We start from the raw sequence: 110,637 nt of genomic DNA on the forward strand, positions 1-110,637 counted from the left end.
GCAGAAGACGGCATCCGATATTAGCTCCCGGTCTCGGCATTCCTGCTGAACCGCTCTTCCGATCTGGTTTTCGGCTTGCTCACGCCGCCGCTGGCGGCGGAACCGTGCGTTCGCCCGGTTCACGTGTCGCGTACGACTCCTGCGCAGCATATCGACTTTTTTCTCGGACGCGACACTAGTCCACGCCGCGGATGAGCGAGGCCAGCCGCTCGGCATGCTGCCGCAGGAAGGCGAGGCTGTGGTCGAGGGCTTCGGCGGTGTGGGGCTCGAGGGTGGCTGTGGGGCGCTCGGGCAGCGCGGCCAGGAGGCCGAGGTACTGTTCCCAGGGGATGGCGCCCTGGCCGAGGCCGAGGTGCTCGTCGGCCGCGCCGGAGTTGTCGTGCAGGTGGAGGTGGCGGATGTGGGGGCCGAGCGCGGCGAACCAGCGGTCGAGGTCCCGGTTTGCGCTGCCGCGGCTGAAGCTGTGCCAGTGGCCCGCGTCGAAGCAGACGCCCACGTCGCGGCCCGCGGCGCGCAGGGCGGCGACCAGGGCGGCGAGGCGGTCGGGCGTCTTGTCGAAGGTGTTCTCGAGAAAGAGCGGCGGGTGGCCGGGCCAGGCGTCGCAGACCGCGTTCCAGGTGGCGAGGGCCGAGGCGCGCTGCTCGTCCTCCTGCTCCGGCAGGTTGGGCTCGGTGAGCCCGGGATGGCCGACCATGTGGCGCGGGCCGTAGATGCGGGCGACGTCGAGGGCGCCCAGGATGCGGCGGCGCGCGGCGTTTGCGGCCAGGGGATCGGTGCTGGCCGGGCGCAGGTCGTCGAAGGGCAGGTGCACGGCGGCGGCGAGGCCCGCGGCGCGCAGACGCTCGGCCACGCGTTCGTGCCAGTCGCGGCCGAGGCGGTCCACGGCGTAGGCGTCTATGCCGAGTTCGGGGCAGAGGCCGTGGGCGAGGAAGTGCTCGAGATATTCCGGGTGCCGCTCGGCGTAGCGCAGGGGCAGGTTGACGAAGCAGAGCCTCACGGGACGGCTCCCTACGACCCGGCTTTCGTGGCCAGGGAGGCCATGGCGGCCGGGGCCAGGGTCATGCGGCCCAGGGGCTTGAAGGTGGCGGCCTGAAGGATCTCCAGGCTCACGGAGGAGCCCATGCCCAGGGTGAAGCTCTCGCCGAAGGCCAGGGGCAGGCCGTCGACCAGGGCCACGAGCCTGTCCTGGCTTCCGTTGCTCCAGGCCTCGGACAGGGTCCAGGTGCCGGGCTGCAGGCGGCAGCCTGCACCCGGGCGGAAGGGCAGCATGGCGGTCTGGCCGTTCGGGCCGTCGAGCCTGATCCCGGCCACGCGGCGCGGGGCGAGGCTGACGTAGAAGGCGGCCGGGCGCGCGCCCGGGGTCTCGCGGCAGACCTGGATGCGGGGAAGGCCGTCCGGGCCGCGCTGCAGGTAGCGGGGCATGAAGAGGCCGGAGTCGAGCACCACGTCGGTGTCGGCGTCCTGGCCGGTGTTCTCGCCCACGCGGGTGACGATGCCCTTGATGTTGATGATCTCGGCGCGTCCGTTGCCCGCCTGAGGCCGCACGCCCGCGACGAGCATCTGGTCGCCTTCCACGGCCTGCATGGTCTGGCCGGAGGCGACCTCTTCCAGGCGGCCGTTGTGCCAGACCTCGAAGACGGGCGTCTGGCCCGTGTTTCCGGCGGCGGACCGGGCCGGCGTGTAGCGGACCTCGACGCTGCCGAGCTCGTTCCCGTCGGCGCGCATGTCCAGCCGCTTGACCTGGCTGAAGAGCGAGGCGTCGGTCTTGGTCAAGTCCAGGCTCAGGCGGCCGTCGGCGAAGAGCGCGGGGTTGGCGTGGAAGAACGGGTCGCCCGAGCCGCGCACGACCTCCACGCGCAGGGGCTCGCCCGCCACGGCCTCGATGGTCGCGCCGGGCTTGAAGGTCTGGCCGTTGATGCGGATCTCGGGCGGCCTGTCCGCGAAGTGCTCGAAGGAGACGCCCTTGAGCGGCGGCAGGTCGAGGCGGATGCCGAACTTCTCGAGGAACATGACCGCGGCGCGCAGCTGCTCGCGCACCTTCCAGTCCAGGGGCCGGATGTCCTTGCTGACCTCGATGGCCAGGGCCGGGATGCGGTGCTCCTTGAGCGCGTAGCAGGTCAGCGACTTGCGCATCTCCGGGCCGTAGGGCGAATTGGGGGCGAAGGTCTCGGTGTTGAAGAGGGCGAAGCGGTAGCTGGCGGGCCGGACGTGGGGGTTCAGCCGGGTGAGCACGCTCTCGACCATGTTCGAGAGGTGCAGGGTCTTCTGGTAGATGCCGGCGTCGATGATCACGCTCTGCCCCCAGCGCTTGGGGTTGCGCTCGGCGTTGATCCAGGTGGGGCTGTAGAAGCCGGAGCCCTCGTGCAGGTGGATGAAGGCGTCGCTGCGCGCCAGCAGCAGGCGGATGACGCGGGCGAGCGCGTCCTCGTAGTAGTCGTCGTAGGGCTGGTCGAAGCGACGGTTGAGGTCCACGTTCACGGCGCGGACGCGGCGGCTGATGGAGGGGATGTTGGCGCGGGGCACGACGATCAGGGTGCCGCGCCTCACGTGGGCCCGGGAGAGGGTCTCCGCGGTCAGGAAGCCGGAGACCTCGTCGCCCTGGATGCCGCCCTGGACCATGACCGTGGGGCCGGGCTGCAGGCCCTTGAGGATGTAGACGGCGAGTGGATACTGCGTCCCCTGGAAGAAGACGTAGGACTTTGCCTGGCTCGGGACCGCGGACAGCAGCGCGAGCACCAGGAGGAACGCGGCGCTAAGAAGACAGGATGCGGGCAAGCGGGTAGGTTTCACTGAAGATGGCCTTTCCCTCCTGCCCCTTGATGACGATGCGGACGGCGAAGACCTCGTTGCGCTCCATGCCCTTGGGCAGATCGAAGGACGCCTGGATGCGCTTGAAACGTTGGATGGAAAAAACGAGGTCCGAATCGGGCGCGGAGACGCCCTCCATGCGGCCGGAGTTGTTCAGCACGAAGATGTCCACGCGGCCGTTCAGCGTCTTGTCCGCCAGCAGGTTGTTCAGGTCCATGCGCAGCTGCATGCCGTTGCCGGAGAACCGGGCCTGGACGTTGTCCAGGCTCGCCTGGTGCATGTCGGTGTGGGAGAAGAGCTCCACGAGGTTCGGGGGAGGCGCCGCAGGCATGGCGACCTGGGGCTGGACGGCCTGCGAGGCCTGGGCGGCGGGCTGCCCCGCGTCCTTGGCCTTGGCGTCGCCGCCCTTGCCGTCGGGGGTCGTGCCGAGCAGGGACTGCATGTCCTCGGGGTCGTTGGACTTGAGGATCTTCTCCACGTTGGAGAGGCGTTCCAGGCGTATGTTGGCCTCGGCGAGCTGCTGGCGCAGCGTCCTGTTCTCCGAGGCGAGGCCCGCGTTGATGCGCCAGAAATGGATGCCGCCGTAGACGGCGAGGCAGGCCAGGAGGACGAGCAGGCCGACTCCCCAGACGAGCCCCTTCATCAGCCCGGGGCTGACGCGGAAGCGGCGGACGTGGGTGTCGTCCCGCATGAACAGGACATTGTACTTGGTGTCGTTGGTCATCTGCGATCTGGTTGCGGTCTTGCGCCCGGGTTTACGACGGCTCCTTCGCCGACCATGTCTCGCTGACGATGCGCCAGCCGATGGCCGAGGGCTGGACGACGAGGGTCTTGTAGCCGGAGTCCGAGTAGCCGGAGGCGCTCTGATAGTCCTGGCGGAAGACGACCTTGAGCCCGCCGCGGTCGAGGCTCACCTTGACCCCGGAGATGGCCACCTTCTTCGGCGCGTTCTTCTCCCAGAGCTCCTTCTTCTGGTCCATGATCGCGAGCAGGCCCTGGCGGCCGTCCTGCACGGCGGAGGGCACGTACCAGCGGGCGTAGCTCTTCAGGTCCGCGTGCTCCCAGGACCTGCGCCAGGCGTCGAGCATCTTGCCGACGTCCCTGGTGGACTGCTGCAGGTAGAGGGCCTCGTAGTCCTTCGCGGCCGGGGCGTACTCCACGCCCACGATGACCCAGCGGCCCTTGGAGTCCTTCTGCCAGTAGAGGCGCTTCTCGCCCTGGAAGGTGGTGGAATCCGTGCGGTAGTACTGGCCGAACCAGGTCACCCAGTAGTCCGGGCCGCGCAGGGCGTGCAGGTCGAAGCAGGCCACGTCGATCCAGGGCTTGGCCGCGAAGATGCGTTCCTTGTTGTCACGGAAGGCCTTGAAGGTGGGGGCGCCCGGCTCGGTGTAGTCCTTCTGGTCGTAGAAGGAGAAGAAGGCGTCGTCGCGGTTGGACCAGGCCTCGGCCCACTTGTGGACGCGGTCGACGAGCTCCTTGGCCTCGCGGGAGAACTCGCCCGGGGTGTCGCTGACGCGCACGTCCGTGGCGATGACCACGGGCGTTCCCGGCTCGAGGCTGGCCTCGAGGCGGTGCAGGTCCCCGATGTTCAGGGCCACGCAGCCCTGGGTCTCGCGCGGGTTGATGGGATGCCCGCGGCCGTGCACCCAGATGCCCCGCCCGGTCTTGCCCTTCAGGCGGTCGATGGGGTTCGGGTAGTCCAGGGTGAAGGCCAGGCCGCCGTAGACGTCGTAGTCGAGCCCCTTGGCGAGCTTGTGTTCGATGAAATAGACGCCTTCGGGCGTCTTGAGGTCACCCTCCTTGACCTTGTCCCCCATCTCCTGGCCGGTGGTGCAGGTGAGCTTGGTGAGCAGGGTCAGGGGCGAATGGTGCCCGAATGCGAGAAAGGTCTGGGTGTCCTTGGAGACGGCCACGAAGTAGGGAGGGACGTCGGGACTGTCCTCCAGGGTCAGGTCGAAGGCTCCCGCCGAGACCACGCCGAGGAGGAGGACCCCGATCACCGCCAGCGCCGCGCACGTTGTTCTCATGCACTCTCTCCTGCCCGCTCCCGCCCGGTGCCGCGGGCGGGCGGCGAAATCCTAGGCCCGGGCCAGGCGGACGAGCTCGGCCCTGGTGAAGATGGACTTGAGGTCGTAACCAGCCTTGGCCAGATTCTCCCTGCCCCCTTCCTCGCGGTCGAGGATGGCGCAGACCGCGACGATCTCGAGCCCGGCGTCGCGCACGCGCTCGCACGCCTTGATCAGCGTGCCGCCGGTGGTCACGACGTCCTCGAGCATGGCCACCTTCATGCCCGGCGTGAAGTTGCCGAGCCCCTCCAGGAAACGGCCGGTGCCGTGTCCCTTGGCCTCCTTGCGCACGATGAACCCGGGCAGGGGGCGCGAGGCCAGGTGGGAGAGGACCGTGACCGAGGAGACGAGCGGATCGGCGCCGAGCGTCATGCCGCCCACGCCCTGCACGTCGGTGTCCTTCAGCATCTCGAGGAACAGGGTGCCGATGCACCACGAGCCTTCGGGATGCAGCGCGGTCTGCTTGCAGTCGAAGTAGTAGTCGCTCTTCTTGCCGGAAGTGAGGGTGATCTCGCCCTCGATGTACGATTTCGCGTAGAGCAGGCGGGCCAGAGTGCCCTTGGTCGTGTTCATCGTCCCCCCGAGAAATGACCCTCGAAAACGCGTCCGAATATGGCGTCCTCGAAGCGCAGATAGTAGCCGGGATCAAAGAGTTCATCAAGGGCGGCGGCCCCCAGGCGTTTCGAGATGTCCGGGTCGGCGCGCACGGCATCGGGAAACTGTACGTGGTTCTCCCAGCAGTGCATGGCCACCTTCTGGACCATCACGTAGGCCTCCTGGCGCGGCAGTCCGCTCTCCACCAGGGCCAGCAGCACGCGCTGCGAGAAGTAGAGCCCCATGGAGGCCTTGAGGTTCTTCTCGATGTTCTCCGGGATGATGCGCAGCCCCTTCACCAGTCCGGCGAGGCGGTGCAGCACGTAGTCCATGAGGATGGTCGAGTCGGGCATGATGACCCGCTCCACCGAGGAGTGGCTGATGTCGCGCTCGTGCCACAGGGCCTGGTTCTCGAGCGAGGCCAGGGCGTTGGTGCGGATGAGGCGCGAGAGCCCGGTCATGTTCTCGGCGGAGATGGGATTCTTCTTGTGCGGCATGGCCGAGGAGCCCTTCTGCCCCTTGGCGAAGCCCTCCTCCACCTCGCGCACCTCGGTGCGCTGCAGGTGGCGAAGCTCGACGCACAACCGCTCCACGCCTCCGGCCATGCAGGCCAGGGCCGTGAAGTAGTGGGCGTGGCGGTCGCGCTGGATGATCTGGGTGGAGACCGGGTCCACGGAAAGGCCGAGGATCTCAAGGGCGATCTCCTCCATCTCGGGCGAGAGGAAGGCGTAGGTGCCCACGGCGCCGGAGATCTTGCCCACGCGGATTCCGGCCAGCGCCTGCGCGAAGCGCTCGCGGTGGCGCGCGAACTCGGCGTAGAAGCCGGCCATCTTCAGGCCGTAGGAGGTGGGCTCGGCGTGGATGCCGTGGGTGCGGCCCATGCACAGCCGCCCCCTGTTGGCGTAGGCGAAATCCTTGAGCACCGCGAGCAGCTTGTCCACGGCCGCGAGGATCATCTCGCCCGCGCGGGTGAGCAGCAGGCCGTTGGCCGTGTCCACGATGTCGGAGGAGGTGCAGCCGAGGTGGATGAAGCGGGCCGAGGGGCCGACCTTCTCCTCCACCGCCGTGAGGAAGGCGATGACGTCGTGGCGCGTGGTCTCCTCGATCTCGAGGATGCGCTCCACGTCGAAGTCGGCCTTGCCGCGGATATCGGCCATGGCCTCGGCCGGGATCACGCCCAGGCGGTGCCAGGCCTCGCACACGGCCAGCTCGACCTCGAGCCAGGCGCGGAACTTGTTTTCGAGGGTCCAGATCGCCCCCATGGCGGGGCGGGTGTAACGATCGATCATGCGATGCTCCTCAGGGGGGTCCGTGGCCGGGTCTTTCGGCCTGCGGGTGCGAAAACGCTAAATGATTTCGCGCCGAATTGAAAGGGGGGCTGTCGGCAAACAGGCGACCGGACTGCACAAGCGCTGTTTTGCGGCCCAGGTTTTCAAGGCGCGGGCGCCGTTTCGCCCCCGGCTCGCCTGCCGTGGCGCGGGTGGATTATTTTTTCGCCTTGCCGCTGCCTGTGAAAGAACCGGCGTCGTGAGGCTGCAACATGTGCGGCCGGGCAGGACGGTGCGCGGCGGAATGCACCGCACGCTTCACGGCCGCCCGCTTGCGTGCCGGACTGCGGCGGGAGGCGCCCTCTTCAATGTCCCGTGCCTGCAAGGGCGCATCCGGATACCTCTGCCGCAGCGGCTCCCGGAGCGCGGGCGAAAAAAAAGCGGCCCCACTGGGGCCGCTTGCACGACATGAACGGCTCAGGCTGCGCCTGTGCCCGCGGAGGCCGCTGGCGCGCTGCCCGCGGACGAAGAAGAGGAGGAGGACGCAGGCTCCTTGGCGGCCTTGGCGCCGTCGCCGTTTCCGCTGCCGGAAGCGCCGTCGGAGGCATTGCCCGAGGTCTCGCCCGACGAGCCGCCCGTCCCGGAGGACGAGGCCTTCTTGCCGCAGTAGTCGGTCACGTACCAGCCAGAGCCCTTGAGCACGAAGGCGGTGTTGGAGACTATGCGGTGCGCCGTGGCGCCGCACTCGCACGGCGACTCGACGTCGTCGAAGCTCTTGTTCCACTCCTCGAAGACCTTGCCGCAGGCAGGACATTCGTATTCGTAAATGGGCATTCCGTTGCTCCTCCGTCACACGAAAAGCGATGAAAAAAATGCGCCCGGCCGCCGGCTTCCCGATCCAGGAAGCCCGCGCCCGGCACGACGTGACAGATAATCAGGAGAACCGGCGAGTCAAGGACTGAAGCTTAGGCCTTTTTGGCCTGGGCCTTGGCCTCGCGGACGAGGGCCTTCTGCCGCTCCTTGCGGCGCTTGCGCTGGCGGTCCAGTTCCTTCTTGCGCTCGTGCTTCTTGTGCTTGGCCATGATTCCTCCAGGAAAATATGTGCGTCTTGTCCGTCCGCTCCGAAGGGCCCTTGCGGGACCGGGCGGCGGTGAAGAAGGGTCCCCTAGCGCATACCGCCCGCGACGTCAACAGAGATCAGGGCTTCGACCGCCTCTGCCGGACCCTCCACGCGGCGGATCGGGGGATGGCCCTCGGGGAAGGCCGCGGCGGCGCGCGCGGCGAGGCCGCCGCCCCGGGCGTCTCCGGGCCCGCCGTCGAGATCGAGGACGAGGGACACGGCGCATGCGCCCCCGCGCTCCCCGGCCAGGGCCAGCAGGCGCAGGGCCTCTGCCGTGCCCGCGGCCTCGGCGACCTCGGCGCCCGCCGCGCGCACTGCCTCGGCCACGGCCGAGCGGGCCTCGAAATCCCCGCCGCAGACCAGGACGCGCGCGGCCCCTGGAAAGCGCTGTTTACATCCTCGTGCGCCTGTCATACGAAACACCCTCCACAACGAAGCCAAGGAGTCCGCCATGCTCGACCGCGACGCTGCCCTGGCGCTCGTGCGCGCCAATATCCCCGACCTGAGCCTGTTCCAGCACTGCCTGGCCTCCGAGGCCGTCCTGCGCTCCCTGGCCGACCGCCTGGGCCAGGACGAGACGCTCTGGGCCCTGACGGGCCTGCTGCACGACCTCGACTACGCCACGACCAAGGACGATCCGGCGCGCCACGGCCTCGCGGCCGCGGACATGCTCGCGGCCGAGCTGCCCGGAGAGGCGCTGCAGGCCATCCGCGCCCACAACGCCGAGCACACGGGCGTGGCGCCCGAGAGCGCGCTCGACTTCGCGCTGCGCTGCGGCGAGACCGTGACCGGCCTGATCACGGCCGCGGCCCTGGTCCGGCCCACCAAGCTCGAGGGGCTCGCCGCCTCGAGCCTCAAGAAGAAGATGAAGGACAAGGCCTTCGCGCGCACCGTGAACCGCGAGACGATCAAGGAATGCGACCGCCTGGGGCTCGAGCTCGCGGACTTCCTGAACCTCGCCGTGGCCGCCATGCAGGGCGTGGCCCCGGACGTCGGCCTGGCCTAGTCCCGCCTTACCGCAGTATCCTGCAGACGAAGGACTTCAGGTAGTTCGTCTCGGGCATGGCCGGATTCACCGGGTGGTCCGGCCCCTGGTGCCCCTGCTCCAGGATCTGGGCGCTCGCCCGGTTCTGGCCCGCGGCGCGCAGCACCACCCGGCGCAGGGCCTCGGCCTCCAGGTGCTGCGAGCAGGAGCAGGTCATGAGCACGCCATCCTCGGACAGGAGCTTCATGGCCTCGCGGTTGGCCTTCACGTAGGCCTGCTCGCCCTTGGCCTGGTCCTTCCTGTGCTTGATGAAGGCGGGCGGGTCCAGGCAGATGACGTCGAAGGTCCGCCCCTCGGCCTGCAGCGCCTCCATGGCCGCGAAGACGTCCGCCTCCACGGTCCGCACCCTCCCGGCCACGCCGTTTCGCTCCGCGCTCTCCCTCGCCGCGTCCAGGGCGCGGGCCGAGCCGTCCACGCAGGTCACGGACGACGCGCCCGAGAGCGCGGCCAGCACACCGAAGGAGCCCACGTAGGAGAAGAGGTCCAGGACCGAGGCGCCCCCGGCGTAGGCCGCGAGGCGGGCGCGGTTCAGGCGCTGGTCGTAGAACCAGCCGGTCTTCTGCCCGCTGGCCAGGGGGGCCGTGTAGCGCGCCCCGTTCTCCTCCACCTCCACCTCGTCGGGCACGGTCCCGTAGGCGGTCTCCACATACTCGGGCAGCCCCTCGTAGGCCCGCGCCTGCGAGTCGTTCTTGAGCAGCACGGCGCGCGGCTTCACGAGCCCCATGAGGGTCTCGACCACCAAGTCCCTGGCCCGCTCCATGCCCGCGGTGCCGAGCTGGACCACGAGCACGTCGCCGTAGCGGTCGACCACGAGGCCGGGCAGGAAGTCGCCCTCGGCGTAGCACAGGCGGTAGAAGGGCGCGGAAAAGAGGCGCTCGCGCAGCGCCAGGGCCTGGCCCAGGCGGCGGCGCAAAAGGTCCTCGTCCAGGAATTCCGAGGGCCTGCGGCTGACCAAGCGGGCCGCGATGAGCGAGCCGGGATTGGCGTAGCCGTTGGCCACGAAGTCCCCCCGGCTGTCCTCGATGCGCACGGCCTCGCCGGGCGTGAGCCCCTTGAGCGGCGTGCGCCTGGTGTCCACCTCGTTGGAGAAGAGCCAGAGGTGGCCTATGCGCAGCCTGCGCTCCTCGCCTTTCTTGAGGATGAGGGTCTTGGCCCAACGGGGCGTTTCGTCGGGCGCGGCGGGGGGCGGGGTGGTGGAGTCGGTGTCTTGCATCATGCGGCCTCCCTAGCACCGCGCCCCGGATTGCACAATGAGGCCGCGCGATGCGGGGCAAAACCTCCCCCGTGCGCCGCTTTGACAGCCGGGACGCGAGCGTTTATTGATGCGCCGGGCCATTTCGGCCCGCAAAAAGGAGAACCCGCCATGTCCCTGAGCGTCGGCATCGTCGGCCTGCCCAACGTCGGCAAGTCCACCATATTCAACGCCTTGACCCGCGCCCAGAACGCCGAGTCCGCCAACTATCCCTTCTGCACCATCGAGCCCAACAAGGCCGTGGTGCCCGTGCCGGACGAGCGGCTCCTGAAGCTCTCCGAGCTCGTGAACCCGCAGAAGATCGTCCACGCCACCGTGGACTTCATCGACATCGCAGGCCTGGTCAAGGGCGCGAGCCAGGGCGAGGGCCTGGGCAACAAGTTCCTGGCCAACATCCGCGAGACCCAGGCCATCCTGCACGTGGTGCGCTGCTTCGAGAACGACGACGTGGTCCACGTCTCAGGCAAGGTCGATCCGCTGGGCGACATCGAGGTCATCGAGACCGAGCTCATCCTGGCCGACATGCAGACGCTTGAGAACCGCATCGACCGCCTGGAGAAGCAGGCCAAGGGCGACAAGACCCTGCGCCCCATGATCGAGGTCGGCAAGGTCCTGGCCGAGCACCTGGGGCGCGGCGAGCCCGCCGCCACCTTCCCCGGCCGTGACGAGGAGCGCGCCGAGGCGCTCCTGAAGGAGCTCCGCCTGATCACGGACAAGCGCGTCATCTACTGCGCCAACGTGGACGAGGCCGGGCTCTCCGAGGACAACGAGCACGCGGCCCGCGTGCGCGAGCTGGCAGCCGCGCGCGGCGCCGAGTTCGTCAAGGTCGCGGCCAAGGTCGAGGAGGAGCTGATCGGGCTCTCCGACGAGGAGGCACGCGAGTTCCTGGAATCCTACGGCGCGGTGGAGTCCGGCCTCGGCCAGATCATCCGCACCGGCTACCACGCCCTGGGCCTTATCTCGTTTTTCACCGCCGGGCCCAAGGAGGTCCGCGCCTGGACCGTGCGCGCGGGTTCCAAGGCCCCGCAGGCCGCGGGCGTCATCCACACGGACTTCGAGCGCGGCTTCATCCGGGCCGAGGTCATCGCCTACGACGACTACCTCGCGCAGCGCTCCGAGGCCGCCTGCCGCACCGCGGGCGTGCTGCGCACCGAGGGCAAGGAGTACGTGGTCAAGGACGGCGACGTGATGCACTTCCTGTTCAACGTCTAGCGCGCGAAACGGCAGGAATCCGCAGATCATGACGCGCCGCGACGACGCGATCGAGCTGGCCGGGCTGGCCGTGGTGCTCGTGGGCACCCGCTTTCCCGAGAACGTGGGCGCCGTGGCCCGGGCCTGCCTGAACATGGGCGCGGACGACATCCGCCTCGTGTCGCCCGAGATGTGGGACATCGAGAAGGCCGCGCCCATGGCCACGGTGCACGCGCGCCACCTGCTCGAGGCCGTGCGCCTCTTCCCGGACCTCCCCTCGGCCCTGGCCGACTGCCGCGAGGCCTACGCCACCACGGCGAGGCTCGGCGGCTGGCGCCGCGCGCCAGAGATGCCGGACGAGGCGGCCGAGTCCGTGGCCCGCTCCCTGGCCGCAGGCGACCGCGTGGCCCTGGTCTTCGGCCCGGAGGACAAGGGGCTGTCCAACGAGGACACCTCGCGCTGCACCCACCTCGTGACCGTGCCCACGGCGAGCCAGGGGCGCTCCCTGAACCTCGCGCAGGCCACGCTGCTGCTCCTCTGGGAGTGCCTGTGCGCGCGCCGGGCGCAGGCGAGGGAGGCGGACGAGGCGGCGGAGGCGGCCGCCCCGCGCACCATCTCCATGAAGGAGCGCGAACTGCTCGTCGAGCGCGTCAAGGAGGCCATGCTGGCCCTGGACGTGCTGCACGGCGACAACCCGGACTACTTCCTGCTGCCCATGCGCCGCCTGCTGGCCCGCGCCTCCGTCACCCGCCGCGAGTTCGACATGCTCATGGGCATCTGCCGCCAGATCGGCTGGCTGGCCGCCCGCGCCAAGGGCCAGGACGCCCCCTCCTGAACGGCGAAGGCCCGCGCCGTACGGCGCGGGCCCCCAAGCCGTTCATCTTCGTCCCGTGACAGGCAGCGTCCCGCGCTGCGTTCATCGCACCACGAGATTGTTGTGCACCTCGCGCACGCCGGCCACGCCCCTGGCGACCACTCCGGCGCGATCCACCATGGCCTCGTTGTCCACGAAGCCCGAGAGCTGCACGTCGCCCTTGTAGGTCTCCACGCCGATCTGCATGGACTTGAGCATGGGATCCTTCAGGATCGCGGCCTTGACCTTGGTCGTGATCGTGGAGTCGTCGATGTACTGGCCCGTGCTCTCGCTCGTCTTGGTGCTCGCGCAGCCGAAGGCGAGGGAAAGCAAGGCCAGGCAGACAATGAAGGTGATGATCTGACGCGTGCGGGGCATGGTCTCTTCTCCTTTTGCGCCCTGGCGCAACACTTTGAAAAAATAAAAAATAACTCGAGAATCCTTTTTCCGCTTGTAGTCGATATTAGCCGAGCTGTTCGCCGTGTCAACGAGGAACGAGGAAGAATTGCGGCCTCTTCGCGCGCGAAGACGGTCCGGCAGACGAAAGTCTGCCGGACATCGGCTGCGGGCCGAGCCGCTCCGGTCGATGGGGGAAGAAGGGGAAAAAACGGACCAGGCGGGACCGGAGGGGATCAGCCCTCCTCGCGCTCCACGCCGCAGGCCAGGTAGTAGCCGTCGCCGCGCACGGTCTTGATGATCTGCGGCTCGCGGCCGTTGTCGCGCAGCTTGGTGCGCAGGCGGCTGACCAGGACGTCGATGGAACGGTCGAAGGCGTCGGCCGCCTTGCCCTGGGTCAGGTCCAGGAGCTGGTCGCGATTCATGACCCGGTTGGGGAATTGCAGGAAGACGCGCAGCAGGCGGTATTCCGCGCCGCTCAGGTTGACCACCACGCCCTGCGGGGAGAGCAGGTGGCGGGCCACGGTGTCCAGCGTCCAGTCCGCGAAGCGGATGCTGCGGCCGAGCGATTCGGGCTCGGCCTGGGCCAGGTTCTCGGGCAGGGCCCGCACGCGGCGCAGCACGGTGCGCACCCGGGCGAGGAGTTCGCGCGGGTTGAAGGGCTTGCAGAGGTAGTCGTCCGCGCCGAGCTCGAGCCCGATGATGCGGTCCGTGTCCTCGCCGAGCGCCGTGAGCATGATCACAGGCACGTCCGAGCGCGCCCGAAGCCGCCTGCACAGGGAGAGCCCGTCCTCGCCCGGCAGCATGAGGTCGAGCACGATGAGGTCGAAGCGCCCGTTGTCCAGGGCCTTGAACATCTCCGTGCCGTCCGGGGCGGCGGCGGCCCTCACCCCGTGGCGTTCGAAATAGTCCACGAGCAGGCGGCGGATCTCGGGATCGTCGTCGACGACGAGGATATTTTCCTGGTTGGTCATGGACAGCCTTCTATCCCGCATTGTCCGGAGAACGGGACGGAATGTTTGTAACAAAACTTTTCCCGCTCCGGCCTGGAAACACAGTAGCACACTTCCAGCCACGGCGAAACGTTGGGGAAACATTCAAACATACTGCGTCCATGCGGCGGGGATAGGCCATTTCCCCGAGAGGGGGATGCCGTCCGCGGCCAGGAGCCATTCCTGCCGCGGGCGGCCCTTCCGGCAATAACACCGCGCCGAAGGCCCGGTGCCCACATCGAAAGAGCCATCCATGCCGCACAAACAGAACACGACACCCGCTTCATGCATTTCCCGCGCCGCAGCACGCCCGGCCGTGCGCCGCGTCCTCCTGGCCCTGCTCGCCGTCGCCGTCCTGGCGGGCGGCCGGCTGCTCTACGACCAGTCCGCGGCAAGGAGCGACACCGGTCCCGGCCGTCCCGCCATGGCCGTGGTCGTGCGCGCCAAAGCCGCCCGCACGGGCGACATGGACGTCTACGTCACCGGGCTCGGCACGGTCACGGCCGCCAACAGCGTGACGGTGCAAAGCCGCGTGGACGGGCAGCTCATGGCACTCCACTTCACCGAGGGCCGGCACGTGCGCGCGGGCGACCTCCTGGCCGAGATCGACCCGCGTCCCTACAAGGCCGCGCTGGCCGAGGCCGAGGGCACGCTCGCCAAGGACGAGGCCCAGCTCAAGGCGGCGCAGAAGGACCTGGCCCGCTACCGGGTGCTGCTCACGCAGGACTCCATCTCACCGCAGCAGGTGGACACCACCCAGGGCACGGTCCGGCAGTACGAGGGCGCGGTCAAGGCCGACCGGGCCTCGGTCGAGTCCGCCAAGGTGAACCTGGCCTACTGCCGCATCACCGCGCCCTGCTCCGGCCGCCTGGGCCTGCGCCAGGTGGATCCCGGCAACATCGTCAGCGCGAACAGCACGGACATCGTGGTCATCACCCAGGTGCAGCCCATCGACGTGGTCTTCACCATTCCGGAGACCAGGCTGCCCGAGGTGCTGACGGCCTTGCGCCAGGGCAAGGCCGAGGGCCAGCCCCTGGCCGTGGAAGCCTGGAACCGCGAGAACACGCAGAAGGTCGCGGACGGCGTTCTGCTGACCCTGGACAACAGGATCGACACAAGCACGGGCACGGTCAAGCTCAAGGCCCGCTTCGCCAACGCCGACGAGATGCTCTTCCCCAACCAGTTCGTCAACGCGCGGCTTCGCGTCAGGACCCTCTCCGGGGCCGTCCTGATCCCGGACGCCGCCGTGCAGCAGGGAAGCTCCGGCCCCTTCGTCTACGTGGTGGGCAAGGACGGCAAGGCCAGGCTCACGAAGATCACCGAAGGGCCGTCCGGAAACGGTCTCGTGGCCGTCTCGGACGGCGTCTCGCCAGGGGACGAGCTGGTCGTGGACGGGGTGGACAACCTGCGCGACAAAACCCCGGTGGACGTCGCCGCCGACTAGCCTCCCGGGCGCGGCCAGGCCGCGTCCGGCGCACAGCACGCCATGAACCCATCGCGCATCTTCATAGAACGGCCCGTGGCCACCTCGCTGCTCATGCTCGCCCTGCTGCTCGCGGGCATGCTCGCCTACCGCATGCTGCCCATCTCGGCCCTGCCCGAGATCGACTACCCGACCATCCAGGTGGTGACCTCCTATCCCGGGGCCAGCCCCGAGGTCACGGCCGCGGCCATCACCGCGCCCCTGGAGAGCGAGTTCGGCGAGATGTCCGGGCTCAAGCGCATGTCCTCCTCGAGCGGCGCGGGCATCTCGGTCATCACCCTGCAGTTCGACCTCTCCGTGGCGCTCGACGTGGCCGAGCAGGAGGTCCAGGCGGCCATCAACGCCGCGGACAGCCTGCTGCCCGACGACCTGCCGAACCCGCCCGTGTACAGCAAGGTCAACCCGGCCGACCCGCCCATCCTGACCCTGGCCGTCTCCTCCCCGAGCATGCCCCTGCCCCGGGTGGAGGACCTCGTGGACACGCGGCTGGCGCAGAAGATCTCCCAGCTCTCGGGCGTGGGGCTCGTGAGCCTTTCCGGCGGGCAGCGTCCGGCCGTGCGCGTGCGCGTGAACCCCACCGCCCTGGCCGCGCGGGGGCTCTCCATGGAGGCCGTGCGCACGGCGCTCGACGCGGCCAACGTGAACACGTCCAAGGGCAGCTTCGACGGGCCGGAGCGCGCCTCGACCATCGACGCCAACGACCAGATCACCTCGGCCGAGGGATACGCGCGCGTCATCATCGGCTACGAGAACGGCGCGGCCATCCGGCTGGGCGACGTGGCCGACGTCGTGGAGGGCGCGGAGAATTCCCGCCTCGCCGCCTGGGCCGACGCCTCGCCCGCCATCGTGGTCAACGTGCAGCGCCAGCCAGGGGCCAACGTCATCGCCGTGGCCGACCGCATCAAGGAGCTCCTGCCCGAGCTGCGCGCCTCGCTTCCGGCCTCGGTGGACGTCAGGGTCATGACCGACCGCACGAACACCATCCGCGCCTCGGTACAGGACGTGGAGTTCGAGCTCGTCCTGGCCGTGGCCCTGGTGGTCATGGTCATCTTCCTCTTCCTGCGCAGCGTCCCGGCCACGATCATCCCGGGCATCGCCGTGCCGCTCTCCCTGGTGGGCACCTTCGGGGTCATGTACCTGGCGGGCTTTTCGCTGAACAACCTGACCCTCATGGCCCTGACCATCGCCACGGGCTTCGTGGTCGACGACGCCATCGTGGTCATCGAGAACATCTCCCGCCACATAGAGATGGGCGAGACGCCCATGCGGGCGGCCCTCAAGGGCGCGCAGCAGATCGGCTTCACCATCATCTCGCTGACCTTCTCCCTGGTGGCCGTGCTCATCCCCCTGCTCTTCATGGGCGAGATCGTGGGCAGGCTCTTCAGGGAGTTCGCCATCACCCTCGCGGTCTCCATCCTGCTCTCGGCCGTGGTCTCCCTGACGCTGACCCCCATGATGTGCGCCCGGCTGCTGCGCCCGGCGCGGGCCAAGGCGGCGGCCGAGGCAAAGAAGAAGCCGAGCACGGAGGGCCTCTTCGAGCGCATCGTGGCCTGGTACGGCCGCGCGCTCGACCGGGTGCTGGCCCACCAGGGGCTGACCCTGCTCGTGGCCACGGGCACCCTGGCGGCCACGGTGGCGCTCTACGCGTTCATCCCCAAGGGGTTCTTCCCAGTGCAGGACACCGGCGTCATCCAGGGCATCTCAGAGGCCGCGCAGGCCGTCTCGTTTCCGGCCATGGCCGAGCGGCAGCAGGCCCTGGCCAAGGTCATCCTCGAGGATCCGGCCGTGGAGAGCCTGACCTCGTTCATCGGCGTGGATTCCACCAACACCGCGGCCAACAGCGGGCGCATACAGATAAACCTGAAGCCCCTGGGCGAGCGCAAGGCGAAAGCCTCGCAGGTCATCGCGCGGCTTGCGCCCCGCCTGGCCCGGGTGCCCGGCATCCGGCTCTACATGCAGCCCGTGCAGGACCTGACCATCGAGGACCGCGTGAGCCGCACGCAGTACCAGTTCGTGCTCGAGGCCCCGACGCAGAAGGAGCTCTCCGAGTGGACGCCGCGCCTGGTGGAGCGCCTCTCCCACCTGCCCGAGCTCTCGGACGTGGCCTCGGACCTGCAGGACAGGGGCAGGCAGGCCTACGTGGTCATCGACCGCGACGCGGCAGCCCGCCTCGGCGTGAGCGTCTCGGACATCGACGCCGCGCTCTACGACTCCTTTGCCCAGCGCCTGGTCTCGACCATCTTCACCCAGTCCAACCAGTACCGCGTGGTGCTCACGGTCAAGCCGCAGTTCGCGACCGGCCCGGCCTCCCTGGACGACATCTACGTGCCCACGTCGAGCGGCGGCCAGGCCCCGCTGGCCAGCATGGCGCGCATCGAGGTGCGGCCCACGCAGCTGGTCATCAACCGCCAGGGGCAGTTCCCCGCGGCCACGGTCTCCTTCAACCTCGGCTCCGGGGCCTCGCTGGGCCAGGCGGTCACGGCCGTGCGCGCGGCCGAGCACGACCTCGGCATGCCCGTCTCCATCCAGACCTCCTTCCTCGGGGCCACGGCCGCCTTCCAGAGCTCGCTCGCAAGCCAGATATGGCTGATCCTGGCCGCGGTGGTGACCATGTACATCGTGCTCGGCGTTCTCTACGAGAGCTACGTCCACCCGGTGACCATCCTCTCCACCCTGCCCTCGGCCGGAGCAGGCGCGCTGCTCGCCCTGCTCGTCTCCGGCGACTCGCTCGGCATCGTGGGCATCATCGGCATCATCCTGCTCATCGGCATCGTGAAGAAGAACGCGATCATGATGATCGACTTCGCCCTGGAGGCCGAGCGCACCGAGGGCAAGACGCCGATCGACGCCATCCGCCAGGCCTGCCTGCTCAGGCTCCGGCCCATCCTCATGACCACCATGGCCGCCCTTCTCTCGGCCCTGCCGCTCATGCTCGGCACGGGCATGGGCTCCGAGCTCAGGAACCCCCTCGGCGTGTCCATGGTCGGCGGGCTCATCGTCAGTCAGGCCCTGACCCTGTTCACCACCCCGGTCATCTACCTGGCCTTCGACCGCGCGGCCCGCCGCGCGGCCGCCTGGCGGAGACGCCTGTTCGGGAATCCGGCCGGGGACGTTGCCGAAGACGCCGGGGACGGGAGCGGAGGAGCGGCCTAGATGTCCGGCATCTCGTCGGTCTTCATCCGGCGGCCGGTGGCCACCACCCTCCTGACCCTGGGCGTGGTCCTGCTCGGCCTCGCGGCCATGCGCATGCTCCCGGTCTCCTCCCTGCCCCAGGTGGACTTTCCCACCATCCTGATCTCGGCCTCGCTGCCCGGGGCCAGCCCGGAGACCATGGCCGCCACCGTGGCCACGCCGCTCGAGCGGGCGCTCGGCCGCATCGCGGGCATCTCCGAGATGACCTCGCAGAGCACGCTCGGCTCCACGAGCATCACCCTGCAGTTCGACCTGGACCGCGACATCGACGGCGCTGCGCGCGACGTGCAGGCGGCGCTGAACGCGGCGCGCAGCCTCCTGCCCACTGGGCTTCCGAGCAATCCGACCTATCGCAAGATGAACCCCTCCGAGGCGCCGGTGCTGATCCTCTCGCTGACCTCGGACTCCCTGCCCACGGGCAAGGTCTACGACGCCGCCTCCACCGTCCTGGCGCAGCGCCTCGCCCAGGTGCTGGGCGTGGGACAGGTGAAGGTGGGCGGCGGCTCGCTGCCCGCCGTGCGCGTGGATCTCAATCCCGACGCCCTGCACCACGCCGGGATCGGCCTCGAGGCGGTGCGCACGGCCATCGTCAACACCAATGTCCTGAAACCCAAGGGGGAACTGCAGGACCAGGACGCGCGCTGGCAGGTGGAGGCAAACGACCAGGCCACGCGCGCGGCCGACTATCTGCCCCTCGTCGTCTCCTATTCCGACGGCGGCGCGGTTCGCCTGCGCGACGTGGCCACGGTCACGGACTCGGTCGAGAATTCCCGCATCGTGGGCCTGTCCAACGGCAAGCCGGGCATCGTCCTGCTCGTCTTCCGACAGTCCGGGGCCAACGTCGTGGCCACGGTGGACCGCATCAAGGCCATGCTGCCCACGCTCAAGGCCTCCCTGCCCGCGGGCATAGACGTCAACGTGATGATGGACCGCACCACGACCATCCGCGCCTCGCTCAGGGAAGTGGGCCGCACCATGCTCGCCTCCATCGCCCTGGTCATCCTGGTCGTCTTCCTCTTCCTGCGCAACGGCCGGGCCACGCTGATCCCGAGCGTGGCCGTGCCGGTCTCGCTCGTGGGCACCTTCGCGGTCATGTACCTGTGCGGCTACAGCATCGACAACCTCTCGCTCATGGCCATGACCATCGCCACGGGCTTCGTGGTGGACGACGCCGTGGTCGTGCTCGAGAACATCGCGCGGCACGTGGAGAGCGGGACCACTCCCTTGCGCGCGGCCCTGATCGGGGCGCGCGAGGTGAGCTTCACGGTCGTCTCCATGAGCCTCTCCCTGGTCGCGGTCTTCATCCCCATCCTGTTCATGGGCGGCATCATCGGGCGGCTCTTCCGCGAGTTCGCCGTCACCCTGTCCGCGGCCATCCTGGTCTCCCTGGTCGTCTCCCTGACCACCACGCCCATGATGTGCGCCCATCTCCTGCCGCGCGAGACCGACGACCGCGAGGAGGCCGAGCTCGAGGCCGAAGGCCGCCGCCCCGGGGCCTTCTTCCGCCTGTCGGCCTGGGCGGCCGGGCTCGGCGGCCGCTTCTACGACGCGCTCATCTCCTTCTACGCGCGCAGCCTCGCCGCGGTGCTCAGGCACGAGCGCCTGGCCCTCCTCTTCCTCGGCCTCACCGTGGCCGCCAACATCTATCTCTATGTGGTGGTGCCCAAGGGCTTCTTCCCGCAGCAGGACACCGGCCAGATGATGGGCGCGCTCCTGGCCGACCAGGACATCTCCTTCACGGCCATGCGCAAGAAGCTCACGCGGTTCGTGGACGTCGTCATGCACGATCCGGCGGTCAAGAGCGTGGACGCCTTCACCGGCGGCGGCCGCGACAGCACCAACACCGCGACCGTCATCGTGGGCCTGAAGCCCCTTTCCGAGGGACGCGCCGGGGTCGACCAGGTCATGGCCAGGCTGCGCGCCGAGCTCGCCCGCGAATCCGGAGCGCGGCTGTACCTCATGGCCGCCCAGGACATCCATATCGGCGGCCGTAGCAGCCGCACCCAGTTCCAGTACACCCTGGTCGGCGACGACCTGACCACCCTGCGCCTGTGGGGCGACCGCCTCCTGGCCGCCCTGCGCGCCCTGCCCCAGCTCGCGGACGTGAACTCCGACCAGCAGGACAGGGGGCTGCAGACGAGCCTCTTCGTGGACCACGACGGCGCGAGCCGCCTCGGCCTCACGCAGAAGGGCATCAACGCCGCCCTGAACGACGCCTTCGGCCAGCGCCAGGTGACCACGATCTTCAACCCCGCGAACCAGTACAAGGTCGTCCTGGAGTACGCCCCGGCCTACACGCAGGGGCCGGAAGACCTCTCGCACGTCCGCGTCGCCGCGAGCGACGGCAGCCTCGTGCCGCTGGCCTCGGTGGCCTCGGTGCGGCCCACGCTCTCGCCGCTTGCGGTCAACCACCAGGGGCACTTCGCCGCGACGACCATCTCCTTCAACCTCGCGCAGGGGGCGACGCTCTCCTCGGCCACGGCCGCTGTGAACGACGCCGTGCGCCGCCTCGCCATGCCCACCTCAGTGCACGGCAGCTTCGCGGGCTCGGCCGAGGCCTTCAAGGCGTCGCTCAGAAGCGAGCCGCTGCTCGTCCTGGCCGCGCTCGTCGCGCTCTACATCGTGCTCGGCGTGCTCTACGAGAGCCTCATCCACCCCCTGACCATCCTCTCCACCCTGCCCTCGGCGGGCCTGGGGGCGCTGCTCGCGCTCATGGCCTGCGACACGGAGTTCAGCGTCATCGCGCTCATCGGCGTGCTGCTGCTCGCGGGCATCGTGAAGAAGAACGCGATCATGATGATCGACTTCGCCATCGACGCCGAGCGCCGCCAGAACATGCGCCCGCGCGAGGCCATCTTCAACGCCTGCCTGCTGCGCTTCCGCCCGATCATGATGACCACCCTGGCCGCCCTGCTCGGCGCGGTGCCCCTGGCCATGGCCCGGGGCGACGGCTCCGAGCTCCTGCGCCCGCTCGGCATCTCCATCGTGGGCGGGCTCGCGGTCAGCCAGGTCCTGACGCTCTACACCACCCCGGTCGTCTACCTCCATCTCGACAGGTTCCGGCTGCGCTGCCGCGCGCTCCGGCAACGCCTGTGGCCGTTTTGCGCGCCCCGGACCGGGGAATCCAAGGAGTCCGCCTGATCATGCCCATCCGTCTCGATACCGTGCAGCGCGCGGTCCTCGCGTGCATCCTGATCCTGGCCGTGGCCGCCTTCACCTTCCTCATGTCCCTGCTCGGGGGCTGCGCCGCGGGCCCGGACTACGTGCGCCCTGCGGTGCAGACGCCCGCGGCCTACCGCGAGGCCGCAAAGAACGGCGGCAAGGACTGGAAGCAGGCCAGGCCCGCCGACCTCGGCGGCCGGGGCGACTGGTGGGCCTGCTACGACGATCCGACCCTCGATTCCCTGGTGGCGCGCGTGGCCGTCTCCAACCAGAACGTGCGCCAGGTGGAGGCCCGGTACCGCCAGGCCAAGGCCCTGGTGCGCGAGGCCCGGGCAAGCTACTTCCCCACCGTCACGGCGGACGGCTCGGCCACGCGCGGCAAGCAGAGCCCGGGCTCGGCCACGGCCACGACCTACGCCGTGAGCGGCGACGTCTCGTGGGAGCTCGATCTGTGGGGCGCCACGCGGCGCAGCGTGGAGTCCGAATCGGCAGGCGCCGAGGCGAGCGCGGCCGATCTGGCGGCCGAACTGTTGAGCATGCAGGCCGAACTGGTCACGGACTACTTCGCGCTGCGGACCATCGACCTCGAGCTGGACCTGTACAAGCGCACCGTAGCGGCCTACGAGCGCTCGCTGAGCATCACCCGCAACCAGTACAACGCGGGCATCGTCACGCGCTCGGACGTTGCCTCGGCCGAGACGCAGCTCAAGTCGGCCCAGGCCTCGGCCATCGACCTCGAGGTCGACCGCAGGCAGTACGAGCACGCCATCGCCGTGCTCATGGGCCAGCCCCCGGCGACGTTCTCGCTGCCTCCCCGCCTGGACGCCCTGCGCGTGCCGGACATCCCCGTCGGCGTGCCCTCCGAGCTGCTCGAGCGCAGGCCGGACATCGCCGCGGCCGAACGACGCGCCGCGGCCGCCAACGCGCAGATCGGCGTGGCCATGGCCGCCTTCTTCCCCACCCTGACCCTGTCCGCAGGCGGCGGCTACCAGAACGACGGCCTGGCCGACCTCCTGAGCGTGCCGAACCGCGTCTGGACGCTCGGGCCCGAGCTGGCCCTGACCCTGTTCGACGGGGGGCTGCGCGCGGCCAAGACGGACTACGCCCGGGCCGCCTACGACGAGACCGTGGCCGGCTACCGCCAGACCGTGCTGGACGGCTTCCGCGAGGTGGAGGACTACCTGGCCGCGCTCTCCGTGCTGGCCAGGGAGCAGGTCGTGCAGAACGAGGCCGTGTCCGCGGCGCGCGAGGCCGAGCGGCTGGCCCTGGACCAGTACAAGGCGGGCACTGTGGACTACGTGAGCGTGGTCAGCGCCCAGACCCAGGCCCTGTCGAGCGAGCTGACCTCGGTCGGCCTGCAGGGCAGGCGCATCGCGGCCAGCGTCTCGCTGATCGAGGCCCTGGGCGGCGGCTGGCGCGCGGGCGGGACAAAGGCCCCGACGGCGAACGCCGGAGGAAACGAGGCGGACGCCTCAGCCGGAAAAACGGCCAAAGATGCGGCCGTGGCTTCGCGCACGACGGCCGACGCCAAAACGGTCGAATGAAAGCCGCAGAAGGGGATTCCGTCCAGCTGCCGTTCCGTGGCTGCCGGACGTGATCGGGGGGATGTGCGCGCCGCGTCGTACGCGACACGCGAATCGGGCGAATGCGCGGTTCCGCCGCAGAGAGGCGGCGGCGTGAGCCGGCCGAAAACCGCGTTTTTCGGCGCAGCGATCCTCCGCCAAATACGGCTTTGCGTATTTGGCGGACGTCACGCTAGAGACGGACGTTCAGGCGGGACCAGATGTAGGCGGAGAGGTCCTCGCGGCTGACCATGCCGTCGCGGTCCGCGTCGATCTCGTCGAAGGCCAGGGCGAGCAGGGCCATGCCCTTGGCCGTGGCGCGCCTGGCCGCATCGCGCTCATCGTCCCCGGCCTCTCGGAGCAGGGACAGGGGCTTCAGCTCCGGCGCCTCGTCCGGCCGCTCCGCGACCTCCCGGCAGGCGGGCTCGCACGCCTCGGTCCTGGCCCTGAAGTTCGCCCCCTGCCTGCGCGGGCGCTTCTTGAAGAAGGCGTTGATCTCGTCCTGTGTCAGGCATACTTTTCCGTTGCTCATAAGGCTCCTTGTATGGCCCCCAGAACGGCCCTCCCGGGCTTTCCAGGGCGTGACGCGCCGGATGCGGACGCGGTTTCAGCGTATACACCATACAACAGGGGCCGCGGCCGCGTGTGTCCGAATGTTTCCCCGGCATTTCAGGACGCGAAGAAGTGTTACCATCGGTTGCAGTTTCGAACGCCGCAACATTCGGTTACAAACTCTCATTTTGCCTTTTTTCCCGCCCGTGTATGAGGGCTGCACGCACGGCGCGACGGGCGCACGGCGATTTTCCAGGCGCAGGACGTAGGCGAGACGCCCCGAACCCGCGCCGCAAGGGAGGAACCCATGGGACTGCCGCGCGGTCTCTATCCTAAATCGCTTTACGGCCAGCTGGTCCTGGTCCTTCTGGGCGGCATGGTCCTGCTGCAGATCATCACGGCCATGTATCTCATCGCCATACGCGGGCCGCACTTCCTGCGCGACGGGGCATATTCCGACGCCCTGAGCGCGGCGCGGGAGGTGAAGGTCCTGGACGCCCTGCCCGTGGGAGAGCGCGCGGACATGGCCGCCCGGTTGAGCGATCCCTCCATGAACGTGCGCATCGTGGCGGAGCGCCCCGTGCTCGAGCCGCTGCCGCGTGAGCAGGAGAGCGGCGGCGCGGCCCAGACCATGCGCGCCGCCCTCACGGGCATCTTCGGGACCGAGCGCGGTTTCCTGCTGCGCACCGGAGGCGTGGGCCACTACACGCAGGACCAGATATACGGCGCGGCCAACGCCGAGGACCACCATTTCGGCATGACCTTCCCCTTCTCCCTGGCCGTGCGCATGGACGACGGCTCCTGGGCCCTGTTCACGCGCCGCGTCCCGGTCGAGACCCCGGGGATCGGCATGCTCTTCCCCATGTTCATGGACATGTGGTGGCGCTTCGTGCTCATCCTGCTCCTCGTGCTGCTGGTCGTGCGCTGGGTCACGCGTCCCCTGCGCGTGCTGGCCCAGGCCGCTGACGAATTCGGCACCAACCTGGCGCACACCCCCCTGCCCGAGAAAGGCCCTACCGAGACGCGTCGCGCCATCCAGGCCTTCAACCGCATGCAGCGGCGCATCCGCCAGTTCGTGGAGGAGCGCAGCCGCATGCTGGCGGCCATCTCCCACGACCTGAAGACGCCGGTCACGCGGCTGCGCCTGCGCTGCGACCTCATCGAGCCCGCGGATCTGCAGAAGCGCTTCGTGGCCGACCTCGACGAGCTGCGCGACATGCTCTGCCTCTCGCTCGACTTCGTGCGCAGCATCGAACGCGGCGAGGAAGAGGTGGAGGTGGACCTGAACTCGCTCCTGGAAAGCCTGCGCGACGACTACGCCGAGATCGGCCAGAGCGTGGAGTGCGCGGGCGAAGCCCTGGAGCCCCTGCCCGCGCGGCCCGCAGGACTCAAGCGCTGCCTGACGAACCTCCTGGACAACGCCGTGCGCTACGGCGGCGCGGCGAGCGTTGAGATCGAGGACCAGGGCGACAACGTGACCATCGCCATCCGCGACCGTGGCCCCGGCATCCCGGAGAAGAGCCTTCCCCGCGTCTTCGAGCCCTTCTTCCGTGTGGAGGGCTCGCGCAGCCCACGCACCGGCGGTCACGGTCTGGGCCTCAGCATCGCGCGCAACATCGCCTTGCAGCACGGCGGCGACATCCGCCTGCGCAACCTGCCTGAAGGAGGCCTGGAAGCCCTTTTGAGTCTGCCGCGCCGCAGGATCGAAGGCACGGCAAAGCCTGAGGCGCGTCTGTGCCACGCAGGTCAGGGGATCGGCTAGGGAGAATGCCTCCGGCGGCCAGGGAGGGGGCTGCGCGCCCCCTCCCTGGACCCTCCCGGCGCGAGGCTCGGCCTCGACCGCCTTCGCACACTGCACGCCCGGCCCAAAAAACACGGGCCGCCCGGGCGTGGAGGCTCGAGGGAGACCGCGAAGACCAATCCTTCCCCGGACCGGAAAACGACGGAGCCCGGACCTCCTCAAGCAAGGCCTCAGGCCGCCCAAAACGAGCCGGATGCAAGGCGCAAGGAAAGTCCGAGCCCGACGCGTATTCCACATACGCGAGGGTTCGGACTTTCCGCAGCAACGCGGCAGACGGCACGTTTTCAGCGGCCCGAAGCAGAAAACGGGAAGATCACCGGCCTGCTCGGATCAAAAAGCCAGGCAGCTCAAAACGCGTCGGATGCAAGGCGCAAGGAAAGCTCAAGCCCGACGCGTATTCCCGATACGCGAGGGTTCGGACTTTCCGCGGCAACGCGGCAGACGGCACGTTTTCAGCCGCCCGAAGCAGAAAACGGGAAGATCACCGACCTTCTCGGATCAAAAAGCCAGGCCGCTCGAAACGCGTCGGATGCAAGGCGCAAGGAAAGTCCGAGCCCGACGCGTATTCCACATACGCGAGGGTTCGGACTTTCCGCGGCAACGCAGCAGACGGCACGTTTTCAGCGGCCTGGCCTTCCCTTCGCGAGAGGGACAGGCTAGATGGGCGCCATGCGCACAATCCGCACCTCCATCTTCGAGCTGTTCAAGGTAGGGCCCGGGCCGTCCAGCTCGCACACCATGGGCCCCATGCGCGCCGCGGGCATGTTCCTCGCGGCCTGCAGGCGGCTCCCCCCCGAGACCCAGGCCCGCGCCGCGCGCCTTGCGGTGCGCCTGTACGGCTCGCTCGCGGCCACGGGCCGGGGCCACGCCACGGACCGCGCCGTGGCCGCCGGGCTGCTCGGCCACGAACCGGCCACCTGCCCGCCGGACCTGCTCTCGCGCCTGGACATGACGCCCGGGGTGCTCCACGCCGTGGAACTCGGCGAGGGCCGGGCCGCGCTCGACCCCGCGGACATCGTCTTCGACGAGCTGGCGCCCGTGCCGGGCATGCTGCAGGTCGGCCAGGACACGGGCGGGCTGCCGGGCCATCCGAACACCCTCGAGTTCGTCCTGCGCGACGCGAACGGCGCGGAGCTGCTGCTGCGCCGCTATGCCTCGCCGGGCGGCGGATTCGTGGACGACGGCAGCGAGAGCGCGCAGGAGCTCGGCGAGGTGCCCTATCCCTATGACAGCATGGCCGAGCTGCGCGCCGCCTGCGACCTGGCCGGGCTGCCCCTGCACGAGGTGCTGCTGCGCAACGAGGAGGCCCTGACCGGAGCCACGCGGGCCGAGATCGACAAGAAGCTCACCAGGATCATGGAGGTCATGCTCGACTGCGTGCAGCGCGGGCTGCAGGCCGAGGGGCCGCTTCCCGGGCCCATCGGCCTGTGGCGCAAGGCGCGCGGCATCATGGCCCGCTCGCGCAAGCGCCGCCACCAGGCGGAGAAGTTCCTGCTCACCCTTTCGGCCTGCGCCCTGGCCGCGGCCGAGGAGAACGCCGCGGGCCACGTGGTGGTCACCGCGCCCACGGCCGGGGCCGCGGGCGTGCTGCCCGCCGTGCTCTACGTCTGCAAGGAGATAAAGGGGCTGCCGCGCGCCGCGCTGCGCCAGGGGATGCTGGCAGCCGCGGCCGTGGGCCTCCTGGCCCGGCACGAGGCCTCCATCTCCGGCGCCGAGGTCGGCTGCCAGGGCGAGGTGGGGGTGGCCTCGGCCATGGCCGCGGCCATGGCGGCCCAGGCCCACGGCCTGCCGCTCCAGGCCGTGGAGAACGCCGCGGAGTCGGCCCTCGAGCACCATCTCGGCCTGGTCTGCGACCCCATCGGCGGCTTCGTGCAGATCCCCTGCATCGAGCGCAACTCCATGGGCGCGGTCAAGGCCTACAACGCCTTCCTCCTGGCCACGGCCGTGCCCACGGGCCACCACGTGGTCGGGCTCGACCGCGCGCTCCTGGCCATGCTGCACATCGGCCGCGACATGTCGCCCGACTACCGCGAGACCGCGCGCGGCGGCCTGGCCCGGCAGGCCTGAGGCGGCCCGGGGACTAGGCCAGCCAGGTTCGCAGCACGAAGAAGTAGGCCACGGCGAAGGCGAGGAAGATGGCGCTCGGCCGGAGGATGGACTTCCAGCCCCGCTCGAGCCCCACGCCGAAGTAGTCGCAGGTCATGAGCAGGCAGGCGTGCAGCGGCGAGGCCAGCACGCCCGTGTAGCCCGCCATGAGCCCGAAGACCACGTAGGCCGTCCTGACGCCGGGCGAGACGTGCATGTGCTCGAGAAGTCCCAGCAGCAGCGGGAAGGTCGTGCCCACGAAGGCCATGCTGATGCCGCAGATGAGCCCCACGAGGAGCGGCAGGACCAGGGTCACCACGAAGAGCGCGGCGTCACCCGAGGCCGCCTGGCTCAGCTGCGTGACCACGCCGCCCGCCTCCACCACCTGCTTGAAGATGAAGATGGTCAGCACCAGCCAGACCATGCCCGCCACGCGGCGCTGGAAGACCGTGCGCAGCACGCGCGCCGGGCTCCAGCCGTTCTGCGCCGCGACCACCGCGATGGACAGCACCAGCGCCAGGATGAAGCCCGACTGGTCCGGCAGCCCCGGCACCACGCTGTCCAGGGTCTGGTCCAGGACCAGGGCGCCCACGAGCGCAGTGAGGATGGGCAGGCTCTCGCGCAGGGCCTTGCCGAACTCCCTGGGGCCGGTCTGGCCGCGCCCGGCCGAGGGCGGCAGGGGCAGGACCCCGGGCCTGAGGTAGAACAGCCAGCCGAGCGTCAGGCTCATGACCAGGCTCGGCCAGGTCAGGGCGACGAGTTCCGCGATGGTCATGCCGGTGAGGGCCGAGGCCAGGATGAGCACGGGATAGAGCGGCCAGGTCAGCTCCCAGATGTGGCGGAACCAGTAGTTGAGCATGGCCTGGCGCGTGGCGTCCACGGGCAGCTCCCCGGCCGCGCTGCGCACCATGGGCGCGGAGAAGAGCGCGCCGCCCGGCATGGGCAAAAGCCCGATGAGCGCGGGGAAGAAGATGAGCCGCAGGCGGTGGCTGCGCATGAGCGTGCTCGTGGCGCGCATCAGCCGCTCGCCCTGGCCGCTCTGCTCCAGGATGTCCGAGAGCACCAGGATGAGGCCCACGATCACGGCCAGCGACATGAGCTCCTGCTCCCACAGGGCGGAGAGGGCCGCGCGGCCCCAGGAGACGGGGCCGAGGCCGAAGAGCAGGGCGAGCACGAAGCTGCCGCCGAGGATGCAGGTCGGCAGGGCGATCCTCTTGCGGATCGCCACGAGCATGACCACGAAGGCCAGGGCGACCTTGGCGAGAGGCACGGCGACGTTCAGGAAATCCATGGATCCCTCCGGGGGCATGCATGCATACGCCCATCCCCCCGGCCCCGCAAGACGACCTGAACGCGGTTCACCGCCTGCGGCCCGGCCCGCTGCGGGCTAAATCTTCAGGAACTTCCCGGTCACGCTCTTCGGATCGTCGGCGATCTGCTCCGGCGTGCCCTGGCTGATGATGCGCCCGCCGGACTCGCCGCCGCCCGGGCCGAGGTCCACGACCCAGTCCGCACAGGCCACCACGTCGAGGTTGTGCTCGATGACCACCACGCTCGCCCCCTTGTCCACCAGACGGTGCAGGACCTGAATGAGCTTGCCCACCTCGTGCATGTGCAGCCCGGTGGTCGGCTCGTCCAGCACGTAGAGCGTGCCGGGCAGGGAGCGCTTGCCGAGCTCGCGGCTGATCTTGATGCGCTGCGCCTCGCCGCCCGAGAGCGTGGTCGCGGGCTGGCCCAGGTGCAGGTAGTCGAGCCCCACCTCGTCCAGGACCTCCAGGCGGCGCTTCAGCACGGGGTAGGCCGAGAAGAAGTCCAGGGCCTGGCGCACGGTCAGGTCCAGGACCTCGGAGATGTTCAGGTCCTTGTAGTGCACGTCGAGCGTCTCGGTGGTGTAGCGCTTGCCCTTGCACACCGGGCAGGTGACGTAGACGTCGGGCAGGAAGTGCATCTCCACGCGGATCTGGCCGTCGCCCTTGCAGTGCTCGCAGCGGCCGCCGGGCACGTTGAAGCTGAAGCGGCCCGGCTTGTAGCCGCGCTGCTTGGCCTCCTTGGTGGCCGCAAAGATGTTCCTGATCTCGTCGAAGACCTTGGTGTAGGTGGCCGGGTTGGAGCGCGGCGTGCGGCCGATGGGCGTCTGGTCGATGGCCACGATCTTCTCGATGGCGGCGAGGTTGTCGATGCCCCTGATCTGGCCGGGCTGGTCCACCTTGATGCCCTGAGCCAGGGCCACGTGCTTGTAGAGGGTGTCGATGACCAGCGAGCTCTTGCCCGAGCCCGAGACGCCGGTGACCACGGTCAGGCAGCCGAGCGGGACGTCGCAGTCCACGCCCTTCAGGTTGTTCGTGGTCACGCCGCGCAGGGTCAGGTGGCCGCGGGGCTCGCGGCGCTTCTCCGGCCGCTCGATGGTCATGTCGCCGCGCAGGTAGCGCGCGGTCAGGGTGTCGGCCTCCTTGAGCAGGGTGTGCACGTCGCCCTGAAACACGATCTCCCCGCCCTTGAGCCCGGAGCCGGGCCCGAGCTCGATGACGTTGTCCGCGGCCAGGATGGTCTCCTCGTCGTGCTCCACCACGAGCACGGTGTTGCCCCGGGTCTGCAGGCTTCTGAGCGTGCCCAGCAGCCGCTCGTTGTCGCGCGGGTGGAGGCCTATGGAGGGCTCGTCCAGCACGTAGGTCACGCCCACGAGGCCAGAGCCGAGCTGCCCGGCCAGGCGGATGCGCTGCGCCTCGCCGCCCGAGAGGGTGGACATCTCGCGCGCAAGGCTCAGGTAGTCGAGCCCCACGTTGACCAGGAAGCCCAGGCGGTGGGTCAGCTCCTTTAAGAGCGGCTCGGCGATGATCATCTCGCGCGCGTCGAAAGAGAGGCCCTTCAGCCATTCCAGGGCGCGCACGATGGGCATGGAGGTGAAGCCGAAGATGCTCTTGTCGGCCACGCGCACGGCCAGCGACTCGGGTTTCAGGCGCGCCCCGCGGCAGGCCGGGCAGGGCGCGGACTGGCGGTAGCGGGCCAGCTCGTCGCGCCAGATCTGGCCGAGCGCCATGCCCTGCTCGAGCGTGCCGACCACGCCTTCCCAGGACTCGGCCTCGTCGCCGTGGAACAGGGCGTGCCAGGCCGTCTCCGAGAAGTCGGCCAGCGGGGTGTCCATGGTGAAGCCGTGGCGCGCGCCCAGGCGCACCAGGGGCGCGGCGTAGCGGGTGACGCCCTTCTTCCAGGGCAGCACGGCCCCCTCGTTCAGGGACAGCCCGCGGTTGGGCGCGATGAGGGCGGGCTCGAAATACTCGATGCTGCCCAGGCCCGAGCACTGCGGGCAGGCGCCCTGGGGGCTGTTGAAGGAGAAGAGCTGCGGGGTGAGCTTGGGCAGGCTCACGCGGCACTCGGGGCAGACCGAGAGGGTGCTCATGAGGTGCTCGGGCCCCTCCCCTTCTCCGCCCACCTCGGCCACGATGAGGCGCTCCTCGCCCCACTTCAGGGCCAGCTCCACGGAGTCGGCCAGGCGGCTGCGCACGTCGGAGCGCACCACCAGGCGGTCGACCACCAGCTCCAGATTGTGCTTCTTCTTCTTGTCGAGCTCCGGGGCCTCCTCCAGGAGGTGGACCTTGCCGTTCACGCGCACGCGGGCGAAGCCCTCCTTGCGCAGCTTGGCGAAGAGGTCCTTGAAGGTGCCCTTCTTGTTCTCGGCCAGCGGCGCGAGGAGCAAGAAGCGCGTGCCCTGGGGCATGGCCAGGATGTTGTCCACGATCTCGTCGATGGTCTGCGAGCGGATGGGCCGGTCGCACTGCGGGCAGTGGAACTGGCCGAGCCGGGCGTAGAAGACGCGCAGGAAGTCGTAGATCTCGGTCACCGTGCCCACGGTGGAGCGGGGGTTGCGGCCCGTGGTCTGCTGCTCGAGCGAGATGGCGGGCGAGAGCCCCTCGATCTTGTCCACCAGCGGCTTGTCGAGCTGGGGCAGGAACTGGCGGGCGTAGGCCGAGAGGGACTCCACGTAGCGGCGCTGCCCCTCGGCGTAGACGATGTCGAAGGCCAGGGTGGACTTGCCCGACCCGGACGGACCGCAGACGACCACGAGCTGGTCGCGCGGGATGTCGAGGTCCAGGTTCTTCAGGTTGTGCTGTCTGGCGCCTTCGATGTGGATGACGGACATGCTTCCTCCAGCGGCTAAATGCCGCAGTCCGGGAAGGTAACACCGAACTGGTGAATGGCAAGCGGGGGAGGAGGAAAAGACCGGACTGCGCCGCGCCGGAGGTCGCCCGGGCCGCCGCCGTTCCCGCGGCGCGCGGGAAATCCGCCGTCCCGCCTCCGCCCCGCGACGCCATTCGGCCTGCGCGTATCGCCTCTCATACGGAGTGGGTCTGTCGGCGATGAACTTGTCGCCCGCCAGATTCTCTTGCAACACGCTGAAGGCAAGGCCTATCTGTCGAAAAAATGAACTCCGGGCCATGATGGCACAATGATTTCACAAGCTACTGAAATACTGCATCTTCATCTTCCCGGTCGACGTGCGCCGAACTCCGTCAACCGCCCTGAGCCGCCCGGACGCCATGCGGATGCGCCCGGACCCGCCCGGGGGATTTTTCGGGTGTAGAATGCCCGTGCGTCCGGTTCGGCGTCCGGGCGCTGAAGCTGTCGCATGGGTGCATTTCTATATGTTTCCACGTAGGAGAAACGCAGTGCCCGTCAGCACGATGGCCCTGCCCCTGCCGAATGACGAAACCGCACGACGAGACGAGGAACGCCCATGATCCGCGACCGCATCTCCCCCTTCCCGCGCCTCCCCAGCCTGCTTCTCTTCAGCCTGCTTCTCCTGGCCGGGCTGCTCGCGGCCCTTCCCGTCGGGTCCGCCCGTGCCGGGTCCCTGGATTGGATGCCCGCCGACGACGCGGTCGGCTTCTGGGGCGCCAGGCTGCCCATCCCCGAGGATGCCTCGGGTCTTTGGATGGGATCGTTCTATACGAATCAGAACGGTGATTTCATCATTGATTACAGATTCACATCGGGAAAGGTATACCATTACATATTTTTCAATCTGACAAAAGGGACTATTGATAGAGAATGGGAAGGACGGACAGAAGAAGAAAAGACACTAGCAAACTCAACTGCCGACGAATATTCCGAACGTTCTGGAAAACTCAAGCGGTATCGAGAAAAATTTGATATGAAATATACCACGATACATCTTGTCTCCGGATCGACAAACAGCACTCCACTTGAATTCGGCATTCAGTACTCGAGCAACAATGAAGAACGCTCTGAGGCAATTATATGGACGTCAAAACGGACGCATATGTTTTCATGCTACGGATATCACGGTTGGACAGATGGGCTTCCTTGTAATGGAAGAATACATTCAATGTCACTTTTAATGCCCATCGGAGAGGCCGTTCTTCCCGACAAAACAATTTTAAAGATGTCTGGCAATGCTTCTTTCGTCATCCGATTCAAAGAAGATATGTCATCTCCGTACATCGCCAGCAACCCAGAACTGGTCCGACTACCGTTCAAGGAGGCCTATGGATTGTACATCAAAACAGCTCAACGCTTGCGTGCTCAAAAACCAGCCAACCTCCTGGAAGCGGTGGACGCCATTGTCACGCCCTACTTTCAGGACAAGCTGAAAAGCAAGGAGAATAAGTGATGGCGGACATGATGGAGGACAGGGAGTTGCGAATTCTCGCTGCTGTGCATCAGGCCGAACTCGGCGCTGGTGCCACGCCGTATGCTGCGTCCTTCGCCAAAAAAGGCAAGAGCGGCCTGAGCTTCGGAAACAATCAACATGATGTGGCAAATAATCCTATTGCTGCGGTGGAATTCAGCAAGACGTTGAAGAACGCGTGTCTTCCCGACGGGGCACAGATCCTCTCTTCGGAAGAACAGAATAAGACCCTCGCCCTCGCCTCCCGCCCCGGCATCACGGCCCGGGACTTCGAGCGCGAAGCGCCCGGGTTGCTGGACAAGGTGAACCAGGCCCTGGACAGCGATGCCGGACGATCCATGGTGGACCAGCTCGACGCCGGGCGCGACAAGGTGCTGGACGGCTACCGGCGGCAGATCGAGGAGGCGGCGAGGCGTAATCCGGCCGGACCGGGCGTGTTCGATCCCAGCAGTCCGGACTATCCCCAGGCCATGGCCATGGCCGTGCAATGGGGCAACCGCACGAATGGCGTGGACACGATCGCCAAGTGGGCTGCAGGCGAAACCGTGGACTTGGCCACCTCGACCGACAGGCCGGAGAAGGCCACGTCCGATGGCGCGCCGAGCCTGCAGGGCCTCGGCGACTACTTCGCCAAGACCATGTACTTCCGCGACAAGGCCTCGGGCGAACTCCCCATCTGGACCCAGAACCACCAGCGCATCGCCGAGGAAGCGAAGAGCGCTCCGATCCCAGAGAGCGCGGAGCCGGGACGCGGGAGTCTCCGGGAGACGAGCGGACAGGACGCGGGACAGGATGCGGGACAGCTTGGGGAGGGCGCGGCTTTGGACCGCACCGGGGCTTTTTTGCGCCTAAAAAGTTCTATAATATCGAATATTGTAGAAAATGAATCGACCCCCACACGCTTTCTGCCCTCCGCCGGACAGAACGCCGGGCAGGGCGGACCGGCAGCAAACTGGCGCGAGCCGGAGCGCTCCGCGGCCATGCCGCGGCAATGGAGTCCCTTGGCCTCTCCCGGCGTGCGCGAGGGCGGTCCCGGCGAGGCGGATCGGGCAGCCGCGAAAAGGCAGCTGCCTCCGGGGTACGTGGCGGCCTTTCCGGAACGCGGCGAGGACGACGCGCGCCCGGCCTTCCGCACCCCGCCCCTGCGCGCTCCCGGCATCACGGCCCCGGAAGACGCACAGGCCATGAGCACGCTCGACTTCATCGCGCAGAGCTTCCGCCGCGCGGCCGAGGGCGTGCCGGAGACGGCGCGGCCCCGGCGGCCCGCCGGGTCCGCGCCTTCCATCTCCGGAGAGCCGACCACCGCACAATACCTCTGGGACCTCTTCAATCCCAAGGCCATCGCGCGCCGGATCATGCCCTAGCCTCTGCCCAGCCCCGGCGGGTCGGCCCGGCGACGACCCGCCCGCGGCGAGAGATTCCGGGACGGCGGAAGGAAGACAGGGGAGATGGAGAAAGAGAAGCGGCGCAGAGGCAGACGAGCGATCAGGACCGGGCGAACGCCTGCCGAAGGGGCCGTCGCAGGAGCCGCGGAGGGGCCGCGGGGAATTCCGGGAAAGCCGACCGGCCCCGCGGCCGCGCCGCCCGGCCTACCCGTCGAGGAAGTTGGTCAGGAGCTGGATGGTCTTCTCCATCTTGCGCTGCGCCTCGGCCGGGTCCGGGTGCTCCTGCATCTTCTGGTAGCAGGCGGTGACGTAGCGCTTGAGCATCAGCGCGGTGGTCGACTTGAGGGCGGAGCGCACGGCGCGGACCTGGATGAGGATGTCCTCGCACTCCTTGCCCTCCTGGACCATGTTCTGGATGCCGCGGATCTGCCCCTCGACCTTGCGCAGGCGGGAGAGGACGTTCTTCTGGAGCTCGTCGATCCCGGTGGTGTCGTGCGTCATCGCCTGTCCTCCGCATGCGGTCGGGTTTCGCCCTTTTCGCCGCATTTCGCCATGCGGGGGCGGCCTGCCCGCGCGCGGGAAGGTCCCGCCGCGCGTGGTGCTGCATCGTGAAGGATACCCCGGTTCCCCTCCGCTGTGAAGCCCCCTGCGGCAAATGCGCGGGCAACCCCCCTCCCTGCCGGTCCCGGCAGCCTCTTCCCCGGCCGCATTCCGGGAAGGAAGCCGCGCTCTTGCGGACGCCCTTGCCCACGGCCTGCCAAATGCGCTAGCCTAACAGCCATGAACGCCCTCGACGCAAAAACCATCGAGACCCTGACGCAGGACGCCGTGCGCTGGCTGGACAAGCTGGGCACCTGGGCCCTGGGCACCGGACTTCGCGTCCTGCTCGTGCTCCTCCTGGTCTGGATCACCCTGAAGATCGGCCGCCGGGTCCTCGAGGCCCTCTTCGCCCGCATCTCCCGTCACCAGGACGTGGAGTACGCCAAGCGCATAGACACCCTGCACTCCATCACCGCCTTCAGCTTCAAGGCCGGGCTCCTGGCCATCGGCGGCTTCGTGATCCTGGGACAGCTCGGCATCAACCTGGGGCCGATCCTGGCCGCGGCCGGAATCCTCGGCCTGGCCGTGGGCTTCGGCGCCCAGACCCTGGTGCAGGACGTGATCTCCGGCTTCTTCCTGCTGGTCGAGGACCAGGTGCGCGTGGGCGACGTGATCCAGGTCGGCGACAAGGGCGGGCTCGTGGAGAGCATCACCCTGCGCCTCATCGTGCTGCGCGACCTGGCCGGCAACGTGCACTACATCAGGAACGGCAAGGTCGACATCGTGACCAACATGACCAAGGACTACTCCCGCTACGTCTTCGACATCGGCGTGGCCTACAAGGAGGACGTGGACCGGGTCATCGAGGTGGTCAAGGGCATCGACGAGGAGATGCGCGAGGACCCGCAGTACAAGTTCCTCATCCTCGAGCCGCTGGAGGTCCTGGGGCTCGACCGCTTCGACGACTCGGCCGTGGTCGTCCGGGCGCGCACCAAGACCCTGCCCATCCAGCAGTGGACCGTGGCGCGCGAGTTCAACAGGCGGATGAAGAAGCGCTTCGACGAGCTGGGCATCGACATCCCCTTCCCCCACCGCACCCTCTACTTCGGCGACGGGCAGGCCGAGCGGCTGCGCCCCCCGGCCAAGGGACAGGCGGCCAAGCCCGAGGACGCGCGGGACACGGAGCAGGGCCCCGTGCGCATGCCGGACCCCGCGCCCTCGGCGGACCCGCACGACGACTCCACGGACAACCTGCCCGGCTAGCCCGCGCCGCAGGGGCCCCCGACGGGGCAAAGGACCGCGCCCGGCCGACGCCGCGCAGCCGCCCCGGCCGGACGCCGACGACAGCCCAACACCAGCCAGGAGGCAGCCATGCGCCTGCGCGAACTGCGCCCCCACCTGCTCGACCTGCTGCGCGGCCCCGGCTGGCGGCAGGGCCTTTCCGGCGTGCTCGCCATGCCCGCCAAGGCGCTCTCCGGCGCCCTCTTCTCGCTCATCCTGCACGAGGACGAGCTCGTGCGCTTCCGCGCGGCCGAGGCCTTCGGCGTGGTCCTGGCCGACCTCGCCGGGCGGGACATGGAGGGGGCGCGCGTGGTCATGCGCGGCATGCTCTGGCGCATGAACGAGGAGTCCGGCGGCATCGGCTGGGGCGTGCCCGAGGCCATGGCCTGCGCCATGGCCGAGAGCCCGGCCCTGGCCCGCGAGTACCACGCCATCCTCCTCTCCTACATCCACAAGCACCACGGGGTCTGCCACGGCATCTTCGTGGACAACCCCACGCTCCGCCGCGGCGTGCTCTGGGGGATCGCCCGGCTGGCCGAGGCGCGGCCCGGGCTGGCCGTGAAGGCCGTGCCCGACCTCCTGGAGGTGCTCGACCCCGGGCAGGCGCTGGAGGGACGCGAGGGCACGCCCGAGTCGCCCGAGTGCCACGACGCGTTCTCGCGCGGCCTGGCCTGCCTGGCCCTGGCGCGGCTGGCCGCGGCCGGGACGGCGCTTCCCGGACGGGCCATGACGAGCGTCGCCGCGTGGCGCGGGGACGCTGCGGAATTGACCGTTTACCAGGACGACGGCCTGCGCCGGACCACCGCCGGAGAGCTCGCCGCCGAGGCCCTGGCCCGCATGGAGGAGACCATGGGGGAGAAGGCTTCCGCCCCCAGATTTTGATTGAATTTCAGGCCGGTCTTGGGGTATCGATCGAAGACGATAGCGGATGATGGGATGGGGAATCGCATCTGTCCGGTCGGGAACAAGCCTTCGGGCAAACTTCCCGGGCCGGTCCCAGCGAGGAGCCCGGGAGGACCGGAGGCGGCGGTACGCCTGCCCCAATTCATCCCGCGCAAACCTTTGTCTACAGGCTTTTCGATTGACAAACGAGGTCCTTGTTCTCTAGCTGAAAATGGATCGTGAAGTTTGAGACATGCAACGGGCCTGACTGCCGGATCGCCCCAGCGTTTTTTTCCTGCACCCTGCGGATTGCCGACACGGCGGCGCGCCACGCCGCCGTGCCGGGTTCACATACGGCGAGAGTGGCTTATGACAGGGACAAACGCCCTTAACTCTTGAACGACGGAGGTAATGGACAATGGCGAAACATCAAACCCCGATGCTCGACGAGCTGACCAAGGGGCCGTGGCCGAGCTTCGTTGACGACGTCAAGGCCGAGGCGGCACGGCGCGCGGAGAACAAGGACGGCATCGAGTTCCAGATCCCCGCGGACGTCTGCGAGGACCTGCTCGGCGTCCTCGAGCTGTCCTACAAGGACAAGGAAACCCACTGGAAGCACGGCGGCATCGTGGGCGTCTTCGGGTACGGCGGCGGCGTCATCGGCCGTTATTCCGACGTCCCCAAGCAGTACCCGGGCATCGCCCACTTCCACACCGTCCGCGTGGCCCAGCCCGGCGGCAAGTTCTACACCACCGAGCACCTGCGCGCCCTGATGGACATCTGGGACCTGCGCGGCTCCGGCCTGACCAACATGCACGGCTCCACCGGCGACATCGTGTTTCTCGGCACCTTCACCGAGCAGCTCGAGGAGATCTTCTACGACATCACCCACAAGCTGAACAACGACCTGGGCGGCTCGGGCTCCAACCTGCGCACCCCGGCCGACTGCATGGGCATGTCCCGCTGCGAGTACGCCTGCTACGACACGATGGCCCTGTGCTACGCGCTGACGCAGGAGTACCAGGACGAGCTGCACCGTCCCGCCTTCCCGTACAAGTTCAAGTTCAAGTTCGACGGCTGCCCGAACGGCTGCGTGGCCGCCCTCGCCCGTTCCGACCTGTCCTTCGTCGGCACCTGGAAGGGCCCCATCCGCATCGACCAGAAGGCCGTGGCCGGCTACGTCGGCGGTGAGCTGAAGCCCAACGCCGGCGCCCACGCCAGCCGCGACTGGGGCAAGTTCGACATCCAGAAGGAAGTCATCGACCTGTGCCCGACCAAGTGCATGAGCTACGACGGCAAGACCCTGTCGATCGACGACAAGGAATGCTACCGCTGCATGCACTGCATCAACACCATGCCCGCCGCCCTGCGTGTCGGCGAGGAGAAGGGTGTTGCCATCCTGGCCGGCGCCAAGGCGCCCATCCTGGACGGCGCGCAGATGTCTTCCCTGCTCGTGCCCTTCATGAAGGTCGAAGAGCCCTTCGACGAGGTCAAGGAGCTGGTCGAGAACATCTGGGAGTGGTGGATGGAGGAAGGCAAGAACCGCGAGCGCCTGGGCGAGACCCTGAAGCGCCTCGGCTTCCAGAAGATCCTCGAGGTCACCGGCGTGCAGGCCGATGCCCGTCACGTCCAGCATCCGCGCGAGAACCCCTACATCTTCTGGAAGGAAGACGAGGTCGGTGGCTGGAAGCGCGACATCCAGGAATACCGCAAGCGTCACGCGCGCTAGGCGGCTCCTCGGTACGGCTGAACCCTACAGACAACGCCAGAAATCAAGGGAGGACACCCCATGGCTTTTATCTCTTCGGGATACAATCCGGACAAACCGATGGAAGGTCGCATCAGCGACATCGGCCCGCGCCACTACACCGACTTCCTGCCCCCCGTCATCAAGAAGAACTACGGCAAGTGGCTCTACCATGAGATCCTCGAGCCCGGCGTCCTGATGCACAAGGCCGAGTCCGGCGACGAGGTCTACACCGTCCGCGTCGGCACCGCCCGCCTCATGTCCGTCGGCCTCATCCGCGAAGTCTGCGACATCGCCGACAAGCACTGCGGCGGCTACGTCCGCTGGACGACCCGCAACAACATCGAGTTCATGGTGGACAGCAAGGACAAGGTCGCCCCGCTGAAGGCCGACCTCTCCGGCCGCAAGTTCACCGGCGGCTCCCTCAAGTTCCCCATCGGCGGCACCGGCGCCTCCGTGCCGAACATCGTCCACACCCAGGGCTGGGTCCACTGCCACACGCCCGCCACCGACGCCTCCGGCCCGGTGAAGGTGATCATGGACGAGCTGTTCGAGGAGTTCCAGACCATGGAGCTGCCCGCTTCCCTGCGTCTGGCCGTGGCCTGCTGCCTGAACATGTGCGGCGCCTGCCACTGCTCCGACATCGCGGTCGTCGGCATCCACCGCAAGCCGCCCATCATCGACCACGAGGTTCTGGAGAACATCTGCGAGATCCCGCTCGCCGTCTCCGCCTGCCCCACGGCCGCCATCCGTCCCTCCAAGACCGAGTTCGAGGGTAAGGAAAAGAAGACCGTGGCCATCAAGGAAGACCGCTGCATGTTCTGCGGCAACTGCTACACCATGTGCGCCGCCCTGCCCCTCGCCGACGGCGAGAGCGACGGCTGCGCCATCATGGTCGGCGGCAAGGTCTCCAACCGCATCAGCAATCCCAAGTTCTCCAAGGTCGTCGTGGCGTACGTGCCCAACGAGCCCCCGCGCTGGCCGACCCTGGTGAAGACCATCCGTACCATCGTCGACGCCTACAAGAAGGGCGCCAACAAGTACGAGCGTCTGGGCGACTGGGCCGAGCGCATCGGCTGGGAGCGTTTCTTCGACGTCACCGGCCTCGAGTTCTCCCAGCACCTGATCGACGACTTCCGCGATCCGGCGTACTACACCTGGCGTCAGTCCACCAACTTCAAGTGGTAGACGCCTAGAGGTTTCACGAGGGGGCGCGGCACAGCGCCGCGCCCCCATAACTAAAAGGGGTTACGCCATGGCCATTGAGATGGAATCCGCAAAGAAGACTGTCGTCGAGTTCCTCGAGGGCAAAGCCAAGAGCAAGACCAAGTTCTACTTCAACGACTTCTGCGATCTCTTCCCGGACGAGAAGTCCCGCGAAGTGAAGAAGGTCCTGACCGAGCTCGTGAAGGAAGAGAAGCTGGTCTACTGGTCCAGCGGCTCGACCACCATGTACGGCCTGAAGGGCCTGGGCAAGCACGCCGAAGGCGAAGAGTAGCCCACCCCCAGCGACCGCCCGGCCGATCCCACGACCGTCCGAGCGGCCGTATTCGATTTCAGACGCCGGGCTCGTGGACGGCAACGTCCCGGGCCCGGCGTTCCTTTCGGCGAATCCACGTGCTGCACCTCCCCCGACTCGTCGTCTCCGGACTCTCCGGCGGCTCCGGCAAGACCATCGTCTCGCTCGGCCTCTCCCGGCTGCTCGCGCGCTCCGGCCTCCCGGTCTCGCCCTTCAAGAAGGGCCCGGACTACATAGACGCCGCCTGGCTCGCCCTGGCCGCGGGCACCCCCTGCGCCAACCTCGACACCTTCCTCATGGACGAGGAGACCGTGCGCGGCCTCTTCGCCCACCGCGCGACGCCGGACGGCGTCTCGGTCATCGAGGGCAACCGGGGGCTCTTCGACGGCGGCGACGCGCGCGGCACCTTCTCCACGGCCGAGCTGGCCAAGCTCCTGCGCGCCCCCGTGGTCCTGGTGCTGGACGCCACCAAGATGACCCGCACCGCGGCCGCCCTGCTGCACGGCTGCGCCACCTTCGATCCAAAGCTCCGTCCCGCGGGCGTGATCTGCAACCAGACGGCGGGCGAGCGCCACCGCGCCGTGCTGCGCGAGGCCATCGAGGCGAACACCGACGTGCCGGTGCTCGGCATGCTGCCCAAGCTTTCGAGAAATCCCATCCCCGAGCGCCACATGGGGCTGTGGTCCGACCAGGAGATGGACGGGGCCGCGGTCCTGGACCCGCTGGCCGACATCATCGCCGAGCACTGCGACGTTTCCGCCCTCACGCGCCTCGCGCGCTCCGCGGGCGGGCTGGCCGAGCCCACGCGGCCGCTCTTCCCCGAGGCCGAGCCGGGCGAACAGGTGACCATCGGCGTGGTGCGCGACGCGGCGTTGTGGTTCTACTATCCGGAGAACATCGAGGCGCTCGAGCGGGCCGGGGCGCGCATCGAGTTCCTGAGCGTCCTGACGCCGGACTTCTGGCCCGAGCTCGACGGCCTCTACCTTGGCGGCGGCTTCCCCGAGACCCAGGCCGCGGCCATCGCGGCCCGCGCCGACGTGCGCGAGCGCGTGCGCTCCCTCTCCGCGTCAGGCCTGCCCATCTACGCCGAGTGCGGCGGCTTCATGTACCTTGCGCGCGCCCTGGAATACGAAGGACGCCGCTACCCCATGGCCGGGGCCCTGCCCGCGGAGACCCGCGTCTGCACGCGGCCCAAGGGGCTCGGCTACGTGGAGGCCGAGGTGCTCTGCGAGACGCCCTACCACCCGAGGGGCGCGCGGCTCAGGGCCCACGAGTTCCACTACTCGCACTGCCACGCGCCCATCGAGGAAGCGAGCCTCTGCCTGCGCCTCTCGCGCGGCACGGGCATGGACCAGGGCCGCGACGGGCTCTTCGTGGGCAACACCTTCGCCGCCTACAGCCACATCCACGCCCTGGGCACGCCGCACTGGGCGCCTCGCTTCGTGGCCGCCGCGCGGGCGCACAGGCGCGCCCGGACAGGTGCAGCCGCGGGCTAGCCCTTCCCGCTTTCCCGGCCTCTCCCTCGTGTGACGTCCGCAAAATACGCAAAGCCGTATTTTGCGGAAGATCGCTGCGCCGAAAACGTGGTTTTCGGCTTGCTCACGTGTCGCGTACTACCACTGCGTAGCGTATCGACTTTTTTCATGGACGCGACACTAGCCGAGGCGCGAGCGCGCCCAGGAGGCGATCTGCTGCGCGGGCATGGCCCCGGAGACGCGGTCGCGCTCCTTGCCGCCCACGAAGAGGATCATGGTCGGGATGGACTGCACGCCGAAGGCCTGGCCGAGGCCGCGCTCGGCCTCGGTGTTGACCTTGGCCAGGCGCACGCCGGGCCCGAGCAGGCGGCCCGCCTCGGCGAAGGCCGGGGCCATGGACCGGCAGGGGCCGCACCAGGGCGCCCAGAAATCCACCAGCACGGGCAGGCCCGAGCGCCCCACCTGGCGCTCGAAGCTCGCCTCGGTCAGCTCCAGGGGATGGTCCGCGGCCAGCGGCGCGGCGCACTTGCCGCAGGTGGCCGTGGCCAGCCGGGCGGGATCGACGCGGTTGACCGCGCCGCAGGACGGACAGGGAACGTGGACGGGGTTCATGCGGGCTCCTTGCAATGGGGATTTTCCATGCTCCCCTTTTCGCACGGACAGGGCCGCCAGGCAAGGGTCTGCCGCGGGGACGGCCCGAAGCTCCGGCCTCGCCCTCCTGCAGTCGTCTCTCAGCCGCCGATCGGCCGGATGACCCGCGCCGGGTTTCCCCCGACGAGGGTATTCGCGGGAACGTCCTTGGTGACGACCGCCCCCGCCGCCACGACCGAGTTCTCGCCGACCGTCACCCCGCCGATGATCGTCGCTCCGGCCGCGATCCAGACATTTCTCCCGATGATGATGGGCCTTGCGACCACGGCGGCGCGCCGCTGAGAAGGTTCCAGGGGATGGCCGGTCGTGATGATGCTCACGTTCGGCCCGATCATCACGTCGTCGGCGATGTCGAGCCCGCCGAGGTCGTGGAAGGTGCAGTTCTGATTCACGAAGACGTTGCGCCCGACGCTGATGTCGACCCCACAGACGGTATAGAACGGAGGGATCAGCAAGAAGCTCTCGTCCACCACCTTCCCTATCAGGTCGCTGAACAAGGACCGGATCTCGTCCGCATCGTCGAACGTCAGACGGTTGAGAACGGCTGTGATGGCCGTGGCCCGTCTGACGTTCGCCAGCATGGCCGCCGATTCCGGCGTCTTCCTGTAGATCATCCTGGTGCCGTTCCCGTTCGGCATGCGCAATTTCCCCCGGCTTTCGGTCGAGCGTGTGTTTCGGCGCAGGCGAGCGGCACCGCAAGGCGTCGAGTCTAGCCGCTGCGCGGAAGGATTGGAATCCGGCCGGAACGGCAATCCCTCGGCCCATCGTCCGCCCCTGTTCCCCGCGCCGGGGAAGTGCGCTATGAGCCACTGCATGTCCGTCCTGCGCCGCATCCTTTCCGTCCTGTGGCTGCCGCTTCTGCTGCTGTGCGCGTCCGGCCGGGGCATGGCCGCGGACACCGGCGCGGCGCCTTCCGCCGCAGCGGCGCAGGCCGCTCCGCTGCTCGGCGAGGCCGAGCGCATGCTCTCCACGGCCACGTCCACCCGCTACGGCCACCACGCAAAGATCGACGAGGCCAGGGGCCGCTACGTGCTCGACTGCTCCTCGTTCATCGACCTGCTCCTGCGCCGCCGCATGCCCGAGGCCCTGGCCGAGATCCCCTTCGACAGCGGCCGCCACACCCGGCAGCGCGCCGGCGACTTCGAGCGCTTCTTCGCCGGACTGCCGGACGGCGGGGATACCTTCTGGCTGCCCGTGCGCCGCGTGCGTGACCTGCGCCCCGGCGACGTGGTGGCCTGGCAGCGCCTGGCGGACAGCAGGACGAAGAACAGCGGCCACGTGGTGCTCGTGCGCGCGGCCCCCCGCCCCTCCCCGAACCTCTCCGGCGAATGGCTGGTCGAGGTCATCGACTTCACCTCCGCCCCCCATGCCGCGGACACCAGGCCCGCCGGGGCGGACGGCCTGGGCGCGGGGCTGATCGGCCTGCTCGCCGCGCCGGACGGCAGCCCCACGGGCTTTCGCTGGAAGGGAGGCCAGGGCCGCGAGCGCCTGACCGCCGTGGCCATGGCCCGCCCCACGGGCCGCTTTGCCGTCCGCGCAGGCCGCCCGGCCGACTCCGCAGCCCAGCCGTAATCGACATCTTTGTCCTCGCTTCCCCTTTCCCTCTTGACGATCCCCTCATTCTTTCCTATTTTCCAAAACAGGAAATTAAGGAGCACGACATCATGCCCAGCGACATACTCGACAAGAACGTCCTGCGCGCCAGGGTCTTCAAGGCCCTGGGGCATCCCGTGCGCATGGCCCTGGTGGAGCTGCTGATGCAGGGGGAACGCTGCGTCTGCGAGCTGACCGAGGCCTGCGACGGCAACATGCCCGCAGTGTCCAAGCACCTCGCCGTGCTGCGCGAGGCGGGCGTGGTCACGAGCCGCCGCGAGGGCACGAACATCCACTACCGCCTGCGCATGCCCTGCGTGCGGCAGTTCATCATCTGCGTGGACACCCACCTGGGCGAGGAAGTGCGCGGCCTGGCCGAGCTTTTGGGCGCGGCCCCCGCCTGCGCCTGCCACGCGGCGGACGCGGCGACCGCGAAGAACGGAGGGGACGAGGCATGAAGCCGCTTGGGGAAGATTTCTGCGCCTGCGCCGCTCCGGGCGCACGGCCGAAGCCACAGGCCCCCGAGGCCGAGGCCGCCCCGAAGCCACGTCGCGGCCTGCCGCTCTCCTGGTGGCTGGCCGGGGCGGCCGCCGTGGCGCTCTGGTACGCGCTCTACTCGCAGCTCCTGCCCTTCTCCGAGTGGCTCACGTACGGCCTGCTCGGCCTTCCGCCGGACGGCCGCCTCGGCTCGGCCCTGCAGTTCTTCGCCTACGACACGCCCAAGGTGCTCATGCTCCTCGTGCTCATCGTCTTCTTCGTGGGCATCCTGCGCTCCTTCGTGACCGTGGAGTGGACGCGGCGCGTGCTGGCCGGACAGCGAGAGTCCGTGGGCAACGTCCTGGCCGCGCTGCTCGGCGTGGTCACGCCGTTCTGCTCCTGCTCGGCCGTGCCGCTGTTCATCGGCTTCGTCACGGCCGGGGTGCCGCTCGGCGTGACCTTCTCCTTCCTGGTCTCCGCGCCCATGGTCAACGAGATCGCCCTGGTCCTGCTCTACGGCCTGCTCGGCTGGCGCGTGGCGGCCCTCTATTTCGTCACCGGCATCGCCGTGGCCGTGGTCTCGGGCATGGTCATCGGCCGTCTGCGCATGGAGGGGCACATCGAGGACTGGGTGCACGCCATCCGCGCCGGGGCAGCCCCGGACCTGGGCCCGCTCTCCCTGCGCGACCGCGTGCGCTACGGCGCGGACGCGGTCCGGGAGATCGTCGGCCGGGTCTGGAAATACGTGATCATCGGCATCGCCGTGGGCGCGGCCATCCACGGCTACGTGCCCCAGGGCTACCTGGCCGGGATCATGGGCCGCTCGTCCTGGTGGGCCGTGCCCTTCTCCGTGCTGCTCGGCGTGCCCATGTACTCGAACGCCGCGGGCATCATCCCCGTGGTGGAGGCGCTGCTCGGCAAGGGGGCGGCGCTCGGCACGGTGCTGGCCTTCATGATGAGCGTCATCGCCCTGTCGTTCCCGGAGATGGTCATCCTGCGCAAGGTGCTGAAGCCGCGCCTCATCGCGGTCTTCATCGGCGTGGTCGCCGGCGGCATCCTGCTCGTGGGCTGGCTGTTCAACGCCATCATCTGAACCGGAGGGGATCCGCCGTGCGGGTCCCCCGACATATCAACCGCAACCACACGGAGGCTGCACATGAAGGTGGTACAGGTACTGGGTCCCGGCTGCGCCAAGTGCAAGGAGGCCGCGCGCGTGGCCGAGGCGGCCGCGGACGAGGCCGCCGCCAAGTTCGGGGTCGAGGCGCGCGTGGAGAAGGTCACGGACATGCAGAAGATCATGGAGCTCGGCGTCTTCTCCACCCCGGCCGTGGCCGTGGACGGCCAGGTCAAGGCCGTGGGCCGGGTGCCTTCGCAAAAGGACATCGTGGGCTGGCTCGAGGACTGAGAACCGAAAGGAAAGAGGAGAGACCGACATGGCCGACTGCTGCGCCAACGCATCCGCATCCATGACCCCCATGATCCTGGCCTGCGCCGGAGGCTCCAACGTGGGCCAGATGAGCAACCGGCTGGCCGTGGAGCTGACGAAAAGCGACTACGGCAAGCTGTTCTGCCTGGCCGGAATCGGCGCGGGGCTCCCGGGCTTCGTGCAGTCCGCCCGGGACACGGCCGCGCCCGGAGGACCGGGGATCATCGCCATAGACGGCTGCCCCGTGGCCTGCGTGAAGAAGGTGCTGGAGAACGCGGGCATCGTGCCCGCGCACTACGTGACCCTCACCGAGCTCGGCATGACCAAGGACAAGTGCCTCGACCTCGACGAGGACGAGGTCAACCGGCTCCTCACGACGCTCAAGACGCGCCTGGCCCTGGAGCGCAAGGCCGCGCGCGACGTGGGCTGCGGCTGCGGCTGCCGCTAGGAGCGGCGACAGGCACCGGCCGCCGGTTTTTTTCGGGCGGAACATCCCGTCCTGCAGCGTTTTCCAGCCGAGCCGCGGAAAATGTCATAGAATGGTAACCAATATATCCGGATATTCGGATATATTGATTGCCATGGAAAAAGCGGTCCAGCGACTCAAGGCTCTCGGCGAACCGACCCGCCTGCGCATGCTCGCGCTGCTCCGGCACGGCGAGCGGTGCGTCTGCGATCTCATGGCCGTGCTCGACATGCCCCAGTCCAGCGTGTCGCGCCACCTCTCCGTGCTGCGCAGCGCCGGCTGGGTAGCGGCGCGCAAGGGCGGCACCTGGACCTACTACAGTCTGCATCCCGAGGGCGAAGGGGCATGGGGGCCGTTTCTCGACTCCCTGCTCGACTGTCTGGCCTCCGAAGCCCAGGCCACGGAAGACCAGCGCGTCCTGGCCGAGTTCCTGAAAACCAAGGATCCGAATGCATGCGCCTGACCGGGCGCCTGCGCGACGAAACACGCGGGCCGCGGCCCGGCAGGAGAACGCGATGAACACGCCGCACGCCAAGCATCTGTCCTTCCTGGACCGCTTCCTGACGCTCTGGATCTTCCTGGCCATGGCCCTGGGCGTGGCGCTCGGCTGGTTCTACCCCGGCATCAAGGAGGTCATCGCCTCCGGAAGCGTGGGCACCACCAACCTGCCCATCGCCCTGGGGCTCATCCTGATGATGTATCCGCCCCTGGCCAAGGTCCGCTACGAGGAGCTGCACAGGGTCTTCTCCAACGGCCGCGTGCTCGCCCTGTCCCTGGTCCAGAACTGGATCATCGGCCCGGCGCTCATGTTCGGCCTGGCCGTTGCCTTCCTCTCCGGGCAGCACGAGTACATGGTCGGCCTGATCCTCATCGGCCTGGCCCGCTGCATCGCCATGGTCATCGTCTGGAACGACCTGGCCGAGGGCGACTGCGAATACTGCGCCGGGCTCGTGGCCTTCAATTCGCTCTTCCAGGTGCTCTTCTTCTCGGTCTACGCCTGGTTCTTCATCACCGTGCTGCCCGGCCTCTTCGGCCTCTCGGGCGCGGTGGTCCACGTCTCCATGGGCCAGATCGCGGAGTCGGTCTTCGTCTACCTGGGCATCCCCTTCCTCGGCGGCATGCTCTCGCGCTTCGTGGGGCTCAGGCTCAAGGGGCGGGAGTGGTACGAGACGGTCTTCGTGCCCGCCGTAAGCCCGCTCACGCTCGTCTTCCTGCTCTTCACCATCGTGGTCATGTTCTCCTTCAAGGGCGAGGTCATCGTCCTCCTGCCGCTCGACGTGCTGCGCATCGCGCTGCCCCTGTGCGTCTACTTCCTGGCCATGTTCCTGGTCTCCTTCTGGCTCTCGCGCAAGGCGGGCGCCACCTACGAGCAGTCGGCCACCCTCTCCTTCACCGCGGCCTCCAACAACTTCGAGCTGGCCATCGCCGTGGCCATCGCTGTCTTCGGCATCGACTCGGGCGAGGCCTTCGCCGCGGTCATCGGCCCCCTGGTCGAGGTCCCGGTGCTCATCGCCCTCGTCAACGTGGCCTTGCACTTCAGGCGGAAGTACTTCCCCCATGCGGTCGAGACGCCGGGCGGCGTCTGCCACCTGGCCTGCGCGCCGGACGGCAGGCCCTAGGCCGCCGGACAGCACCCGAACGGGAGGACAAGGCCATGAAGCGCGTCCTGTTCATCTGCAGCCACAACAGCGCCCGCAGCCAGATGGCCGAGGCCTTCCTGAACGCGATCGGCGCGCCCGACTACACGGCGGAGAGCGCGGGGCTCGAGCCCACGTCCGTCAATCCGTACGTCGTGCAGGCCATGCGCGAGGAGGGGCTGGACCTGGGCACGGCCCGGGCCAAGAGCGTCTTCGACCTCTTCAGGCAGGGCCGCCTCTACGACTACGTGGTCACGGTCTGCGCCGAGGCCGAGGAGAAATGCCCGGTCTTCCCGGGGGTGACGCACCGCCTGCACCTGCCCTTCGCGGACCCCGCGACCTTCACGGGCAGCCCCGAGGAGATCCTGGCCCAGATCCGCACGGTGCGCGACGAGATCAGGGCCGAGGTGACCAGGTTCGTCGCCTGGTGCGCCAAGGGCTGCCAGGGCAGCATGGGACGCCTGCAGGGCGTCCCGGAACCCGGGGCCTGAGCGGCGCCGGGGCAGCGAGAACCCCAACGGAGCACGCATGAGCAAGCTGCGCATTCTTTTTCTGTGCACGGGCAATTCCTGCCGCAGCCAGATGGCCGAGGGCTTCGCCGACGCCCTTCGCGGCGACGCCATCGAGGCCTCGTCGGCCGGGGTGGTGAAGCACGGCCTGAACCCCCTGGCGGTCAAGGCCATGGCCGAGGCGGGGGTGGACATCTCGGGCCACGTCTCGAAGACCGTGGACGAGCTGCCGGACCTCGACTTCGACTGGGTGGTGACGCTGTGCGGCCACGCGGCCGAGACCTGCCCCTACTTCCCGGCTGGTCCGGACGGCAGGCCGCGCCGCGTGCACCGCGGCTTCGACGATCCGCCGAGCCTGGCCAGGGACGCGAAGAGCGAGGAGGAGGCCATGGCCCACTACCGCCGCGTGCGCGACGAGATCAGGGCCATGGTCGAGCGGATTCCCGAAAGTCTCGAGGACTAGGGCCGTTCAGCCCCTGGCGAAGGCGAGCATGGCCTCGGCCAGGTTGTGCAGGCTCTGCCAGCCCGCGTAGAACTGGGCCAGGGTCTCGAGCCCCAGGCGCTTGGTGATGTCGTGGGCGCGCAGGTCGAGCAGGCGCGCGTCCGCCCTGTCCAGGGCCAGGAGCAGGTCCGCTCCGGGATGGGGGTTCTGCAGAAAGGCCACGTGGTCCGAAAGCCCCGCGGCCATGGCCTCGCCCAGGGCGCGCAGCTCGGGCTCGAGGATGAGCCTGACCCCGCCCCGGCGCCCCTCGCCGCCGCTGGGCACCAGGAGGGCCTGGGCCAGGCCGTGCAGGCTCTCGCGCGCGGCCCCGGCAAGGTTCATGGATTTGATCGTGCGCTCGCGGTAGGCGGAGAAGAACCATGCCTCGCGCGTCAGGGCCTTGTTCATCAGGTCGCGGCAGTTCATGTACTCGCGGTCCAGCGTGTCCAGGGTTCCGGGAGGCACGGCCTGTTGCCGGTCCACGAAGGCGTCCATGAGCACGGGCAGGAGCCGCGCGGCCTCCTGGAAATAGGCCGCTATGGCCTGGCGCAGCGCCTTGGAGGCGCGGTCCGGGAAGAAGGCCAGCGAGACCACCACAGCAGCGCACACCCCCACCATGATCTCCACCATGCGCTCGATGGCGTAGGCCCAGTCCCCACCGTCGTGGATGCAGACCAGATAGGCGATGGACACGGTGATGGCGGCCATGCGGAAGTGCTTGGTGTAGCTGATGAGGAAGGCGCAGATGAATATCGCCAGGAAGAGGCAGACCGGCGTGCCGAGCGTGGGCGTGAGGATGAGCGCCGCGATGCTCAGAAGGCAGCCGATGATGGTTCCGGAGGCGCGGTAGAGCGCCATCTGCAGCGTGTCCGCCACGTAGGTCTGGACCACGATGACCGCGGAGACGGTGGCGATGTAGGGGTAGTGGGACCCGGCGGCCAGGGCTCCGGCGTATCCCAGGACCGAGGCCAGGCCCACCTTGACGCCTTGGCGCAGGTTGAAGGGCAGGGTTTCTCTGAAGCGGCTCACGGTTCCTCCACAACGCGATGCGCGAAACGGCCGCACGCGCGGCGTCGGCCCCGCTTTAACAAAGTTTGCCGCAGAGGTCTTCCCTTCCGGAGCCCTCTCCGCCGTCAGCGGCCCGCCGTTGCCGCACGGGCCCTCCCGGGCTCCGCCTCCATCGGCGGAGAATATCGTTCGCCGCATCTTGCAATACTGTCCCCTCATATGCCAATATTGGCATATTGCCCACGCCCAACGCTTGGGGACCCCATGATGGGACCGATCCTCGGCATCATCCTGCTGCTGCTCGCGCTCGCGCCGCTCCCGGCGTCGGCCTTCAGACCGGTGCGCGGCCCGATCGTGCTCGCCACCCACGACCTCGCCCCCTACGGCAGCTATGACGAATTCGGCCGTTTCAACGGCCTGGCCGTGGGCGTGGTCCGCGCCGCGCTGCGCCGCATGGGCGTGGACTGCGTGATCCGGGTCGTGCCCTGGAAGCGGGCCCAGGAACTGGTGCGCCACGACCAGGCCGACGGGTTCTTCGCGGCCGCGCCGAACAGGGAGCGGGACGCATACGCTCTCTTCTCGGAGCCCATCGCCGAGCAGGAGTACGCCTGGTACCTGCGGGCGGACAGCCCGCTCGACCCGCGAAGCCCGGACTTCAGGGACAAGGCCCTGGTCAGCAGCTTCCTCGGGGCGAACATGAACCTGGTGCTCGTCCGCAGCGGCTACCACGTGGCGCGCGCACAGCCGGAGAACACCCGCGACCTCCTGAAGATGCTCGAGGCGGGCCGGCTGGACGCGGTCATGGCCAACAGGCTGGTCATGGACAGGATACTGCGCGACATGGGGCAGGAGGACAGGGTCAGGGCCTCCCCCTTCACCCACACCCCGCTCGGGGTCTATTTCTCCAAGGATTTCATCGCCCGAAACCCGGGCTTCCTCAAGGAGTTCAACGCCCGGGTGCGGGAGGTCAGGGGGGCCGAGAGCGCGGCGCCCGGCGCCGGGCAGTTCCGGCGCTAGCTGTCCCGTTCCCGGCCGTCCGCGGCCCGGCCGGCGTCCAGGGAGGCCTGCACGCGGCAGAGCGCGTGCACGAGCTGGGCGGAGTCGATGGGCTTGGCGATGTAGTCGGTCATGCCCGCGGCCAGGAACTCCTCCCGGTCGCCCGCCATGGCGTGGGCCGTGACCGCGATGACCGGGATGTCCGCCTTGGGTCCGAAGGCGGTCCGGTCGCGGAGCGCCCGGGTGGCCTCCAGGCCGTCCAGTTCCGGCATCTGCACGTCCATGAGCACGAGGTCGAAATCGTCCGCCCGCAGGGCTTGCAGCGCCTCGCGGCCGTTCTCCACGGCCGTCACCTCCTGGCCGAGCTTCTCGAGCAGCCGCGTGGCGAAGAGCCTGTTCATCCGCTCGTCCTCGGCGAGCAGGATGCGCAGCCCGGGCCGCAGTTCGGAGAGCGGCGCGCCCGCGGAGGCCGCAGCGCCGCTCCCGGCCTCGGGCAGGCCCAGGGGCAGGGAGACGTAGAACGCCGACCCCACGCCCTGCTCGGTCTCCACGGCCATGGTGCCGCCCATGAGCTCCACCAGGCGCTTGGAGATGGTCAGGCCGAGCCCTGCGCCCTGGTGGCGCCGCGACTTGCCTGTGTCGGCCTGCATGAAGCCCGTGAAGATGATGCCGAGCTTGTCGTCCGGGATGCCGATGCCGCTGTCCCTGACCGTAAAGAGCACGCGGACCTCTCCGGGGCACGGCGAAGGCAGCCCGCAGGCCTCCACGACGACGCCTCCCTGCTCGGTGAACTTCATGGCGTTGCCCACGAGGTTGAACAGGACCTGGCGGATGCGCACCTCGTCGCCCAGGAGCACGGGCGGCAGGTCCGGCTCGATCCCGATGCCCAGGGAGAGCCGCTTTTCGCTGCCCAGGGGGCCGAAGGTCTCCACGATGGAGCCGATGAGGCCCTGGAGCGTGAATTCCTCTCGTACCAGCTCCATGCGCCCGGCCTCGACCCGGGAGAGGTCGAGGATGTCGCTCAGCAGCTCGGTCAGCCGGTCGCTCGAGCGGATGGCCATGTCCACGTACTGCCGCTGCTCGCCGTCCAGGGCCGTGCCTTTCAGGAGGTGCATCATGCCCAGCAGGCCGTTCAGCGGGGTGCGTATCTCATGGCTCATGTTGGCCAGGAACTCGCTCTTGGCGCGGCTGGCCTCCTCGGCCTGGGCCTTGGCCGAAAGCATGGCCTCCTCGGCCCGCTTGCGGGCCGCCAGATCGACGTCGAGGCAGAAGAGCTCGGGCTCGCAGCCCGGCACGGCGACTATGGCGTGGCTCGAGAGGACCTCCACCTCGGCCCCGTCCTTGCGGCGCAGGACGAGCTCAGCGGAGGGCAGGGGCTGGCCCGTCTCGACCATGCGCCGCACGTCCGCCCGGAAGGCCTCGTGCAGATGCGCGGGAAGCACGAGATCGCAGATGTTCCGGCCCACGGCCTCCTCGGCGCTGTAGCCGTAGAATTTCTCCGAGGCCGCGTTCCAGTAGCGCACGGTGCCGTCCGGGCGGTATCCCTGCACCGCGACCGAGGAGATGCCCGCAAAAAGCGTGCGGAAGCGCTCCTCGTTCTGCCGCACGGCCTGCTCCACCCTGCGGCGCTCCGTGATGTCGTGGAAGATGCAGTGGGTCTGCTTGAAGCGGCCGTCGGCGTCGCGCCCGATCTTGCCGTTGAAGGCCGCGAGGACCCTGGTGCCGTCCTTGCGCACGAGCTCGAACTCCACGCCGAGGATCTCGCCCAGGGCCTTGAAGCGCGGGAAGTTCTCCTTGAAGTGGTCGCCCCACTCGTCGGCCAGGAAATCGCCGAAGTTCCGGCCCAGAACCTCTTCCCGCGAATAGCCGAGCGTCTCGAGCCAGGCCTGGTTGACCGCGAGGAAGTTGCCGTCGGCGTCGAGGGACTGGTAGCCGAGCGGGGCCTCCTCGAACAGCTGGCGGAAGCGTTCCTCGTCGCTCTGCCCTCCCACGGCGGGGGCGCCGGAGGCGGCCTCGAGCTCCGCCTCCAGCCGGGCGACCAGATCGCGGGCGGCCCGAAGTTCGCCCTCCAGGTCGCGCAACTGGCCCTTCTCTCTCTGGACCGCTTTCTGGCTCATCGAGACCTCACGTCCGCAAAGAGCACCCGACAGGAAGTTCCCCCAACTCCGGAAGGCGACCCAATGTAACGCGCGACTTTTCCGGAAATCAAGCTCCATGGGCGGCCGTCCCCGGGCAATCGCCTGCCGCGCCTTCCCCGGTATGGTTTCAGTGCCTTCTTGCACGCTCCCCGTGCCGTGCTATGCTCAGGGAAAAGCGGCTCCCCGCCGCGCATCCCTTCGGAGGTTTCCATGATCGCCCGACGCAGCTTCCTGCAGACAGCCCTCGCCCTGACCGCGCTGCCCTTCGCGGCCCTCGCGCCCGCCGCCGCCATGGCCGCCGGGCTTCCCGAGCCCGGGAAGAAGGACGCCCAGGTGCCCGGCTACTTCCGCCTGCGGCTCGGCGGGGTGGAGATCACCGCCCTGTACGACGGGGCGGGCAAGGTGACCCCGGACATGCTGCACGGCGCGGACACGGCGGACATCGCCGCGCTGCTCCTGGCCGCGCGCCTGCCCGCGGCCGGTCCGGCGCCCACCGCCCTCAACTGCTTCCTCGTGGACACGGGGAAGAACCTCGTCCTGGTGGACTGCGGCGCGGGCGGATATTTCGGCCCGCGCGCCGGGCGCCTCATGGGGAACCTCAGGGCCGCGGGCGTCGAGCCCGGGCGGATCGACACCGTGCTCCTGACCCACCTGCATTCCGACCACGCCCGCGGCCTGACGGACGAGGCGGGCCGCCCGGTCTTCCCCTCGGCCCGGCTGTTCGTGAGTGAGCCGGAGGTCGCCTACTGGCTGAGCGACGAGCGGCTGGCAACGGCCCCGGCGGACAAGCGCGACGGCCTCCTCGGGCTGCGCTCGGCTCTGGCCCCCTACCGGGCCGCGGACAGGCTCACGGTCTTTCCGCTGCGCAGGGGACCGCTCACCGACTTCGGCGGGCCGGAGGGCATCGAGGCCGTGCCGCTGCCCGGCCACACCCCGGGGCATTGCGGTTTCTCCGTGCGCGCGGGGAAGGAGTCGCTGCTCGCCTGGGGCGACATCGTGCACTGCGCGGCCGTGCAGTTCGCGCGGCCCGAGGTGACCATAGACTACGACGTGGACCAGGCGCAGGCCGCGGCCACCAGGGCGCGCGTGCTGGCCGAGGCGGACGCGGACGGCTGCTGGCTCGCCGGGGCGCACCTGCCCTTCCCCGCCCTCGGCCGCGTGCGCGCGCAGGGCAGGGGCTATGCCTGGGTGCCCGCGCAGTACGCCGTGCCGAGCGGCATTTAGGAGGCCCTTTCACCGGACGGCGCCGCGCGCCGGGAGGACGACATGCCGACAATCGAGCAGGGAACCTTGAAGGACCGCGCCGCCGGGGCCCTCATGGGCGCCTTCGTGGGCGACGCGCTGGGGCTCGGGCCCCACTGGTACTACGACCTGGCCGAGCTCCGCCGCGACTTCGGCGACTGGATCGACGGCTACACCGACCCCAAGCCCGGCCGCTACCACGAGGGATGCCGGGCGGGACAGCTCTCCCAGGCGGGCTTCATCCTGAAGCTCACCCTGCGCTCGCTCGTCGAGCGCGGCGGCTACGACGCCGGGGACTTCTGCCGCCGCATGGACGAGGAGCTCTTCCCGCTGCTGGACGGCACGCCGGTGAGCGGCCCGGGCAACTACACCAGCCAGTCCATCCGCGAGGCCTGGCGCAGGCGCGTGCAGCAGAAGCTGCCCTGGGGGCAGACCGGCGGCAACGCGGACACCACCGAGGCCATCGAGCGCGCCCTGGCCATCGCCGTGCGCCTCGCCCGCGATCCGGGCAGGCTTGCCGCGGCCGTGGCGGAGAACGCCGCGCTGACCCAGGGCGACGACGTGGTGGTCTCCATGACCGTGGCCTTCTGCGCGGTGCTCGGCCAGCTGGTGCAGGGCCACAGGTTCGACGCGAAGCTCTCCGACAGGCTCATGAAGCTGGTCAAGACCGGAGAGCTGCCCTTCCACGCCGTGACCCGCGACAACGTGCAGCCGCCCCGTCCGGGCGATCCCGATCCGCCGCGCGCGGGCAAGTTCGCCTCGCCCGACGCGCTGCTCACGCCGTCCTACATGGCCCGGGCCGCGGCCGATCCGGACATCCGCATCGAGCCAGCCTGGAAGGTTTCGCTGGTCTACGGCATGCCGTGCGCCATCTACCACCAGCTCCCGGCCGCCTACTACCTCGCGGCGCGCTTTGCCGACGACTTCGAGGCCGCGGTGCTGCACTCCGTGAACGGCGGCGGCCAGAACCAGGCGCGCAGCATCCTCGTGGGCGCGCTCGTGGGCGCGCAGACCGGGCTCTCGGGCATCCCCGGCCGCTTCCTCGACGGGCTCGAGGAGGCGGTCGAACTCCTCGACCTCTCGGCCAGGCTGGCCGAGGCGGCCGCCAGGGACTGACCGGCAGGGCCGCCGCGGCCGGGAAGGCTCACTTCCCGGCCACGGCCGCCTGGTACCTGGCCAGAAGCTTCGGGTCGTCGATGGAGCCGTGGTGGTGGACCTGCCGCCAGCGCCCGCCCGCGAGCCTGAAGACCCGGGTCGTGCGGATGCGCAGGTCGAGCCGCTCGGCGCCCCGCGCGAACTCGCCGCGCTCCCGGCCCACGGCGTAGAAGACGTCCTGCGCCGCATGCAGGGTGTAGTCGTGAAACTCCACCCGGACCGTGGCCGGGCCGCCGAAGATGCGCGCGTAGACCGCGGAGATCTCCTCCCAGCCGCGCATGATGCCGCCGAGCGGATTGTCCATGGCGATGTCCCCGGCCTCGCGCAGCCAGTTCTCGCCCATGAGCGCGAGGTCGCGGCCGTTGAAGGCCTTGTAGAACTGGATCAGGCCGTGCTCGGGCCTTCCGGGGTCGCCCGGCTCCTCGTTTCCTGTTATGGGCTCGGTGATGGGAATCCAGACAGCTTCCATTCACGCCTCCGGCGGTTGAAGGAATTCCATCTGCAGCATGTAGCCCCTTCACGCGGCCGCAACAAGCCGACGCGGCTCCGTTCTGGACAGCGTCACGCGGCGGTCGTATGGACGCGGCGGACGAGGACGGCATGGGAGAGGATCAGATGAAGACGGACGGCACGGAAGACCGGCGGGGCTCGCGGCGGCTTCCCGCGGCCATAGTGACCCTCGGCTGGGTCAGCTTCTTCACGGACGTGGCCTCGGAGATGATCTACCCCGTGGTGCCCCTGTTCCTCACGTCCGTTCTCGGCGCCCCGGTCGTGGTGCTCGGGGCCATGGAGGGCGCGGCCGAGGCCCTGGTGAGCCTCATGAAGGGGTTCTCGGGCTGGCACTGCGACAGGATGGGGCGGCGGACCCCCTACGTGCGCGCGGGCTACGGCCTGGCGACCCTGTCCAAGCCCATGCTGGCCCTGGCCTTCGGCTGGCCCATGGTCTTCCTGGCGCGCATGGTGGACCGCCTGGGCAAGGGGCTGCGCACCACGGCGCGCGACACCATGATCGCGGAGGCGGCGCCGCCCGCCGTCGTCGGGCGTGCCTTCGGCTTCCACCGCGCCATGGACACGGCCGGGGCAGCCGTGGGCGTGCTCCTGGCCATGGGCCTCCTGGCCGTCCTTCCCGGGCGCTACAGGCTCATATTCCTGCTGGCGGCCCTGCCTGGGCTCGCAGCCGTCCGGCTGACCTTCCGGCTGCGCGACAGGACCGGCGAGGGGATCGGCGACAGGACCGGCACGGCTCCATCCGAAACTTCGGCCGCCTGCGGGCAGCCCGCCTCCCGTTCGCCGGGAGCGGCCCTGCGCGGCCTGCCCCGCGGCTACTGGCAGGCCCTGGCCCTGCTCGGCCTCTTCGCCTTCGCCAACAGCACCGACACCCTCCTCGTCCTGCGGGCGAAGAGCCTCGGGCTGAGCGACGTGCAGGTCATGGCGGCCTACCTGCTCTTCAACCTCACCTACGCCCTCTCGGCCTATCCGGCAGGGATCGCGAGCGACCGCTTCGGCCGCTGGCGCATGATGCTCTCCGGCTGGGGACTCTACGCGCTGGTCTACCTGGGCTTCGCGACGGCAAGCGGACCGGCCTGGCCGTGGCTGCTCTTTCCCGCCTACGGGCTCTACATGGGGCTGACCGAGGGCGTGGGCAAGGCCATCGTGGCCGCCGGGCTCCCGGCCGAGCGCAAGGGCACGGCCATGGGCCTCTTCCTCATGGCCACCGGCTTCATGACCCTGCTCGGCAGCCTGGCCGGGGGGCTGGCCTGGGACCTCATCGGCCCGCGCGCGCCTTTCGTCCTCGGGGGGGCCACGGCCGTGGCGGCGCTCGGCGCCGGACTGGCCGTGCGCCTCTTCTCCGCCAGGGACGCCTGAGGCGGGCCCTCGGCTCAGGCGGCCTCGTCGAGCACGATCCGGCCGTAGACCGCGAAGACGTCCTTCTGCTCGATGGTTCCGAGCAGGCGGCCGCTTTCCGGGTCCACCACGGGCAGGTGGGAGAAGCCCGTCTCCTCCATGCGCCGCATGGCCGTGAGGATGCTGTCCGCGGGATGGAGCACGGCGAGCCTGTTCTCGGCCATGTCGCCGGCCACCACCAGGCTGCCGAGAAGCTCGGCGTCCATGAGCACGGCCCGCAGGTCCCCGAAGCCGATGACCCCGCGAAGCCTCTGCTCCCGGTCCACCACATGCAGGCGCGGCACGTCGCGCTCCTCGAAGGCCGCCACGACCCCGGGCAGAGGCATGTCCTCGGGCACGGTGGCGATCTTCGTGCGCATGTGCCGCGTCACCGGGATGGAGTGCAGCAGGGCCAGGTCGGGGTCGAGCTTCAGGTTCACCCCGCGCCGCAGGAGCTTCAGGGTGTAGATGTTGCCCTTCTTGAGCATCCCGGCGAGCAGCGTGCTCAGGATGCAGGAGATCATCAGCGGCAGGATGATGCGGTAGTCGTTGGTCATCTCGAAGATGATCAGGATGGCCGTGATGGGCGCGTGGGTGCTGCCCGCGACCAGGGCGCCCATGGCCACCAGGGCGTAGGCGCCGGGCCCGGCCGTGAGGCCCGGGGCGAGCGCGTGCGCGGCGTAGCCGAAGGCCCCGCCGGTCATGGCCCCGATGAACAGCGAGGGCGCGAAGACGCCGCCCGAACCGCCGCTGGCCAGGACCACGGAGGTGGCCGCGATCTTGCCGAAGATCAGGCAGAGAAGGAGCGGCGCGGCCAGGCGGTCCACCAGGGCCTGGTTGATGGCGCCGTAGCCCACGCCGAAGACCTGCGGCAGGGCGAGGACCAGAAGGCCCATGGCCAGGCCGCCGAGCATGGGCTTCAGCGGCTCGGGCAGGCGCAGGCGGTCGAAGAAGTCCTCGCAGGAGTAGAGCGCGGTGATGAAGAGCACGGCCACAAGGCCGCAGCACAGGCCGAGCCCGGCGTAGAGGGGATATTCCCAGACGCTCCGCAGGTGGTAGACGGGAATGACGAAGGCCGGGAAGTCGCCGAAATAGTGGCGCGAGATGACCGTGGCCGTGACCGAGGAGAGGACCACGGGCGAGAAGGAAGTCAGTCCGAAGTCGCCGAGCAGGACCTCCAGGGAGAAGAGCACGCCCGCGATGGGCGCGTTGAAGGTGGCCGCTATGCCCGCGGCCGCGCCGCAGCCGACCAGGGTCTTTCGCTGCATGGCCGAGGCGTCGAGCAACTGCCCCAGGGTCGAGCCGACGCTCGCCCCGATCTGCACGATGGGACCTTCGCGGCCCACCGAGCCGCCCGAGCCGATGCACACGGCCGAGGCCAGGATCTTCACCAGGGCCACGCGCTTCCTGATGTGCCCGCCCTTGTAGAGCACGGCCTCGCGCACCTCGGGCACCCCGGGGCCGCGGGCCTCCCGCGCGCCGTAGCGGGCCAGCAGGCCGACCACGAGGCCGCCCGCGGCGGGCATGACCACGAACATCCAGCGCGGCAGCACGTGAAAGAAGTCCATGATGTCGCCGGTGCGGCCGTAGAACATGCCCTGGGCGAGCTTGATGACCAGGCGGAAGAGCACGGCGCCGTAGCCGCCGAGCACGCCCACGGCGATGGCCACCAGGAGCAGCGTCATGTGCCGGTGCGCCCTGAACCAGGACAGGTCGCGCAGGAGAGTGGGCGTGCGTTCGTCGGGCATGGGCATCCTGTGGGCCGAGGGAACCGGAGCGTCACTTCATAAGACAAACCTTTCCCGCCGCGGCGTCAAGTCCCAGCGCGCCTCCTGCCGCCCTCCCCGCCTCCGGCGTCCCGCCTGCCGCAACAATGTTCTATGCCGCGGCACCGCCCCCGTGCCATACCCGCGACCATCCGGCGATACGCGGAGGGCGCGGCGGGGAAAGGCCCCGCCCGGCCCCGCGCGCCGAGGTCTTCGTGCGAGGCGCTGCAATGAACATCGTGGCTTTCCTGGCGTACTGCATCGTGGTCACCTTCACCCCCGGGCCGACCAACGTGGTCATCCTGGCCACGGCCCAGAACCACGGCCCGCGGGCGGCCCTGCGCTTCGCGTCCGGCGCGGGGCTCGCCCTGGCCGTGCTCATCGCGTCCTCGGCCGTGCTGAACGACATGCTGCTCGGCCTGATGCCCAGGATACGGCTGGTCATGGGAGTTGTGGGCGCGGCCTACATGCTGTATCTGGCATACAGGATCTACACCTCGTCCCCGCCGCGGCAGGCGGCCGCCGACGCTTCGGACGACGCGTCCGAAACACCTCCCGCCGCCTTCGGAAACATACGCGGCGGCGCCTTCGCAGCGGGTTTCGCCATGCAGTTCGTGAATCCCAAGGTCATCCTCTTCGCGCTGACGGTCATCTCCGGCTTCGTCACGCCCTACGCCTCGTCCCCGCTGCACACGGCCCTCTACGTCCTGCTCATCACGGCCATCGCCTGCTCGGCCCTGTACTCCTGGGTCGTGCTCGGCGCGGTGCTCAGGCGCTTCCTCTTCACCTACCGGCGCCAGGCCAACCTGGTCATGGCCCTGTTCCTGGTCTACTGCGCCTTCGCCGTGCTCAATCCGCCGGGGGTGGGGGCATGACGACCGGTTCCGGGGAACGCTTCACCTACCTCCGGAGCACCGGGGTCACCGTGCTCTCCGCGACCATGACCGAGTTCGCATACAAGCGGCACGCCCACGAGGACTACGCGCTGGGCGTGACGCTGCGCGGGCTCCAGGAATACCACCTGGAGGGGAGGCTTTGCCGGTCGCGGCCGGGCGGGGTCATCCTCTTCAACCCAGAAGAGGTGCACGACGGCTGCTCGGCCGACAGGACCAGCCTGGAATACGTCATGGTCTACGTCCCGAGGCCGCTCTTCGCCGAGGTCTCGGGGATGCGCGGGCCGGTCGGGTTCGAGGCGCCCATCGTCTACGACCGCGCCCTGGCCGCGCGCATCCTGAAGCTCGCGCGCGGCGTGGCGGCCGGACGGGACGAGATGTGGACCAGCGAGCTGCTGCTGGACATGGTGCACGCGGCGCTTCGCGGCAGGACGGGCAGGACGGCCCGCCCCCTGATGTCCGGCCCGGCGCCGGGCCGCAGCGCGGGCGTGCGCCGGGCCATGGACATGATGCGGGACGCGGCGGGCGGCATGACGGGAGACGGGACCGGAGACGGAGCGGACGGGCGGCTTCGGCTGGACGACCTCAGCCGGGAGGTCGGCATGTCCAAGTACCACTTCATCCGCCACTTCAAGGCGGCCACCGGCATCTCGCCCTACCAGTTCTTCCTGAACTGCAAGGTCGAGCACGCCAAGCGGCTGCTGGAGAGCGAGGGCGACGTCTACGCGGCCGTGGCGCAGTGCGGCTTCTGCGACCTCTCGCACCTGAACAGGCACTTCAAGCGGATATACGGGGTCACGGCCTCGGAATACGCCCACATCCGGTTCTGAACGGCCTCCCGGAGCCTGCCGGGAGCCCGCCTGGGACCGATGCCGGACTTCTGCAGCTCGGCGTACGGCCCGTTGCGGCCGAAGCCCGAGGCCTCGGCCGTCTTGCCGCCGTTGCCGCCCTGGATATCCAGGGCCTCGCGGATGCTGCCCCCCCGCGCTTTCCCAGCTGGAACCCGCCGTTCTTCCTGCCCGGCCCGGCGTTGCCCCCGGCCCGAAAACGCCCGCGCGGCAGACGGGCAGATCTCCGGTCGGCGGGCGCAGGTCGTTTTCCTCTGGCGGGGTCATCCGCTCCGAAACTGCAAGGATCCGAAGACCATCCGCCCCTGGCAGACAAAAGATCCAGGCCTTTCCCCCCGCCCCCTGCGCCCTGCCCCGGGCGTTCTCCCGGCGCTCACTTCCCTTGAAGCCCGATTCTTCTTGGTATAGCAATGGATCGGCATATTTCAGGAAGTACCATTGAAAATACGACTCCCGTTCCAATCCTCCTTCAGGGCCCAGTTCAACCTGACCGTGGCGGTGGTCTATCTTCTCGCCGCCGTGGCCACCCTGACCGCCTTCGCCTTCGCCATGCAGTCGCTGCTCACGGACTACGCGGCCCGCAACACGGTCAAGGAGGCCCTGCTCGAACGCAACAGGGCCGCCGCGGTCATCGACCGCGAGCTCGTCCTGGCCCGGACCCTGGCCAGCGATCCCGCGGTGCGGCGCTGGGTGCGGGACGAGTCCGACCCCGAGCTCAGGGCCAGGGCCTTCGAGCAGCTCGACAACTACCGCGACCATTTCCGCGACCGCTCCTTCTTCGTGGCCATAGCCAAAAGCGGCGACTACTACCTGGACAACCGCTCCCACGGCGCCGCGCACCTGGACGGCACGCGCCTGAACCCGGCCAACCCGGCCGACGCCTGGTTCTACCGCGACCTGCGCAGCGAGCGCGGCTACGAACTCTATCTCGATTACGACGTGGCCGCCCAGACCACCAAGATCTGGCTCAACGTGGTCATCACGGACGACAAGGGGCGCCCCATCGGGCTCGGCGGCAGCGGCATCGACGTCTCCGACTTCGTCAGCGGCCTCGTGGCCTCGCAGGAGAAGGGGCTGACGACCCTGCTGACGGACGCGAACGGGGCGATCACCGCCTCGGCCGACCGCGCCCTGGTGGAGAGGAACGCCAGGATCGTGGACCCCGCGGACCGGGTCACGGTCTACTCCATGGTCGACAATCCCGAGGACCGCGAGCGTCTGCGCCTGGCCATCGCCGACGCCACGGAGGACTCCGCGCGCATCACCGCCTTCCCCCTGTCCATGACGGGCGGCAGGGCCATGGTCGCGGTCTCCGTCCTGCCGGGCACGGGCTGGCGCAACATCGTCGTCTTCGACGTCTCGGGCCTCTACACCTCCCGGGTCTTCCTGCCCGGCGTGGCCATCATCATCGTCTCGCTCCTCTCGGTCCTCGCGGTCATCTCCATGTTCATCAACCGCCGCGTGCTGCGCCCCCTGACCGGGCTCACCAAGGCCGCGCGGCAGATGGCCCGGGGCCGCTACGACGTGGCGCTCCCGGTCGAGCGCAGCGACGAGATCGGCCAGCTCGCGGGCAGCTTCAACTCCATGGCCGCCACGGTCCAGGACCACACCCAGAACCTGGAGCAGAAGGTGGACGAGCGCACGAGCGAGCTCTCCGCCGCCAACGCCGAGCTTTCCCGGTCGCGGGCCAGCATCATGGAGAGCCTGCGCTACGCCCGCGCCATCCAGGCAACGCTGCTGCCCCGGCCGGAGGACCTGGCCCGGGCCTTTTCCGACCACATGGTCCTCTACCGGCCGCGCGACCTCGTGGGCGGCGACCTCGTCTTCCTGCGCCGCAACGGCGAGCGCTCGCTGTTCGCGGTGCTGGACTGCACCGGCCACGGCGTGCCCGGGGCCTTCATGGCCATGACCGCGCACTCGCTGCTGCACAGGGCCGCGGCCGGCCTGTCCTTCGACGATCCGGCCGCCATCCTCGCCGAGACCGACCGCCTGCTGCGTCTGACCTACCGCCTGAACGAGGAGGGCGAGGGCATGGTGGACTGCGGCCTGGAGGCCGCGCTGTGCTCCTACGAGCGGGGCAGCGGCAAGGTGGTCTTCGCCGGGGCCAGGCTCTCGCTGTACGCGGTCGAGGGCGGAGAGGTGCGCGAGGTGCGCGGCGACCGCCAGCGCATCGGCTACCGCGGCCCCGCGCTCAAGGCGCCGTTCACCAACCACGTCGTCGAGGCCGGTCCGAAGACCCGCTTCTTCGCCGCCACGGACGGCGTCCTGGACGAGGCGGGCGGGGAGCGCGGCTTCGGCTTCGGACTCGAGCGCTTCCTGGCCGTGCTGACCGAAAGCGGAGACGCGCCCCTGGCCGCCACGGCGACGGCCCTGGACGAGACCCTGCGCGCCTACCGCGGGGAGCATCCGCAGCGCGACGACATCGCCGTGATCGGATTCAGGCTCTAGCCCGGATCGCTTTTTTCATGCATAACGGCTACATCCGGGCCATGTCCGTTTTTCGGGAACGAGACCGAGCCGCGGCCGCGGCTTCCCTGGGAGAAGGTTCGAGGAGAAGACACGATGGATCTGTTCAAAATCCGTGACGAATTCAGCAGGGCCGGGATCATGATCTGCTTCAACGGCCCGTTTTCCCACAGCATCATCGACGAGATCGGCCAGGCCGTGCGCAACTACCTGAAGGCCGAGGACATCGCCAAGGCCGCCGTGCTCGACGTCTTCGCCATCTACATCGAGCTGGCCCAGAACGTGAAGAACTACGTGGCCCGGCGGCAGCTTCCCCCGGAAGAGGCCAGTTCGTGCATCATCACCATCGCCAAGAAGGACGGCACGTACAAGATCACCTCGGGCAACGCCGTGCTGCACGGGGACCTCGACGCGCTGACGGAGTCGGTGGACACCATCAACGCCCTGGAACCGCCCGAGCTGCGCAAGCGCTACCGCGCGCAGCTGCGCAAGGAGACGCCCGAAGAGGCGCTCGGCGCCGGGCTCGGGCTCATGGAAATCGCCAAGCGGTCCTCCGCCAGGATGGTCTACCAGATCACCCCGATGAACGGGGACTACGCCTTCTTCAGCCTCACGGCCTCCGTGTGAGTTTCAAGGAGCAAGTACATGCCGTCCCTCGACATAGAAAAGACTTCCACCTCTCCCCGGATCCGCTACGACGCGGCCACGTGCACGCTGCTCATGGTCGGGGAGTCGTATCCGGAGAACTCCTTCGAGTTCTTCGAGCCGGTGCTGGCCTGCGTGCGCGAAGCCCTCGCCGAGAGTTCCACCTTCACTTTCGACATCGACGTCAGCTACATGAACAGCTCCAGCACCAAGTGCATCCTGGACCTGCTCGACCTCATGGAGGAGGCCGCCGAGAAGGGCACCACCGTCACGGTCACCTGGCGCTACGACACGGACAACCCGCGCGCCCTGGACCTGGCCGAGGAGTTCCGCGAGGAAGTGACCTTCCCCTTCAACCTCCTGCCCCGCTAGGAACGCCATGACCCGCCGCCGGAAGAGCAGCAGGCCCGAGTCGACCGTCCTCAAGCGGGTCGCGCAGATCGTGGTCGCCCCTCCCGAGGGTCCGAGGCTCGCGGCCGAATACGCCGACCTGGCCGAGGACTACCGCGCGCTGGTGGAGCGCTTCTACAAGACCATCGCCATCAGCGACGCCTACCAGGCCCAGGCCAAGGAGATGGCGGTCGAGCTCGAGCGCATGACGGTCAAGCTGCGCCGCCTGCGCGAGGTCGCCCTGCCGGTCTGCGTGCGCTGCCACAAGGTCCACGCCGGTGACGAGTACTGGCAGCGGCTGGAGACCTTCTTCATCCAGAACCTCGACGTCCTCTTCAGCCAGGGGCTGTGCCCGGACTGCCTGACCGCCACGCGGGACCGCCTGGGCGCGGACGCCTGCGCGCAGGCCGTGATCCCGAGCCGTCCCAGGCGCAAGGCAGCCCCGGACCTGGCCGAGGACAAGGTGACCCGCGAGCTGCGCGAGCTGGCGCAGCGGGCCGAGCGGGAAGAATCGCCCCTGGCCGCGGACATCGCCAAGGCGGCCAAGAGCTGCAACAAGCTGGCGCGCCGCTTCGCCAAGACCATCACCATCAGCGACTCGTTCCAGTCCCAGCTGCAGGAGCTCAACACCCGCCTCGAGCTCATGGCCCGCACGGACCTGCTCACGGGGCTTTCCAACCGCTGGGAGATGGCCTCGCGGCTGGAGGCGGAGCGTTCCCGCGCCGAGCGCCACGGCTGCCCCACGGCCGTGATCGTGGGCGACCTGGACCATTTCAAGACGGTCAACGACACCTTCGGCCACCTGGCCGGGGACAAGGTGCTGAAGGCCGTGGCCGAGACGCTGCGCAAGAGCCTGCGCCGCGAGGACCACTGCGGCCGCTGGGGGGGCGAGGAGTTCCTGATCCTCCTGCCCGAGACCACCCTGGCCCAGGCCAGCCAGGTGGCGGAAAAGCTTCGCGAGGTGGTGCGCTCCTTGCGTGTCGAATTCGAGGGCCGCGCCATCACGGTGACCATGAGCTTCGGCGTGGGCGAGTTCACGCCCGGCATGGGCCTGGACGACGGCCTCAAGATGGTCGACGACGCCCTCTACGCCGCCAAGGCCGGCGGCCGCAACCAGGTGGTCATCACGCAGGATCGTCCCCCGGAGGGCTGATCCCCGCACCATGGACGACGGCCGCCCTCAAAGGCCGTCGAGAGGCCTTCGAGGACGACCGGCCGCGGGTTGAGGATGCCCGCTTCCACGCCCCTCGGACGATTTTTTCCCGCCGTGTTCCGCCACCCGTACAGTCACCCGTACAGTCACCCGTACAGTCACCCGTACAGTCACGGATACGCGCGGCCCCGGCCGAGCCGGGAGCCGCGCGCGCGTCGGCCGCCCTCCCGGTTCGACGCCGGGAGGGCCTTCTCCGCTTCCCTCAGCTGAGAAGCCGGGGGAGGATGGTGATGATGTCCGGCACCAGGGTCAGGACGAGGAGGCTTGCCAGCAGGGCGAAGAGGTAGGGCATGGCGGCCCTGACGACCTTTTCCAGGGGCACCTTGGTGATGGCGCTGGCCACGAACAGGTCCAGGCCCACCGGCGGGGTGATGCAGCCGATGGCCAGGTTGCAGACCATGAGCACGCCGAAGAAGAGCGGGTCGATGCCCAGGTGCGTGGCCACGGGCAGGAAGATGGGGGTCAGGATGACCACCGCGGCCGAGGCGTTCACCATGGTCCCGACGATCAGCAGCAGGACGTTCATGGCCAGCAGGAACATGACCGGCGAGGTGGTCAGGCTGGCCACGAAGGCGCCGACGTGGTGGGGGATCTGCAGGTTGGTGAGCAGCCAGCCGAAGGTGTTGGCCGCCCCCACCAGGAACATGATGATGGTCGTGCCGATGACCGCCTGGTAGATGATCTGGGGGAAGTCCCTGAGCTTCAGCTCCTTGTAGATGAACATGCCGACGAAGATGCCGTACACGGCGGCCACGGCCGCGGCCTCGGTGGGCGTGAACACGCCGCCGTAGATGCCGCCGATGATGATCACCGGGGTCAGGAGCGCGAAGAAGGAGTCCTTGAAGCTCTTCCCCACGTTGGCGAGGGAGAAGGTGCCTTCGGGCTTCAGCCCCTTCTTCTTGGCCAGCCACCAGCTGACCAGCATCATGGACAGCCCCATGAAGATGCCGGGCAGCACTCCGCCCACGAAGAGATCGCCGACCGAGGTGTTGGCGATGACGCCGTAGACGACCAGGGTGATGGAGGGCGGGATGACGATGCCCACGGTGCCGCCGGAGGCGACGATGCCCGTGGCCCAGGCGCGGCTGTAGCCCTTCTTCTCCATCTCGTCGACCATGGTCGAGCCGATGGCGGCCGTGGTTGCGGCCGAGGAGCCGGAGATCGCGGCGAAGAACATGCCCGACACGGCCACTGCCTGGGCCAGGCCGCCGGTGAAGGAGCCGACCAGGGACTGGGCGAAGTTGACCAGCCGCGCGGTCACGCCCCCGGCCGACATGAAGGCCCCGGCCAGCATGAAGAAGGGCACGGCCATGAACGAGAAGGAGTCGATGCCCGCGTACATCGTCTGCGGGACCATGACCAGCGGCATGTGCATGAAGCCATACAGCACCACGGCCGAGGCCAGGCACAGGGAGAAGGCCACGGGCACGCCGACGGCGGTCAGCCCCAGAAAGGTGAGGAGCAGGACGTAATCCATGCTATCCCTCCTGCCCGGCGCCGCGGCCGGAAAGCGTCTTCACGATGCGCACGCTGTCGCGCAAGAGGTACAGGAGCATGAGCACCGAGCTCAGCGGGATCACGACGTAGACCCAGCTCATGGGCAGATTCAGCCCCGGGGAGAGCTGGAAGGTCATGATCGAGGTCATCTTCCAGCCCTGCCGCAGCAGCAGGCCGATGAACGCGTAACCGGAGACGTTGACCACGATCTCCATGGCGTGGCCCAGGGGCCTGCCCTTGAACTTGCCGGGGAGCATCTGCACGGCGAGGTGCCCGCCCTCCCCCATGATCAGGGCCGAGCCGAGAAAGACCACCCACACGAACAGAAAGCGCGCCAGCTCTTCCGACCAGTCCGGGGTGTAGTTGAACAGGTAGCGGGTCACGACCTGGGCGAAGATGATCACGAGCATGACGCTCATGGCGCCGACGGAAAACCAGTACAGAACCGTGCGCACGCCCTTGAGGAGCTTGTCCATGGGATCCTCCGGATTGCAGACGGCCGCGCCCCGGCCGGAAGCTCCGGCCAGGGCGCGGCTGCGCGGGCTAGTTGCCGGCCAAGGCCTCGACCTTGTCGATGTTGTCCTGGCCGACCGTCTTGGCGAACTCCTTCCAGACGGGCAGGGTCGCCGTCTTGAAGAGCTCGCGGTCGACCGTGATGACCTGCATCTTGCCGGTGGCCTTGATCTTGTCCCAGTAGTCCTGGTCCTCCTTGGCCGAGAGCTTGCGCTGCCAGGCGATGGCCTCGACCGCGGACTCCTGGATGACGGTCTTCTGCTTGTCGCTCAGCCGCTCCCAGGTGGCCATGGAGATGAGCATGGGCTCGGCGGAATAGGCGTGGGCGGTCAGGGAGGCGTACTTCTGCACCTCGTAGAAATGCTTGGTGTAGATGTGGGCGCTGGGATTCTCCTGTCCGTCCACGGTGCCCTGCTGCAGGGCGGAGTACAGCTCGCTGAAGGCCATGGGGGTGGGCGACGCGCCCAGGGCCTTCATGGTGGCGATGTAGATCTTGTTGGGCATGACGCGGATCTTCAGGCCCGCCATGTCGGCCGGGGTCTTGATCGGGCGGACGTTGTTCGTGAGATGGCGGATGCCGTTCTCCATGAACCCGAGGAGCTTGATGCCGTGCGGCTCGAGCTCCTTGCCCAGGTCCATGCCCACGGAATCGAGGGCCCTGTAGGCATGGTCGCGGTTCTTGAAGAGGAAGGGCAGGTCGAAGAGCGAGATCTTGGGCTGGAACTGGCCGAGGGCGGCGGTGCCGGTCAGGGCCATGTCGATGGTGCCGTAGATGAGCCCTTCGGTCAGCTCCTTCTGGTTGCCGAGCTGGGAGGACGGAAAGATCTGGATTTCGAGATCGCCGCCGGACTTCTCGGCGACCAGCTTGGCGAAATAGTCGGCGCCCTGGGCATAGGGGTGGCTGGGCTCCGCTATGTGCCCGAGCTTGAGCACGGTCTTGGCGAATACGGGGGCGGCCACGGCAATGGCGAGCATGGCGACGACACACACGAAAAGACGTTTCATGACTCTTCCTCCAGCAGGCTTCGGTTACTCCGGACATGGTCCCCGGGTTTCGTGGCCGGAGGATAGGAGCGGTCGGCGGAAAAAACCGTTTTTGCGCGTAAAAAGAGAAATCCCCATTCTGGGGATTGCGGTCATAAAGTTCGCGGAGGATGTCGCCGCGGCCGCGAGGGCGCGATTTCGAAGGGCGCGCGGATGGCCGCCGGGATCCGGTCCTCGGGATCCGGTCCTCGGGATCCGGCCCGGCGGCGCAGAGGCGTCGGACCTCGCCCGCGCGAGGCCGTGCGCTGGAAGACGAGGCTAGGCTCGGAAGTAGCGGCGCTCGGGCCTCCCCACGTTGCCGTATACCAGGTCGGCGTACAGGCTGCCGTCGGAGATGAGGAACTCGAGGTAGCGCCGGGCCGTGGAGCGGCTGACGCCGATGAGCACGGCCACCTCGTCCGCGCTGCGGCCCACTGGCCCGCTGTCCGCGGAGAACACGCCGCGCACCTTGCCCAGCGTCAGGGTGTCGATGCCCTTGGGAAGCGATCCGCTGCCGACGAGGGGGCGTGTGGCCGCCGGATGCAGGAGGGAATCCACGTCGTGCTGCTGGATGGCGCTGCCGTCGCGCAGGCGCCGGCGATAGGCGTGGAACTTGTGCAGGCAGTCGTGGAAACGCTCGGCCGTGACGGGCTTGATCAGGTAGTCGAACACGCCGCCGCGCAGGGCTTCCTTGAGGGGCTCCATCTCGCGCGCCGCCGTGATGAGGATGACGTCTATCTCCAGCCCCTCGAGGCGCAGCTCGCGCAGGAAGTCCATGCCCGAGCCCTCGGGGAAGTAGAGGTCCAGGAGGACGAGATGGGGCTTGAGCGCGCGGGCCATGTCCCGGGCGTCCTCCAGGCTGTGGGCGATGCCCAGGACCTCGCAGCCCGGCACGCGGGCGGTGAAGCGGCGATGCAGCTCGGCGATGCGCTCGTCGTCCTCGACAATGAGCACCCGTGTGGTCATCGGCTCTCCTTGGGAATGATCACGGTGAACAGGGCCCCGCCGAGACGGCTGCGGTCGACCATGATCTGGCCGCCGAGCTCGTCCAGGCGCTGGCGGACGAGGTACAGCCCCACCCCGCGGCGGCGCTGGCCCTTGGAGGAGACGCCCTTCTCGAAGATCCGCTCCATCTGGTCGTCGGGAATGCCGGGGCCGGAGTCCTCGATCTCGAACACGATGTCGTTGCCGAGGTCCGTGAAGGCCATGTCGACCCGGCGGGCGTCTTCGGGCTGCCCGAGGACCGCCTCGAAGGCGTTGTCGAGCAGGTTGCCGATGACGGTCACGATCTTTTCCTGGCTGATGTGCGGCGGCACGTCGGTCAGGGTCCCGTCGCGGTCGATGGACAGCTTCACGCGCAACTCCTTGGCGCGATTGTACTTGCCGAGGATGATGGCCGCAATGACCGGATGCGGGATGGCCTCGCCGAGGAAGCGGATGAAGTCCTCGTAGCCCGTGGACTCGGTGACCACGAGGTCCAGGGCCTCCTGGTAGGCCTCGATCTGGATCAGCCCGGCGATGGTGTGCAGCTTGTTGGAGAACTCGTGGGTCTGCACCCGCAGGAGCTCCGAGTATTCCTGGACCCGCGACAGCTCCGCGGCCAGGCGGTCGAGTTCGTCCTTGCGCCGGAAGCTGGCCACCACGCCGTGCACGGCCTGGTCCTTGGACACGGGCATGATGTTGAAGATCAGCTCCTGTCCGGCCACGGTGCGCTCCTGGTCGATCTCCGCCAGCCCGGTCTGCAGGGCCTTGCGCAGACCGGCCCCGGGAAGGATGGTCTCCACTGTCCTGCCCGCGTACCTCTCCTCCAGGTTCAACCCCAGATAGCGGCGCGCGGCCTGGTTGACGATGCGGACGCGGCCCTGCGTGTCGATGGCGATGACGCCCTCGCGGATGGTGCGCAGCACGGCCACGCGCTCCAGGTAGAGGCTCGTGATCTCGGACGGCTCCAGGCCCAGGGTCAGCTTCTTGAGGCGGCCGGCAATGAACACGGCGCTCAGGATGCCGAGCAGGCTCATGCCGATGATGTACAGCAGGGGTTTTTGCAGGTGGGCGGAGATGGACTGGTGCACGTTCCTGAGCATGTAGCCCACGGACACGAAGCCGATGACGGAGCCGTCGGCGCCGAAGACGGGGGCCATGCCGCGCAGGGACCGGCCCAGGGTGCCCACGGCCTCGGAGACGTACGACCTGCCCTCGTTCAGGACCGGTCCGGTGTCTCCACCGACGAACTTCTTGCCGATGCGCTGCGGCAGGGGGTGCGAATAGCGGATCTGGGACTTGTCGCAGACGACGATGAAGGCCGCGCCGGTCTCGGTGCGCAGGGATTCGGCGAGCTTCTGGATCAGACCGTGGGGATCGCGGGCGGCGAGGGCCACGCGGATGGTCGGCATCTGGGCGACCGTCCTGGCCGTCTGCAGGGCGGTCATGCCGATCTGCTCGCGGAAGATGTTCGCCGCCAGGCCGGAGATGACGTACCAGCTTACGCCGATCTGGATGAGGACCAGGGCGAGCACCATATGAATGAGGTGCGACTGGAGCGTGGTCGGTCGCAGCCAGGATATGATGCGTGATGCTGGGCGCATGAAAATCTCCTCTTCCCGGCACCTTATTGCGGAATAAAAGAGATGTGGCAATCTTCACATTAATCCATTGTCATTACTGACTATATGAATATTTCCGCCACGCGGCGGGCAGGGAGCGCAGGCTGGCCGGGCCGACGCCGGACATGGCCCTGGACGGGCCTATTGGGGACGAGTATAGACAGCCGAAAGGTTCTGCCGGGCAAAGAGGCCGCCCGACACCGGGACAGACCGTGTCCGGGCGCTGCTCGAACGGCTTGCCCCGGCGGCATCTCCCGCATCCCGGCACCATCACTTTCGGGCCGCGTCGGCGGCAGCCGCAAACGGAAGGACGCATGAGGCGAGTGCACAACGCAGCCTCCGAGCTGCTGGACCGCGTGGGCGCGTCGTGCGAAGGCAAGACGGCCTATCTCCACGCAGGCGGAACGCTCTCCTACGGGGAACTGCGCGGCAGGGCCCGGAGGTTCGCGGGCTTTTTCGCCGCGCAGGGAGTCGCGCCGGGGGAGCGGGTGCTCCTGGTGCTGCCCGACTCGCCCGCCTTTCCCGCGGCCTTTCTCGGGGCCATGCTCGCGGGCGCCTGTCCGGTGGCCGTGAACACCTTTCTGAAGCCCGAGGACTACGCCTTCTTCGCGACCGACTCCGGTTCGCGGCTCCTCCTGACGGTCGAGGGCCACGCGGCCGCGGCCGCCGCCTCGGCGGACTGCCCGGCAGTCGTCTGCGACGGAGACGGGCCGCAAGATCTGCAGAACTTCGCGCCCGATTTCGCGCCGCTGCCCGCGGCGGACGACGCGCTCGGCTTCATGCTCTACAGCTCGGGCTCCACCGGGCGGCCCAAGGGCGTGCCCCACCGCCAGGCCGACCTGCTGCGGCCCGCCGCTACCTGGGGCCCGATTCTCGGCCTGGGCCCCGCGGACGTGGTGCTCTCCTCGAGCAAGCTCTTCTTCGCCTACGGGCTCCTCGCGAGCCTCGTCCTGCCCCTGTCCGCGGGCGCCGCAACCGTGCTCTTCCCCGGCAAGCCCGGGCCCTACGACATCTACGACCTCATGGCCGCGCACAGGCCCACGGCCTTCTTCGGCGTGCCCACGCTCTACAACGCCATGATCCGGGCCTTCGAACCGGCCATGAAGGAGAGCGTCACGCCCCTGTGCGTGAGCGCGGGCGAGGCCCTGCCCGCGCTGCTCTTCGAGGAGTGGGAGCGTCTGACCGGCTCCGCCGTCCTCGACGGCATCGGCTCCACCGAGTCCTGCAACGTCTTCATCTGCAACCCCAGGGAAGAGCGCAGGCCGGGCTCGGTCGGACGCGTGGTGCCCGGCTTCGAGGCCCGCCTGGTGGACGACGAGGGGCGCGACGTGCCCGCGGGCGCCAAGGGGCACCTGCTCGTCCGCGGCGAGAGCTTCTGCCGCGGCTACTGGAACAGGCCGGACAAGGACCGCGAGACCATGCTCCCCGACGGCTGGGTGCGCACCGGCGACGTCTTCGAGGAGCGCGACGGCTGGTATTACCACCAGGGCCGCAGCGACGACATGCTCAAGTCCGGCGGGCAGTGGGTCTCGCCCGTGCAGGTGGAGGAGGCGCTTCTGCGCCATCCGGCCGTGGCCGAGTGCGCGGTGGCGGCCTGCCGCGTGGGCGGGCTCGATCTCGTCTGCGCCTTCGTGGTCCCGGCCGGGGACGCGAAGCCGGGCAAGGCCCTGACGCTCGAGTGGCGCGGCCACCTCCTGCGCGCGCTCCCGGAGCACATGTGCCCGGCGCGCTTCGAGTGCGTGGCCGAGCTGCCCAAGACCGCCACGGGCAAGGTGCAGCGCTTCAGGCTGCGCGGGAACTAGAAATCTTTCCACAGACATCAGCCGACAGGAGCCGGACATGGACGTGAGCACGGAAATTCTGCGGGAACTCCTGGTCGAGGCGGGCGTCGACCAGGCCACGGCCGAAGCGGTCGAGCCCTCGGCCCCCCTGCTGCGCCAGGGCGTGGATTCCCTGGACTACCCCGCCTTCACCCTGGCCGTGGAAGGCCGCTTCGGCATCGCCGTCGACGAGCGCGCCTCCTTCTCGCTGCGCACCCTGGACGACTTCGCGGCCTACATCCGCGGGCAGCTGGACGCGGCAGCCGCGCCCGAGGCGGCTCCCGACGCCGAGAAGGCCGCGGCCATAGCGAGCCTGAAGGCCGCGTGGCGCGACGTGGCGCCGGGACTCAAATACCGCATCGGCCTGCTCGAGCCCGGGGACGGCCAGGGCGTGGCCCAGCTCTTCCACACGATCTACGGCGACAGGTATCCCGTGGCCGACTACTACGTGCCCGAGGCCATCGAGCGGCTGAACGCCGAGGGCAGGCTCCTCACGGTCGTGGCCCGGCTCGAATCCGGGGCCATCGCGGGCCAGGGGGCCTACTACCAGAGCTCCCCCCCGAACAAGGCCCTGTTCGAGTACGGCCAGATGCTCATCGCGCCCGAGTACCGGGGCACGCGCATGGCGCTCGAGATCACCCGAGAGCTGGACCGTCTGGCGCACACCATGCCGCAGGCCAAGGGCTTCTTCGGCGAGGCCGTGTGCAACCACCTGACCACCCAGAAGCTCGGCGTGCGGCGGGGCTATTCCGAATGCGGCCTGGAGATCTCCCTGATGCCTGCCGGGGCCTACGAGAACGAGGGCGCCGGGGCGCAGCGCGTGAGCTGCCTGATCTCCACCCTCGTGGTCCGCGACCGGCGAAGGGAGCTGCACCTGCCCGAGCGCTACCGCGCGCCGCTCGAAACCATCCTCTCCGGCTTCAGCCTGGACCGCGAGCTGCGCTTCAGCGACATGGACGCCCCGGCCGCCGCGAAGAGCACCCTGGACAGCCGGGTCTTCGACGACGCGGGCGTGATGCGCGTGCAGGCGCTGCACGTGGGCGCGGACTTCGCCGAGCGCGCCGAGGCGATCGACGCGGAGGCAAGACGCCACGGCCTGGCCCTGGCCCAGGTCTTCATCAACGCCGGGGAGCCCGGCGCGGTCTTCGCGGCAGAGACCCTGCGCGGGCGCGGCTTCGTCCTGGGCGGCCTCCTGCCCCTGTGGTTCGGGCCGGACGGCCTGTTCATGCAGAAGTTCTACGTGGAGCCGGAGTTCGACGGCATCCTGCTTTACGCGGACAAGGCCAAGGACCTGCTCGCGGGCATCCGCGCGGAGTGGGACGAGGTCAAGGCCGAAGGCCTGGCCGACGTCCGGGCCAGGGGCTGAGGCGAACCGCATGGCCGCACGCCAGGAACAGCCCTACCCGCACCGCGACACCCTCTCCAAGGCCACGGGCGCCGAACGCTTCAGCACGGACGTCGCCCCGCCGGAGTGCCTCTTCGCCGGGGCCAGGCGCGCGGGCGTGCCCTGCGCGCGCATCCTGGCCGTGCGCACGGACGAGGCGCGCGCCGTGCCGGGCGTCGTGGCCGTGCTCACGCGGGCGGACGTGCCGGGCAGCAACCGCCAGGGCATCGTGCACAAGGACCAGCCCGTGCTGGCCGGGGAGCGCGTCCGCCACGCGGGCGACGCCGTGGCCCTGGTGGTGGCCGAAAGCCGCGAGGCCCTGGCCCTGGCCCTCCCCCTCGTCCGCGTGGAGCTCGAGCCGCTGCCCGGCGTCTTCGACCCGCTGCAGGCCCTCGATCCAAAGGCGCCGCCGGTCCACCCGGGCCGGGAGGAAGGCAACCTGCTCTCGCACGGCCTGGTGGAGAAAGGCGACGCCCGCGCGGCGCTTTCCGGCTGCGAGGTGGTGGTGGAAGGCGAGTTCGCGACGCCCATGCAGGACCACGCCTTTCTCGAGCCCGCCAACGGCACGGCCAGGACCACGCGCGACGGCGGCATCGAGATGGTCGTCTCCACCCAGGCGCCGTTTCGCGACCGCTTCGAGATCGCCCACGCCCTGGGGCTCGATCCCATGCGCGTGCGCGTGCGCGCGCCCTATCTCGGCGGCGGCTTCGGCGGCAAGGACGGGGCCACGGTGCAGTGCCTGCTGGCCCTGGCCGCGCTCAAGGCGGGCGGCCGCTGGGTGAGGATGTGCCTCTCCCGCGAGGAGAACTTCCTCTCCGGCTACAAGCGCCACGGCGCGCGCATGCGCCTGCGCCTGGGCGCCGCGCGCGACGGCCGCCTGGTGGCCCTCGACAGCGTCATGCACCTGGACTCCGGCCCCTACGCGCACCTGGGCACGGAGATCATGGCCCTGGCCCTGGAGCATGCGGGCGGCCCCTACGACATCCCCCACGCGCGCGCCGAGGGCTTCTGCGTCTACACCAACAATCCCGTGGGCGGGGCCTTTCGCGGCTTCGGCGTGGCCCAGGCGAGCTTCGCCCTGGAGCGCATGCTGGACGCCCTGGCCGAGAGGCTTTCCCTGGACCCGGCCCGGCTGCGCCTCAAAAACGCGCTTCGCACGGGCGGGACCAACAGCGCGGGCGTGGCCGTGGAGTCGCCCACGGGCGCGGCACAGTGCCTGGAAGCGCTCATGGCGCATCCCGCATGGCAGGGGCGCGAGGAGTGGAAGCGCGCCGCACCGGCCTTCAAGCGCCGGGGCGTGGGCATCTCGGCCTGCTGCAACGCCATGGGCTACGGCCGGGGGCTGCCGGACGCGGCCGCGGCCAAGCTGGAGCTGACCCGCGCCGGAACCTTCAGGATCTACAACTCCGTGCCGGACATGGGACAGGGCAACGCCGCGGCCTTCGTGCAGATCGCGGCCCAGGCCCTGGACCAGGAGATCTCGGCCTTCGAGCTGGTCGAGCCGGACACCAGGCTCTGCCTGCCCGCGGGCTCCTCCTCGGCCAGCCGCTCCACCTACACCTTCGGCAACGCCCTGCTCAGGGCCTGCGCGTCCATGCGCGCCAAGCTCGCGGCGCGCGCCTCCCTGGTGCTCCTCGCGGACGAGCCTGCGCGGCTTCGGCTCGCGCCGGGCGCCGTGGTGGACGACGCCACGGGCCGCTTCGTCCCCCTGTCCATGATCGGCTCCATGCTGCAGCGCGACGACAGGATCTGCGTGGACCAGTTCGTCATGCCCGTGGTCCAGGACCCGCCGAAGACCGGGGAGGAGTTCAGGCTGGGCTTCCCCCACCGCTTCTTCTCCCACGGCGCCTGCGTCTGCGCCGTGGAGGCGGACGAGCTGACCGGCCAGGTGGAGCTCAAGGAGTGCGTCACGGCCGTGGAGTGCGGCCGGGTGCTGAACGCGCAGGGCGTGGAGCGGCAGGTGCAGGGCGCGGCCGCCCAGGGCGTGGGCTTCGGCCTCATGGAGGACCTCTGCCTGGAAGACGGCCGCATGCGCGCGGGCGACCTGACCACCTACCTGGTGCCCACGGCCCGGGACCTGCCGGACCTCGAGTGCCATGTTGTGGACGGCGACGAGCCGAGCGGCCCCTATGGACTGAAGGGCATGGGCGAGGTCGGCATCCACGGCCCGGCCCCGGCCATCGCGGGCGCGGTGCAGGACGCCGTCGGGCTTTGCGTGGACAGCATCCCCGTGGAGCCGGAGCGCGTGCTTCAGGCTTTACGCGAAAACAGGAAACGAGTGCTCCCATGACGAATATCACACTTCGCTTCACGCTGAACGGCGAGCCCGTGACGCTCACGACCCGGCCGGACAGGCGGGTGCTCGACCTCGTGCGCGAGGACCTGGGACTCACGGCCGCCAAGGAGGGCTGCGGCTCCGGCGAATGCGGCGGCTGCACCATCCTCGTGGACGGCGCGGCACGGCTCTCCTGCCTCATGCTCGCGGCGCAGCTCGAGGGATGCTCCGTGACCACGGCCGAAGGGCTCGGCACGCCCGAGCGTCCCCATCCCATCCAGACGGCCTTCGCGGCGCACGGGGCCGTGCAGTGCGGCTACTGCACCCCGGGCATGACCATGGCCGCGGCCGACCTGCTGGCGCGAAACCCCTCCCCCACCCGCGAGGAGGTGCGCGAGGCCGTCTCCGGCAACCTCTGCCGCTGCACGGGCTACGTGAAGATCGTGGACGCCACCCTGGCCGCGGCGCGGGCCATGCGCGAGGCGGACGGCAACGGGGAGGGGGCGGCATGAGCGCGGGCGTCTTCCTGCCGCAGAGCCTTTCCGAGCTCTGGCCCCTGCTCGCGGACGGGGCCGTTCCCATGGCCGGGGGCACGGACCTGCTGGCGCGCCGCCGGGGTCGGGCGCCGGGCTTCGTGGCCTGCCTCGAGCGGATAGGGGAACTGCGCGGCGTGTCCGAGGAGGGCGGCCTGCTGCGCCTCGGGGCCTGCGAGACCCACACGAGCCTGCTCGGGAATCCCGGGCTTCGCGAGCGCCTGCCCATTCTCGCGCGGGCCCTGGCCGTGCTCGGCTCGCCCCTCGTGCGCAACATGGGCACCATCGGCGGGAACATCGTCACCGCCTCGCCCGCGGGCGACACCCTGCCCCCCCTCTACGCCCTGGACGCAGAGCTGGAGCTCGCCTCGCGCGGGGGCGCGCGCCGCCTCCCCCTGGCCGAGTTCATCGCCGGGCCGGGGAAGACTCTGCTCGGCCCCGGCGAGATCGTCTCCGCCGTGCTCGTGCCCGTGCCCGAGGCCGGGAGCGGTGTGGTGCAGCATTTCGAGAAGGTGGGGAGGCGCAAGGCCCTGGCCATCGCCGTGGTCAGCCTGGCCGCCCTGGTCCGGACGGGCCCGGGCAACGTGGTCGTCGAGGCCAGGCTCGCGCTGGGCAGCGTCGGGCCGACCGTGGTGCGCTGCCTGAACGCCGAGCGGGAGCTCCTGGGCCGCCGCCTGGACCAGGCCGCGCTTTCCCGCGCCGCCGCTGCCGTACGCGAAGAGGTGGCGCCCATCGACGACCTGCGTGCCTCGGCCGCCTACCGCCGGGACGTGGCGGGCAATCTGCTGCTGCGCCTGGCCCCGCCGTCCTGAGCGGGCGGCAAAACCCCTTCTTCCCTCTCCCTCAGGCCCGCTTGGGAGCCCGCCTGGGGCTGCGCAGTTCGCGCAGCGCCAGCGGGGCCAGCAGCCCGGCCGAGCCCAGAAAGCAGCACGCGCTCGCCGTGAAGAGCCCGGCGTATCCGCCGCCCGCTTCCAGCAGCCCGCCCGCGGCCAGGGGGCCGAAGGTGTAGCCCGCGTCCATCATGAAGAGCATCAGGTTCATGTTCATGCCGCGCAGCCTGGGCTCGGAGGTGAGGAACATGGCCGCGTTCAGGAGCGGCAGCGAGACGCCCTGCAGCAGGCCGTAGACGGCGGCCAGCCCCAGGAAGGCGGCCTCGCCGCGCGTCGTCGCCAGGAGAACGGCGCAGGCGGCCAGCCCCAGGAGGCCGGACAGGCTGGCCGCGGCGCGCGGCAGCCTGTCGTAGAACGGCCCGGCCAGGACCCGGACCGCGATGGAGGCCGCGGTGCAGACCGTGAAGAAGAGCGCAGGATCGAGCCCGCCCGCGGACAGGGCGAAGGGCTTGAGGAAGAAGAATATCTGCGTGGAGCCCGCGAAGAGCAGCAGATTCGCGCCCAGCAGCAGGGCGATGGACGGCCGCGACACGTCGGCGCGCACCTCGGCCAGGGAGGGCCGCCGCTTTTCCTCCTCGCTGAAGGAGTCGCGGCCGAGGCGGCGCCCCAGGGGCACGAAGAGGGCCAGGGAGGGCAGCGTCAGGAGCGCCGTCCAGGCGTAGGCGTGCGCCTCGCCGCCCACGCGCAGGAGCAGCCATTCCGTGAACGGCGGCATGATCGCGTAGGGCACCAGGGCGGAGAGGGAGAACAGGCCGAAGGCGCGGCCCGCGGCCGGGGCCGGGACGGTCTTGGCGAGCAGGACCATGACCGCGCTGACCAGGCAGACGAAGGCCAGCCCGTGGACCACGCGCACCGCGATCAGGGCCGGGACGCTCGAGGCCAGCATGTAGCAGGGCAGGACGAGGCCCGTGGCCACGAGGGCCGCGCGCGCCGTCACGAGGGCCTGGCGAGGGGTCAGCCAGACGCTCAGGAAGGGCCGGGTGAGAAAGGCCGCCATGGGCTCGGCCGCGATGACCACGCCCTGCCAGGCCGGGTCGATGCCGAGCTTTCGCAGGTGGCTCGCCAGGCCGTAGAACACGGCGATGTTGCAGAAGCCGAAGGTCGCGGCCAGAAGCAGGACCGTGAAGTCGTAGCCGAAGAGCCGCGCTGGCTCGGCCGCGAGGTCGGGAGAGGATGCCGGATGTGCGCTCATCGCTTCTCCAGCGCCTTGCGGAAAGCGGTCTCGAAGGCCTCCATGGCCGGAGGCAGGCCGAGCGTCACCCTGATCCAGTTGGGGAAGCGGAAGCCCGTCATGGTCCGGACCATCACGCCCTGACGCATGAGCAGGCGGTAGAGCATGGTGTCGGACATGGGCACGCGGGCCATGATGTAGTTGCCCGCGCCCGAGACGTGCTCGAGCCCGAGCGAGCTAAAGAGCGCGCGCAGGCGGCCACGCGCCTCGTCGACCATGCGCCGCGTGGCCTGCACGTGGTCGGAGCCGTCCGCGACCGCGGCCCTGGCCGCGGCCTGGCCCACGGAATTGACCGAGTAGACCAGGTGCGTGCGGCGCACGAAGTCCACGCATTCGAGCGGTCCGCAGAGGTACCCGATGCGGAAGGCGGCCAGCCCGTACATCTTGGAAAAGGTGCGGAAGACCAGCACGTTCGGGTGGCGCTCCATGACCTCCATGCCGTCCGGGAAGTCGGGCGAGTCCACGAACTCCCGGTAGGCCTCGTCCAGCACCACCACGACCCGGCCGTCCACGCGCCGCAGGAAGTCCTCCAGCGTGTCCCGATCCCACCACGTGCCCGTGGGGTTGTTCGGATTGCACACGAAGACGATCTTGGTCCGCTCCGTGATCGCGGCGAGCATGGCCTCGGGGTCCTGGGCGTAGTCCCTGAGCGGGACGAGGAGCGGCTCCACCCCGGAGAAGGCGGCCACCCACTCGTAGACCGCGAAGGTCTTGTCCGCGGTGACGATGGCGTCGCCCTGCTGGCAGAAGGCCTTGATGACCGAGGTGATGACCTCGCAGGAGCCGTTGCCCACCAGGAACTGCTCCGGCGACTTGCCGAAGGCCTCGGCCAGCGCCTGGCGCAGGAAGAAGCAGTCCCCGTTCGGGTAGACCGCGCCCTGCGCCGGAGGAAAGGCGGCGATGACCTCGCGCGCAGCGGGCGGGGGGCCCAGCGCGTTCTCGTTGTTGTTCAGGCGGTAGAGGTGGTCCACCCCGTACTGCCGCTTCAGCATCTCGTCCGGGCGGCTCGGAGTGTAGCTCTCGAACTCGAGGACGTGCGGCGGGACGAGATCAGCGAGCCGACGCATACTGGAAGACGGCCACGTCCGAGCGGCCCGCGTGAGGGATGATCAGCCGAGCCGCGAAGCCCGCCTCGAGGGCCGGTCCGGCCAGGGCGGCCTCCCAGGCGCGGGAGAGGTCCAGGTAGAGCAGGATGTTCTCGATGCCCTTGTCCGAAAGCGCGCGGATGTGGGCGGAAAGGTTCTTCGCCACGTCCTCGCCGCCCAGCAGCGGCCGGAGCACGGCCAGCCCCTTGGCCGCGTCGGCCATGGTCGAAAAGAGGGAATGCTGCCGCGGGGCGGTCGTGCCGGGCGCGGCCGCGAGCACGTCGCGGCACATGGCCAGCCGGTCGTAGACGTCGCGCTGGAAGGCCTCCAGGGCCGGGTCGGTCCAGACCGTGGCGCCCATGTCCTCGCGCAGGTGGCGGTAGAGCACCTGCTGCTCGCACTGCCCGCCCTGCGTATCGTCCCCAGCCGCGGCATCGTGGCGCACGAGGCTGCCGAGCGACTCGAAGTAGCCCTCGGGCATGTCGTCCGTGGCGTGCTCGCTGAAGACGATCTCCGCGTCGTCCCGGGCGACCTCGCCCAGGAAGCCGTCCATGAGCATGCGGGCCACGGCCGCGCCCTCGGCCGCGGCGGTGAAGACGAAGGGGCCGAAGAAGGACAGTCCGCGCTCGCCCGAGCGCGTCCAGCAGATGAGCCCGGCCGGGTTGCCCGCGGCGTCCAGGGCCGCGACGTGGGAGAAGCGGCCCGCCAGGACCTTGTCCACGAACTTGCCCGGAGTCTTGAAGCTCGGCGGGCAGTGCCAGGCGGGATAGCGCGCGGTGGCCAGCATGGCGGCGCGCAGGAGCATGTCCGGGTCGCGCTCCGTGGTCGCGTGCAACGGCGGCCTGGGCGAGACGGACGCCGGGGCGGCCTCCAGGGCCGGGTAGGCCTTGTCCACCTCGGCGCGCAGGGTGAAGGAGGACTCCCCGTCGCGCTCGATGCTGAAGCGGTCCGCCGCGCGTCCGGCTACGATCAGGCCGAGGTCCGGCGAGGCGTCGTCGCAGTCGAGCGACGCGTCGCTGCAGGCGTTGAGCGCGCCCATGTTCAGGGACGAGGCCTGGAAGACGAACTCCGCGGCGACCTGGTACGGCCTGCCGGTGAGCGTCACGCGCAGCGACCGTCCTTCGGGGGCCGCCTGGGCGAGGAAGGTGAAGAACTCCTCCACGACCAGCTGGAAACGCATGGCCTCGCGCCTGGCAAGTCCGCGCGAGACGGCCATCGTCTCCGCCGCCGAGGTCGCGACCCGCGCGAAGACGATATCCGCAGGCATCTCCAGCGAAACGATGCTGTCCATGAGTCCCCTTCCAGGTCCTGCCTGGCGTCGTGACCGTGCCTCCCGCCCCGACAGGCGGAACTCCCTGCGGCGCAAGCATAACAACCATTCCCACGTGGAGGCAAACGGACATTCGCCGCCAATCCGGCCAGGAAGCAAAGGGCCCGCTGCGCTACGGTGGGGGTTGCGCCTGCCTTGCACGGCCTCATACACATCCAGGCACGAAAGAATCCGCGCCTCCGGCCGAAAGGAAAATCGGGATGATGACAGAAAAGAAAAAGGGTTCCAGCAGTTAGCTGAAACCCTTTGACTTTCTGGTGCCGAAGGGGAGATTCGGCACCACTTTTCGTCGTTTCCAGGCTAACTGGCCGCATTTCTACAGCAAATTCTCAAGCCGCGGGGCGTCGCGCAAGGCCGTTTGACCCCACTTTTGACCCCTGTTTGTACCCTGTTTTGACCCAGTCGTCGACCACGCTCAGGAAGAAGCAGCGAGTAAAACAGACCGGGCCGAACGTTGTCAGGACTAGCGACGGAAACCACAAGATCGGCGCCAAGGGGCGCTTGTCGGGTTCTCTTGACAAAATAGTCCAATGGCCTACCATCACGCCATGGAGAACGTGCCCGTCACGGTCATCGAGCCCCCCGTCCTTTCGGCGCGACGTGAAAGGGCTGAGGGAGGAGGAAGAATGCCTGGAGCTGGTTTCAACCCGACTGCCGGAGATGTCATGGAGGGCACGGGCGGCGTGCGGAAGCTGCGATGGGCACGTCAGGGAGGCGGCAAGAGCGGCGGATTTCGCGTCATCTACTTCTTTCACTCCGAAGCCATGCCGCTTTTCGCACTGAGCGTTTACGGAAAAAACGAGAAGTCCAATTTGACCAAGGCGGAACGGAACGAAATGAAGAAGCTGTCGACCATGCTGGTTGCGGCGTACGCAGGGAGGCGGACATGAGTAGTGGAGCTCGTATCCTCGACGGCATGAAGGAGGCTCTTTCCCTCGCCCGGGGTGAAGCGCCCGAGGAGCAGTACAGGGTGCATGTGCCCGCCCAGGTGGACGTGAAGGCCATCCGACGGCGCACCGGCCTTACCCAGGCAGCTTTTGCGGCCTCGTTCGGGCTTTCGCTGCATGCGTTGCGAAACTGGGAGCAGGGAAAACGGAAGCCAGATCCGGCGGCCAGGGCCTACCTGCGTGTCATCGAGGTGGCCCCGGAAGTGGTGCGGCGGGCGCTGCAAGCATGATTCCTCTCGGACTCGCAGCGTGGCAGGCGCACCCGAACGTTGTTCGACTGTTCGCTACGGCTGGATCAGCATCCTCTCCTCGACATGGTCGGCGCGCCACTCCTTGCCCCGGTCGTCGGTCAAGGCAGCCGTGAACACGGACCTGCCGATGGAGGCGCTACGACCATCATCCCGAAGGTCTTCGATGCCGAAGCCGGCCGACTGAATGGCGCAAACCACGATTTCGGAGGAATCAGCTGCTCGGAGTTGCGGCAGAGCGGCAAGCCAAGAATATCGGCAGGGCTCCTGTTTCTCTCGCTACCAAATGCAGCCCGTTCAATCCGCAGTCCGAGTAGGTCAATTTTCACCATGAGATCTGGTAAGAAGACGCCAGCCATAATGCTGAATCAGCGGCAAACATGTGGGGACGAAGTTGCGGGTAAAGGGAATGATATTTTTTTGATTAGCAGCACCTCTTGATTTATGCCTCCCAGGGAAACGGACTTATTGATAAGGATAGTTTTTATTCATCAGGCTCAATTTGTGGAGGTTGAAGCGAAATCAGCCAATCGGCAAAATCCGCTGACTCATTGTTGCCGTTCTGGCTGAGGCTGAACAGCAGGTCCTCCTGGCGGGGTTGACCGAAAACCATACGATAGAGGGCCAACCCTTGCTTCAGCCGTTTGAGCTTCCCAACCTCCTTGCTATATGGGAGAAGCGGGATGCGGCGCTCCACCCGGGCGGAACCATCCTCGAAGATCCAATACGGGATGAGATCGGAATGCCCATTGGATTTTTGCTGGGCCGCAATATGGAAAAGGCTCTGCCACGGGTCACTTTCCTCATGCGCCATAGAAAGAGCAGTCAGACCATACCGTTCCGCAATGTTCTTCCTGACAGCATGCCCTTTATAGCGATGGACCCGGCCTTCGCGTTGTTCAAGATCAACAGGATTGGAAGGCAGGTTCCAATGGACCACCGCATGGCACCAAGTGTGGAAGTCCAAACCTTCCTGACCAATTGAGGTCGACGCCAAAACGAAAGGACGAAATGGTGAGTTGAAGGCATCCCGCACCGAGTCGGCGCGAACGAGAGCCTGGTTGTTGTCGTCTCGAATATCCCCGAACCGGAGCGCAAAACGACAGCGGGTGTTAAAGTCATCAAAAGCAAAGCCTTTTCCAGACACCTTTATTTCGTCGATTCGAATCTGAGCGGTCCGCAGTGACAACACCGATTGGATGCACTCAGCTATGCCAGCCACCTGTTTTTTCGGTGATTGCTCCTGGAGACCCAAAGAATCTCGAAGGACATGCACATATTCATCGAGCACCGATTGGAGATTGCCGTCGACACCGTACTGAAGCGTCAACCGCCAATAAGAATCCTCGCCGGAGCCTCGTAGCATGGCAATCGTCTCCGGCATATTGAAAAGCGATCGAAAGCCGAAGGCGATTCTGGCTGCGGCCGACAGAAGGTCTGGATCGGCCGCGTCGAGCTCGGCACCGATACGGCGAAGTGCTCGCAAGGCACAGACGCCAGGACCGGCAAGAGCCAGATCGCAAAGCACATCGACCAGATCATCCGGCTGAGGACCGAGAGGAGTGTTGTCCTCTGCCATGCTGACAAGCAAGTCGATATGAGCTTTGAAATGGGTGCCAGATTCATGGTCCGGTGTAGCAAATCTCCATCCCGAATGGCTCTTGCACCAGTCCAACAATCCGTTATGAGAATCGAGAAGAATGGGAGCCGCCCAATACCATCGCTCATCAGCTCGCGTCCCTTCTCCAGCACCAGGCAGGGTTTCTACCAAACTGCGGCAAAGAGCCTTGACCTCGTTCCTCAGTTCCTGGGCGTCCACTGGCCCGTTGCCATGGCCCAGGGCAATCTTGAGCGGATCAATCTTGGTGGCAAGGGTTGGGGACGGCAGCAACCAGGCAATAACCGGCATACCAGTCAGGCGATTATCGTTTGAGGCCACCGCAAATCGCAGCAATGGCTTAATCTTGTCATAGATTTCGCTGTGAGAAACCGAGGTTCCGGCGATCATCTTCCGCTCGGCTTCGTAGGAGCAAATTGATGCAACCGCGTCCGGAACAGCACTCCAGGAGGAAAAAACAAGGGCCTTGGTCAATCCATCCTTGCCCCGGTATGCGCCACCAGGCTCAATATACGGCATAGACGGCGGCATCCATAAAAGCTGCCACATGCCCTTATCAATCGTGTCTTCGAAAAGTACGCGCATCCTCGGATTGGCAGGATCGAGAGCCTGATAGCCTTCCAGTTTGTCCTTCGTCAGCAACTGCCCATTTGCCAACGAAAGAGTTTCGCGAAGAGCATCTGAAGGGGAATTCAACTGGGCATCCAGCTTATGCCTCAGCTCATAGTGTTTTAAAAAGTTGATCAAGTAAGGCGCAGACTTCCAGTATTCGATTGGCTCCCCGGCCTTAACGCAGATTGCTACCGCGTCAACCGTCGCGGCGTGCTGAAGATCCGCTGGCGTGAGGGGAGCCGTCCGTTCAATCTCAGTCAGCATCGAGTTGTGATCTCGAGTCGTCGCGACCCGCTCCGTTCGGCACATGACGTTCAGGAGCGCTCGTTCAAGTTCGGCTTTTTTTCCCGGGTGACATACGGAGCCCTTTGCGCAGGCGTGGAGCGTTGTTCGATGCTCTGACAAGAGATTTTTGACCGCATCGACCTTGCCGGAATCATTGAAGAGGAAGTTCAGTGTCCTGATGAAATCTGGATAGTGGTCGTCTTCGTCATTCTCCTGGTCGAGGGTGAACATTTTGTAGGGCGTTGCGGACAGCAGGAGAACGCGAACGTCGGGATGTTCGAAGAGCGAGGTCGCCAGCATGGAGGCTTCATCATCGCCATCCAACAGGTGCTTGAATCGTTGGAATTCATCAAGGATGACCAAATCGGGCTCAAGCGCGGAAAGGCACACTGACGCCAGCTTGATTCTGAGTTTTCCGATCAGGTCGTAGCGAAGCTCAGAGTCCTCCCAAGGAATTCTGCTGTAGTCCCGGTATCGGGCAAAGCGTTCACAGCCTTCCTTCAAGGCCGCATACAGTTCGGCATCCTCAAGGACAGCCCGGCGAAAGGCCTTGGAAAGGTCTGTGTCCAGATCCTCTGCTGGGAGGTTTTTGGCCTTGGCTCGCCAGTTATCCTTACCTGCTTTCGCCTGAAGAATGTTGAGGAGGCCTACGCGCAGCCGTCTACGCCGTTCATTTTGCGCCAGGGGCAAGTCGTACAGCATCCGATAGAGAATCGCCCGCTCGTCGGCATGCCCGCCTCGACTGCGGGCATGATCGAAGGCTGTACCGGGCGTCAGGCTGATGAAATTTACCTTGTTCTTTCGCAGCGAGCGTACTTGCCTGGGCAGGTACGTCAGTCGTGTAGCGATTGAAAAACCATCCGTGTCGCTGACATTGAGCCGATTGACATTCTGGGTCGCGATGGCGGCATTGGAGCAGATGTAGATCACATCGACCCGATCCACCTCGTCTTGAAGGTGCTCCAAGGTCTTGGCAATGATTCCCCGGGCGACTAGCGTTTTTCCAAGTCCAACTTCATCGGCGATCAGAAAACGGGAAGTTGGGTCATTGCCATAGAGCCGCTTGAAGACGTACTCCACGGTCTTCCTCTGGAAATCTTTCAGACCGGCCAAGGCGGGGGCTGATAAAAAGCGGTTGCTATGCATCACGCCCTCCGATAGCCGATTCAAAAACTGTCCAGAGGTTCAAAAAATCCTCGGGGATAATCGCATTCTGGCTTCCCTGAGACAGATCACGAACCAGCCCCGAGATTTCCGATAGTCGCTCCGGGTGTCGGCTGTACGTGCGGGTCAGCTCTTCCAGTAGCGGGATATCTTCACCGTCGGCCAACCGGGCCAACCATTTGGCAAACCCGGAGCCACTACCTGGATCAAGTCCGGATACCTTATCATCCCCCAACAACAGTAGGAGATAACGCAGGAATCCCTCCTGATTGCTGATCACGGTTTGCAGGATGGCAGAGTTGCGTTCTTCTGGAACGCCGGTAACGGGAATATTCAGAACAAACCGGGCCGAAACGTCCTGATGGTTGGTCTTAAGTTCAAACGCGATGAGGCCCGTTACAGAAGAGGCGGAGAACTCTCCGAGTCCGATCCCACCGGGAGCGTCGCCGTCAAGGATGTCCACCGCGAAGTCCCGAGTAACGGTTATCGGCCATGCAGTAGCACTGACGATCCCCTCAAGGGCTGGGATTTCTCCCGTCAACACCAATGACCACAGACCGTCCTTCGATCCCGGACTGCATTCGATGGACAGAGCTGTTTCAGCTATAAGGGAGCGAGCCCTTTCAACGGATTCCTCAGCCGCTTGCCGGAGCGCATCAATCTCTGCTTCCTTGCTCGTGTCAAAGTCGACAAGATATTCACCTAATCCGTCAGCGCCAAGAAGCTCGTCGATGCCGCCAACTTTGCTCTTCCGGCCAACTAGCCCGACCAGAATCTCGACGTTCTTCGAAGCATTCAGCGCCGCGTTGGTTGCATTCGCAGACCCCATGATCACATGGGTATAGTCTGAATAGTACCTGGTCTCAAACAGATAGACCTTTGCATGGAGGCCGGTCGCAAGCGGCTGTTCGATGGCGTCGTCTTCCTCGCCATCCTCGGTTTCCGCCGCGTCGTCCAGATGAAGACATTGCGTGAAGAGCTCGAGAGTCTCCTTCTTCAGGGCTGATAATGACTCCGGACGTGAGATGAGAGCATCAGCGGCCTTGGTTTTTCTCGTCAATGCTCGCAGGGCCTCATCAGAACAGAACGGCGAAATGACGGCCATCCGATTCGCCATGGGAGGCTCCCAGTCATACGCTTTCGTTCCCGGAAGATAGAAGGTCAGCTCGTCAAAGCCGTCGGGGAGTTCCCACTGGACTCGATGCAACTCGTCCGCAAATCTGCGAGCTTGTTCGCTCCTGCCAGGCTCTGTTTTTCCGGTGGCCAGATCAGGAAGCGTCTTGAAGAAATGAGCCAGCGGTTTATTTGATTCGGACTTCCGGCCTGCAATCGTCCCTTCGAGCTGAAGTGACAGGTCCCAGGACTGATCGGTGGTCATATTCCTCGTCAGGACCACCAGACGATACATCGAGCTGCTTTGATCGGGGCTGACAAAACGGATTGCCCAGACTTTCGGATGGAAGACGCCTCCGCCAGGGGCCGTTACCTCGACAACCATTTCCTCCAGGAACCCAAACAAGGGGTTGGGCTTGGCAATCTGGGGCACCTGAATCCGTCCTCGTTGCACATAAACGGTGATGCGTTTCGAGTACCTGCGGATGGCTTCAAGCACAGACAACGGGTCAGGATCGGTCTGACCATCCGCCGCCATTAATGCCAGATAGACAGGAGCCTCAAGCAGCAGGGCTGGGTCCATCGAAAAGGTAGTCGCAACAGCCTCGTCGAAAATCATCCCCGGCGGTGGAGTCAATGCAGATGTATAAAGGCTCCGGGAGTTTGGGTTCAGCATTTCTCCTCCCGGCTCATCCCCTGGTACAGGTCGTTCAAAAGCACCTTCACATTCGGCCAGCGATAGACGAGTCTTCCGACGCCGGAGTACCCGCCCCACTGCTCGAGCGCCCTTTGATTCCTGAATCGGGAACGCGTGCCCTTGAGTTTCATTTCCCTTCTTTTGATCAGGGTGAGCGCATCTGCGTTAGAAAGGAGGTCATTGGGGGACCTCCGGGTATGGTCGATCCACTGTTGAACGAAAAATCTCGTTTGCGGGGTGACGGTGTGGCCATGATCCATGGTCAACTCCCAGAGGCGGCTCACCGACCAGGAGCGAATCTCCTCCAGGGGAAGATTTGCGGTCCATTCGTCAAAACTTGCCTGATGCTCGGCGACAAGGTCTTCATGGTTTCGAAGCCTGGCGAGCTGAACGTTGTACGAGAGCGCCGCTCCATGCATCACCTCCGAGAACAGCCGTGCATGGGTCAGGAGTTCTTTATGCTGTTCGGAAAAGCTGCCGTAGTCCGGATGTTCCCACGGAGCTTGGGTGTCGGCGGGTTCGCAGTGCAGTGCCAAGAACGAGAGGAGACTGTTGGGGCAAGCGACCTGGATGCGATCCCGAATAAATTCGGCTTCTTCCCTGGATAAAGCGAAGTTCACCGCCCCCGGAAAGTCTTCCGGAGGTGCTGGCAATCGAGGATGCCAACTGAGAGTGACCATCCGCTGCTCAACGTCGATGTCGTCTCCCCGTTCCTTTGCGTCTTTCTCAAGAGCCTTCAGGGTATTCCGGCGACGGTATGTTTCGTCGATGCGCCTGTGATATTCGTCCTGCGAGAATGGCGTAATGCGTATTCCCCAGACACCGAGACCGGCCCAGTAGACGGAGCTGGGCAACCGTTTGAGCCTCTTTCCTGCGGTCTTACCAAAGACGCCAGCCTGATCATCGGAATCCATCAATGGCTGAACCAGGTCTCTTTCCAGCTTGTCAGCCTGGATCGAAAAACTCTCTGCAGGTAGTCGCTTCTCTTCTAGCGAATGGTAAATCCATGGCACGAAAAGCATGTAGCGAAGGCGTGTCTGGATCGTGCTTGTTCCTGGAAACAACTGATCGGCAAAGCTGTCCCGCACGGAGCCGAGCCCAAGCTCGTCACGACTTTCCTTTTCCTGGAAAAGGGAAAGGATGCGAAGCGTGCGTTCTCTTGCTTTCGAGTCATGGTCAATCCATGCAAGGACAGACGGCATGGCTTGGTGCCTCCCTCTTACGCACTAAAATATTTAATTATTTTCCGTTTCAGTCCTTAATATGCGGACTATAGTCTGCTTCGTTCACGTCCCTTATAGTCGAGCCGCCGATGTTGAGGGCCGCTATGCCGGTGGGCGCGAGAAGGGCCACGTCCTTGGCCTCTCGGGCATAGGCATGCACCACGGTGCTCTTGCCGGTCCCGGCGCGGCCCGTCAGGAACACGTTCCCCCCGTCCCGCATCATCTCCAATGCGAGCCGCTGCTCCTGGTTGAGGACGACTCCATCGACGCCCAATCTGTTCGCCTTCATCTCTCCCCTTCCCGTCTCGGCAAACTTCAGGGCCGAGCGCAGACCATCCGCGAAAGCCCGCGCGCTGTCCCACCACCCACGCAAGCGGCTCATCCCGCCCAGCCCCGCACCATCGCGCACTGCGTCTCGGTCTCGGGCGCGGGGTCGCGGCGGGTGGGGTCCGGGCGGCGCAGGCGCGCGATGTGGTCGAGCACGTTGTCCGCGTCCGCCAGGCCGTGGCGCATGAGGAAGCAGCCGACCACCGTTCCCGTCCTGCCCTTGCCGCCCCAGCAGTGCACGTACACCGTCCGCTGGCGGGCCAGGGAGGCGTCGATGGCGTCGAGAATGACGCGCATGTTCCCCGCGCTCGGCACGTCGCGGTCGCGCACCGGGTGGCGCATCACCTCGATATGCCGGTTCCTGCCCGCAGCGATCTCGCGGAGCGCCTCCGCATAGGGGACAAAGGGCCGGCCGGACCAGTCCCGCTCGTCCTCCTCCATCAGGTTGACGACCGTCTCCACGCCGCAGTCCACGAGCCCGGACAGCTTGCCCATCGCCTCGCGCGGATCCGGGTCGCCCGGGTAGCAGCCAGCCAGGAGGCCGCCCTGCAGGACCCAGTAGGAACGGGGGAACGGCCTTTCGCCGGGCATGTCCTCAAACGGTGCGCACATCGTCGTCTCCTGCATCCTTTCCGGCCATGTCGCACAGGGCGTTGGCCATGTCCGCGATCAGCTGCCAGCGGGCCACGCAGCCGCTCCATTCCTCGGGAATCGTCGAAAACCCCCAGCAGGCCCCGGCGAGTTGTCCGCAGATCGCCCCGGTCGTGTCGGCGTCGTCGCCGAGGTTGACGGCCATGAGCACCGCCTCCCGAAACGTCTCCGCGCGGTAAAAGGCCCACAGAGCGGCCTCGAGCGAGCGCGTCACGTGCCCCGTGCCGCGGATCAGCGGCGGCTCGCGCAGCTTGAAAGAGCCTTCTGCCACCTCGAGGATCTCGTCGCACAAAGGCTCCACCTCCCACGCCCCGGGGTACGGCTCGTAGACGCCTGCGAGCAGCTCCTCCCTGGATGCCCCGCGCAGCGCGCCCGCGAGGAGTCCGCCGAAATAGCGGCAGGCGTCGATGCAGCTCCTCGCCTGGTGCGTGGTACGAGAACTCAGGCCCGACATCTCGACCGCAAGAGCCGGATCGGCGGCGAAGAACATGGGCACAGGCGCGAGGCGCATGAGGGAACCGTTACCGGCGGAGAACGCGTCGTCCGGCCCGGAGAACGGCTCCCGGGTCCTCTTGTAGCCGAGCAGCGCCCTGTAGACGGTGTCCCCCACGTCGACGGCTCGATCACGGCTGCTCAGGTGCCCGTGGTCGAGCCAGCGCACATAGCGCGCCATCTGGTCGGCCGGGTCGAAGCCGCCCGTCGCGAGCAGGCTCTCGGCCAGGCAGAGCGCCATTGACGTGTCGTCGGACCACGTGGCCTCGGCCGCGCCCCCGGGCCAGAAGCGCATCCCCCTGACCGGCTCGAACTCGCCGGGCCGCTTGAACTGGACCGGGAAGCCCAGGGCGTCGCCAACCGCGAGCCCGAAGAGCGCCCCGAGATACCTGTCGCGTCGCCCGCCCTTCATCGCCTGGTGCGCCATCATCTCCCCTCCGTTATAGTGTCTCATTTGCACGCGGGGCGCAATCACCCCTCCTCTCGGACCCCGGGACTTCACCATCGCCCCGCTCCCGTCGCCTCGCTCTCGCGCGACAGGACAAAAAGCGCATTCGCCAGGTTGGCGATAAGCTGTCGCATGGCGATCCGCTCACTCCATTCGACGGGGATTTCCGTGAAGCCGTGGCAAGCCCCCGCCAACTGGCCACAGACGGCAGCGACGCTGTCCGCCTCGTCGCCGAGGCTGGCGGCCTCGAGAACGGATTCCCGGAACGACCCCGAGCGATGAAAAGCCCACAGCGCGGCCTCGAGCGCGCCGACAACGTGCCCGCGGTCCAGGGCCGGCGGCGGCTCGCGTCTCTTGAACGAGCCAGCGGCCACTTCGCGCACTTCGTCGCACAAGGGCTGCTCCCGCCATGCATCCGGAAACGGCTCGTAGATGCCGTCGAGCAGCGTCTCGCCGGGCACCCCATTGAGTGCTCCCCACAGGAGCCCGCCGAAATACCTGCAGGCATCGACGCAGCAGCGCGCCTGATGGGTTGTCCGCGAGCTTTCCCCGGACTTCTCGACGGCCTGCCGCGGATCGTGGCCGAAGAACATGGGCACAGGCGCGAGGCGCGCCAGGCAACTGCAGGTGGCCGATCGCTCATCGTCGGCGCCCGAGAACGGCTCGCAGGTCCTCTTGTGGCGGGCAAGCGCCCCACGCACGGCTCCGTCCACGTCGAAGGCGTACCCGAGGCTGCTCATGTGCCCGCGCTCGAGCCAGCGGACGTAGCGCCCAATCTGGTCGGAGGGCGAGAAAGCCCGCGTGATCATCAGGCTCTCGGCCAGACAGAGCGCCATGGAGGTGCCGTCAGACCACCTGCTCTCCGCAGACCCTGCGGGCCAGAGCACCATGTCCGACACCGGCAGGAACGTACCGTAAGGCATGAACTTTAGGGGAAATCCCACTGCGTCGCCGACAGCCAGACCGAACAGGGCACCGAGAAACCTGTCCCGGCGGCCCTTCTCCCTCGCGATCCCGGTCATTTTCGTACCTCTTCCCTCTTCTTTCAAACTCGCCAACAGCCACACGGCACGGCTCGAGTAAGCGAGCCCCGGCGCCGCCCTCTCAGAATCCGAGGATTCTCCCCGCCCCTGTCCGCCGCCTCGCCGCGAGCTCCTCCTCGAGCGCGTCGAGAAGCGCGTCGTGGCAGCATGCCTCCCCGTCCGTCTCCACGAGGAGGTCGAAGCGGTCCCGGACGACCTTGAAGTCCCCAGGGGTCAGCCCCTCCATGCGCCGCAGCCGGGCCTCCCCGGATGGCGGCAGCGGCGTTGCGGCCAGGGAGGCGAGCAGGCGGCCGTAGAACGAGAGGCTGCCCTCGGGCGCGAGGGTCCGAAAGCCGATCTTGTAGCCGAAGCGCCTGAGACTCGCCGCGTCGAGGTCGTCGAACGCGTTGGTGGTGCAGATCAGGATGCCCCGGAAGCGCTCCATGGACGTCAGGAACTCGTTGACCTGGTTGACCTCCCAGGAGCGGCGCGCGCGGCCGCGCGAGAAAAGCAGCGAGTCCGCCTCGTCGAAGACAAGCACCGCCCCGGTATCCTCGGCCTCGGCGAAGGCCGCTGCGATGTTGCGCTCGGTCATGCCCACGTAGGGATCGAGGATGTCGCTTAACCGCTTCTCCAGGAGCTCGCGGTCCAGGGACTCGGCGACGTGTCGCGCGAGCGCGCTCTTGCCCGTGCCCGGGGGGCCGTAGAAGAGCAGGTTGCAGTTGCGCCGCCTGCCCGAGCCGTCCGCGCGGAGCCAACCGTCGAAGGCCTTGAGCGAGCGCATGGTCCCGGCCAGGTCGCCCGCGATGGAGAGCCCCTCCAGGGAGTAGCCCTCCCCGCTCCCCTGCGGCGGAGCAAGCCGTCTGCCGTTCTCGCGCAGCACCATGTGCGCCGCGAGGGAGCGCGTCAGGGCGGACCTGAACGCCTCGCGGCCGTCGTCCCCGCCGTTCGCCCCGCCGCCCGCCACGCGCAGGGACTGGGCCACGGCCATGTCCACCACGCCGGTGCTGACGTCGAAGCGCCGGACCAGGGACTCGACCTCGCCATCGCCGAGCAGGGCCTCGGCCCCGTGCGCGGCCAGTACGCCCGCCCACTGCCGCACGCGCTGAGCGCGCGAGAGGCGGCCGAAGCACAGACTGAAGGCGAAACGTCTGCGCACGGCCTCGTCCACCTCCTCGACCCGGTTCACGATCCAGACGACGCGCAGCCCCGGCTCCTCCATGAGCTGGTTGAGCCACCCTTTGTCGCGGACCTCGCCCTGCAGAAAGAAGCCGCCCGCCGTGTTCAGCACGCCGTCCGCGTCGTCCGCTACCACGACATGCTCGGGATTGCCCTGGGCCCAGACGCAGGCCGTATGGATGGCCAGCCGCTTGGAACCGCTCTCGTCCCCGCGCGGCTGGACCGCCTCGAGGGCGGTCATGCCCGCGGCCTCGACCAGGGCGCGGGCGAAACTCGTCTTGCCCGTGCCCGGAGCGCCGTAGAGGAGGATGTGCACCGGCCGCTCGCCCGGAGCGCGCAGGAGGGACGTCATGTGCTCCACGGTCGCGAGCGGGACTTGGAACTGGGAGAGAGGAACGGACGCCGCGCGCACCGTGCGGAAGTAGCGCTCGGACAGGCTCTTTCCGTCATGCAGGAGGACGGCCTCCTGGACCTCCTCCGCCACCTCCAGCCGGTAGCCGCCCGTGACCAGCTTGAGCGCGTTCAGCCTGCCGCTGAAGGCTCTGTCCAGATCGGCCCGCGAGACGCCGAGGATGCGCGCCAGGAGCCCCCGCTGGCTGAGCTTGGTGCTCTCGAGCTCGTTCACGAAGAACTTCCCGAAATCCTCCCAGTGCTCGGCCATGAACAGGAAGCGCAGGACCTCGACCTCGATCTCGCACAGCCCGAAGGCTGCGCCGAACTCCTGAAAGTTCCTGGCGATGACGGACTCCTCGGCCAGCCCGGCCAGATCCTCGAGAAAGGAGCATTCCCTGTCGATGGCGCGCCAGACGCGCTGCCGCCTCTCCCGCCCCATCTGGCCGTAGGCCTTGGCGATCGTCCACTGATAGAAGTCCTCGTCGCGCTCCGCGCCGTCTTCCCAGTACCGATGGGCCTCCATGGCTCGTCGACGCGCGGGCGAGAGCAGAGAGAACGTCGTCTCGAAGATCCCTTGCAGATCGTTGCCCGCGATCCACTGCAGGAGCTCGACCGCTTCGTTCTTCATCCGGCTGTCGTCGCGGGAGATGCGGCAGAGGTAGGCCAAGGCCCGCGTCTGCACGTACACTTTGTCCGCATCGTGCATCTCCAGCCTGTCCCTGTCGCCGCGCTTCATCCTGACCCCGGCCATGTTCCTCCTCCTGTTTGCGCGGAACATGGCCCGCATGTGTGACGCAAACGGCCACACGAAGACGGGGAGGGAAAAATCCGCTGCACAGAGGGGAAACAGCTTGCCTTCTATCGATGGCGAATTGTAGACCAGAAGCCGCCGCTCGCATCCGGAACAGCCTGCGCGGACGGGCATTCCCGGCGGACGGCAGGGGGAGGGAGACATGGCCCATCGCACCGCCGGTTTCTCGGTCGTCCGCGCCGCGACCTTCGACGATCTCGCCGCGGCCTGGCTCGCGCACAGGCAGACCCCTGTCTCGGCCTTCGCACCGGAGGTCGTGGTCGTGCAGAGCCGCGCGGTTGAGCAGGCGCTGCGCCTGGCCATGGCGGACGGCGAGGGCGTCTGCGCGGGCGTCTCGTTTCCCTTCCCGGCCGCCTTCGCCTACCGGCTCATGCGCGCCGTGATGGGCGCGCCCGCGAGCGACGCATTCTCCCCCCGCGTCCTGGCCCGCCGCATCCACGCCCTGCTCCCGCGTCTGCTCCATCAAAAGGAATTCGCGCCGCTTCGCGGCTACATGGAGGGGGTGGACCTCCTCTCCCGGCTGCAGCTCGCCGAACGCATCGCCGCCTCCCTGGAGGCCTGCCTGATCTATGCGCCGGACATGCCCGCTGCCTGGGAAGCAGGAACGCTCACAGGAGCGGGCGGACACGAAGCGTGGCAGGCGAACCTCTGGCGCGCCCTGGCCGAAGGGAAGGGCGAGCACCGGGGCGCCCTGCTCTCGCGGCTCGTCAAGCGCCTCGAGGACGGGCCTGCCCCGGCCGGGCTGACCGAATTCCTGCCCTCCGGCGTGGGTGTTTTCGCCGTGGCCGCGCTCCCGCCGCCCTACGCCAGACTCTTCGCGGCCCTTGCGCGCCATGTGGCGGTGACCGTCCACCACCTCGGCCCGGCTCAGGGCGAAAAGCCTTCGCCGCGCTTCGCGGACCTCGGCGAGCGGCATGTGGCCCTGCTCGCGGAGCACGGCGCGCGCGTCATGGACCTTCCGCCTCCGGATTTCCCGAAGACCCGCCTTGGTGCGCTCCAGGCCGCCCTGAACGGCTCCCCCCTGTCCGAGCCTCTTGCTGGGCCCGCAGCCGACGACAGCCTGCGCGTGCACTGCTGCCACGGCCCCATGCGCGAGATGGAGGTCCTGCGCGACTGCCTGCGGGACTTCCTCGAGCGCGACCCGGACCTCGACCCCGGGGATATCCTGGTCATGGCCCCGGACATGACGCGCTACGCCCCCTACGTGGAGGCGGCCTTCGGTGCGCACGCCATCCCCTTCGCCCTGGCGGAACGTCTCGGCCGGGAGAACAGGGCCGCCACGGCCCTCCTCGATCTCCTGCTGCTGCACACGAAGCGGCTCGAGGCTTCCCGGGTCATGGACCTGCTCGGCAGCCCCGCCGTGTGCGGCCGCTTCGGGCTCGGGCCGGACGACCTCGAGACCTTGCGCGCCTGGGTGGGCGAGGCGGGCGTGCGATGGGGGCTTGACGCCGCGCACAAGGCCGCCCTCGACCTGCCTGCCGAGCAGCGCAACACTTGGCGCTTCGGTCTGGACCGCCTGCTCCTCGGCTACGCCATGCCGGACTGCTGCGAGGAGCTTTTCGGGGGCCTGCTTCCCTGCCCTCTGCCCGAGGGGCTCGCGGCCCGGGCGCTCGGCGGGCTCGCGGACTTCGTGGCCGCGCTCGCTGCCCTGCGCGAGGAGACGGCCAAGACGGCCGACCTCGCCGCGTGGCGCGGGCTTCTCCTGGAGATCGTCGAGCGCTTTCTCGACACCGACGGTCCTCTGGCCGAGGAGATCGAGGCCGTGCGCGCGGCCGTTCTCTCCCTCGCGCCTCCCGACAGGGCCGGAGAGGTCCAAGGCTCCGAAGACTCGGGAGAGTACGACGCCGACTGCGTGGCCCACCTGCTGGCCGGTGCCCTGGCCGAGGCCGGGACCTTCGCGCCCGGGCGTGGGGTCGGCTGCGTGCTCTTCGGCTCCCTGGCCGCCCTGCGCAACGTGCCTGCCCGGGTGGTCTGCCTGGTCGGCATGAACGACGCGGACTTCCCTCGCCGCGAGAGCCTGCCCGGCTTCGACCTCCTCGCCGCGCGGCCGGAGCTGACCCCGGGCCGCTCGCCGCGCGACGAGGACCGGCAGCTCTTCCAGGAGGCGGTGTTCGCTGCGCGCGACAGGCTGCACGTGAGCTACTGTGGCCTCGGCCTGCGCAGCCGCGAGGAAATCCCGCCGAGCGTCCTCGTCTCCGACCTCCTGGACCTGCTGGAGGAACTGGTCCCGGGGAGCGGGGCCGGCTCGCGCGTCGTCCACCGCCTGCACGGCCACCATCCCGCCTACTTCGGCGGCGCGGACGAGCGGCTCTTCAGCTATTCCGAGAGCGGCCTGCGCACGGCCCGGGCCTCGCTCGGCCGCGCTCCCCTTCCGGCTTTCTGCCCCGCTCCCCTGCCGTCCGCAGCCGGGGAGGCGGCCGTGGTCACCCTCGAGCGGCTGAAGCGCTTCTGGCGCTCGCCGGCCGCGTTCTTCCTCGCCGAACGCCTTGGGCTCCGGCCGGAGCGGGAGCGGCCGGAGATGGCGGACGTGGAGGAGCTGACCAGACCGGACGCCCTGGCGAACTATCTCCTGCTCGACGACCTGGTCGCCCGGCTGCTGCGCGGCGAGGATGCGGGCACGACCAGGGCCCTGCTCGACGCCGGGGGACTGGTGCCGCCCGGCTCGCTCGGCGACGTGGTCGCCGAGAATCTCATGGCCCAGGCCGGACGGCTGGCCGGGCTGGTGCGTGAAAAGCTCGGCGACCGCACACCCGTGCCGCCCGTCGAACGGGAGGCGCGCCTCGGTGCGCGCCACGTCCCGGGACGGCTCGCGAACCTCTACGACGGAGCTGAGGGCGGCCTGCTGCTGCGCTTCCGCCCGTCCTCGATCAAGGGCAAGGACCTGCTCTCCGCCTGGCTGGACCATCTCTTCGCGGCCTCGTTCCCGGACCTGGCCCGGCCCACCCTGCTCGTCGGCCGCGACGAGGCCGTGCGCTTCGCCCGGCCGAAAAACCCCGGCCGCATCCTCGGCGAGCTGGCCGACCTCTTCAGCGAGGGGCTTCGCCGCCCCCTGCCCTTCTTCCCGGAAAGCTCCCGCGCCTTCGTCGAGAAGGGTGGCATGGAGAGCATGGACGGGGCCCTAAAAGCGGCCAAGACGAAATGGCAGGGCAACGCCTTCAGCCCCGTGCCAGGCGAGGGGGATGATGCCGAACTCCGCCGCTGCTTCGCGGGCCAGGGCGGGGCCGATTCCTCGCCTTTGGAGGGGCCGGAGTTCGCCGAGATCGCCGAGCGGGTCTACGCCCCGCTCCTCGCGCACATGGAGGAGGCATGACCCGGACCGCGGCCCCCCAAAAGGCCTGCGAGGTCGGCAAGGTCCGCGATCTCGACCTCCTGGCCGCCCCGCTCGACGCCACCTGCCTCGTGGAGGCCAACGCGGGCACGGGCAAGACATACGCCATCACGGCCCTCTACCTGCGCCTCCTGCTCGAGCAGGGGCTCTCGGTGGACCAGATCCTGGTGGTCACCTTCACCGTGGCGGCCACCGGGGAGCTTCGCGGACGCATCCGCCAGCGGCTGCGCGAGGCCCTGCTCGCGACGCGCGACGAGAACGCCGGGGACGATCCCTTCCTGACAAAGCTGCTCGCTCGCTGCGGCCGGGAGAAGGCGGCGGCGATCCTGCGCCAGGCCATCTCCTGCTTCGACACGGCCCAGATCTTCACCATCCACGGCTTCTGCCAGCGGGTGCTGCAGGAGAATGCCTTCGAGACCGGGGCGCCCTTCGGAATCGAGCTCGCGACGGACCTGAGCGACCTCGTGGAGGAGTCGGCCCGCGATTTCTGGCGCAGGCGCATGGTGGAGGCATCCCCCATGTTCCTGCGCCACGTCCTGGCCGACTCCGGGCCAGGGCATTACGCTTCCCTGGCTTGGCGCTGCCTCAACCACCCGGACCTGCTCGTGGACGCGCCCGGGACCGAGGCGCCCATGGACCGCGAGGAGCGGGAGTTCACCGCGACGTGCGCCCGCGCCAAGGCGGCCTGGGAAGCCGAGATGGAGCGCATCCTGGGACTTTTGTCCTCCTCGGACGTGCTGAACAAGCGGAGCTACACCCCGGAGAGGATCGCGGCCAGGGGCCGGGAGATGTACGCCTTCCTGTCCGACGGGCAGTGGGAGGTGAAGCTCCCGGAGTGCGTCGCGTTCTTCGCCCGCCGCGCCATCGCGAAGGCGACGAAGAAGGGCCAGACCGCGCCCAGCCACCCGTTCTTCGACCTCTGCGATGCCCTCCTCGACCTCGCCGAACGGCTCGGCGCGTCGTACGCGCGCCGCCTGCGCGCCCTGGACGCCGAGTTCGCCGCCCGTCTGCCGGACGACCTGGCCGCGCGCAAGGCCCTGCGCCGCTCCCAGTCCTTCGGCGACCTGCTGACGCGCTTTCGCGACGCCCTGCGCTCCGGGCGCGGCGGGGCGCTGGTCGAGGCGGTGCGCGGTCGGCTGCGCGCGGCCCTGGTGGACGAGTTCCAGGACACGGACCTCGTGCAGTTCGCCATCTTCGGCAGCCTGTTCAAGGTCCCGGGCCGGGCGCTCTATCTCATCGGCGACCCCAAGCAGGCCATCTACAGCTTTCGCGGCGCGGACATCCACGCCTACCTCAAGGCGACGGACGCGGCGGACCACGTCTTCACCATCCGCAGCAACTGGCGCTCCGAGCCCGAGCTCACCCAGGCGGTGAACCGCCTGTTCACCGCCCATCCGACCCCCTTCGTGCTGCCCGAGATCGCCTACGCGCCGTCCGACTCGCCCGAGAAGGAGTGGCCGCGGCTTCGCGTGAGGGGCGAAGCGGCGCACCTGCACGTCTGGCATGTGGCGAACCCGAAGAGCCTGGAGAAACCCGTCGCCAAGGGGGCATGGAGAGAGGAGGTGACGCGGGCCGTGGCCCGGGAGGTCGCGCGCCTGCTGCGGCTGTCCGCCCGCGGCAGGGCGAGCCTCGACGATCGGCCGCTCGCCCCGGGTGACTTCGCCGTCCTGGTCCAGTCGCACAGGGAGGGCGACCAGGCGCGTGCCGCCCTCGCGGCGCTCGGCATCCCCTCGGTGGCCGCGGCGCAGCGCTCGGTCTTCGCCTCGGACGAGGCGCGCCATCTGCAGCGGGTGCTCGCGGCCGCAGCCGACCCCGGGGACGCGGGCGCGGTGCGCCGCGCCCTGGCCACGCCGCTCTTCGCCCTGGACGCGCCGGCCCTCGAACTGCTCGCGCGCGACGACGCGGCCTGGGAGGAGTGGCTTGCCCGCTTCGCCGACTTCCGCGACACGCTCGAGGGTGCGGGCGTAGTCGCCCTGCTCGAGCGCCTCCTGGCGCGCGACGACACGCGAGCGCGCATCGCGGCCTCGCCGGACGGCGAGCGGGCGATCACCAACATCGTGCATCTCATGGAGCTGCTGCACGCCCAGGAGCGCGCGGCGGGCCTCTCGCCCCGGGGGCTGTGCGCCTGGCTCGGGCACTGCATCGCCAGGGCCGAGGAAGAGGGAGCGCCCGAGGAGCATCTGCTGCGCCTGGAAAGCGACGACGCGGCCGTGCAGATCGTGACCATCCACGCCAGCAAGGGGTTGCAGTATCCCGTGGTCTTCGTGCCCTTCCTGCTGCGCGAGGCGAAGGTCCGGGAGGGCGACGTGGTGCCGGACGGCGACGAGCGCAGGCTGCTCCTCGACCCGGCGGCGGACGCCGCGCGCACGGCCGTGGCCGAGCGGGAGCAGGTGGCCGAGAGCCTTCGCTTGGCCTACGTGGCCCTGACCCGGGCGCGAAACCGCTGCTATCTCGCCTGGGGCAAGGCCAACACCCACGGCGCGTCCGCCCTGGACTACCTGCTGCTCGGCCGGGAGAAGACGCCGCCCGCCGACCTTCTCACGACGCTCGAGGTGCGGCACGAAGGCATCACGCACGCCCAGGTCGGCGCGTTTCTCGAAGGGCTGGCCGAGGGCTGCCCGCACATCTCCGTCTCGGAGCTTCCCGAAGAGCCGGGCGAGGACGTCTCCGCGCTTCTGGCCGCCCGGGGAGGACGGATCGACCCGGCCGCGCTGGCCTGTCGCCGCGCCAAGCGCAGGGTCGTCCGCGCGCGGCGCGTGGGCAGCTTCACGCAGCTCTCGAGCATGGCCCATGACGAGCCGGACGCGTCCCTGCCGGCCGGGACCGGGGAGCTCGCCTCGCCCATCCGCGACCTGCCCGCCGGGGCGCGCACCGGGACCATGCTGCACGAACTCTTCGAGCGGCTGGACTTCACGGCCGAGCAGGGCGAGGTGGAGCGGCTGGCTGGCGAGACCCTGGCGCGCCACGGCTTCGCGCCCGAGTGGCGGGACGGGGTGGCGCGCATGGCGCGAAACGTGGTCGAGACCGAGCTCGAGGAGGGTGTGCGTCTGTGCGACGTGCCCATGCACGAGCGCGTCTGCGAGCTCGAGTTCCACTTCCCGGTCAGCGGGCTGACCCCGGCCGCCCTGGCCAGAGCCTACGCCTCCCTGGAGCTGCCCGCCCTGCCGGGCGGCATTCCCGAGCGCATCGGCCGCCTCTCCTTCGCGCCCCTCGCGGGCTACATGCGCGGCTTCATGGACCTCGTCTTCCGCCACCAGGGGCGCTACTACCTGCTCGACTGGAAATCCAACCGCCTCGGCCCCTCGGCCGAGGACTACCGGGGCGAGAGGCTCGGGCGCGCCATGGCCGCGAACAGCTACTTCCTGCAGTACCACATCTATCTCGTGGCCCTGTGCCGCCATCTGGCCCGCCGCGTTCCCGGCTTCGACCCGGGCCGCGACCTCGGCGGCGTGGCCTACGTCTTCCTGCGCGGCGTGGACCCGGCCAACGGACCGGGCTGTGGCGTATTCTTCGACCGCCCCGGCCCCGGAGCCATCGCGGCCCTGGATGCCGCACTCACAGGGAGGCCGTCGTGATGTCGCGCCCGTCCGTCCCCCTCGGCTCCCGGCTGGACGCGGCCCTGCCCGCGCCCTTGCCGCTGCTCCTGGCGAGCGGGGCGATCGCGCTCCTGGACGCCCATTTCGCGGCCCTCGTCCTGCGGCTCGAGGGCCGGGACGATCCCCTGCTGGCCGCAGCCGCCGCCCTGACGAGCGCCGCCGTGGGGCTCGGCCGCTCCCGGCTGGACCTCGCCGCCGAGGGCCAAGGCGAGGAGCCCCTGTGTCTCGTGCCGGCCGAGGCCGGGCTGCCGCCCGTGACCGAATGGCCGGAGCTCCTGTCGCAGTTTTCCTGCGTGGGCGGGCCGGACGGGCTCGCTCCGTTGGTGATCCGGGGCGCGCGCCTCTTCCTGCGGCGCTACTTCGCCTTCGAGCAGGAGGTCTTCGGCCGCCTTTCACGCATGGCCGCGACCCGGCCGCAGCCCGCCGTGCCCGTCGATCTGGCCCATGGCGTGCTGCGCGGAATCTTCGGCGAGGAGGAGGCGAACGGCGAGGCGGACATGCAGCGCTTCGCCGCCTTCACGGCCCTGCGCCGGCAGCTCTGCGTGGTCAGCGGGGGGCCGGGCACCGGCAAGACCACCACCGTGGCCCGGCTGCTGGCCGCATTGCTCACGGCCGCTCGGGAAGGGCAGACGGACGGGGCCGACAACGCGCCAGCCCTGCGCATCCTCCTGGCCGCGCCCACGGGCAAGGCCGCGGCCAGGCTCTCGGAATCCATGGCCAGGGCCGTGGACACGCTCGCTTGCTCCGAGGAGGTCCGCGCCCTGCTGCCTCGCGAGGCGGCCACGCTGCACCGCCTGCTCGGCGCGTCCCCTGGCGGGGGGATATTCCGCCACGACACGAACGACCCGCTGTCCTGCGACCTCCTGGTGGTGGACGAGGTCTCCATGGTGGACCTGCCGCTCATGGCGCGCCTGCTCCGGGCGCTGCCGGGGCACGCCCGGCTGGTCCTCCTGGGCGACAAGGACCAGCTCGCCTCGGTGGAGCCGGGCGCGGTGCTGGCCGACATCTGCGCCGCGGGCGACCCGGCGCTCTGCAGCGAGGCGCACGCCCGCGACTACCTGGGCGAGGCCGGCCTCGCGCGCGGCCTCGGGGCCTCGGTGCGCATCGCGGCCGACGCGCCGCCGCTGGCCGACTGCATGGTGCAGTTGACGCGGAGCTACCGCTTCTCGGACACGGGCGGCATCGGCCTCCTGAGCCGCCTCGTGCGCGAGGGCCGCGTGGAAGAAGCCTTGGACGCCGCGCGCCAGGGGCTCGACGGGGTCGTGCTGCGCGATCTGCCGCGTCCCGCAGCCCTGCCCGCCCTGCTGCGCGAGCTGGCCCTGGCCCCCTACACCGCCTGCTGCCGCAGCACCGACCTGGACGAGGCCTTCGGGCTCCTCGAGTCGTTCCGCATCCTCACCCCTTTGCGCGAAGGTCCCTACGGCGTATCCGCCCTGAACGCCCACGTGCGCGCCCTGCTCGAGGCCGACGGCCTGGCCGCCCCGGGCGCGCGCTGGTTCCACGGCCTGCCCGTGATGATCCGCAAGAACGACCACGCCCTGCGCCTGTACAACGGCGACGTCGGCCTGGTCTTTTGCGAGTCGCGCGACGCCCCCCCGCGCGTCTTCTTTCCCAGGTCCGGCGGCGGCTACAGGAGCCTCAGCCCCCTGCGCCTGCCCGACCACGAGGTCGCCTACGCCATGACGGTGCATAAGAGCCAGGGGAGCGAGTTCGAAAAGATTCTCTACATTGAGGCACCTGCTGGCAGCAACACGGACAACGCCATAATCTATACGGCTGTCACACGCTCCAAATCTGGATTAATTATTATAACAAACAGGAGAATTTCATGAACCATTGTGTTTTTTCGAGCTACAGACAGAAAGAGAATTTCATTACCTCATCATTGATGTCTGTTTTGGGTAATCTCTCACTGATACAAATAAATAATTTCTTTTCGCTTCTTCTAGAAGACGATGATGATACTATTTTTAGTATTAAAAACCAGCACACTCATATTAATGACGACGCAAGAATTTCCTTTGATGCAACGATAACAATGAAGTATGATATTTTTTTGGAAACAAAAGTTGATAGAAATGTTGATGCCAGCGATCAACTTAATAATTATATTTCAAGACTTTCAGAAGAAAATTGTTCGCCAAGAAAAAACACTAATGCGATTATAATATATCTTACGCCTGATGCGAACTGCCCTCCATGGTTCTTTCGTATTAAGAGTGGGGACATATCGATGAAATGGATATCTTTTGATATGATATACAAAACAATCAACACAATCATCGATGGCACACAAGATGAAAATCAGATGGACATCCTATCTGAACGGGAAATATTTCTTTTAAGGCAGTTTCAGATGTTAATTCAAAATGAAAATTTATTGACGTCAAATGAGATGAACGTCCTCATAATACCTGCTGGTACAGCATGGAATAAATATATACGCCTTGATACAGATGGATATAGTGCGTATATCTGCCAAGAAAATAGATGGTTCAGGGACGGGATTGAGCATCTTGCCTTTTATAAAAACGGAGCAGTTCTTCAGTCCGTTCCGAAAATTATTGCGGCCATGGACTCTGTTTCGATTGAAGATACAGAAGATTCTTTCTCTAAATTCAATGAACATTCCAAAATTGATGATGTTGAAATAGCAAGGAAGTTGTTCAAAAAAATATTTGAGAGCGAACCTTCCGATCCGACAGACCACAGAAGGAAGATACTAATCTTAGAAGGCAAACATAAGTGTTATGTACAACTTGATGGCCCAATAATTAATGATACGAAAAGTGCGTCTGGAAGGAACACCGCTTTTGTACAAAGGCAACGATACACCAGTTTAGAAAAAATAATAAAGGCCAAAAAAACAAGCGAACTATAGACAAGACACCCATGCGTCCCCACAACATCGTCAAACTTCTCCGCGCCATCGAGCTGATCGCCCGCCCCCAAGGGGCGGGGATCAGGGATCTGGGGCAGGAGCTCGGCATAGACCGGCGCTCGGTCTACCGCCTGCTCGACACCATGCAGGACCTGGGCTTTCCCATCTACGACGAGCGCGGTGAGGGGAAGAGCAAGACCTGGCGCTTCGAGAGCGGCTATCTGAAGAAGCTGCCGAACCTGCAGCTGCCCGAGCTCAAGCTGACCGTGCCCGAGGTCATCTCCCTCTACCTGGCCAAGAGCGACATGGCCGCGCTCAGGGGCACGGAGATCGGGACCGCGGCGGACAGCGCCTTCCGGAAGATCGGCAGCCTGCTGCCGGACAATCTCTTCGCCAAGCTGGACCGGGTGCGCACGCTCTTCGTCGCCCAGGACAAGGACGCCAAGGACTACGCGGGCAAGGAGGCGATCATCGAGGAGCTGATCCGGGCCACCCTCGAGCAGAAGAGCTGCCGCGTGACCTACGACTCCTTCTCCACCGGTCGGCGCTCGCGCTTTCGCATCGACCCCCTGCATGTCTTCGAGCGCCACGGCGGGCTCTACGCCTTCGTCCGGACCACGGACTACGGGGACATCCGCATCCTGGCCCTGGAGCGCATCGCCGCGCTCAAGCGGGAAAAGGCGGGCTTCACTCCGCCCGAAGACTTCGACCCGGAAGCCCGCCTCGCCGAGGCCCACGACCTGATCCTCGACGACCCGGTGCAGGCGACCATCTGGTTCTCCGCCGACCAGGCCCCCTACGTCAGGGAGCGCAAACGCTACGCCGGGCAGTGGACCGACAATCCCGACGGCTCCCTCGTCCTGCGGTTAACGACCTCCGGCCGGGGGGATATACTCCGCTGGGTGCTCTCCTGCGGCTGCGGGGCGAAGATTCTCGAACCGAGGGAGCTTGCCGACGCCGTGCGCGGCGAGCTTTCGGAAGCGCTGTGCTGGTATGACGACGAAAAAATTCCATCACAACCTTAAATCCGGAGACGACACGCATGAAGAAGCGCAGTCTCGCTCGCACGTCTTCACTCGGCCAGGGAAACGTCATCGAGGTCTTCAAACAGCTCGGAACGATAGCCCCTCTCGTGGTGAGCGTCATGAGTTCTGCCCTGTCTCTCGTGACCTGGAGCAAGATCACCGGTTTTTCCGCCAAAAACGTCCTGCAAGAGCAAAAGGACCAATGCGTCGACGTCATCAAGGCGGGCGGCGAATCCGGTGTGGACACCTTAGAGCTCGGAAGTGAGGCGAGCGGCGGCGTCTCCATCGAGCCGCCGGACGGCGGGGACTCTCCCGCCAGGGCGACGGCAAGCGACCAGGGGAAAATGACGTTGAAGGTCAAATACAAGTAGCCTTCCGCCCTGCCGCTTCCCCCTTCGGGCGACTCGCGGACCCCATCCAGGCCGCGACCGCCCGCATCGTCTCCTCGTTCGGCGCGTCGTTCGCATGAAGCGCGCATTCGAGCAGCCTCGGGGAGAAGAGCCGCGACCCGCCGATGGCGAGCGTCGCCCGCTGCGGCCGGAGGACCTTGTAGACGGAGATCGCGCCCGCCAGGATGTCCTCCAGATAGGCATAGACGCAGTGCAGCATGACGCATCCCTCTTCCCAGAGCTCATGGGAATCGCGCAGGGGCACGATGTGCTCGCTGCCCGGCAGATGCGGCTGCGGGAAGCGCACGAGGTTTCCTTCCTTCCAGCCATGGGCCGTCTCGCCGACCAGCCTGTCGTGGAAGCGGACAACATCGTGGCGGTCGCGCCAGGTCCGCATTGCACTGCCGATGTCGCGTCCGCCCGCCTCTCCGTGAAGCCTCTCGTGCATCTTGCGGGCGTCTGCGAAGAGCGTGAGCAGGTTCGCCATCTGGCGACCGTCGATCCCCTCCTCCTGGCACTGCGCCAGAACCCGCGGCGGCAGTCGCGGCCTGCCCGGGAGATAGCACTCCCGCAGCGTCCGGGGATCGACCGTCCGCCAATGAAGGACCGCCCGGTTCCCCTTCTCCGCTCGCACGAAGGCCGCCAGTCCATCGAGCTCGTCGCTATCGAAGGCATGGAAGCGCACGCGACGGAAGAATTCCGGCGTCAGGACACAGTCGCCCCCGAGGAGACGGCGGACGATCTCCCTGCGCTTCAGGTCCGCTGCCGCGGCGGCAGCGGGCAGCCGCGCGAAGTTTCTGCCGGCATCCCGGCAGAGCAGCCAGAACAGCGCAGGACAGTCCTTAGCGAGGTCCGCGGCGCGCGGATTGAGGCGGAGCAGCCGCAGGGCGGTCAGTTGCAGGTGGCGAAACGGCGCCGCAGCCTCGCGCGCAGCGGCCGGGATGCGTTCGAGGAATGCGGCGAGCGGCCCCTCGGCGCAGCGGGCGCTTTGTTCGTTGAGGAGCACGAGCCCGGGATCGGAAGCGAGGGGCAGGGGGCTCCAGCCGCCTGCCCAGCGCGAGCACTCGAGGCCGGCCCGCCAGTTGGCCAGGCTGTACACGATCCATCTGCGGGCGCGGGACGGGAACGGCACATGGACGCCCTGCTCCCCCTCTCCGTACGGCACCCGGATATACAGGCAATAGGGATCACGCCTGTGGCTGAAGACGTTGTCCTCCGTGATCAGCATCGCCTGCCCCCGATTGCTACTGCCCGAAAAGCGCGCAGCAGGTCGAAACGCCTTCCGGAAAAGACCGCACGGACAGGCTGAAGAAGACGGTTCCATCCTCCGGGAGGATCCTGGATCCCGCGTCCGCAAGTCGCGAAACCATCTCCATGACCGCGTCGGCTGCGATCTCGTCGGAGAAGGAGAAGTGCGCGAAGCAGCGCGTGGCCCCTGCCGCGGCCATCGCCTCGCAGCATCCCGCCCAGGCAGCGGAAAGCTCGTCGAAATCCCGGCCACGGCCGGCGACCAGGCGGTTCTGCCGTCCGCCCACGACGCACCAGAGGTCCGCCAAGTCCACGCAGATGAGATCCGGCATCAGGAACGCGCGCAGCAGCATTTCAGCGAAATCCTCCTCGCATCCCGGCTGCCCGTGGCAGCCGATCACGGACGCTCCGGCGCGCAGCGCACGTTCCGCCGCTGCTTCGTCACCCGGGCCACGCAGCAGGAAGACGAAATCACACAGGGACACGGCTTCCTCCAGGCCCTGCAAAGCGCCCTCCTCTGCCGGCACGATCAGCACCGCCCCCCGCTCCGGATTCACCCTCCGCAAGCGCCGAAGGATCACCATGTCCACTGCCTCAAGGAGTGGCCCGCGCCGTCGCCTCTCCGTCGCGCCGTCCCCGTCTTTCGCGCCTCTCGCCTCCAGGAACGCCCGCACGTCCCTGCAGGACGCCTCGGTGCGCAGCGAAAGTCCGTGCCCCCATTCCTCGTCCATGACCATGTAATCTACGACGTCCTTCAGATCGCTTCCCATGCCTTTGCCTCCTGTTTTGCGTCCGCTCCACCGGCCACAGCCCAGGAAACAGCCAGCCCCAGGCGGGCACCTCTCCGCCGCGCTCCCTTCCCGCTTCCTGTCTCCCCGCTGTGTGACGTTTTCGGCCATACTTCAGGTCCCGCCCCTCATGGACAACCCCTCAGGGTACACAAAAAATCCGCTTCGTTAACTTTCCGCTCCTGATCGGCTAACAGGATGGGCTCGACCTCAACCGCCGACAGAGAGGCGCAAATGCACACAGCGGGGGATATTCGCAGGCTTCAGGACATCATCGCGCGGGCCAGGGATACGGGGCGCGTCACATTGGACGAGATTCGGGCGGCCCTGCCCGGGGCGCCCGCCGCGACAGGGCAGGCCGGACAGATGGAGGAAATCGTCTCCCTCCTCGAGCAGTGGGGCATCGTCGTCGTGGATTCGGAGAGGGATGACGGGAAGAACGTGGCGGGGAGCGACGCCATGCCTCTTCTCGACCTCGGCGAAGGTGCGGGAGAGACGGCGGACGAGAGCGAGGACGCGGCCGACTATGCCGCCCGCAGCACCGACCCCGTGCGCATGTACCTGCGCGAGATGGGTGCCGTGCCGCTGCTCGACCGCGAGGGCGAGGTGGTCATCGCCAAGAAGATCGAGTCCGGCGAGATGGACGTGCTCTTCGCCCTGGTCGAGGTGCCCATCGCCGTGGAGGAGCTGGTCCAGGTGGGCCAGGACCTGAAGAACGGCCGCATCAAGCTGAAGGACGTGGTCAAGACCATCGAGGAGGACGACCCCTCCGAGGACGAGATGAACCAGCGCCAGCGGGTCATCCACCTCCTCGAGGAGATCAAGTCCGTCTTCAAGAAGAAACGCAAGATCTACCAGAAGCTCGACTCCTGCGCCACGCTCGGCCGCCGCATGACCGCCGTGCAGCACGAGATCATGGGGTTCAAGGACGAGATCGTCATCCGCTTGCGCGACATCAAGCTCGAGAAGACGCTCATCGACCGCATCATCGAGACGGTCGAGGACTACGTGCGCCAGATGCACAACTGCCAGCGCGACCTGGCCGCCTACATCATGTCCACGGGCAAGACCCAGGCCGAGATCCAGGAGATCTTCCGCGCCGTGGACGCGCGCGACATGAACCCGGTCAAGGCCGCGGACGCGCTCGGCCTCACCGTGGAGGAGTTCTTCTCTTACAAGGAGATGCTCGCGGGCAAGATGGAGATCCTGGTGCGCCTGCAGGACAAGTGCTGCCACAACGTGCTCGATCTCGAAGAAGTCCTCTGGCGCATCAAGCGCGGCAACGACGCCGCCATGCGCGCCAAGCAGGAGCTCATCCGCGCCAACCTGCGCCTGGTCGTCTCCATCGCCAAGAAGTACACCAACCGCGGCCTGCAGTTCCTGGACCTGATCCAGGAGGGCAACATCGGCCTGATGAAGGCCGTGGACAAGTTCGAGTACCAGCGCGGCTACAAGTTCTCGACCTACGCCACCTGGTGGATCAGGCAGGCCATCACCCGCGCCATCGCGGACCAGGCCCGCACCATCCGCATCCCGGTGCACATGATCGAGACCATCAACAAGCTCATCCGCACCTCGCGCTACCTGGTGCAGGAGCTCGGCCGCGACCCCTCGCCCGAGGAGATCGCCGAGCGCATGGACTACCCGCTCGAGAAGGTCAAGAAGGTGCTGAAGATCGCCAAGGAGCCCATTTCGCTCGAGACGCCCATCGGTGACGAGGAGGACTCGTCGCTGGGCGATTTCATCGAGGACAAGAAGGCCGTGGCGCCCGCCGAGGAGATGGAGCAGACGGAGTTCAGGACGATCGTGGGCACGGCGCTGCAGGGCCTCACCGCGCGCGAGGAGTTTGTCCTGCGCATGCGCTACGGCATCGGCTATGCCACGGAGCACACCCTCGAGGAGGTCGGCTGCATCCTGCACGTGACCCGCGAGCGCATCCGCCAGATCGAGGCCAAGGCCCTGCGCAAGCTGCGCCACCCAGCCCGGGCAGGGATCCTGCGCGCCTGGCTGCAAGACGGCGAAACGGCGCTAAACGAAACCCACAGGCTGAAATTCTCCCGAGAAAAGGTGACTGCTGCGTAGTGGTCATGCCTCGGGGAGGTGACCTTGAATGCGCGGCAGGGAGAGACTGATGTTTTTATAGGGCGGGATCTGGAGGCCGCCCTTAATTGGATGAAAATCATCCA

88 protein-coding genes and 1 pseudogene are annotated in these 110,637 nt (G+C 68.0%); 50 read left to right on the forward strand and 39 right to left on the reverse strand.

The window, feature by feature from the left end; translation table 11 throughout:
- Positions 1 to 175: 175 nt before the first annotated feature.
- The 8 genes from DSX2_RS13690 to DSX2_RS13725 all read right to left on the reverse strand — a co-directional run bounded on the left by DSX2_RS13690 (position 176) and on the right by DSX2_RS13725 (position 8,270).
- Positions 176 to 997: a sugar phosphate isomerase/epimerase gene (locus DSX2_RS13690; RefSeq protein ID WP_020881574.1), complete on the reverse strand. Its 822-nt coding sequence runs from the start codon at positions 995 to 997 to the stop codon at positions 176 to 178.
- An 11-nt stretch (positions 998 to 1,008) separates the two neighbouring features.
- The gene (locus DSX2_RS13695) at positions 1,009 to 2,775 is read right to left on the reverse strand and encodes a M14/M99 family metallopeptidase (RefSeq protein WP_152512962.1); all 1,767 of its coding nucleotides are present in this window, start codon (positions 2,773 to 2,775) and stop codon (positions 1,009 to 1,011) included.
- The gene (locus DSX2_RS13700) at positions 2,753 to 3,532 is read right to left on the reverse strand and encodes a hypothetical protein (protein ID WP_020881576.1); all 780 of its coding nucleotides are present in this window, start codon (positions 3,530 to 3,532) and stop codon (positions 2,753 to 2,755) included. The genes DSX2_RS13695 and DSX2_RS13700 overlap by 23 nt, the downstream gene beginning before the upstream one ends.
- 31 nt (positions 3,533 to 3,563) lie before the next feature.
- Entirely contained in the window at positions 3,564 to 4,835 is a 1,272-nt protein-coding gene (locus DSX2_RS13705) for a L,D-transpeptidase family protein (RefSeq protein WP_020881577.1), read from the reverse strand.
- Positions 4,836 to 4,886: 51 nt separating this feature from the next.
- Complete coding sequence (gene pyrE / locus DSX2_RS13710) at positions 4,887 to 5,447, reverse strand: orotate phosphoribosyltransferase (protein WP_020881578.1); 561 nt, start codon at positions 5,445 to 5,447, stop codon at positions 4,887 to 4,889.
- Positions 5,444 to 6,757 carry an adenylosuccinate lyase gene (purB, locus tag DSX2_RS13715; RefSeq protein WP_020881579.1) on the reverse strand — a complete coding sequence of 438 codons (1,314 nt, stop codon included), beginning with the start codon at positions 6,755 to 6,757 and terminating at the stop codon, positions 5,444 to 5,446. The genes pyrE and purB overlap by 4 nt, the downstream gene beginning before the upstream one ends.
- A 456-nt stretch (positions 6,758 to 7,213) precedes the next feature.
- Positions 7,214 to 7,570, reverse strand: a complete 357-nt coding sequence (locus tag DSX2_RS13720; protein ID WP_020881580.1) for an FmdB family zinc ribbon protein — start codon at positions 7,568 to 7,570, stop codon at positions 7,214 to 7,216.
- 331 nt (positions 7,571 to 7,901) lie between these two features.
- The gene (locus DSX2_RS13725; protein ID WP_020881582.1) at positions 7,902 to 8,270 is read right to left on the reverse strand and encodes a hypothetical protein; all 369 of its coding nucleotides are present in this window, start codon (positions 8,268 to 8,270) and stop codon (positions 7,902 to 7,904) included.
- 37 nt (positions 8,271 to 8,307) lie between these two features.
- On the opposite strand from DSX2_RS13725, the gene DSX2_RS13730 reads away from it, so the two are divergent.
- A complete protein-coding gene (locus DSX2_RS13730; protein WP_020881583.1) occupies positions 8,308 to 8,862 on the forward strand; it encodes an HD domain-containing protein in 555 nt (184 codons plus the stop codon).
- Positions 8,863 to 8,869: 7 nt separating this feature from the next.
- Here DSX2_RS13730 and DSX2_RS13735 read toward each other — a convergent pair whose 3' ends face one another.
- On the reverse strand, positions 8,870 to 10,114 hold the full coding sequence (locus DSX2_RS13735) for a class I SAM-dependent rRNA methyltransferase (RefSeq protein WP_152512966.1): 1,245 nt from the start codon (positions 10,112 to 10,114) through the stop codon (positions 8,870 to 8,872).
- A gap of 150 nt (positions 10,115 to 10,264) precedes the next feature.
- On the opposite strand from DSX2_RS13735, the gene ychF reads away from it, so the two are divergent.
- Both ychF and DSX2_RS13745 read left to right on the forward strand, forming a co-directional pair.
- Entirely contained in the window at positions 10,265 to 11,365 is a 1,101-nt protein-coding gene (gene ychF, locus DSX2_RS13740; protein ID WP_020881585.1) for a redox-regulated ATPase YchF, read from the forward strand.
- A 28-nt stretch (positions 11,366 to 11,393) separates the two neighbouring features.
- Entirely contained in the window at positions 11,394 to 12,179 is a 786-nt protein-coding gene (locus tag DSX2_RS13745) for an RNA methyltransferase (protein ID WP_020881586.1), read from the forward strand.
- 81 nt (positions 12,180 to 12,260) lie between these two features.
- On the opposite strand, the gene DSX2_RS13750 is transcribed toward DSX2_RS13745, so the two are convergent.
- Both DSX2_RS13750 and DSX2_RS13755 read right to left on the reverse strand, forming a co-directional pair.
- Positions 12,261 to 12,575, reverse strand: a complete 315-nt coding sequence (locus DSX2_RS13750; protein ID WP_020881587.1) for a BON domain-containing protein — start codon at positions 12,573 to 12,575, stop codon at positions 12,261 to 12,263.
- Positions 12,576 to 12,829: 254 nt separating this feature from the next.
- A complete protein-coding gene (locus DSX2_RS13755; RefSeq protein WP_020881588.1) occupies positions 12,830 to 13,567 on the reverse strand; it encodes a response regulator in 738 nt (245 codons plus the stop codon).
- A 334-nt stretch (positions 13,568 to 13,901) separates the two neighbouring features.
- On the opposite strand from DSX2_RS13755, the gene DSX2_RS13760 reads away from it, so the two are divergent.
- Genes DSX2_RS13760 through DSX2_RS13775 form a run of 4 tightly spaced genes read left to right on the forward strand, consistent with a single transcriptional unit; the run spans position 13,902 to position 22,966 of the window.
- Complete coding sequence (locus DSX2_RS13760; RefSeq protein ID WP_172640028.1) at positions 13,902 to 15,029, forward strand: MdtA/MuxA family multidrug efflux RND transporter periplasmic adaptor subunit; 1,128 nt, start codon at positions 13,902 to 13,904, stop codon at positions 15,027 to 15,029.
- A gap of 42 nt (positions 15,030 to 15,071) precedes the next feature.
- Positions 15,072 to 18,221, forward strand: a complete 3,150-nt coding sequence (locus tag DSX2_RS13765) for an MdtB/MuxB family multidrug efflux RND transporter permease subunit (protein WP_020881590.1) — start codon at positions 15,072 to 15,074, stop codon at positions 18,219 to 18,221.
- Positions 18,222 to 21,401, forward strand: a complete 3,180-nt coding sequence (locus DSX2_RS13770) for an efflux RND transporter permease subunit (RefSeq protein WP_020881591.1) — start codon at positions 18,222 to 18,224, stop codon at positions 21,399 to 21,401.
- Between the two features lie 2 nt (positions 21,402 to 21,403).
- Positions 21,404 to 22,966 carry an efflux transporter outer membrane subunit gene (locus DSX2_RS13775; protein ID WP_020881592.1) on the forward strand — a complete coding sequence of 521 codons (1,563 nt, stop codon included), beginning with the start codon at positions 21,404 to 21,406 and terminating at the stop codon, positions 22,964 to 22,966.
- A gap of 211 nt (positions 22,967 to 23,177) precedes the next feature.
- On the opposite strand, the gene DSX2_RS13780 is transcribed toward DSX2_RS13775, so the two are convergent.
- Complete coding sequence (locus DSX2_RS13780; protein ID WP_020881593.1) at positions 23,178 to 23,516, reverse strand: hypothetical protein; 339 nt, start codon at positions 23,514 to 23,516, stop codon at positions 23,178 to 23,180.
- 327 nt (positions 23,517 to 23,843) lie between these two features.
- Between DSX2_RS13780 and DSX2_RS13785 the strand changes: the two genes are divergently transcribed.
- Both DSX2_RS13785 and DSX2_RS13790 read left to right on the forward strand, forming a co-directional pair.
- Positions 23,844 to 25,298 (forward strand): ATP-binding protein, encoded by a 1,455-nt coding sequence (locus DSX2_RS13785; protein WP_020881594.1) that lies wholly within the window; start codon positions 23,844 to 23,846, stop codon positions 25,296 to 25,298.
- A gap of 699 nt (positions 25,299 to 25,997) precedes the next feature.
- A complete protein-coding gene (locus DSX2_RS13790) occupies positions 25,998 to 27,404 on the forward strand; it encodes an L-serine ammonia-lyase (RefSeq protein ID WP_020881595.1) in 1,407 nt (468 codons plus the stop codon).
- Positions 27,405 to 27,417: 13 nt separating this feature from the next.
- Here the strand turns inward: DSX2_RS13790 and DSX2_RS13795 are convergent, their stop codons facing one another.
- Both DSX2_RS13795 and uvrA read right to left on the reverse strand, forming a co-directional pair.
- Positions 27,418 to 28,713 (reverse strand): DUF401 family protein, encoded by a 1,296-nt coding sequence (locus tag DSX2_RS13795; RefSeq protein ID WP_020881596.1) that lies wholly within the window; start codon positions 28,711 to 28,713, stop codon positions 27,418 to 27,420.
- Positions 28,714 to 28,809: 96 nt separating this feature from the next.
- Positions 28,810 to 31,560 (reverse strand): excinuclease ABC subunit UvrA, encoded by a 2,751-nt coding sequence (gene uvrA, locus DSX2_RS13800; RefSeq protein ID WP_020881597.1) that lies wholly within the window; start codon positions 31,558 to 31,560, stop codon positions 28,810 to 28,812.
- Positions 31,561 to 32,154: 594 nt separating this feature from the next.
- Between uvrA and DSX2_RS18395 the strand changes: the two genes are divergently transcribed.
- Together DSX2_RS18395 and DSX2_RS13805 are read left to right on the forward strand one after the other, a co-directional pair.
- Positions 32,155 to 33,051, forward strand: a complete 897-nt coding sequence (locus DSX2_RS18395; protein ID WP_020881598.1) for a hypothetical protein — start codon at positions 32,155 to 32,157, stop codon at positions 33,049 to 33,051.
- On the forward strand, positions 33,051 to 34,433 hold the full coding sequence (locus DSX2_RS13805; protein ID WP_020881599.1) for a hypothetical protein: 1,383 nt from the start codon (positions 33,051 to 33,053) through the stop codon (positions 34,431 to 34,433). Before DSX2_RS18395 ends, DSX2_RS13805 begins: the two co-directional genes overlap by 1 nt.
- Positions 34,434 to 34,658: 225 nt before the next feature.
- Here DSX2_RS13805 and DSX2_RS13810 read toward each other — a convergent pair whose 3' ends face one another.
- Positions 34,659 to 34,955 carry a metal-sensitive transcriptional regulator gene (locus tag DSX2_RS13810; RefSeq protein WP_020881600.1) on the reverse strand — a complete coding sequence of 99 codons (297 nt, stop codon included), beginning with the start codon at positions 34,953 to 34,955 and terminating at the stop codon, positions 34,659 to 34,661.
- A 279-nt stretch (positions 34,956 to 35,234) separates the two neighbouring features.
- Between DSX2_RS13810 and DSX2_RS13815 the strand changes: the two genes are divergently transcribed.
- The 6 genes from DSX2_RS13815 to DSX2_RS13840 all read left to right on the forward strand — a co-directional run bounded on the left by DSX2_RS13815 (position 35,235) and on the right by DSX2_RS13840 (position 41,919).
- Positions 35,235 to 36,257 (forward strand): mechanosensitive ion channel family protein, encoded by a 1,023-nt coding sequence (locus DSX2_RS13815; RefSeq protein ID WP_020881601.1) that lies wholly within the window; start codon positions 35,235 to 35,237, stop codon positions 36,255 to 36,257.
- Positions 36,258 to 36,365: 108 nt separating this feature from the next.
- Entirely contained in the window at positions 36,366 to 37,157 is a 792-nt protein-coding gene (locus DSX2_RS13820; protein ID WP_020881602.1) for a DVU0298 family protein, read from the forward strand.
- A gap of 418 nt (positions 37,158 to 37,575) precedes the next feature.
- Entirely contained in the window at positions 37,576 to 38,886 is a 1,311-nt protein-coding gene (dsrA, locus tag DSX2_RS13825; RefSeq protein WP_020881603.1) for a dissimilatory-type sulfite reductase subunit alpha, read from the forward strand.
- Between the two features lie 60 nt (positions 38,887 to 38,946).
- On the forward strand, positions 38,947 to 40,092 hold the full coding sequence (gene dsrB / locus DSX2_RS13830; RefSeq protein ID WP_020881604.1) for a dissimilatory-type sulfite reductase subunit beta: 1,146 nt from the start codon (positions 38,947 to 38,949) through the stop codon (positions 40,090 to 40,092).
- Positions 40,093 to 40,171: 79 nt separating this feature from the next.
- Positions 40,172 to 40,402, forward strand: a complete 231-nt coding sequence (locus DSX2_RS13835; protein ID WP_152512967.1) for a dissimilatory sulfite reductase D family protein — start codon at positions 40,172 to 40,174, stop codon at positions 40,400 to 40,402.
- Between the two features lie 119 nt (positions 40,403 to 40,521).
- Positions 40,522 to 41,919 (forward strand): cobyrinate a,c-diamide synthase, encoded by a 1,398-nt coding sequence (locus DSX2_RS13840; protein ID WP_020881606.1) that lies wholly within the window; start codon positions 40,522 to 40,524, stop codon positions 41,917 to 41,919.
- Between the two features lie 159 nt (positions 41,920 to 42,078).
- Here DSX2_RS13840 and trxC read toward each other — a convergent pair whose 3' ends face one another.
- Together trxC and DSX2_RS18915 are read right to left on the reverse strand one after the other, a co-directional pair.
- Positions 42,079 to 42,510, reverse strand: a complete 432-nt coding sequence (trxC, locus tag DSX2_RS13845; protein WP_020881607.1) for a thioredoxin TrxC — start codon at positions 42,508 to 42,510, stop codon at positions 42,079 to 42,081.
- Positions 42,511 to 42,629: 119 nt separating this feature from the next.
- Positions 42,630 to 43,187: a sugar O-acetyltransferase gene (locus tag DSX2_RS18915; RefSeq protein ID WP_020881608.1), complete on the reverse strand. Its 558-nt coding sequence runs from the start codon at positions 43,185 to 43,187 to the stop codon at positions 42,630 to 42,632.
- 163 nt (positions 43,188 to 43,350) lie between these two features.
- Between DSX2_RS18915 and DSX2_RS13855 the strand changes: the two genes are divergently transcribed.
- From DSX2_RS13855 to DSX2_RS13895, 9 genes are all read left to right on the forward strand, one after another.
- On the forward strand, positions 43,351 to 44,121 hold the full coding sequence (locus DSX2_RS13855; protein ID WP_020881609.1) for a hypothetical protein: 771 nt from the start codon (positions 43,351 to 43,353) through the stop codon (positions 44,119 to 44,121).
- Positions 44,122 to 44,213: 92 nt separating this feature from the next.
- Positions 44,214 to 44,600 (forward strand): helix-turn-helix transcriptional regulator, encoded by a 387-nt coding sequence (locus DSX2_RS13860; RefSeq protein WP_020881610.1) that lies wholly within the window; start codon positions 44,214 to 44,216, stop codon positions 44,598 to 44,600.
- Positions 44,597 to 45,712: a permease gene (locus DSX2_RS13865; RefSeq protein ID WP_020881611.1), complete on the forward strand. Its 1,116-nt coding sequence runs from the start codon at positions 44,597 to 44,599 to the stop codon at positions 45,710 to 45,712. Before DSX2_RS13860 ends, DSX2_RS13865 begins: the two co-directional genes overlap by 4 nt.
- A gap of 63 nt (positions 45,713 to 45,775) precedes the next feature.
- Complete coding sequence (locus DSX2_RS13870; RefSeq protein WP_020881612.1) at positions 45,776 to 46,024, forward strand: thioredoxin family protein; 249 nt, start codon at positions 45,776 to 45,778, stop codon at positions 46,022 to 46,024.
- A gap of 28 nt (positions 46,025 to 46,052) precedes the next feature.
- On the forward strand, positions 46,053 to 46,493 hold the full coding sequence (locus DSX2_RS13875; protein WP_020881613.1) for a putative zinc-binding protein: 441 nt from the start codon (positions 46,053 to 46,055) through the stop codon (positions 46,491 to 46,493).
- 133 nt (positions 46,494 to 46,626) lie between these two features.
- Positions 46,627 to 46,974, forward strand: coding sequence for a helix-turn-helix transcriptional regulator (locus DSX2_RS13880; protein WP_035042671.1), 348 nt, complete (start codon positions 46,627 to 46,629; stop codon positions 46,972 to 46,974).
- Positions 46,975 to 47,026: 52 nt separating this feature from the next.
- On the forward strand, positions 47,027 to 48,130 hold the full coding sequence (gene arsB, locus DSX2_RS13885; RefSeq protein WP_020881615.1) for an ACR3 family arsenite efflux transporter: 1,104 nt from the start codon (positions 47,027 to 47,029) through the stop codon (positions 48,128 to 48,130).
- A 35-nt stretch (positions 48,131 to 48,165) separates the two neighbouring features.
- Positions 48,166 to 48,639 carry an arsenate reductase ArsC gene (locus DSX2_RS13890; protein ID WP_020881616.1) on the forward strand — a complete coding sequence of 158 codons (474 nt, stop codon included), beginning with the start codon at positions 48,166 to 48,168 and terminating at the stop codon, positions 48,637 to 48,639.
- Positions 48,640 to 48,676: 37 nt separating this feature from the next.
- Positions 48,677 to 49,120, forward strand: a complete 444-nt coding sequence (locus tag DSX2_RS13895) for an arsenate reductase ArsC (RefSeq protein WP_020881617.1) — start codon at positions 48,677 to 48,679, stop codon at positions 49,118 to 49,120.
- Between the two features lie 6 nt (positions 49,121 to 49,126).
- Here DSX2_RS13895 and DSX2_RS13900 read toward each other — a convergent pair whose 3' ends face one another.
- Positions 49,127 to 50,167, reverse strand: coding sequence for an aromatic acid exporter family protein (locus DSX2_RS13900; protein WP_020881618.1), 1,041 nt, complete (start codon positions 50,165 to 50,167; stop codon positions 49,127 to 49,129).
- A 243-nt stretch (positions 50,168 to 50,410) separates the two neighbouring features.
- Between DSX2_RS13900 and DSX2_RS13905 the strand changes: the two genes are divergently transcribed.
- A complete protein-coding gene (locus tag DSX2_RS13905) occupies positions 50,411 to 51,163 on the forward strand; it encodes an ABC transporter substrate-binding protein (protein ID WP_035042675.1) in 753 nt (250 codons plus the stop codon).
- Here the strand turns inward: DSX2_RS13905 and DSX2_RS13910 are convergent.
- The gene (locus DSX2_RS13910) at positions 51,160 to 53,259 is read right to left on the reverse strand and encodes a PAS domain-containing hybrid sensor histidine kinase/response regulator (protein WP_020881620.1); all 2,100 of its coding nucleotides are present in this window, start codon (positions 53,257 to 53,259) and stop codon (positions 51,160 to 51,162) included. The two genes, DSX2_RS13905 and DSX2_RS13910, sit on opposite strands and share 4 nt — an antisense overlap.
- Before the next feature lie 231 nt (positions 53,260 to 53,490).
- Here DSX2_RS13910 and DSX2_RS13915 point away from each other — a divergent pair, with 231 nt between their 5' ends.
- Entirely contained in the window at positions 53,491 to 54,504 is a 1,014-nt protein-coding gene (locus tag DSX2_RS13915; RefSeq protein ID WP_020881621.1) for an MBL fold metallo-hydrolase, read from the forward strand.
- A gap of 42 nt (positions 54,505 to 54,546) precedes the next feature.
- Entirely contained in the window at positions 54,547 to 55,638 is a 1,092-nt protein-coding gene (locus tag DSX2_RS13920; protein ID WP_020881622.1) for an ADP-ribosylglycohydrolase family protein, read from the forward strand.
- A 28-nt stretch (positions 55,639 to 55,666) separates the two neighbouring features.
- Here the strand turns inward: DSX2_RS13920 and DSX2_RS13925 are convergent, their stop codons facing one another.
- Positions 55,667 to 56,146, reverse strand: a complete 480-nt coding sequence (locus DSX2_RS13925; RefSeq protein WP_020881623.1) for a nuclear transport factor 2 family protein — start codon at positions 56,144 to 56,146, stop codon at positions 55,667 to 55,669.
- A gap of 131 nt (positions 56,147 to 56,277) precedes the next feature.
- On the opposite strand from DSX2_RS13925, the gene DSX2_RS13930 reads away from it, so the two are divergent.
- Positions 56,278 to 57,543, forward strand: coding sequence for an MFS transporter (locus tag DSX2_RS13930; RefSeq protein WP_236615127.1), 1,266 nt, complete (start codon positions 56,278 to 56,280; stop codon positions 57,541 to 57,543).
- Positions 57,544 to 57,557: 14 nt separating this feature from the next.
- On the opposite strand, the gene DSX2_RS13935 is transcribed toward DSX2_RS13930, so the two are convergent.
- Positions 57,558 to 59,309, reverse strand: a complete 1,752-nt coding sequence (locus tag DSX2_RS13935) for a chloride channel protein (RefSeq protein ID WP_020881625.1) — start codon at positions 59,307 to 59,309, stop codon at positions 57,558 to 57,560.
- Positions 59,310 to 59,557: 248 nt separating this feature from the next.
- Here DSX2_RS13935 and DSX2_RS13940 point away from each other — a divergent pair, with 248 nt between their 5' ends.
- The 6 genes from DSX2_RS13940 (at position 59,558) to DSX2_RS13965 (ending at position 65,722) form a co-directional block, all read left to right on the forward strand.
- On the forward strand, positions 59,558 to 60,202 hold the full coding sequence (locus tag DSX2_RS13940) for a LysE family translocator (protein WP_020881626.1): 645 nt from the start codon (positions 59,558 to 59,560) through the stop codon (positions 60,200 to 60,202).
- Positions 60,199 to 61,050, forward strand: coding sequence for an AraC family transcriptional regulator (locus DSX2_RS13945; RefSeq protein WP_020881627.1), 852 nt, complete (start codon positions 60,199 to 60,201; stop codon positions 61,048 to 61,050). Before DSX2_RS13940 ends, DSX2_RS13945 begins: the two co-directional genes overlap by 4 nt.
- 456 nt (positions 61,051 to 61,506) lie before the next feature.
- Complete coding sequence (locus DSX2_RS13950; protein WP_020881628.1) at positions 61,507 to 63,516, forward strand: SpoIIE family protein phosphatase; 2,010 nt, start codon at positions 61,507 to 61,509, stop codon at positions 63,514 to 63,516.
- Between the two features lie 114 nt (positions 63,517 to 63,630).
- The gene (locus DSX2_RS13955) at positions 63,631 to 64,161 is read left to right on the forward strand and encodes a SiaB family protein kinase (protein ID WP_020881629.1); all 531 of its coding nucleotides are present in this window, start codon (positions 63,631 to 63,633) and stop codon (positions 64,159 to 64,161) included.
- An 18-nt stretch (positions 64,162 to 64,179) separates the two neighbouring features.
- The gene (locus tag DSX2_RS13960; protein WP_020881630.1) at positions 64,180 to 64,551 is read left to right on the forward strand and encodes a DUF1987 domain-containing protein; all 372 of its coding nucleotides are present in this window, start codon (positions 64,180 to 64,182) and stop codon (positions 64,549 to 64,551) included.
- A 7-nt stretch (positions 64,552 to 64,558) separates the two neighbouring features.
- A complete protein-coding gene (locus DSX2_RS13965) occupies positions 64,559 to 65,722 on the forward strand; it encodes a diguanylate cyclase (RefSeq protein WP_020881631.1) in 1,164 nt (387 codons plus the stop codon).
- A gap of 262 nt (positions 65,723 to 65,984) precedes the next feature.
- Here DSX2_RS13965 and DSX2_RS13970 read toward each other — a convergent pair whose 3' ends face one another.
- From DSX2_RS13970 to DSX2_RS13990, 5 genes are all read right to left on the reverse strand, one after another.
- Positions 65,985 to 67,259 carry a TRAP transporter large permease gene (locus tag DSX2_RS13970; RefSeq protein ID WP_020881632.1) on the reverse strand — a complete coding sequence of 425 codons (1,275 nt, stop codon included), beginning with the start codon at positions 67,257 to 67,259 and terminating at the stop codon, positions 65,985 to 65,987.
- A 1-nt stretch (position 67,260) separates the two neighbouring features.
- The gene (locus DSX2_RS13975) at positions 67,261 to 67,755 is read right to left on the reverse strand and encodes a TRAP transporter small permease (RefSeq protein WP_020881633.1); all 495 of its coding nucleotides are present in this window, start codon (positions 67,753 to 67,755) and stop codon (positions 67,261 to 67,263) included.
- A 67-nt stretch (positions 67,756 to 67,822) separates the two neighbouring features.
- On the reverse strand, positions 67,823 to 68,797 hold the full coding sequence (locus tag DSX2_RS13980; RefSeq protein ID WP_020881634.1) for a DctP family TRAP transporter solute-binding subunit: 975 nt from the start codon (positions 68,795 to 68,797) through the stop codon (positions 67,823 to 67,825).
- A gap of 297 nt (positions 68,798 to 69,094) precedes the next feature.
- On the reverse strand, positions 69,095 to 69,781 hold the full coding sequence (locus DSX2_RS13985) for a response regulator (protein ID WP_020881635.1): 687 nt from the start codon (positions 69,779 to 69,781) through the stop codon (positions 69,095 to 69,097).
- Positions 69,778 to 71,400, reverse strand: a complete 1,623-nt coding sequence (locus DSX2_RS13990) for a sensor histidine kinase (RefSeq protein WP_020881636.1) — start codon at positions 71,398 to 71,400, stop codon at positions 69,778 to 69,780. Before DSX2_RS13990 ends, DSX2_RS13985 begins: the two co-directional genes overlap by 4 nt.
- Before the next feature lie 332 nt (positions 71,401 to 71,732).
- Between DSX2_RS13990 and DSX2_RS13995 the strand changes: the two genes are divergently transcribed.
- From DSX2_RS13995 to DSX2_RS14015, 5 genes are read left to right on the forward strand one after another with little or no spacing between them, the layout of a single operon-like run.
- Complete coding sequence (locus tag DSX2_RS13995) at positions 71,733 to 73,220, forward strand: benzoate-CoA ligase family protein (RefSeq protein ID WP_020881637.1); 1,488 nt, start codon at positions 71,733 to 71,735, stop codon at positions 73,218 to 73,220.
- A gap of 37 nt (positions 73,221 to 73,257) precedes the next feature.
- On the forward strand, positions 73,258 to 74,604 hold the full coding sequence (locus DSX2_RS14000; protein WP_020881638.1) for an acyl carrier protein: 1,347 nt from the start codon (positions 73,258 to 73,260) through the stop codon (positions 74,602 to 74,604).
- Between the two features lie 10 nt (positions 74,605 to 74,614).
- On the forward strand, positions 74,615 to 76,912 hold the full coding sequence (locus tag DSX2_RS18725) for a xanthine dehydrogenase family protein molybdopterin-binding subunit (protein WP_020881639.1): 2,298 nt from the start codon (positions 74,615 to 74,617) through the stop codon (positions 76,910 to 76,912).
- Entirely contained in the window at positions 76,909 to 77,409 is a 501-nt protein-coding gene (locus DSX2_RS18730; protein WP_020881640.1) for a (2Fe-2S)-binding protein, read from the forward strand. The genes DSX2_RS18725 and DSX2_RS18730 overlap by 4 nt, the downstream gene beginning before the upstream one ends.
- Positions 77,406 to 78,242 carry a xanthine dehydrogenase family protein subunit M gene (locus DSX2_RS14015; protein WP_020881641.1) on the forward strand — a complete coding sequence of 279 codons (837 nt, stop codon included), beginning with the start codon at positions 77,406 to 77,408 and terminating at the stop codon, positions 78,240 to 78,242. Before DSX2_RS18730 ends, DSX2_RS14015 begins: the two co-directional genes overlap by 4 nt.
- 31 nt (positions 78,243 to 78,273) lie before the next feature.
- Here the strand turns inward: DSX2_RS14015 and DSX2_RS14020 are convergent, their stop codons facing one another.
- From DSX2_RS14020 to DSX2_RS14030, 3 genes are read right to left on the reverse strand one after another with little or no spacing between them, the layout of a single operon-like run.
- Positions 78,274 to 79,512, reverse strand: coding sequence for an MFS transporter (locus DSX2_RS14020; protein ID WP_020881642.1), 1,239 nt, complete (start codon positions 79,510 to 79,512; stop codon positions 78,274 to 78,276).
- The gene (gene hisC / locus DSX2_RS14025) at positions 79,509 to 80,618 is read right to left on the reverse strand and encodes a histidinol-phosphate transaminase (protein WP_020881643.1); all 1,110 of its coding nucleotides are present in this window, start codon (positions 80,616 to 80,618) and stop codon (positions 79,509 to 79,511) included. The genes DSX2_RS14020 and hisC overlap by 4 nt, the downstream gene beginning before the upstream one ends.
- The gene (locus DSX2_RS14030) at positions 80,602 to 81,927 is read right to left on the reverse strand and encodes a hypothetical protein (RefSeq protein WP_020881644.1); all 1,326 of its coding nucleotides are present in this window, start codon (positions 81,925 to 81,927) and stop codon (positions 80,602 to 80,604) included. Before DSX2_RS14030 ends, hisC begins: the two co-directional genes overlap by 17 nt.
- Positions 81,928 to 82,496: 569 nt before the next feature.
- Between DSX2_RS14030 and DSX2_RS17740 the strand changes: the two genes are divergently transcribed.
- Positions 82,497 to 82,856, forward strand: coding sequence for a type II toxin-antitoxin system RelE/ParE family toxin (locus tag DSX2_RS17740; RefSeq protein WP_035042681.1), 360 nt, complete (start codon positions 82,497 to 82,499; stop codon positions 82,854 to 82,856).
- On the forward strand, positions 82,853 to 83,143 hold the full coding sequence (locus DSX2_RS14040) for a DNA-binding transcriptional regulator (RefSeq protein WP_020881646.1): 291 nt from the start codon (positions 82,853 to 82,855) through the stop codon (positions 83,141 to 83,143). Before DSX2_RS17740 ends, DSX2_RS14040 begins: the two co-directional genes overlap by 4 nt.
- A gap of 502 nt (positions 83,144 to 83,645) precedes the next feature.
- Here DSX2_RS14040 and DSX2_RS14050 read toward each other — a convergent pair.
- The 8 genes from DSX2_RS14050 to DSX2_RS14085 all read right to left on the reverse strand — a co-directional run bounded on the left by DSX2_RS14050 (position 83,646) and on the right by DSX2_RS14085 (position 95,136).
- Positions 83,646 to 86,822 (reverse strand): helicase-related protein, encoded by a 3,177-nt coding sequence (locus tag DSX2_RS14050; RefSeq protein WP_020881647.1) that lies wholly within the window; start codon positions 86,820 to 86,822, stop codon positions 83,646 to 83,648.
- On the reverse strand, positions 86,815 to 88,629 hold the full coding sequence (locus DSX2_RS14055) for a phospholipase D family protein (protein ID WP_020881648.1): 1,815 nt from the start codon (positions 88,627 to 88,629) through the stop codon (positions 86,815 to 86,817). Before DSX2_RS14055 ends, DSX2_RS14050 begins: the two co-directional genes overlap by 8 nt.
- Positions 88,623 to 89,852: a DUF6361 family protein gene (locus DSX2_RS14060; protein ID WP_020881649.1), complete on the reverse strand. Its 1,230-nt coding sequence runs from the start codon at positions 89,850 to 89,852 to the stop codon at positions 88,623 to 88,625. Before DSX2_RS14060 ends, DSX2_RS14055 begins: the two co-directional genes overlap by 7 nt.
- Before the next feature lie 49 nt (positions 89,853 to 89,901).
- Positions 89,902 to 90,255, reverse strand: coding sequence for an AAA family ATPase (locus DSX2_RS14065; RefSeq protein ID WP_201764417.1), 354 nt, complete (start codon positions 90,253 to 90,255; stop codon positions 89,902 to 89,904).
- Positions 90,252 to 90,812, reverse strand: coding sequence for a dual specificity protein phosphatase family protein (locus DSX2_RS14070; RefSeq protein ID WP_020881651.1), 561 nt, complete (start codon positions 90,810 to 90,812; stop codon positions 90,252 to 90,254). Before DSX2_RS14070 ends, DSX2_RS14065 begins: the two co-directional genes overlap by 4 nt.
- The gene (locus DSX2_RS14075) at positions 90,796 to 91,770 is read right to left on the reverse strand and encodes an ADP-ribosylglycohydrolase family protein (protein WP_035042738.1); all 975 of its coding nucleotides are present in this window, start codon (positions 91,768 to 91,770) and stop codon (positions 90,796 to 90,798) included. Before DSX2_RS14075 ends, DSX2_RS14070 begins: the two co-directional genes overlap by 17 nt.
- A 71-nt stretch (positions 91,771 to 91,841) precedes the next feature.
- Entirely contained in the window at positions 91,842 to 92,813 is a 972-nt protein-coding gene (locus DSX2_RS14080; RefSeq protein ID WP_020881653.1) for an ADP-ribosylglycohydrolase family protein, read from the reverse strand.
- Between the two features lie 82 nt (positions 92,814 to 92,895).
- Positions 92,896 to 95,136, reverse strand: coding sequence for an ATP-binding protein (locus DSX2_RS14085; RefSeq protein WP_020881654.1), 2,241 nt, complete (start codon positions 95,134 to 95,136; stop codon positions 92,896 to 92,898).
- A gap of 202 nt (positions 95,137 to 95,338) precedes the next feature.
- Here DSX2_RS14085 and DSX2_RS14090 point away from each other — a divergent pair, with 202 nt between their 5' ends.
- Genes DSX2_RS14090 through DSX2_RS14110 form a run of 6 tightly spaced genes read left to right on the forward strand, consistent with a single transcriptional unit; the run spans position 95,339 to position 106,397 of the window.
- Entirely contained in the window at positions 95,339 to 98,506 is a 3,168-nt protein-coding gene (locus DSX2_RS14090) for an exodeoxyribonuclease V subunit gamma (RefSeq protein WP_020881655.1), read from the forward strand.
- On the forward strand, positions 98,503 to 102,099 hold the full coding sequence (gene recB, locus DSX2_RS14095; protein WP_020881656.1) for an exodeoxyribonuclease V subunit beta: 3,597 nt from the start codon (positions 98,503 to 98,505) through the stop codon (positions 102,097 to 102,099). Before DSX2_RS14090 ends, recB begins: the two co-directional genes overlap by 4 nt.
- Positions 102,099 to 103,952, forward strand: a complete 1,854-nt coding sequence (gene recD / locus DSX2_RS14100) for an exodeoxyribonuclease V subunit alpha (RefSeq protein WP_020881657.1) — start codon at positions 102,099 to 102,101, stop codon at positions 103,950 to 103,952. The genes recB and recD overlap by 1 nt, the downstream gene beginning before the upstream one ends.
- Positions 103,949 to 105,001 carry a PD-(D/E)XK nuclease family protein gene (locus DSX2_RS18400; RefSeq protein ID WP_020881658.1) on the forward strand — a complete coding sequence of 351 codons (1,053 nt, stop codon included), beginning with the start codon at positions 103,949 to 103,951 and terminating at the stop codon, positions 104,999 to 105,001. Before recD ends, DSX2_RS18400 begins: the two co-directional genes overlap by 4 nt.
- Positions 105,002 to 105,012: 11 nt before the next feature.
- The gene (locus DSX2_RS14105; RefSeq protein WP_020881659.1) at positions 105,013 to 106,026 is read left to right on the forward strand and encodes a YafY family protein; all 1,014 of its coding nucleotides are present in this window, start codon (positions 105,013 to 105,015) and stop codon (positions 106,024 to 106,026) included.
- 17 nt (positions 106,027 to 106,043) lie between these two features.
- Positions 106,044 to 106,397: a hypothetical protein gene (locus DSX2_RS14110; RefSeq protein WP_020881660.1), complete on the forward strand. Its 354-nt coding sequence runs from the start codon at positions 106,044 to 106,046 to the stop codon at positions 106,395 to 106,397.
- Here the strand turns inward: DSX2_RS14110 and DSX2_RS14115 are convergent.
- Together DSX2_RS14115 and DSX2_RS14120 are read right to left on the reverse strand one after the other, a co-directional pair.
- Positions 106,384 to 107,643, reverse strand: a complete 1,260-nt coding sequence (locus DSX2_RS14115) for a PcfJ domain-containing protein (RefSeq protein ID WP_020881661.1) — start codon at positions 107,641 to 107,643, stop codon at positions 106,384 to 106,386. The genes DSX2_RS14110 and DSX2_RS14115 overlap by 14 nt on opposite strands.
- 16 nt (positions 107,644 to 107,659) lie before the next feature.
- Entirely contained in the window at positions 107,660 to 108,433 is a 774-nt protein-coding gene (locus tag DSX2_RS14120; RefSeq protein ID WP_020881662.1) for a hypothetical protein, read from the reverse strand.
- A 216-nt stretch (positions 108,434 to 108,649) separates the two neighbouring features.
- On the opposite strand from DSX2_RS14120, the pseudogene rpoD reads away from it, so the two are divergent.
- Positions 108,650 to 110,464: pseudogene (gene rpoD, locus DSX2_RS14125) on the forward strand (RNA polymerase sigma factor RpoD); the annotation flags it as partial.
- Positions 110,465 to 110,637 lie beyond the last annotated feature (173 nt).

Source organism: Desulfovibrio sp. X2, from assembly GCF_000422205.1.
GTDB lineage: Bacteria > Desulfobacterota > Desulfovibrionia > Desulfovibrionales > Desulfovibrionaceae > Alkalidesulfovibrio.

Bases quoted from the DNA above. Each gene is read 5' to 3' on its own strand.
- DSX2_RS14060 (WP_020881649.1), bottom strand. From the start codon at position 89,852: ATGCCGTCTGTCCTTGCATGGATTGACCATGACTCGAAAGCAAGAGAA.
- recB (WP_020881656.1), top strand. From the start codon at position 98,503: ATGACCCGGACCGCGGCCCCCCAAAAGGCCTGCGAGGTCGGCAAGGTC.
- DSX2_RS13965 (WP_020881631.1), top strand. From the start codon at position 64,559: ATGACCCGCCGCCGGAAGAGCAGCAGGCCCGAGTCGACCGTCCTCAAG.
- DSX2_RS13865 (WP_020881611.1), top strand. From the start codon at position 44,597: ATGAAGCCGCTTGGGGAAGATTTCTGCGCCTGCGCCGCTCCGGGCGCA.
- DSX2_RS17740 (WP_035042681.1), top strand. From the start codon at position 82,497: ATGGCCTACCATCACGCCATGGAGAACGTGCCCGTCACGGTCATCGAG.
- DSX2_RS13765 (WP_020881590.1), top strand. From the start codon at position 15,072: ATGAACCCATCGCGCATCTTCATAGAACGGCCCGTGGCCACCTCGCTG.
- DSX2_RS13935 (WP_020881625.1), bottom strand. From the start codon at position 59,309: ATGCCCGACGAACGCACGCCCACTCTCCTGCGCGACCTGTCCTGGTTC.
- DSX2_RS13990 (WP_020881636.1), bottom strand. From the start codon at position 71,400: ATGCGCCCAGCATCACGCATCATATCCTGGCTGCGACCGACCACGCTC.
- DSX2_RS13810 (WP_020881600.1), bottom strand. From the start codon at position 34,955: ATGACGCACGACACCACCGGGATCGACGAGCTCCAGAAGAACGTCCTC.
- purB (WP_020881579.1), bottom strand. From the start codon at position 6,757: ATGATCGATCGTTACACCCGCCCCGCCATGGGGGCGATCTGGACCCTC.
- DSX2_RS13795 (WP_020881596.1), bottom strand. From the start codon at position 28,713: ATGGATTTCCTGAACGTCGCCGTGCCTCTCGCCAAGGTCGCCCTGGCC.
- DSX2_RS13890 (WP_020881616.1), top strand. From the start codon at position 48,166: ATGAAGCGCGTCCTGTTCATCTGCAGCCACAACAGCGCCCGCAGCCAG.
- DSX2_RS13945 (WP_020881627.1), top strand. From the start codon at position 60,199: ATGACGACCGGTTCCGGGGAACGCTTCACCTACCTCCGGAGCACCGGG.
- DSX2_RS13925 (WP_020881623.1), bottom strand. From the start codon at position 56,146: ATGGAAGCTGTCTGGATTCCCATCACCGAGCCCATAACAGGAAACGAG.
- DSX2_RS14065 (WP_201764417.1), bottom strand. From the start codon at position 90,255: ATGAGCCGCTTGCGTGGGTGGTGGGACAGCGCGCGGGCTTTCGCGGAT.
- DSX2_RS13745 (WP_020881586.1), top strand. From the start codon at position 11,394: ATGACGCGCCGCGACGACGCGATCGAGCTGGCCGGGCTGGCCGTGGTG.
- DSX2_RS13780 (WP_020881593.1), bottom strand. From the start codon at position 23,516: ATGAGCAACGGAAAAGTATGCCTGACACAGGACGAGATCAACGCCTTC.
- arsB (WP_020881615.1), top strand. From the start codon at position 47,027: ATGAACACGCCGCACGCCAAGCATCTGTCCTTCCTGGACCGCTTCCTG.
- DSX2_RS13880 (WP_035042671.1), top strand. From the start codon at position 46,627: ATGGAAAAAGCGGTCCAGCGACTCAAGGCTCTCGGCGAACCGACCCGC.
- uvrA (WP_020881597.1), bottom strand. From the start codon at position 31,560: ATGTCCGTCATCCACATCGAAGGCGCCAGACAGCACAACCTGAAGAAC.
- DSX2_RS14050 (WP_020881647.1), bottom strand. From the start codon at position 86,822: ATGCATAGCAACCGCTTTTTATCAGCCCCCGCCTTGGCCGGTCTGAAA.
- DSX2_RS14040 (WP_020881646.1), top strand. From the start codon at position 82,853: ATGAGTAGTGGAGCTCGTATCCTCGACGGCATGAAGGAGGCTCTTTCC.
- dsrA (WP_020881603.1), top strand. From the start codon at position 37,576: ATGGCGAAACATCAAACCCCGATGCTCGACGAGCTGACCAAGGGGCCG.
- DSX2_RS13805 (WP_020881599.1), top strand. From the start codon at position 33,051: ATGGCGGACATGATGGAGGACAGGGAGTTGCGAATTCTCGCTGCTGTG.
- recD (WP_020881657.1), top strand. From the start codon at position 102,099: ATGTCGCGCCCGTCCGTCCCCCTCGGCTCCCGGCTGGACGCGGCCCTG.
- DSX2_RS13980 (WP_020881634.1), bottom strand. From the start codon at position 68,797: ATGAAACGTCTTTTCGTGTGTGTCGTCGCCATGCTCGCCATTGCCGTG.
- DSX2_RS13995 (WP_020881637.1), top strand. From the start codon at position 71,733: ATGAGGCGAGTGCACAACGCAGCCTCCGAGCTGCTGGACCGCGTGGGC.
- DSX2_RS14110 (WP_020881660.1), top strand. From the start codon at position 106,044: ATGAAGAAGCGCAGTCTCGCTCGCACGTCTTCACTCGGCCAGGGAAAC.
- DSX2_RS13835 (WP_152512967.1), top strand. From the start codon at position 40,172: ATGGAATCCGCAAAGAAGACTGTCGTCGAGTTCCTCGAGGGCAAAGCC.
- DSX2_RS14105 (WP_020881659.1), top strand. From the start codon at position 105,013: ATGCGTCCCCACAACATCGTCAAACTTCTCCGCGCCATCGAGCTGATC.
- DSX2_RS13910 (WP_020881620.1), bottom strand. From the start codon at position 53,259: ATGAGCCAGAAAGCGGTCCAGAGAGAGAAGGGCCAGTTGCGCGACCTG.
- DSX2_RS18400 (WP_020881658.1), top strand. From the start codon at position 103,949: ATGAACCATTGTGTTTTTTCGAGCTACAGACAGAAAGAGAATTTCATT.
- DSX2_RS14070 (WP_020881651.1), bottom strand. From the start codon at position 90,812: ATGTGCGCACCGTTTGAGGACATGCCCGGCGAAAGGCCGTTCCCCCGT.
- DSX2_RS14075 (WP_035042738.1), bottom strand. From the start codon at position 91,770: ATGGCGCACCAGGCGATGAAGGGCGGGCGACGCGACAGGTATCTCGGG.
- DSX2_RS13975 (WP_020881633.1), bottom strand. From the start codon at position 67,755: ATGGACAAGCTCCTCAAGGGCGTGCGCACGGTTCTGTACTGGTTTTCC.
- ychF (WP_020881585.1), top strand. From the start codon at position 10,265: ATGTCCCTGAGCGTCGGCATCGTCGGCCTGCCCAACGTCGGCAAGTCC.
- DSX2_RS13905 (WP_035042675.1), top strand. From the start codon at position 50,411: ATGATGGGACCGATCCTCGGCATCATCCTGCTGCTGCTCGCGCTCGCG.
- DSX2_RS13870 (WP_020881612.1), top strand. From the start codon at position 45,776: ATGAAGGTGGTACAGGTACTGGGTCCCGGCTGCGCCAAGTGCAAGGAG.
- DSX2_RS14020 (WP_020881642.1), bottom strand. From the start codon at position 79,512: ATGAGCGCACATCCGGCATCCTCTCCCGACCTCGCGGCCGAGCCAGCG.
- DSX2_RS13730 (WP_020881583.1), top strand. From the start codon at position 8,308: ATGCTCGACCGCGACGCTGCCCTGGCGCTCGTGCGCGCCAATATCCCC.
- DSX2_RS13960 (WP_020881630.1), top strand. From the start codon at position 64,180: ATGCCGTCCCTCGACATAGAAAAGACTTCCACCTCTCCCCGGATCCGC.
- DSX2_RS18725 (WP_020881639.1), top strand. From the start codon at position 74,615: ATGGCCGCACGCCAGGAACAGCCCTACCCGCACCGCGACACCCTCTCC.
- DSX2_RS13895 (WP_020881617.1), top strand. From the start codon at position 48,677: ATGAGCAAGCTGCGCATTCTTTTTCTGTGCACGGGCAATTCCTGCCGC.
- DSX2_RS13940 (WP_020881626.1), top strand. From the start codon at position 59,558: ATGAACATCGTGGCTTTCCTGGCGTACTGCATCGTGGTCACCTTCACC.
- DSX2_RS13860 (WP_020881610.1), top strand. From the start codon at position 44,214: ATGCCCAGCGACATACTCGACAAGAACGTCCTGCGCGCCAGGGTCTTC.
- DSX2_RS13750 (WP_020881587.1), bottom strand. From the start codon at position 12,575: ATGCCCCGCACGCGTCAGATCATCACCTTCATTGTCTGCCTGGCCTTG.
- trxC (WP_020881607.1), bottom strand. From the start codon at position 42,510: ATGAACCCCGTCCACGTTCCCTGTCCGTCCTGCGGCGCGGTCAACCGC.
- DSX2_RS13920 (WP_020881622.1), top strand. From the start codon at position 54,547: ATGCCGACAATCGAGCAGGGAACCTTGAAGGACCGCGCCGCCGGGGCC.
- DSX2_RS13915 (WP_020881621.1), top strand. From the start codon at position 53,491: ATGATCGCCCGACGCAGCTTCCTGCAGACAGCCCTCGCCCTGACCGCG.
- DSX2_RS13720 (WP_020881580.1), bottom strand. From the start codon at position 7,570: ATGCCCATTTACGAATACGAATGTCCTGCCTGCGGCAAGGTCTTCGAG.
- DSX2_RS13970 (WP_020881632.1), bottom strand. From the start codon at position 67,259: ATGGATTACGTCCTGCTCCTCACCTTTCTGGGGCTGACCGCCGTCGGC.
- DSX2_RS14015 (WP_020881641.1), top strand. From the start codon at position 77,406: ATGAGCGCGGGCGTCTTCCTGCCGCAGAGCCTTTCCGAGCTCTGGCCC.
- DSX2_RS13735 (WP_152512966.1), bottom strand. From the start codon at position 10,114: ATGCAAGACACCGACTCCACCACCCCGCCCCCCGCCGCGCCCGACGAA.
- DSX2_RS14120 (WP_020881662.1), bottom strand. From the start codon at position 108,433: ATGGGAAGCGATCTGAAGGACGTCGTAGATTACATGGTCATGGACGAG.
- DSX2_RS13725 (WP_020881582.1), bottom strand. From the start codon at position 8,270: ATGACAGGCGCACGAGGATGTAAACAGCGCTTTCCAGGGGCCGCGCGC.
- DSX2_RS14080 (WP_020881653.1), bottom strand. From the start codon at position 92,813: ATGACCGGGATCGCGAGGGAGAAGGGCCGCCGGGACAGGTTTCTCGGT.
- dsrB (WP_020881604.1), top strand. From the start codon at position 38,947: ATGGCTTTTATCTCTTCGGGATACAATCCGGACAAACCGATGGAAGGT.
- DSX2_RS13985 (WP_020881635.1), bottom strand. From the start codon at position 69,781: ATGACCACACGGGTGCTCATTGTCGAGGACGACGAGCGCATCGCCGAG.
- hisC (WP_020881643.1), bottom strand. From the start codon at position 80,618: ATGCGTCGGCTCGCTGATCTCGTCCCGCCGCACGTCCTCGAGTTCGAG.
- DSX2_RS13755 (WP_020881588.1), bottom strand. From the start codon at position 13,567: ATGACCAACCAGGAAAATATCCTCGTCGTCGACGACGATCCCGAGATC.
- DSX2_RS13955 (WP_020881629.1), top strand. From the start codon at position 63,631: ATGGATCTGTTCAAAATCCGTGACGAATTCAGCAGGGCCGGGATCATG.
- DSX2_RS13930 (WP_236615127.1), top strand. From the start codon at position 56,278: ATGGGAGAGGATCAGATGAAGACGGACGGCACGGAAGACCGGCGGGGC.
- DSX2_RS13820 (WP_020881602.1), top strand. From the start codon at position 36,366: ATGCGCCTGCGCGAACTGCGCCCCCACCTGCTCGACCTGCTGCGCGGC.
- DSX2_RS13790 (WP_020881595.1), top strand. From the start codon at position 25,998: ATGGGCGCCATGCGCACAATCCGCACCTCCATCTTCGAGCTGTTCAAG.
- DSX2_RS14085 (WP_020881654.1), bottom strand. From the start codon at position 95,136: ATGGCCGGGGTCAGGATGAAGCGCGGCGACAGGGACAGGCTGGAGATG.
- DSX2_RS18730 (WP_020881640.1), top strand. From the start codon at position 76,909: ATGACGAATATCACACTTCGCTTCACGCTGAACGGCGAGCCCGTGACG.
- DSX2_RS14090 (WP_020881655.1), top strand. From the start codon at position 95,339: ATGGCCCATCGCACCGCCGGTTTCTCGGTCGTCCGCGCCGCGACCTTC.
- DSX2_RS13770 (WP_020881591.1), top strand. From the start codon at position 18,222: ATGTCCGGCATCTCGTCGGTCTTCATCCGGCGGCCGGTGGCCACCACC.
- DSX2_RS13705 (WP_020881577.1), bottom strand. From the start codon at position 4,835: ATGAGAACAACGTGCGCGGCGCTGGCGGTGATCGGGGTCCTCCTCCTC.
- DSX2_RS13855 (WP_020881609.1), top strand. From the start codon at position 43,351: ATGAGCCACTGCATGTCCGTCCTGCGCCGCATCCTTTCCGTCCTGTGG.
- DSX2_RS13700 (WP_020881576.1), bottom strand. From the start codon at position 3,532: ATGACCAACGACACCAAGTACAATGTCCTGTTCATGCGGGACGACACC.
- DSX2_RS18395 (WP_020881598.1), top strand. From the start codon at position 32,155: ATGATCCGCGACCGCATCTCCCCCTTCCCGCGCCTCCCCAGCCTGCTT.
- DSX2_RS14000 (WP_020881638.1), top strand. From the start codon at position 73,258: ATGGACGTGAGCACGGAAATTCTGCGGGAACTCCTGGTCGAGGCGGGC.
- DSX2_RS14115 (WP_020881661.1), bottom strand. From the start codon at position 107,643: ATGCTGATCACGGAGGACAACGTCTTCAGCCACAGGCGTGATCCCTAT.
- DSX2_RS13875 (WP_020881613.1), top strand. From the start codon at position 46,053: ATGGCCGACTGCTGCGCCAACGCATCCGCATCCATGACCCCCATGATC.
- DSX2_RS18915 (WP_020881608.1), bottom strand. From the start codon at position 43,187: ATGCCGAACGGGAACGGCACCAGGATGATCTACAGGAAGACGCCGGAA.
- pyrE (WP_020881578.1), bottom strand. From the start codon at position 5,447: ATGAACACGACCAAGGGCACTCTGGCCCGCCTGCTCTACGCGAAATCG.
- DSX2_RS14055 (WP_020881648.1), bottom strand. From the start codon at position 88,629: ATGCTGAACCCAAACTCCCGGAGCCTTTATACATCTGCATTGACTCCA.
- DSX2_RS14030 (WP_020881644.1), bottom strand. From the start codon at position 81,927: ATGGACAGCATCGTTTCGCTGGAGATGCCTGCGGATATCGTCTTCGCG.
- DSX2_RS13775 (WP_020881592.1), top strand. From the start codon at position 21,404: ATGCCCATCCGTCTCGATACCGTGCAGCGCGCGGTCCTCGCGTGCATC.
- DSX2_RS13815 (WP_020881601.1), top strand. From the start codon at position 35,235: ATGAACGCCCTCGACGCAAAAACCATCGAGACCCTGACGCAGGACGCC.
- DSX2_RS13785 (WP_020881594.1), top strand. From the start codon at position 23,844: ATGGGACTGCCGCGCGGTCTCTATCCTAAATCGCTTTACGGCCAGCTG.